The 115,008-nt window shown below is 72.8% G+C and carries 94 protein-coding genes, 1 tRNA gene and 1 pseudogene (1 of these 96 cut by a window edge); 56 read left to right on the forward strand and 40 right to left on the reverse strand.

What is annotated here, in order from left to right:
* Positions 1-289 precede the first annotated feature (289 nt).
* The gene (locus tag ACZ3IL_RS21130; RefSeq protein ID WP_467392146.1) at positions 290-1,759 is read right to left on the reverse strand and encodes an ankyrin repeat domain-containing protein; all 1,470 of its coding nucleotides are present in this window, start codon (positions 1,757-1,759) and stop codon (positions 290-292) included.
* 67 nt (positions 1,760-1,826) lie between these two features.
* Positions 1,827-2,711, reverse strand: a complete 885-nt coding sequence (locus ACZ3IL_RS21135; protein WP_467392148.1) for a hypothetical protein — start codon at positions 2,709-2,711, stop codon at positions 1,827-1,829.
* Positions 2,712-2,888: 177 nt separating this feature from the next.
* Between ACZ3IL_RS21135 and ACZ3IL_RS21140 the strand changes: the two genes are divergently transcribed.
* Complete coding sequence (locus ACZ3IL_RS21140) at positions 2,889-3,656, forward strand: S1 family peptidase (protein WP_467392491.1); 768 nt, start codon at positions 2,889-2,891, stop codon at positions 3,654-3,656.
* A 291-nt stretch (positions 3,657-3,947) separates the two neighbouring features.
* Here ACZ3IL_RS21140 and ACZ3IL_RS21145 read toward each other — a convergent pair whose 3' ends face one another.
* The gene (locus tag ACZ3IL_RS21145) at positions 3,948-5,705 is read right to left on the reverse strand and encodes a glycoside hydrolase family 35 protein (protein ID WP_467392150.1); all 1,758 of its coding nucleotides are present in this window, start codon (positions 5,703-5,705) and stop codon (positions 3,948-3,950) included.
* A gap of 161 nt (positions 5,706-5,866) precedes the next feature.
* On the opposite strand from ACZ3IL_RS21145, the gene ACZ3IL_RS21150 reads away from it, so the two are divergent.
* The 6 genes from ACZ3IL_RS21150 to ACZ3IL_RS21175 all read left to right on the forward strand — a co-directional run bounded on the left by ACZ3IL_RS21150 (position 5,867) and on the right by ACZ3IL_RS21175 (position 13,674).
* The gene (locus tag ACZ3IL_RS21150; protein ID WP_467392152.1) at positions 5,867-6,754 is read left to right on the forward strand and encodes a helix-turn-helix domain-containing protein; all 888 of its coding nucleotides are present in this window, start codon (positions 5,867-5,869) and stop codon (positions 6,752-6,754) included.
* Positions 6,755-6,765: 11 nt separating this feature from the next.
* Entirely contained in the window at positions 6,766-7,167 is a 402-nt protein-coding gene (locus ACZ3IL_RS21155; RefSeq protein ID WP_467392154.1) for a chorismate mutase, read from the forward strand.
* Between the two features lie 31 nt (positions 7,168-7,198).
* Complete coding sequence (locus ACZ3IL_RS21160) at positions 7,199-8,185, forward strand: asparaginase (protein WP_467392156.1); 987 nt, start codon at positions 7,199-7,201, stop codon at positions 8,183-8,185.
* Between the two features lie 64 nt (positions 8,186-8,249).
* Complete coding sequence (gene pepN / locus ACZ3IL_RS21165) at positions 8,250-10,736, forward strand: aminopeptidase N (protein WP_467392158.1); 2,487 nt, start codon at positions 8,250-8,252, stop codon at positions 10,734-10,736.
* A 122-nt stretch (positions 10,737-10,858) separates the two neighbouring features.
* On the forward strand, positions 10,859-12,244 hold the full coding sequence (locus ACZ3IL_RS21170) for a pyridoxal phosphate-dependent decarboxylase family protein (RefSeq protein ID WP_467392160.1): 1,386 nt from the start codon (positions 10,859-10,861) through the stop codon (positions 12,242-12,244).
* Entirely contained in the window at positions 12,241-13,674 is a 1,434-nt protein-coding gene (locus ACZ3IL_RS21175) for a lysine N(6)-hydroxylase/L-ornithine N(5)-oxygenase family protein (protein WP_467392162.1), read from the forward strand. Before ACZ3IL_RS21170 ends, ACZ3IL_RS21175 begins: the two co-directional genes overlap by 4 nt.
* Positions 13,675-13,679: 5 nt before the next feature.
* Here the strand turns inward: ACZ3IL_RS21175 and ACZ3IL_RS21180 are convergent, their stop codons facing one another.
* Complete coding sequence (locus tag ACZ3IL_RS21180) at positions 13,680-15,482, reverse strand: bifunctional metallophosphatase/5'-nucleotidase (RefSeq protein ID WP_467392164.1); 1,803 nt, start codon at positions 15,480-15,482, stop codon at positions 13,680-13,682.
* 284 nt (positions 15,483-15,766) lie between these two features.
* Here ACZ3IL_RS21180 and pyk point away from each other — a divergent pair, with 284 nt between their 5' ends.
* Positions 15,767-17,194 carry a pyruvate kinase gene (pyk, locus tag ACZ3IL_RS21185; protein WP_467392166.1) on the forward strand — a complete coding sequence of 476 codons (1,428 nt, stop codon included), beginning with the start codon at positions 15,767-15,769 and terminating at the stop codon, positions 17,192-17,194.
* 238 nt (positions 17,195-17,432) lie between these two features.
* Here the strand turns inward: pyk and ACZ3IL_RS21190 are convergent, their stop codons facing one another.
* The 3 genes from ACZ3IL_RS21190 to ACZ3IL_RS21200 form a co-directional block, all read right to left on the reverse strand.
* Positions 17,433-17,582 carry a hypothetical protein gene (locus ACZ3IL_RS21190; RefSeq protein WP_467392168.1) on the reverse strand — a complete coding sequence of 50 codons (150 nt, stop codon included), beginning with the start codon at positions 17,580-17,582 and terminating at the stop codon, positions 17,433-17,435.
* Positions 17,583-17,726: 144 nt separating this feature from the next.
* The gene (locus ACZ3IL_RS21195) at positions 17,727-18,509 is read right to left on the reverse strand and encodes a transcriptional regulator (RefSeq protein WP_467392170.1); all 783 of its coding nucleotides are present in this window, start codon (positions 18,507-18,509) and stop codon (positions 17,727-17,729) included.
* 111 nt (positions 18,510-18,620) lie between these two features.
* A tRNA-Leu gene (locus tag ACZ3IL_RS21200) sits at positions 18,621-18,695 on the reverse strand.
* A 112-nt stretch (positions 18,696-18,807) separates the two neighbouring features.
* Between ACZ3IL_RS21200 and ACZ3IL_RS21205 the strand changes: the two genes are divergently transcribed.
* Entirely contained in the window at positions 18,808-19,467 is a 660-nt protein-coding gene (locus ACZ3IL_RS21205) for an ANTAR domain-containing response regulator (RefSeq protein WP_467392172.1), read from the forward strand.
* Positions 19,468-19,554: 87 nt separating this feature from the next.
* On the opposite strand, the gene ACZ3IL_RS21210 is transcribed toward ACZ3IL_RS21205, so the two are convergent.
* The 8 genes from ACZ3IL_RS21210 to ACZ3IL_RS21245 all read right to left on the reverse strand — a co-directional run bounded on the left by ACZ3IL_RS21210 (position 19,555) and on the right by ACZ3IL_RS21245 (position 29,326).
* Positions 19,555-20,271 carry an ABC transporter ATP-binding protein gene (locus ACZ3IL_RS21210; protein WP_467392174.1) on the reverse strand — a complete coding sequence of 239 codons (717 nt, stop codon included), beginning with the start codon at positions 20,269-20,271 and terminating at the stop codon, positions 19,555-19,557.
* Positions 20,268-21,260 (reverse strand): ABC transporter ATP-binding protein, encoded by a 993-nt coding sequence (locus tag ACZ3IL_RS21215; RefSeq protein WP_467392176.1) that lies wholly within the window; start codon positions 21,258-21,260, stop codon positions 20,268-20,270. The genes ACZ3IL_RS21210 and ACZ3IL_RS21215 overlap by 4 nt, the downstream gene beginning before the upstream one ends.
* A 4-nt stretch (positions 21,261-21,264) precedes the next feature.
* Complete coding sequence (locus tag ACZ3IL_RS21220) at positions 21,265-22,998, reverse strand: branched-chain amino acid ABC transporter permease (RefSeq protein WP_467392493.1); 1,734 nt, start codon at positions 22,996-22,998, stop codon at positions 21,265-21,267.
* A gap of 5 nt (positions 22,999-23,003) precedes the next feature.
* Positions 23,004-23,936, reverse strand: coding sequence for a branched-chain amino acid ABC transporter permease (locus ACZ3IL_RS21225; protein WP_388691628.1), 933 nt, complete (start codon positions 23,934-23,936; stop codon positions 23,004-23,006).
* A gap of 113 nt (positions 23,937-24,049) precedes the next feature.
* On the reverse strand, positions 24,050-25,294 hold the full coding sequence (locus ACZ3IL_RS21230; protein ID WP_467392179.1) for a branched-chain amino acid ABC transporter substrate-binding protein: 1,245 nt from the start codon (positions 25,292-25,294) through the stop codon (positions 24,050-24,052).
* Positions 25,295-25,779: 485 nt separating this feature from the next.
* On the reverse strand, positions 25,780-26,160 hold the full coding sequence (locus ACZ3IL_RS21235; RefSeq protein WP_467392181.1) for a hypothetical protein: 381 nt from the start codon (positions 26,158-26,160) through the stop codon (positions 25,780-25,782).
* Positions 26,161-26,479: 319 nt separating this feature from the next.
* Positions 26,480-26,983, reverse strand: a complete 504-nt coding sequence (locus ACZ3IL_RS21240) for a PaaI family thioesterase (protein ID WP_467392183.1) — start codon at positions 26,981-26,983, stop codon at positions 26,480-26,482.
* 60 nt (positions 26,984-27,043) lie between these two features.
* Complete coding sequence (locus ACZ3IL_RS21245; protein ID WP_467392185.1) at positions 27,044-29,326, reverse strand: FdhF/YdeP family oxidoreductase; 2,283 nt, start codon at positions 29,324-29,326, stop codon at positions 27,044-27,046.
* Positions 29,327-29,448: 122 nt separating this feature from the next.
* Between ACZ3IL_RS21245 and polA the strand changes: the two genes are divergently transcribed.
* Positions 29,449-32,160 carry a DNA polymerase I gene (gene polA / locus ACZ3IL_RS21250; protein WP_467392187.1) on the forward strand — a complete coding sequence of 904 codons (2,712 nt, stop codon included), beginning with the start codon at positions 29,449-29,451 and terminating at the stop codon, positions 32,158-32,160.
* A 105-nt stretch (positions 32,161-32,265) separates the two neighbouring features.
* Here polA and ACZ3IL_RS21255 read toward each other — a convergent pair whose 3' ends face one another.
* Entirely contained in the window at positions 32,266-33,153 is an 888-nt protein-coding gene (locus ACZ3IL_RS21255; protein ID WP_467392189.1) for a DUF4184 family protein, read from the reverse strand.
* 310 nt (positions 33,154-33,463) lie between these two features.
* Between ACZ3IL_RS21255 and ACZ3IL_RS21260 the strand changes: the two genes are divergently transcribed.
* Positions 33,464-35,350, forward strand: a complete 1,887-nt coding sequence (locus tag ACZ3IL_RS21260) for a lytic transglycosylase domain-containing protein (protein ID WP_467392191.1) — start codon at positions 33,464-33,466, stop codon at positions 35,348-35,350.
* Positions 35,351-35,451: 101 nt separating this feature from the next.
* Here ACZ3IL_RS21260 and hrpB read toward each other — a convergent pair whose 3' ends face one another.
* A complete protein-coding gene (gene hrpB, locus ACZ3IL_RS21265) occupies positions 35,452-38,010 on the reverse strand; it encodes an ATP-dependent helicase HrpB (RefSeq protein WP_467392193.1) in 2,559 nt (852 codons plus the stop codon).
* Between the two features lie 195 nt (positions 38,011-38,205).
* Complete coding sequence (locus ACZ3IL_RS21270) at positions 38,206-39,045, reverse strand: class I SAM-dependent methyltransferase (protein WP_467392195.1); 840 nt, start codon at positions 39,043-39,045, stop codon at positions 38,206-38,208.
* Between the two features lie 347 nt (positions 39,046-39,392).
* Here ACZ3IL_RS21270 and rpsA point away from each other — a divergent pair, with 347 nt between their 5' ends.
* Complete coding sequence (gene rpsA, locus ACZ3IL_RS21275; protein WP_467392197.1) at positions 39,393-40,898, forward strand: 30S ribosomal protein S1; 1,506 nt, start codon at positions 39,393-39,395, stop codon at positions 40,896-40,898.
* Between the two features lie 109 nt (positions 40,899-41,007).
* Here rpsA and ACZ3IL_RS21280 read toward each other — a convergent pair whose 3' ends face one another.
* Positions 41,008-41,955: a right-handed parallel beta-helix repeat-containing protein gene (locus ACZ3IL_RS21280; RefSeq protein WP_467392199.1), complete on the reverse strand. Its 948-nt coding sequence runs from the start codon at positions 41,953-41,955 to the stop codon at positions 41,008-41,010.
* Positions 41,956-42,178: 223 nt separating this feature from the next.
* Here ACZ3IL_RS21280 and ACZ3IL_RS21285 point away from each other — a divergent pair, with 223 nt between their 5' ends.
* The 3 genes from ACZ3IL_RS21285 to ACZ3IL_RS21295 all read left to right on the forward strand — a co-directional run bounded on the left by ACZ3IL_RS21285 (position 42,179) and on the right by ACZ3IL_RS21295 (position 44,306).
* Positions 42,179-43,117 (forward strand): PAC2 family protein, encoded by a 939-nt coding sequence (locus ACZ3IL_RS21285; protein ID WP_467392201.1) that lies wholly within the window; start codon positions 42,179-42,181, stop codon positions 43,115-43,117.
* A 31-nt stretch (positions 43,118-43,148) separates the two neighbouring features.
* Positions 43,149-43,772: a dephospho-CoA kinase gene (gene coaE, locus ACZ3IL_RS21290; RefSeq protein WP_467392203.1), complete on the forward strand. Its 624-nt coding sequence runs from the start codon at positions 43,149-43,151 to the stop codon at positions 43,770-43,772.
* 156 nt (positions 43,773-43,928) lie between these two features.
* Positions 43,929-44,306, forward strand: a complete 378-nt coding sequence (locus ACZ3IL_RS21295) for a tetratricopeptide repeat protein (protein WP_467392205.1) — start codon at positions 43,929-43,931, stop codon at positions 44,304-44,306.
* A gap of 39 nt (positions 44,307-44,345) precedes the next feature.
* On the opposite strand, the gene ACZ3IL_RS21300 is transcribed toward ACZ3IL_RS21295, so the two are convergent.
* Complete coding sequence (locus ACZ3IL_RS21300) at positions 44,346-44,630, reverse strand: DUF6343 family protein (RefSeq protein WP_467392207.1); 285 nt, start codon at positions 44,628-44,630, stop codon at positions 44,346-44,348.
* 112 nt (positions 44,631-44,742) lie between these two features.
* The gene (locus tag ACZ3IL_RS21305) at positions 44,743-45,078 is read right to left on the reverse strand and encodes a hypothetical protein (RefSeq protein ID WP_467392209.1); all 336 of its coding nucleotides are present in this window, start codon (positions 45,076-45,078) and stop codon (positions 44,743-44,745) included.
* A 224-nt stretch (positions 45,079-45,302) separates the two neighbouring features.
* Here ACZ3IL_RS21305 and ACZ3IL_RS21310 point away from each other — a divergent pair, with 224 nt between their 5' ends.
* From ACZ3IL_RS21310 to ACZ3IL_RS21320, 3 genes are all read left to right on the forward strand, one after another.
* Positions 45,303-48,284, forward strand: a complete 2,982-nt coding sequence (locus ACZ3IL_RS21310; protein ID WP_467392211.1) for a DEAD/DEAH box helicase — start codon at positions 45,303-45,305, stop codon at positions 48,282-48,284.
* Positions 48,281-49,552: an SWIM zinc finger family protein gene (locus ACZ3IL_RS21315; RefSeq protein WP_467392213.1), complete on the forward strand. Its 1,272-nt coding sequence runs from the start codon at positions 48,281-48,283 to the stop codon at positions 49,550-49,552. Before ACZ3IL_RS21310 ends, ACZ3IL_RS21315 begins: the two co-directional genes overlap by 4 nt.
* Before the next feature lie 127 nt (positions 49,553-49,679).
* Positions 49,680-50,480 (forward strand): chaplin, encoded by an 801-nt coding sequence (locus ACZ3IL_RS21320; RefSeq protein ID WP_467392215.1) that lies wholly within the window; start codon positions 49,680-49,682, stop codon positions 50,478-50,480.
* A 48-nt stretch (positions 50,481-50,528) separates the two neighbouring features.
* Here ACZ3IL_RS21320 and ACZ3IL_RS21325 read toward each other — a convergent pair whose 3' ends face one another.
* From ACZ3IL_RS21325 to ACZ3IL_RS21335, 3 genes are all read right to left on the reverse strand, one after another.
* Positions 50,529-51,206: a DUF2293 domain-containing protein gene (locus tag ACZ3IL_RS21325; protein WP_467392217.1), complete on the reverse strand. Its 678-nt coding sequence runs from the start codon at positions 51,204-51,206 to the stop codon at positions 50,529-50,531.
* Positions 51,207-51,217: 11 nt separating this feature from the next.
* Positions 51,218-51,676, reverse strand: a complete 459-nt coding sequence (locus ACZ3IL_RS21330; RefSeq protein ID WP_467392219.1) for a hypothetical protein — start codon at positions 51,674-51,676, stop codon at positions 51,218-51,220.
* A gap of 83 nt (positions 51,677-51,759) precedes the next feature.
* Positions 51,760-52,971: a pyridoxal phosphate-dependent aminotransferase gene (locus ACZ3IL_RS21335; RefSeq protein ID WP_467392221.1), complete on the reverse strand. Its 1,212-nt coding sequence runs from the start codon at positions 52,969-52,971 to the stop codon at positions 51,760-51,762.
* Positions 52,972-53,060: 89 nt separating this feature from the next.
* Here ACZ3IL_RS21335 and ACZ3IL_RS21340 point away from each other — a divergent pair, with 89 nt between their 5' ends.
* On the forward strand, positions 53,061-53,690 hold the full coding sequence (locus tag ACZ3IL_RS21340) for a winged helix-turn-helix transcriptional regulator (protein ID WP_467392223.1): 630 nt from the start codon (positions 53,061-53,063) through the stop codon (positions 53,688-53,690).
* A 339-nt stretch (positions 53,691-54,029) separates the two neighbouring features.
* The gene (locus tag ACZ3IL_RS21345) at positions 54,030-54,677 is read left to right on the forward strand and encodes a nucleoside/nucleotide kinase family protein (protein ID WP_467392225.1); all 648 of its coding nucleotides are present in this window, start codon (positions 54,030-54,032) and stop codon (positions 54,675-54,677) included.
* Between the two features lie 98 nt (positions 54,678-54,775).
* Here the strand turns inward: ACZ3IL_RS21345 and ACZ3IL_RS21350 are convergent, their stop codons facing one another.
* Together ACZ3IL_RS21350 and ACZ3IL_RS21355 are read right to left on the reverse strand one after the other, a co-directional pair.
* A complete protein-coding gene (locus ACZ3IL_RS21350; protein WP_467392227.1) occupies positions 54,776-55,690 on the reverse strand; it encodes a carbohydrate kinase family protein in 915 nt (304 codons plus the stop codon).
* Positions 55,691-55,911: 221 nt separating this feature from the next.
* Positions 55,912-56,808, reverse strand: a pseudogene (locus ACZ3IL_RS21355) (pseudouridine-5'-phosphate glycosidase); the annotation flags it as partial.
* A 308-nt stretch (positions 56,809-57,116) separates the two neighbouring features.
* Here ACZ3IL_RS21355 and ACZ3IL_RS21360 point away from each other — a divergent pair.
* The 4 genes from ACZ3IL_RS21360 (at position 57,117) to ACZ3IL_RS21375 (ending at position 61,740) form a co-directional block, all read left to right on the forward strand.
* Positions 57,117-57,473 (forward strand): cupin domain-containing protein, encoded by a 357-nt coding sequence (locus ACZ3IL_RS21360; protein ID WP_467392229.1) that lies wholly within the window; start codon positions 57,117-57,119, stop codon positions 57,471-57,473.
* Positions 57,474-58,061: 588 nt separating this feature from the next.
* Positions 58,062-59,402, forward strand: coding sequence for a discoidin domain-containing protein (locus ACZ3IL_RS21365; RefSeq protein ID WP_467392231.1), 1,341 nt, complete (start codon positions 58,062-58,064; stop codon positions 59,400-59,402).
* Positions 59,402-60,751, forward strand: coding sequence for an MFS transporter (locus tag ACZ3IL_RS21370; RefSeq protein WP_467392233.1), 1,350 nt, complete (start codon positions 59,402-59,404; stop codon positions 60,749-60,751). The genes ACZ3IL_RS21365 and ACZ3IL_RS21370 overlap by 1 nt, the downstream gene beginning before the upstream one ends.
* Positions 60,748-61,740, forward strand: a complete 993-nt coding sequence (locus tag ACZ3IL_RS21375) for a TolB family protein (RefSeq protein ID WP_467392235.1) — start codon at positions 60,748-60,750, stop codon at positions 61,738-61,740. The genes ACZ3IL_RS21370 and ACZ3IL_RS21375 overlap by 4 nt, the downstream gene beginning before the upstream one ends.
* Before the next feature lie 18 nt (positions 61,741-61,758).
* Here the strand turns inward: ACZ3IL_RS21375 and ACZ3IL_RS21380 are convergent, their stop codons facing one another.
* Both ACZ3IL_RS21380 and ACZ3IL_RS21385 read right to left on the reverse strand, forming a co-directional pair.
* The gene (locus tag ACZ3IL_RS21380; protein WP_467392237.1) at positions 61,759-63,087 is read right to left on the reverse strand and encodes an MFS transporter; all 1,329 of its coding nucleotides are present in this window, start codon (positions 63,085-63,087) and stop codon (positions 61,759-61,761) included.
* A gap of 193 nt (positions 63,088-63,280) precedes the next feature.
* A complete protein-coding gene (locus ACZ3IL_RS21385) occupies positions 63,281-63,919 on the reverse strand; it encodes a methylated-DNA--[protein]-cysteine S-methyltransferase (protein WP_467392238.1) in 639 nt (212 codons plus the stop codon).
* Positions 63,920-64,199: 280 nt separating this feature from the next.
* On the opposite strand from ACZ3IL_RS21385, the gene ACZ3IL_RS21390 reads away from it, so the two are divergent.
* From ACZ3IL_RS21390 to ACZ3IL_RS21410, 5 genes are all read left to right on the forward strand, one after another.
* Positions 64,200-65,126 (forward strand): MHYT domain-containing protein, encoded by a 927-nt coding sequence (locus ACZ3IL_RS21390; protein WP_467392241.1) that lies wholly within the window; start codon positions 64,200-64,202, stop codon positions 65,124-65,126.
* A 71-nt stretch (positions 65,127-65,197) separates the two neighbouring features.
* Positions 65,198-67,327 (forward strand): excinuclease ABC subunit UvrB, encoded by a 2,130-nt coding sequence (uvrB, locus tag ACZ3IL_RS21395; protein WP_467392243.1) that lies wholly within the window; start codon positions 65,198-65,200, stop codon positions 67,325-67,327.
* A gap of 142 nt (positions 67,328-67,469) precedes the next feature.
* Positions 67,470-68,048, forward strand: a complete 579-nt coding sequence (locus tag ACZ3IL_RS21400; RefSeq protein ID WP_388691703.1) for a TerD family protein — start codon at positions 67,470-67,472, stop codon at positions 68,046-68,048.
* A gap of 253 nt (positions 68,049-68,301) precedes the next feature.
* Positions 68,302-70,230: a TerD family protein gene (locus tag ACZ3IL_RS21405; protein ID WP_467392246.1), complete on the forward strand. Its 1,929-nt coding sequence runs from the start codon at positions 68,302-68,304 to the stop codon at positions 70,228-70,230.
* Positions 70,231-70,460: 230 nt separating this feature from the next.
* Entirely contained in the window at positions 70,461-71,468 is a 1,008-nt protein-coding gene (locus ACZ3IL_RS21410; RefSeq protein WP_467392248.1) for a TerC/Alx family metal homeostasis membrane protein, read from the forward strand.
* Positions 71,469-71,541: 73 nt separating this feature from the next.
* Here the strand turns inward: ACZ3IL_RS21410 and ACZ3IL_RS21415 are convergent, their stop codons facing one another.
* The 3 genes from ACZ3IL_RS21415 to ACZ3IL_RS21425 all read right to left on the reverse strand — a co-directional run bounded on the left by ACZ3IL_RS21415 (position 71,542) and on the right by ACZ3IL_RS21425 (position 74,330).
* The gene (locus ACZ3IL_RS21415; protein ID WP_467392495.1) at positions 71,542-72,825 is read right to left on the reverse strand and encodes an MFS transporter; all 1,284 of its coding nucleotides are present in this window, start codon (positions 72,823-72,825) and stop codon (positions 71,542-71,544) included.
* Positions 72,826-72,959: 134 nt separating this feature from the next.
* Positions 72,960-73,616, reverse strand: a complete 657-nt coding sequence (locus ACZ3IL_RS21420; protein ID WP_467392250.1) for an MBL fold metallo-hydrolase — start codon at positions 73,614-73,616, stop codon at positions 72,960-72,962.
* Positions 73,617-73,625: 9 nt separating this feature from the next.
* Complete coding sequence (locus ACZ3IL_RS21425) at positions 73,626-74,330, reverse strand: maleylpyruvate isomerase family mycothiol-dependent enzyme (protein ID WP_467392252.1); 705 nt, start codon at positions 74,328-74,330, stop codon at positions 73,626-73,628.
* Positions 74,331-74,495: 165 nt separating this feature from the next.
* Here ACZ3IL_RS21425 and uvrA point away from each other — a divergent pair, with 165 nt between their 5' ends.
* From uvrA to pgi, 14 genes are all read left to right on the forward strand, one after another.
* On the forward strand, positions 74,496-77,510 hold the full coding sequence (gene uvrA, locus ACZ3IL_RS21430; RefSeq protein WP_467392254.1) for an excinuclease ABC subunit UvrA: 3,015 nt from the start codon (positions 74,496-74,498) through the stop codon (positions 77,508-77,510).
* A gap of 219 nt (positions 77,511-77,729) precedes the next feature.
* A complete protein-coding gene (locus ACZ3IL_RS21435; RefSeq protein ID WP_467392256.1) occupies positions 77,730-78,164 on the forward strand; it encodes a Rieske (2Fe-2S) protein in 435 nt (144 codons plus the stop codon).
* Between the two features lie 154 nt (positions 78,165-78,318).
* A complete protein-coding gene (gene uvrC / locus ACZ3IL_RS21440) occupies positions 78,319-80,493 on the forward strand; it encodes an excinuclease ABC subunit UvrC (protein WP_467392258.1) in 2,175 nt (724 codons plus the stop codon).
* A complete protein-coding gene (rapZ, locus tag ACZ3IL_RS21445) occupies positions 80,490-81,398 on the forward strand; it encodes an RNase adapter RapZ (protein WP_467392260.1) in 909 nt (302 codons plus the stop codon). The genes uvrC and rapZ overlap by 4 nt, the downstream gene beginning before the upstream one ends.
* Positions 81,395-82,420, forward strand: coding sequence for a gluconeogenesis factor YvcK family protein (locus ACZ3IL_RS21450; RefSeq protein WP_467392262.1), 1,026 nt, complete (start codon positions 81,395-81,397; stop codon positions 82,418-82,420). The genes rapZ and ACZ3IL_RS21450 overlap by 4 nt, the downstream gene beginning before the upstream one ends.
* Complete coding sequence (whiA, locus tag ACZ3IL_RS21455; RefSeq protein ID WP_030205188.1) at positions 82,411-83,400, forward strand: DNA-binding protein WhiA; 990 nt, start codon at positions 82,411-82,413, stop codon at positions 83,398-83,400. Before ACZ3IL_RS21450 ends, whiA begins: the two co-directional genes overlap by 10 nt.
* Positions 83,401-83,569: 169 nt before the next feature.
* Positions 83,570-86,521: a M14 family metallopeptidase gene (locus tag ACZ3IL_RS21460; RefSeq protein WP_467392265.1), complete on the forward strand. Its 2,952-nt coding sequence runs from the start codon at positions 83,570-83,572 to the stop codon at positions 86,519-86,521.
* 247 nt (positions 86,522-86,768) lie between these two features.
* On the forward strand, positions 86,769-87,779 hold the full coding sequence (gap, locus tag ACZ3IL_RS21465) for a type I glyceraldehyde-3-phosphate dehydrogenase (RefSeq protein ID WP_467392267.1): 1,011 nt from the start codon (positions 86,769-86,771) through the stop codon (positions 87,777-87,779).
* A gap of 105 nt (positions 87,780-87,884) precedes the next feature.
* Positions 87,885-89,096 carry a phosphoglycerate kinase gene (locus ACZ3IL_RS21470; RefSeq protein ID WP_467392269.1) on the forward strand — a complete coding sequence of 404 codons (1,212 nt, stop codon included), beginning with the start codon at positions 87,885-87,887 and terminating at the stop codon, positions 89,094-89,096.
* 6 nt (positions 89,097-89,102) lie between these two features.
* A complete protein-coding gene (gene tpiA / locus ACZ3IL_RS21475; RefSeq protein WP_467392271.1) occupies positions 89,103-89,879 on the forward strand; it encodes a triose-phosphate isomerase in 777 nt (258 codons plus the stop codon).
* 97 nt (positions 89,880-89,976) lie between these two features.
* Positions 89,977-90,207: a preprotein translocase subunit SecG gene (gene secG / locus ACZ3IL_RS21480; protein WP_030205174.1), complete on the forward strand. Its 231-nt coding sequence runs from the start codon at positions 89,977-89,979 to the stop codon at positions 90,205-90,207.
* Positions 90,208-90,284: 77 nt separating this feature from the next.
* Complete coding sequence (locus tag ACZ3IL_RS21485) at positions 90,285-90,620, forward strand: RNA polymerase-binding protein RbpA (protein WP_003976875.1); 336 nt, start codon at positions 90,285-90,287, stop codon at positions 90,618-90,620.
* A gap of 150 nt (positions 90,621-90,770) precedes the next feature.
* The gene (locus ACZ3IL_RS21490) at positions 90,771-91,985 is read left to right on the forward strand and encodes an MFS transporter (RefSeq protein WP_467392273.1); all 1,215 of its coding nucleotides are present in this window, start codon (positions 90,771-90,773) and stop codon (positions 91,983-91,985) included.
* 44 nt (positions 91,986-92,029) lie between these two features.
* A complete protein-coding gene (gene pgi / locus ACZ3IL_RS21495; RefSeq protein ID WP_467392275.1) occupies positions 92,030-93,718 on the forward strand; it encodes a glucose-6-phosphate isomerase in 1,689 nt (562 codons plus the stop codon).
* A 220-nt stretch (positions 93,719-93,938) separates the two neighbouring features.
* Here pgi and pgl read toward each other — a convergent pair whose 3' ends face one another.
* Genes pgl through tkt form a run of 5 tightly spaced genes read right to left on the reverse strand, consistent with a single transcriptional unit; the run spans position 93,939 to position 100,571 of the window.
* On the reverse strand, positions 93,939-94,718 hold the full coding sequence (gene pgl / locus ACZ3IL_RS21500) for a 6-phosphogluconolactonase (protein WP_467392277.1): 780 nt from the start codon (positions 94,716-94,718) through the stop codon (positions 93,939-93,941).
* Positions 94,715-95,794, reverse strand: a complete 1,080-nt coding sequence (opcA, locus tag ACZ3IL_RS21505; RefSeq protein WP_467392279.1) for a glucose-6-phosphate dehydrogenase assembly protein OpcA — start codon at positions 95,792-95,794, stop codon at positions 94,715-94,717. Before opcA ends, pgl begins: the two co-directional genes overlap by 4 nt.
* Complete coding sequence (gene zwf, locus ACZ3IL_RS21510) at positions 95,791-97,323, reverse strand: glucose-6-phosphate dehydrogenase (RefSeq protein ID WP_467392281.1); 1,533 nt, start codon at positions 97,321-97,323, stop codon at positions 95,791-95,793. The genes opcA and zwf overlap by 4 nt, the downstream gene beginning before the upstream one ends.
* A 5-nt stretch (positions 97,324-97,328) precedes the next feature.
* On the reverse strand, positions 97,329-98,447 hold the full coding sequence (gene tal / locus ACZ3IL_RS21515; protein WP_467392283.1) for a transaldolase: 1,119 nt from the start codon (positions 98,445-98,447) through the stop codon (positions 97,329-97,331).
* 36 nt (positions 98,448-98,483) lie between these two features.
* On the reverse strand, positions 98,484-100,571 hold the full coding sequence (gene tkt / locus ACZ3IL_RS21520) for a transketolase (protein WP_467392285.1): 2,088 nt from the start codon (positions 100,569-100,571) through the stop codon (positions 98,484-98,486).
* Between the two features lie 313 nt (positions 100,572-100,884).
* Between tkt and ACZ3IL_RS21525 the strand changes: the two genes are divergently transcribed.
* Positions 100,885-101,832, forward strand: coding sequence for a heme o synthase (locus ACZ3IL_RS21525; RefSeq protein ID WP_467392287.1), 948 nt, complete (start codon positions 100,885-100,887; stop codon positions 101,830-101,832).
* A gap of 121 nt (positions 101,833-101,953) precedes the next feature.
* Positions 101,954-102,286: a hypothetical protein gene (locus tag ACZ3IL_RS21530; protein ID WP_467392289.1), complete on the forward strand. Its 333-nt coding sequence runs from the start codon at positions 101,954-101,956 to the stop codon at positions 102,284-102,286.
* 164 nt (positions 102,287-102,450) lie between these two features.
* Here the strand turns inward: ACZ3IL_RS21530 and ACZ3IL_RS21535 are convergent, their stop codons facing one another.
* From ACZ3IL_RS21535 to ACZ3IL_RS21545, 3 genes are all read right to left on the reverse strand, one after another.
* Positions 102,451-103,419 carry a COX15/CtaA family protein gene (locus ACZ3IL_RS21535; RefSeq protein WP_467392497.1) on the reverse strand — a complete coding sequence of 323 codons (969 nt, stop codon included), beginning with the start codon at positions 103,417-103,419 and terminating at the stop codon, positions 102,451-102,453.
* Positions 103,420-103,483: 64 nt separating this feature from the next.
* On the reverse strand, positions 103,484-104,278 hold the full coding sequence (locus ACZ3IL_RS21540; RefSeq protein ID WP_467392291.1) for an ABC transporter permease: 795 nt from the start codon (positions 104,276-104,278) through the stop codon (positions 103,484-103,486).
* On the reverse strand, positions 104,275-105,216 hold the full coding sequence (locus ACZ3IL_RS21545) for an ABC transporter ATP-binding protein (RefSeq protein WP_467392293.1): 942 nt from the start codon (positions 105,214-105,216) through the stop codon (positions 104,275-104,277). The genes ACZ3IL_RS21540 and ACZ3IL_RS21545 overlap by 4 nt, the downstream gene beginning before the upstream one ends.
* A 180-nt stretch (positions 105,217-105,396) precedes the next feature.
* Here ACZ3IL_RS21545 and ACZ3IL_RS21550 point away from each other — a divergent pair, with 180 nt between their 5' ends.
* Genes ACZ3IL_RS21550 through ACZ3IL_RS21585 form a run of 8 tightly spaced genes read left to right on the forward strand, consistent with a single transcriptional unit; the run spans position 105,397 to position 111,979 of the window.
* The gene (locus ACZ3IL_RS21550; RefSeq protein ID WP_467392295.1) at positions 105,397-106,119 is read left to right on the forward strand and encodes a helix-turn-helix transcriptional regulator; all 723 of its coding nucleotides are present in this window, start codon (positions 105,397-105,399) and stop codon (positions 106,117-106,119) included.
* Complete coding sequence (sufB, locus tag ACZ3IL_RS21555; protein WP_388691766.1) at positions 106,116-107,531, forward strand: Fe-S cluster assembly protein SufB; 1,416 nt, start codon at positions 106,116-106,118, stop codon at positions 107,529-107,531. Before ACZ3IL_RS21550 ends, sufB begins: the two co-directional genes overlap by 4 nt.
* 60 nt (positions 107,532-107,591) lie before the next feature.
* Positions 107,592-108,809 (forward strand): Fe-S cluster assembly protein SufD, encoded by a 1,218-nt coding sequence (sufD, locus tag ACZ3IL_RS21560; protein ID WP_467392298.1) that lies wholly within the window; start codon positions 107,592-107,594, stop codon positions 108,807-108,809.
* The gene (locus ACZ3IL_RS21565; RefSeq protein ID WP_399696387.1) at positions 108,809-109,126 is read left to right on the forward strand and encodes a bifunctional 3-phenylpropionate/cinnamic acid dioxygenase ferredoxin subunit; all 318 of its coding nucleotides are present in this window, start codon (positions 108,809-108,811) and stop codon (positions 109,124-109,126) included. Before sufD ends, ACZ3IL_RS21565 begins: the two co-directional genes overlap by 1 nt.
* A 7-nt stretch (positions 109,127-109,133) precedes the next feature.
* Positions 109,134-109,898 carry a Fe-S cluster assembly ATPase SufC gene (gene sufC, locus ACZ3IL_RS21570; RefSeq protein WP_467392301.1) on the forward strand — a complete coding sequence of 255 codons (765 nt, stop codon included), beginning with the start codon at positions 109,134-109,136 and terminating at the stop codon, positions 109,896-109,898.
* Positions 109,895-111,163, forward strand: coding sequence for a cysteine desulfurase (locus tag ACZ3IL_RS21575; RefSeq protein WP_467392303.1), 1,269 nt, complete (start codon positions 109,895-109,897; stop codon positions 111,161-111,163). The genes sufC and ACZ3IL_RS21575 overlap by 4 nt, the downstream gene beginning before the upstream one ends.
* A gap of 10 nt (positions 111,164-111,173) precedes the next feature.
* Positions 111,174-111,644 carry a Fe-S cluster assembly sulfur transfer protein SufU gene (sufU, locus tag ACZ3IL_RS21580; RefSeq protein ID WP_467392305.1) on the forward strand — a complete coding sequence of 157 codons (471 nt, stop codon included), beginning with the start codon at positions 111,174-111,176 and terminating at the stop codon, positions 111,642-111,644.
* Positions 111,641-111,979: a metal-sulfur cluster assembly factor gene (locus ACZ3IL_RS21585; protein ID WP_055644196.1), complete on the forward strand. Its 339-nt coding sequence runs from the start codon at positions 111,641-111,643 to the stop codon at positions 111,977-111,979. The genes sufU and ACZ3IL_RS21585 overlap by 4 nt, the downstream gene beginning before the upstream one ends.
* Before the next feature lie 138 nt (positions 111,980-112,117).
* On the opposite strand, the gene ACZ3IL_RS21590 is transcribed toward ACZ3IL_RS21585, so the two are convergent.
* Positions 112,118-113,194, reverse strand: coding sequence for a DUF7847 domain-containing protein (locus ACZ3IL_RS21590; protein WP_467392307.1), 1,077 nt, complete (start codon positions 113,192-113,194; stop codon positions 112,118-112,120).
* Between ACZ3IL_RS21590 and ACZ3IL_RS21595 the strand changes: the two genes are divergently transcribed.
* The 3 genes from ACZ3IL_RS21595 to dapD all read left to right on the forward strand — a co-directional run.
* Positions 113,193-113,555, forward strand: coding sequence for a DMT family transporter (locus ACZ3IL_RS21595; RefSeq protein ID WP_467392309.1), 363 nt, complete (start codon positions 113,193-113,195; stop codon positions 113,553-113,555). The genes ACZ3IL_RS21590 and ACZ3IL_RS21595 overlap by 2 nt on opposite strands.
* Complete coding sequence (locus ACZ3IL_RS21600; RefSeq protein WP_467392311.1) at positions 113,555-114,121, forward strand: TetR/AcrR family transcriptional regulator; 567 nt, start codon at positions 113,555-113,557, stop codon at positions 114,119-114,121. Before ACZ3IL_RS21595 ends, ACZ3IL_RS21600 begins: the two co-directional genes overlap by 1 nt.
* Positions 114,122-114,436: 315 nt before the next feature.
* On the forward strand, positions 114,437-115,008 hold the 5' portion of the coding sequence (gene dapD, locus ACZ3IL_RS21605) for a 2,3,4,5-tetrahydropyridine-2,6-dicarboxylate N-succinyltransferase (RefSeq protein ID WP_467392313.1). Its footprint extends 412 nt past the window's final position; the window shows 572 of its 984 coding nt (coding positions 1-572); its start codon is at positions 114,437-114,439; the stop codon falls past the right edge of the window.

Here is a 115,008-nt window from a genome sequence, read left to right on the forward strand (position 1 = left end):
GGGGGGGAGCGGGGGGCCCGGGGCCGGGGGCCCCCGGGGGGGGGGGGCGGGGCCCCCCGCCCCCCCCCGCGACCCGTTCCCGCGACCCGTTCCCGCGACCCGTTCCCGCGACCCGTTCCCGCGACCCGTTCCCGGGCCCCTCACGCGGCCCTCGGCGTCCGTTCCCCGGCGTCGTTCCCCGCCGTACGGGCCCCTCGCGCGGCCCGCTCCCCGTCGTACGGATTCCCCCGCCCGGCCCGTACGCTCTCCGCCGCCCGGCCCGTGCGCCCGGCCCCGCCCGTCAGCCCCGTCAGCCGCGGCGCGGGGTCGTCCACTCCAGGCGGGTCCTGACCCGGGGGTCCCGGACGTGTTCGAGGGCGGCGAGCGCCGTCTCGCGCGGCGCGCCGTCCGCCTCCCCGTCCGCGAGGATCGACGCGAGCGCGTCGACGGCGCGCGGGTCCTGGCGGATCGCGAGCCCGCGCGCCGCCTCCGCCACCGTCTCAGGGTCGGGATCGGCGAGCCGTTCCGCCAGCCCCTCCCGCACGAGCGGGGTGTCGTCGGGCAGTTCGGCGAGGGCGAGCGTGGCCCAGTCCCGCACCCGGGCGTCGCCGTCCCGGCTCAGCGCGAGCAGCACCCCCAGGGCCTCGACGTGCCCGGCCGGCACGATCCCGGCGAGGGCGCTCGCGACGGCCCGCCGCACCGCCGCGTCGGGGTGCCCGGCGGCCGCGAGCAGATCGGGCACGGCCGCGGGGTCCGCGCACTCCCCGAGCGCCGTCACCACCGAGAGGACGGGTTCCCGGCCCGGGCCCGCCGGTTCCGCCGCCAGGCGCCGGAGGACCGGCAGGGCACTCGGCGCGAACCCCGGCAGGGCGCCCAGGACCCGCGCGCCGAGCGCCTGCCGCAGCGGATCGCGGTAGGCGCACCAGCCGGCCGCCGCCACGAAGGTCTCCTCGTCGGCCCGGCCCGCCAGTTCGGCCACGGCCGTCGTCCAGTCGTCGAGTTCGGGGTCGCCGCCGCGCAGTGCTCGCGCGGCCAGCTCCTCGGCGGTGGCGCGCAGGCCGAGCGAGGCCTCCAGGAGCGTGGCGATCGCCGCGTGGCCGGTCTGGCGGTCGTCGCCGCGCCCGGGAGCGCCGTCCTCCCGCAGCAGTTCCACGACGACCGTGATCCCGCCGTCCTCCCGGACCCGGCGGACGACCGCCTCGTACGTCTGCCCGCCCTCGTTCCCCGCGACGAGCCCGCGCCGCAGTTCGGCCGCGATGTCGGCGCCGATCCACCGCCGTGCCTCCCGCAGCGCGGCCTCCCTGAACCCGGCCCCGTGGTCGAGGAGCGCCCGCACGCAGCCGGTGGAGCCGCGCCGGGCGGCGGCCGGGAGCGGGGGGAGGCCGTCGGGACCGCGCCGGTCGGGGTCGGCTCCGTGCTCCAGGAGGAGCCGCGCGGTGTCGGCGTATCCGAGCCGCAGGGCCCAGGCGAGGGCCGTGAAGCCGTACCCCTCCTCCTGGTCCGCCTCCGCGCCCGCCGCGAGCAGTGCCCGCACCGTCCCGGTGTGCCCGCCGCAGGCCGCGCCGCCCAGCGGCAGGTCGCCGTCCTCCTCCCCGCTGTACCGGCCGGGGTCCGCCCCGGCGGCGAGCAGCACGCGCACGATCCCGGTCTCGCCCCCGACGGCCGCCCGGTACAGGGCGCTCTCCCCGTCCTCCCGTTCCTCGGGGTCGGCCCCCTCCCGCAGGGCCCGTACGGCCCCGTCCTCGTCCCCGGCCCGGATCGCGTCGAACAACGTGCTCATGGGCCGACCCTGACCCTCCGTCGGCACATGGCGCAAATCGGAGGGTGGCCCGCGCGCGGCGCCGGGTTCAGGCCGCGCAGTCCAGGACCGTGCCGCACGCTCCGCACCGGGCCCGCAGCGCGCGGCCGGCCGGGACCCGCAGGCGCTGCCGGCAGACGGGGCAGCGGAAGGAGACGCCGGCCGCCGGGGCCCCGCCGTCGAAGGCGTACGGGGCGCCCTCGCCGGCCCGGCCCCGGCGCCGTTCCCGGCCGTACCGGCGGCGCTCGGCCCAGCCCGCCCCGGCGAGCGGCGGCGCCGTCCGCTCCCGGGCGGCCTCGGCCCGGCCCCGCAGCCACGCCTCGTACGCCACCGCGCTGGTGAACCACGGCGACGGGTCCTCGCCGAACACCTCGGCCCGCTTGGCCAGGACGTAGCCGAACTCCTCCGGGGTGAGGTAGCCGAGCTTCTGGAACTCGACGCCGTCCTCGCGGTAGGCGTCGAGCAGCAGCCATCCCGCGCCCAGGTAGGCGGCGGTCACGTCGGTGAGGATCTCGTTCTCGGCGGTGGAGGGGAAGCGGAGCCGGAGCCGGTGCAGCAGCACGTGGGTGATCTCGTGGGCGAGGACCGCGCCGACGTCCCCGCGGCGGGTCCGGAAGCGGTCGTGTATCTCCACGGAGTACTCGGGCCCGGCCGTCAGTTCGACGGCGCCGGCGTGCTCCATCGGCCGGAAGGAGGCCACGACGCGGGCCTCGGGGAGCCGCAGGTGCCGGACGAGGGCACGGGCCACCCGCCGGGTGCCCAGGTGCAGGTCCTCGCCGGCGTCGAGGGCCACGTCGGAGGCCGGGACGCTCACCGGGTAGCGGTGCACGCCGTCGGGGGAGAGGCGGCGGTAGAGCGCGGTGAGCGAGGCCCCGATCACGGCCCGGTGCGGGAAGCCGTGGGCGACACGGTCGGCCTCGTGACGGTGCGGCATGCCGGTTCTCCCCTCCCGTCCACTGTACGGTCCCCTCATCGGGACTGGCCGAAAAGGCTTCCTTGTGACGTCAGTTGACCGCTGTTCATAATGCGGACCACGCCTTGACGGGCGCATGTCATGAGCCGTCAGGGTCGACCCCCCACGAGAGAAGGCAGACACGTGAAGCAGAACAGAATGGTCCGCACGCTCCAGAAGCTCGCCGCGGCCGGCGCCGTCGTCCTCGCCGCCGTCAGCCTCCAGCCCACCACCGCCTCCGCCGCCCCCACCCCCGTCGTCGGCGGCACCCGCGCCGCCCAGGGCGAGTTCCCCTGGATGGTCAGGCTCTCCATGGGCTGCGGCGGCTCGCTGATCAGCCCGCAGATCGTCCTCACCGCCGCCCACTGCGTCAGCGGCTCCGGCAACAACACCGGCATCACCGCCACCGCCGGAGTCGTGGACCTCCAGAGCAGCAGCGCCATCAAGGTCAGGTCCACCAAGGTCCTCCAGGCCCCCGGCTACGACGGCAAGGGCAAGGACTGGGCCCTGATCAAGCTCGCGAGCCCGATCACCTCGCTGCCCAACCTGAAGATCGCCGAGACCACCGCCTACAACTCCGGCACCTTCACCATCGCCGGCTGGGGCGCCGCCCGCGAGGGCGGGGCGCAGCAGCGCTACCTCCTCAAGGCGACCGTCCCGTTCGTCTCCGACGCCTCCTGCCAGGCCTCCTACGGCAGCGACCTCGTCCCCGCCGAGGAGATCTGCGCCGGCTACAGCCAGGGCGGCACCGACACCTGCCAGGGCGACTCCGGCGGCCCCATGTTCCGCAAGGACAACACCGGGGCCTGGATCCAGGTCGGCATCGTGAGCTGGGGCGAGGGCTGCGCCCGGGCCGGCTACCCCGGCGTCTACACGGAGGTCTCGACCTTCGCCTCCGCGATCAAGTCCGCCGCCGCCACGCTGTAGCGGCCCCCCGCGAACAGGCGCTCCGGAACCCCCCGGCTCCGGAGCACCCCTCCCGTGCGCCGGGCCGGTGTGGGCCGGCCCGGCGCACACGGGGACCCGGGCACGCGGGGACCCGGGCACGTACGGACGGCGGGAACCCGGGCGGGCGCGGACCCGGACCCCGGCGCGCGTACGGCCCCGGGCCCCGGCGCGCGGGGCGGCATCCCGGAACCGGCCCCGAGCGCGTACAGCCCCGGGTGTGTACGGCCCCGGGCCCCGGCGCGCGGGACGGCATCCCGGCACCGGCCCCGGTCACGCCGGTTCCAGCCAGACCCCCGCCCCCACCCCGCCCTCGAGGGCCAGGACCCACACCTCGTTCGTCCCCTCCCGCAGCATCGGGCCCGGCACGAACAGCGCCTCCTGCGGACCGGCCGACCAGTAGCGTCCCAGGCAGAAACCGTTCACCCACACGAAGCCCCGGACCGCCCCCGGCAGCCGCAGCACCGCGTCCCCCGCGCCCGACACCTCCAGCGTCCCCCGGTGCAGCCCCGGGCCGCCGTGGTCCGTGCCCCGCTCGAACGGCACCCCGCCGACCCCCGCCCCGAAGGCGTCCAGACGCAGCCCCCGCGCCCGCACCCCGTGCAGGTACTGCCGCTCGTGCCGCACGCCCCCGGTGATCCCCTTCGGCTCCCCGAGCCGGGGCCCGTAGTTCACCCGGCCCAGCGACTCCACCCACAGGTCCACGACCGCCGGACCCGCCACCGGCTCCGCCAGCACCACGTCCTCCCCGTCACCCGTGTCCAGGACCCCCGCGAGGACCCCGTCGACGTACACCACCGCCCGGTCCCGCAACCCCGTCACCCCCAGCGGGTACGGCTGCCGGGGCCCCGGCACCGCCACCCGGTAGCGGACCAGGCCCCGGTCCACGCCCAGCTCCTCGAAGGTCGGCGGCACGGGCGCCACCGTCTCCGCGTCACCGAGCGCCTCCAGCACCCCGTCGAGCGGGGCCCACCCGTCGAAACGGCCCCGCACCGGCCCCGCCAGCCGGGCCGGCGGCTCCGGCACCTCCGGCAGCGGCCCCTCCGCGTACTCCGCGAACACCTCGCGGAAACGCCAGTACTTCTCCGTGGGCCGCCCCGCCTCGTCCACCGGCGCGTCGTAGTCGTACGAGGTCACGGTCGGCCGCAACGGCCCGTCGTGCAGGAAACCGTCCCGGTTCGCCCCCGCCCAGCCCGCGAAGTTCGTCCCCCCGTGCGCCATGTACACGTTGACCGAACCACCGCACTCCAGGATCTCCCGCAGCGCCGCCGCCGCGTCCCCCGCGTCCCGCACCGCGTGCTTCGTGCCCCAGTGGTCGAACCAGCCGCACCAGAACTCCATGCACATCAGCGGCCCGCGCGGCTGGTGCCGCCGCAGCACCCCGAACCCCTCGCGCGCGCCCGAACCGAAGTTCACCGTCGCGAGCGTCCCCGGCACCGAACCGCCCGTCAGCATGTGGTCCTCCGGGCCGTCCGAGGTGAACAGCGGCACGCTCACCCCGCACTCCCGCAGCAGCCCCGCCAGCCACTCCAGATAACTCCGGTCGCTGCCGTAGCTCCCGTACTCGTTCTCCACCTGCACCAGGACCACCGGCCCGCCCCGGTCGATCTGCCGCTCCACCACCTGCGGCAGCAGCCGCCGGAACCAGGACTCCACCGGAGCCAGGAACTCCGGGTCCCGGGTCCGCACCCGCCGCCCGAGCGGACCCGTCAGCCAGTGCGGCAGACCGCCGTTCTCCCACTCGGCGCAGATGTACGGGCCGGGACGCACGACCGCCCACATCCCGGCCCGCCCCACCGCGTCCAGGAACCGGCCGAGCTCCTCCACGTCCCCGTACCGGCCGGGCTCCGGCGCGTACAGGTTCCACGGGACGTACGTCTCCACGCAGTTGAGCCCCATCGCGCGCAGCATCCCGAGCCGGTGCTCCCACTGCCCCTCGTGCACCCGGAAGTAGTGCAACGCCCCCGAGAGCAGCCGCACCGGCCGCCCGTCGAGCAGAAAGTCCTCGTCACCCACAGCGAACGCGCTCATGGCCTTACCCTCACTCCCTGGCGGCGAATCGGTCCATGGACAAAGATCGTCGCGGTTTGGACGTTAGGCCCGGACGGCGCATCGGAACCGGACGGGCCGAGGGAAACGGCCCACCGGCGGAACGGAGCCGGACCGACGGGCCACGGAAGGAACCACCCGGCATGTACCACACCTGGATGCGCTACTTCACGCCCAGCCCCGTCCACCACCGCCTGGGCCTCGTCTGCCTCGGCGTCGGCCTCCAGCACGGCACCCTGCCCACCGTCGGACCCCGCACCCTCGACCACCACGTCGCCGTCGTCGTCTCCGCCGGCGGCGGCTGGTACCGGGGCCCCGACGGACGGCGCACCACCGTCACCGCACCGGCCCTCATCTGGCTCACCCCCCACACCCCCCACCACTACGGCGCCGACCCCGGCACCGGCTGGGACGAGGCCTTCGTCGACTTCTCCGGCCCCGCCACCGCCACGTACACCGAACTCGGCTACATCGAACCCGACCGGCCCGTCGTCCCCCTCTCCGACGCCGCCCCCGCCCGCGCCGCCATCGGCCGCATCGCCCGCGCCGCCCGCCCCGGCAACCCCCTCCTGGAGGTGGAGACCGGCGCAGCCGTCCACGAACTCCTCGTCGCCCTGCGCCGCGCCCGCGCCGACACCAACGCCGACGGCGACCCCGTCCTCACCGCCCTCGCCCGCGACGCCTTCCAGCCCCTCTCCGTCGCCGAGCACGCCGCCCGGCACGGCATGACCCCCGCCGAACTGCGCACCGCCGTCCGCCGCGCCGCCGGCTGCAGCCCCAAGGACTACCTGCTCACCGTCCGCCTCGGCCGCGCCAAGGAACTCCTCGCCGCCACCGAACTGCCCGTCGCCGCCGTCGCCCGGCGCGTCGGCTACGACGACGCCGCCTACTTCTCCCGGCTCTTCACCCGCCGGGTCGGCACCGCCCCGATCCGCTTCCGCGAACAGCAGGGACGGTCCGTGCCCGGCGGCTGGAGCACCAGCGTTCCGGATTCCGAACACCCGCCGACGATCCTTCCGCGATCCGTCTAAGCTCGCAGGTCATGAGCGACTCCACCCCGGCCCCGGCCACCGACGAGACCGCACCCGCCGACGAGACCGCACGGACCGCCGGGACCACGGCCGCGCCCGGCGGCCCGTCCGCGCGGACCGACGAGGCCGTACGCGCCGAACTGACCCGGCTGCGCGAGAGCATCGACAACATCGACGCGGCGGTCGTGCACATGCTCGCCGAGCGCTTCAAGTGCACCCAGCAGGTCGGCGTCCTCAAGGCCGAGCACCACCTGCCGCCCGCCGACCCCGCCCGCGAGGCCCGCCAGATCGCCCGGCTGCGGCAACTCGCCGAGAACGCGAAACTGGACCCCGCCTTCGCGGAGAAGCTCCTCAACTTCATCATCGCCGAGGTCATCCGCCACCACGAGACGATCGCGGACGGAACCCGGTGACCCCCACCGCGACCACGAACGAAGCCCCCTGATGCCCCGCGTCACCGTCTTCACCCTCGGCGGCACCATCTCCGCACGCGGCGGAGACGCGGCCCGCATGACCGGCCGGGAAGTCCTGGCCGCCCTCGGCGCCCCCGAAGACACCGCCCTCCGCGACTTCCGCCGCGTCCCCAGCTCCTCCCTCACCCACGCCGACCTCGCGGACCTCGCCGCCGAGGTCCGCGCCACCGTCGCCGCCGGCTCCGGCGCCGTCGTCGTCCAGGGCACCGACACCCTGGAGGAGACCGCCTTCCTCCTCGACCTGCTCTGCACCACCGAACGGCCGATCGCCGTCACCGGCGCCATGCGCCGCCCCGACCTGCCGGGAGCCGACGGCCCCGCCAACCTCGCCGCCGCCCTCGCCGTCGCCACCGACCCCGCCTGCCGGAACCTCGGCGTCCTCGTCGTCCTCGCCGACGAGATCCACGCCGCCCGCCACGCCCGCAAGACCCACACCACCTCGGTCACCACCTTCGCCTCACCCGGCGCAGGCCCCCTCGGCACCGTCGTCGAGGGCCGGCCCCGGATACTGCTCCGCCCCACCGCCCCCGCCACCCCCCGCCCCCTGACGCTCGACCCCGAGGTGCGGGTGGCCCTGGTGACCCTCTCCCTGGGCGACCGCGGCGAACTCCTCGAAGCCGTCGACCACCGCTTCCAGGGCCTCGTCGTCGCCGCCCTCGGCGCCGGACACGTCCCCGCCCCCCTCGCCGAACCCCTCGCCCGGATCGCCGCGCGCGTCCCCGTCGTCCTCGCCTCCCGCACCGGAGGCGGAACGACCCTCACCCACACCTACCGGGGCCCCGGCTCCGAACACGACCTGCTGCGCCGCGGACTGATCCCGGCCGGCCCGCTCGACCCCGCCAAGGCACGCATCCTGCTCCACGCCCTGATCTCCGACGGAGCCACCGGCCCGGCCGGCTACGACCGCCCCCGCATCACCGCCGCCTTCACCCGACTCGACGGCCCGGGACCCCTCTGAACCCCCGCAAGGTTCTCCCCGCCACCCCTGCCCGACGCCCCGGGCATCGGGCAGCATAGGGCCCATGTCCGTACTGACGCGCGACGAAGCGCAGACCCGTGCCCAGCTCCTCGACGTCCACCACTACCTCGTGGACCTCGACCTCACCACCGGCGCCGAGACCTTCGAGTCCACCAGCACCGTCCGATTCACCGCCCGCGCCGCCGGGGACACCTTCGTCGAGCTCAAGCCCGTCACCCTCCACTCCGCCACCCTCGACGGACACCCCCTCGACCCCGCCGCCCTCGACGACAACCGGCTCCCCCTCACCCTCACCGAGGGCGAACACGAACTGCGCCTCACCGCCACCATGCGCTACTCCCGCACGGGCGAGGGCATGCACCGCTTCACGGACCCCACCGACGGCGAGTCCTACGTCTACACCCAGCTCTTCATGGAAGACGTCCAGCGCGTCTTCGCCGCCTTCGACCAGCCCGACCTCAAGGCCGTCTTCGAGATCACCGTCACCGCCCCCGACCACTGGACCGTCCTCTCCAACGGCATCACCGCACAACAGCCCGACGGCACCTGGAAGGCCGCCCCCACCCCCCTCCTCTCCACCTACTTCGTCTGCGTCGCCGCCGGCCCCTGGCACTCGGTCCGCACCGAACACGCCGGCCTCCCCTTCGGCATCCACTGCCGCCGCTCCCTCGCCCCCCACCTCGACGCCGACGCCGACGAGATCCTCGCCGTCACCAGGGCCTGCTACGACCGCTACCACGAGAAGTTCGACGAGCCGTACCCCTTCGACTCCTACGACCAGGCCTTCGTCCCCGAATTCAACGCCGGCGCCATGGAGAACCCCGGCCTCGTCACCTTCCGCGACGAATTCGTCTTCCGCTCCGCCGTCACCGTCACCGAACGCCAGACCCGCGCCATGGTCATCGCCCACGAGATGGCCCACATGTGGTTCGGCGACCTCGTCACCCTGCGCTGGTGGGACGACATCTGGCTGAACGAGTCCTTCGCCGAGTACATGGGCTACCAGACCGTCAACGAAGCCTGCTCCGACCTCTTCCCCGACACCTGGATCGACTTCGGCGTCACCCGCAAGGCCTGGGGATACGAAGCCGACCAGCGCCCCTCCACCCACCCCGTCGCCCCCGACCCCGAAGCCGTCCCCGACACCGCCTCCGCCCTCCTCAACTTCGACGGCATCTCCTACGCCAAGGGCGCCTCCGCCCTCCGCCAGCTCGTCACCTGGCTCGGCGAGAAGGACTTCCTCGCCGGCATCAACATCCACTTCAAACGCCACCGGTTCGGCAACGCCACCCTCGCCGACTTCATCGACAACCTCGCCGCCGCCACCGACCGCGACGTCCACGGCTGGGCCGAGCAGTGGCTCCGCACCACCGGCGCCGACACCCTCACCCCCCGCCTCGACGGCGAAGGCCTCCGCTGGAACCTCACCGTCGACCACGACGGCACCCGCCCCCACCGCATCTCCGCCGGCCTCTACGACCGCGACCCCTCCGGCGACCTCGTCCTGCGCGAACGCCGCGCACTCGACGTCCCCCAGGACACGCCCGCCGGACTCACCGGCCCCCGCCCCGCCCTCGTCGTCCTCAACGACGAAGACCTCACCTACACCAAACTCCGCTTCGACGAGGCCTCCCAGGAATCCGCCCTGCGCGGCCTCTCCCGCATCCCCGACCCCCTCACCCGCGCCGTCGTCTGGAACGCCCTGCGCGACATGGTCCGCGACGGCGACCTCGCCCCCGCCGAATACCTCGCCGTCGCCCTCGCCCACCTCACCGAGGAGACCGAACTCGCCCTCGTCCAGGGCGTCCTCGCCTTCGCCCGCACCCAGATCGCCGACCAGTACGTCCCCGCCGCCGAACGCCCCGCCGCCCTCGCCGCCATCTGCGAGATCGCCCGCGCCCTCCTCCGCCGCACCGAGGACGGCGAAGCCCCCGGCCTGCGCCTCACCGCCGTCCGCGCCTTCGTCGACAGCGCCACCACCCCCGACAAGATCGCCACCTGGCTCGACGAGGGCACCGTCCACGGCGGCCCCGAACTCGACCCCGAACTGCGCTGGCGCATCCTCGCCCGGCTCGCCGTCCTCGGCGCCACCGACGAGACCGCCATCGCCGCCGAACTGGAACGCGACCCCAGCGCCACCGGCCGGGAAGGCGCCGCCCGCTGCCGCGCCGCCCTCCCCGACCCGGAGACGAAGGCGGCCGCCTGGTCCGCGCTCTTCGACTCCGACGACCTCTCCAACTACCTCTTCACCGCCACCGCCCAGGGCTTCTGGCAACCCGAACAGGCCGACCTCGTCAGCGCGTACGTCCCCCGCTTCTACGAAGCCGCCGTCGCCCTCGGGAACCGCCGCGGCCCCGCCATGGCCGAAGCCGCCGGCCGCCACGCCTTCCCCGCCCACGCGGTCGACGCCGAAACCCTGGCCCTCGGCGAACACCACCTGGCCGACACCCCCATGATCCCCGCCCTCCACCGCAGGCTCGTCGACCAGCTCGACGACCTCCGCCGGGCCCTGCGCGCCAGGAACGGCTGAACCGGAAACGGCGGCCGAGGGGGACGGACCTTCCCCTCGGCCACCACCCCGCATCCCCCGTTCGGGTCACACCACCCCCACCCGCCGGACAAACCCCCGCACCCCCCGCCACGCTGTCGTCCATGCGTGCCGCACCCCCACCCCTCGCCGGAGGCGCCTCCGGCGCCGACGCCCTGCGGCCCCTCCTGGCCGCCGTCCTCGACGCCCTGCGCACCGGAGCCGAGGAACGGAACGGACCCCTGCCCGCCGGAGGACCGGAAACGGTGACCCGCCGGACGGAACGACTCGGAACCGTCCTCCCCGAGACCGGCACCGGCCCCCACGAGGCCCTCCACACCCTCGTCCACACCCTCGCCGCCGGCGCCGCCGACCCCGCCCACCCCCTCTGCGCCGCCCACCTCCACACCCCGCCCCTCGCCCTCGCCGCCGCCGCCGACCTGGCCGCCTCCGCCCTCAACCCCTCCATGGACTCCTGGGACCAGGCACCCGCCGCCTCCGCCCTCGAAACCCTCGTCACCGCCGCCCTCGCCGCCGAGATCCACCCCACCGCCGACCACCCCGACGCCCTCGTCACCACCGGCGGCACCGAGTCCAACCAACTCGCCCTCCTCCTCGCCAGAGAACGGCACGCCGGAAGAGGCCCCCTCCGCACCGTCGTCGGCGCCAACGCCCACCACTCCTTCCGCCGCGCCGCCTGGCTCCTCGGCCTGCCCGCCCCCGTCGTCGTCCCCACCCCGCGCGGCACCCTCGACCCCACCGCCCTGCACACGGCCCTGACCGCCACCACCGGCCCGCTCCTCGTCGCCGCCACCGCCGGCACCACCGACGAAGGCCTCATCGACCCCCTGCCCCAACTCGCCGACGTCTGCGCCGCCCACGGCGCCGACCTCCACGTCGACGCCGCCTACGGCGGCCCCGTCCTCTTCAGCCGCACCCACCGCCGGCTCCTCGACGGCCTCGACCGGGCCCGCACCGTCACCCTCGACCTGCACAAACTCGGCTGGCAACCCGCCGCCGCCGGACTCCTCGCCGTCCGCGACACGACCGACCTCACCGCACTCGCCCACACCGCCGACTACCTCAACGCCGACGACGACACCGACGCCGGCCTCCCCGACCTCCTCGGCCGTTCCCCGCGCACCACCCGCCGCCCCGACGTCCTCAAGACCGCCGTCACCCTCCGCGCCCTCGGCCGCACCGGACTCGGCACCCTCGTCGACACCTGCCTGGACCTCGCCCAGGACCTCGCCGACCGGGTCGAGAAGGCCCCCGGCCTCGACCTGCGCGCCCGGCCCACCCTCACCACCGTCCTCCTCCGCCCCCGCGGAGCCGACGACGCCACCGTCGCCACGATCCGCCGCACCCTCCTCACCGAAGGCCGGGCGGTCCTCGGCCGGGCCCGGGCGGACGGCCGCCTCTGGCTCAAGGCCACCCTCCTCAACCCCCACACCACCCCCGACGACCTGGACCAGCTCATCACCCTCGTGGAAGGCGACACCCACCGATGACCGGCACCACCCCCCAGCAGCCCACCGGCCGGCCCCACGACCCCGACCGCCCCCACGACCTCGTCGGCATCGGCATCGGCCCCTTCAACCTCTCCCTCGCCGCCCTCGCCCACGGCGTCCCCGGCGGCCTCGCCACCGCCTTCTACGAACAGCGCCCCGCCTTCCACTGGCACCCCGGACTCCTCCTCGACGGAGCCACCCTCCAAGTCCCCTTCCTCGCCGACCTCGTCACCCTCGCCGACCCCACCAGCCCCTGGACCTTCCTCAACTACCTCAAGAGCCGCGAACGCCTCTTCCCCTTCTACTTCGCCGAGAAGTTCCACATCCAGCGCGCCGAATACGACGCCTACTGCCGCTGGGCCAGTGAACGCGTCCCCGGCCTCCACTTCGGCCACCAGGTCGACTCGGTCCGCTGGAACCCCGAACGCCACCTCTTCGAAGTCGACTACACCCAACTCGGCCCCGACGGCGAAGCCGAAGCCCTCGGCCGCACCCGCACCCGCAACGTCGTCCTCGGCATCGGCACCGAACCCTACGTCCCCGAACCCCTCCGCCCCCTCGCCGAAGCCCCCGGCGTCCCCGTCGTCCACTCCGCCGACTACCTCACCCACCGCGACACCCTCCTCGCCGCCGGCCACGTCACCGTCATCGGCTCAGGACAGTCCGGCGCCGAAGTCTTCCTCGACCTCCTCCGCGCCCGCCCCGCCGGAACGGAAGGAATCCACTGGCTCACCCGCACCGAGGCCTTCGCCCCCATGGAGTACTCCAAACTCGGCCTGGAACACTTCACCCCCGACTACACCCGCTACTTCCACCACCTCCCCGAAGCCGTGCGCGACGACCTCCTGCCCCGCCAGTGGCAACTCCACAAAGGCATCGACACCGACACCATCAGCGCCATCCACGACGAGCTCTACCGCCGCACCCTCCACGGTGGCTGGCCCGACGCCGTCCTCACCCCCGGCGTCCGCGTCCGCACCGCCGGCCGCGTCGCCACCACCCGCGTCGAACTCCACCTCGAACACGTCCAGCAGGCCACCCGCACCCGGCTCACCACCGACGCCGTCGTCCTCGCCACCGGCTACCGGCAGCGCCCCACCGACCAGCTGCTCGCCGGCCTCGACCCCCACCTGCGACGCGACTCCGCCGGCCGCCCCCGCATCGACCAGGACTACCGGCTCGTCCTCGACCCCTCCGTCACCGGCTCCGTCCACGTCCAGAACGCCGAACTCCACACCCACGGCGTCGGCGCCCCCGACCTCGGCCTGGCCGCCTGGCGCAGCGCCACCATCCTCAACGCCCTCACCGGCAAGAACCCCTACCCCCTGCCCCGCCGCACCGCCTTCACCACCTTCGGCCTCGACGAACGAAGGACGCCGGACATCCCGGCCCAGAGCCGGAAGCCGACGCCCCTCGGTCACCACACCTGAACCCCTCAGAACACCGGCACGCCCTCCCGCGTCAGCTTCCAGCCCACCGACGCGAACAGACCCGGATCGACCGTCCCCCTCGCCCGCACCCACTGGATGATCGTGTTGCGGATCTCGTCCGAATCCGCCCACACCTGCGGCGCACCCGCCACGTGCGGAAACGCCCCGCCACCGCTCGCCCGGTAGTTGTTCACCGCCAGGACGAACCGCGCCGCCGGGTCGAGCGGCCTCCCCTCGAACGCCAGGTCCACGATCCGCGAACCCACCGGCTTCGCGATGTCGATCTCGTACGTCAGACCCGACACCGCGTCGTAGTTGTAATCCGGCGTGCCCTCCGCGTTCGTCAGCTTCGCCGTGTCCACCGGAACGCCCGCCGGAGTCAGGACGTAGTACTTCGCCGAGAACTCCAGGTAGTCCTTCAGCTGCGCCCCCGTCAGCAGACGCGCCTCCAGCGTGTTCTCGAAGGGATACAGCCCCGCCGCGTCCTTGATCGTGATCTCACCCGCCGGAATCCGGGCCGTGCGCGAGAAACAGGAAGCCTGCGACAGCACCGGCAGCCCCGCGTACGCGCCACCCGCCAGAGCCGCCCTCACCGTCTCCGTCTGCACCACGTTGATCAGATCGATGATCGGCTCGTCCTTCCACGGCGCGTCCGCCGTGGTCATGGCCGCCGTCGACGTCCCGATCACCTGGTTGACGTACGCGACCACCTTCCGGTGCTCGTCCGCCAGCAGCCCCGTGATCTTCCCGTCCTCCTCCACCGTGTTGGAGTTGAGGACCCGCGCACCGGCCTTCTCGACGGTCCAGCGACCCCTCTCCCACACCAGGTCGAAGTCGAACAGCGTGAGCCGCTGCCCCCACTTCAACGGCTCGGACAGCACCACGTCCTTGCCGGTCTCCTTGTTCCTCACCCGGTACTCGGGGATCTCGGTGTGCGCGTGCCCGACGAGGATCGCGTCGATGCCCGGCACCTGCTCGGCCACGAGCCCGGCCGCGTTCTCCACGTACGGAAGCTGGTCACCGTACGAGGACGTACCGCTCGAACCGGAGTGCGCCGAGACGACCACCACGTCCGCACCCATCGAACGCAGCTTCGGCACCCACTTCGCCGCCTGCTCCTCCAGACCCGGGAACACCATCTTCCCGCCGACGTTCGCCTTGTCCCAGATCGCGATGCCCGGATTGGTCAGCCCCAGCACGGCCACCCGCACGTCCCGGCCGTGCGGCGTGCGCAGCCGGTGCATGCTGTACGGGGCGAACGCCGGCCGCAGCGTCTTCGCGTCGAGCGCGTTGGCCCCGAGCAGCGGGAAGTCGCACTGCTCCTCGAACTTCCGCAGCACCGGAATGCCGTAGTTGAACTCGTGGTTGCCCAGGGCGGCCGCGTCGTAGCCGATCGCGTTCATCGCCTGCGCCATCGGATGGACCGGACCCCGGCGCGCGGTGATCGGATCGACCTTGGCGTAGTAGTACGACAGCTGGGTGCCCTGAATGGTGTCACCGGCGTCGATCAGAAGGGTGTTGCCCCGCCCCTTCTCCTCGCGCACCCGGTCGACCAGGGTGGAGATCTTGGCGAGCCCCACGTCGTTGTGCGCCTTGTCGTCGAACTCCCGGTCCGTGAAGTAGTCCCAGTTGAAGACGTTCCCGTGCAGGTCGGTGGTCCCCATCACGGTGAAGGAGTACCGCTTGGCCGGCTTGGGGCGGTGCCCGTCTCCACGGGCCTCCGCGGGGGCGGCGGCCCCGGCGGTGAGGGCGGCCCCGGCCCCGACGGCCACGGAGCCCTCCAGGAACGTCCGGCGGTTCAACGGCATGTGCTTCTCCTCGGTTCGAAGGCGTCGTCTCAGGTGCACAACGCGCGTAGATTCTGACCCGGCGGGCACTCCCGCAACAGATCCCGCAGGTTACGGAGTGGAAAAGCATCCGGAACGCGACGACCGCCCACCCGCCGGAGACACCGGCCGAAAGGCACGGAAACCGCTCATCGGAGCGACCCCCCGCACAGATTCAATACTTGTCAACCACCCTTCACCAAAAGGTGGTTGGGCAGCCACGCCACACGGATTCACTACCCGCCGGTAAGCCCTAGGCTCGACCCATGCGCCGAGCCAAAATCGTCTGCACCCTTGGGCCCGCCACCGAAACGTACGACCAGATCAAAGCCCTGATCGAGGCCGGAATGGACGTCGCCCGCCTCAACCTCAGCCACGGCGGGCACGCCGAACACGAAGAACGCTACCGACGCGTCCGCAAGGCCTCCGACGAAACCGGCCACAGCGTCGGAATCCTCGCCGACCTTCAAGGCCCGAAGATCCGCCTCGGCCGCTTCCGCGAAGGCCCCGTACTCCTTGAACGCGGCGACACCTTCACCATCACCGTCGAACCCGTCGAAGGCGACCGCCACACCTGCGGAACCACCTACGCCGGCCTCGCCGAAGACGTCACCGCCGGCGAACGCATCCTCGTCGACGACGGCCGCGTCACCCTCGAAGTCACCTCCGTCGACGGCCCCCGCGTCCACACCCGCGTCGTCGAAGGAGGCATGGTCTCCGACCACAAGGGCCTCAACCTCCCCGGCGTCGCCGTCTCCGTACCCGCCCTCTCCGAGAAGGACATCGACGACCTCCGCTGGGCCCTGCGCACCGGCGCCGACGTCATCGCCCTCTCCTTCGTCCGCGGCGCCCGCGACATCGAGGACGTCCACCGCGTCATGGACGAGGAAGGCCGCCGCCTCCCCGTCATCGCCAAGATCGAGAAGCCCCAGGCCGTCGAGAACATCGAGGAGATCGTCGCCGCCTTCGACGGCATCATGGTCGCCCGCGGCGACCTCGGCGTCGAAATGCCCCTCGAACAAGTCCCGATCGTCCAGAAACGCGCCATCAAACTCGCCAAACGCAACGCCAAACCGGTCATCGTCGCCACCCAGATGCTCGACTCCATGATCGACAACTCCCGCCCCACCCGCGCCGAAGCCTCCGACGTCGCCAACGCCGTCATCGACGGCACCGACGCCGTCATGCTCTCCGGCGAAACCAGCGTCGGCCGCCACCCCGTCGAAACCGTCCGCACCATGAGCCGCATCGTCGAAGCCGCCGAGGAGGACGTCCTCGCCAAGGGCCTCCCCCCGCTCACCGAACGCAGCAAACCCCGCACCCAGGGCGGCGCCGTCGCCCGCGCCGCCGCCGAGATGGGCGACTTCCTCGGCGCCAAGTACCTCGTCGCCTTCACCCAGTCCGGCGACACCGTCAAACGCCTCTCCCGCTACCGCTCCCCGATCCCCCTCCTCGCCTTCACCCCCGACCCCGCCACCCGCTCCCAGCTCAACCTCACCTGGGGCGTCGAGACCTTCCTCGGCCCGCACGTCGACTCCACGGACGCGATGGTCGCCCAGGTGGACGAGGAACTGCTGCGGATCGGCCGCTGCGCGAAGGGCGACATCGTCGTCATCACGGCCGGCTCCCCGCCGGGCGTCGCGGGCTCCACCAACCTGGTCCGCGTGCACCACATCGGCGAGGCCCTGTCCTAGGCCGTGCGTCGACAGGGGAACCCGGGCCGTGAACGACCGGGGTTCACGGGCCGGGGAGCCCTCTTCCGCCGCCGCCGGCGACGGAACGGAACCCGGCACCCGATCCTCACCCGGCTCCAGTCCCTGGCCGGCGCGCAGGGCGCGATCGCCACACGGCAAACTCCCCGCCCGCCCCGAAACGACGGTGCCGATCACAGCCCCCGACGAGCGACTCCGACCGGGTTGCCCACCCCGGACGCTAGCGACGGCTCCTTCGAACGTCGCGCCGGAGCTGCTCGAAGCCGGCGCGCAGGTTGAGGTAGTCAAGGGCGAGCGCCGCACCGCGAGCAGCCCACTGCACCGCCTTCACCACGACCTCGTCCACCGGCATCCCTCTTTCGACCGACAACCGCGTTTCCCCCTCAGACCCCGCTACGGATCAGAAGGTTGCGCGGCCGCCGCAGGGCGGGACGGCCTCCCCGGGGCGCGCTCCCCGAACGCCTCGCCGGACTGCGACAAGGCCCGAGGCCCTCGGCACGCGGCCCGGCCGGTCTCAGTGCTTGGGCCCCACGTGCAGATCCATGAGTGCGACGGAGGCTTTGCGGGCGACGGAGATGTTGTACGGGTCGGTGCCGCGACGGGTGGTCGTCCATGCGACACCGACCCTGTCGAGGGCGTCGCCGAGCAGCTTCCGGATGTCGTCGGACTTGTTGGTGAAGAAGTACCGGGGGTACTCGTACCGTTTCCGCTCGCCGCCGACGAGGCGGGTGGTCCAGTTGGTGATCCGGCAGCCGTCGGAGTGGATGAGGCCGCGCACCAATTGCCAGGGCTGTTCGCTCACGATCTCTTGTTGCCACGCTTCGAGCCGGATGGAGCGCTCGTGCTTCTTTCCGGGGCCGTGCTGGGGGAAGAGACATTTCCAGTGACGTCCGTAACTCGTGACCATGACGCACCCCTGTTTCTGCAGCAGGCAGACACTTCCTTCGGGACGCACGGCCAGTACGGCCGATCGGCACATCTCGATCAGTCCGGGCCATGCATCCGTACAGGCGATGCGGAGATGGTGACCGCCTCGGGGGTGGTCGTTGATGCAACCGTCACCCAGGTAGAGCCCGAGCAGATAGGCGTACGCGGCGATGTCGTCCGGTAGGCCCGGCAACGCACGACATCGTGGACACGGTGTGGATTGCCCGCCGATACGAGGAAGCGGCTCCAGACGTGTCTGCCAGTCCCGCAGGGCTGATCGGGAAATACCGGTCTGTCTGCTCACCGAGTGGAGACTGCGTCCATCGCGGAGAAGGGAAAGGGCGTGCGAACGCGTTGCGAGGTCGTACATGAAGGGAAGCCTTGCGGAGCCTCGCGGAAAGCACGCCGGACTCGAAATCACGTTCACCCGTGTGAGTGATCGACAGTCGAGCGCGGCGGAATCTTGGAATCGCAGGAAAAGTGCCCCAGGTGGGATTCGAACCCACACTGTCCGCTGTTTGAGAGCGGCCTCTCTGACCAGTTGGAGTACTGGGGCCTTCGAAAGGCAGGACTCTACGGGCCCTGCGGACCACTACCTTACAGGAGGTGGGTACGCTCATGGGGAGCTGTATCCGCCTCGGAACGAGGCCATTGAACGAGGAGTTCCCGTGACCGCCCCCGAGTCGCCCCAGCCCGTCGACGACGCCGACGCGTCGCACGTCCCGCCGCTGACGACCCGCGTCGTCATCGCCGAGGACGAGGCACTGATCCGCCTCGACCTCAAAGAGATGCTCGAGGAAGAGGGCTACACGGTCGTCGGCGAGGCCGGGGACGGGGCCAGGGCCGTCGAGCTGGCCCGTGAGCACCGGCCCGACCTCGTCATCCTGGACGTGAAGATGCCCGTCCTGGACGGCATCTCGGCCGCCGAGAAGATCGCAGGCGAGTCCATCGCCCCGGTCCTCATGCTCACCGCCTTCTCGCAGCGCGAGCTGGTCGAGCGGGCGCGGGACGCCGGTGCCATGGCGTATCTGGTGAAGCCCTTCAGCAAGAGCGACGTGGTGCCGGCCATCGAGATGGCGGTTTCCCGGTTCGCGGAGCTGCGGGCGCTGGAGAAGGAGGTCGCGGACCTCTCGCAGCGTCTGGAGACCCGGAAGCTGGTGGACCGTGCCAAGTCGGTCCTGCAGACGCAGTACGGGCTGACGGAGCCGGCCGCGTTCCGCTGGATCCAGAAGACGTCGATGGACCGCCGCATGTCGATGCAGCAGGTGGCGGAGGCGGTCATCGAGGACGCGGAGGAGAAGAAGGCGGCCAGGGGGCAGCAGCAGTAGCCCGGTCCGTACGTGACGTACTGCGGAAGGCCCGTCCCCCGGAGTGGTGGGACGGGCCTTCCGTGTGGGCGGCTCGCGCCGGGCGGGTCAGTCCTCGCCGAGGTACGTCTTGCGGACGTCGTCGTTGACGAGGAGGTCCTGTCCGGTGCCGGACAGCTTGATCGTGCCGACCTCCAGCACGTAGCCGTGATCCGCCAGGGAGAGGGCGGCCTGGGCGTTCTGCTCGATGAGCAGGATCGTCATGCCCTCGGCCTTCAGGGTGGCGATCGTCTCCATGATCTTCTGCATCATGATCGGGGAGAGGCCCATGGAGGGTTCGTCCAGCATGAGCAGTTTGGGCCGGGACATCAGGGCCCTGCCCATCGCCAGCATCTGCTGTTCTCCGCCGGAGAGGGTGCCCGCGGCCTGCTTGCGGCGTTCGCCCAGGATGGGGAAGAGGTCGTAGGACTTCCGGATGTCCTGTTCGATGCCGTCCTTGTCCTTGAGGAGGAAGGCGCCGAGGCGGAGGTTCTCCTCGATGGAGAGCCGGGGGAAGATGTGGCGTCCCTCGGGGGAGTGGGCGAGGCCCAGGGAGACGACCTTGTGGGCGGGGATGCCGCTGAGTTCCCGGCCGTCGAAGGCGATCCTGCCCGTGGTGGGCTTGATGAGGCCGGAGAGGGTGCGGAGGGTGGTGGTCTTGCCGGCGCCGTTGGTGCCGATCAGGGCGACGACCTGGCCCGCCTCGACGGAGAAGGAGATGCCCTTGACGGCCTCGATCTTGCCGTAGGCGACCCTGAGGTCCTCGACCTCCAGAAGCGCGGTCACTTGGAGTCTCCTTCGGTGGTGCTGTGCGCGTCGCCGGTGCCGGTGCCGGTGCCGGTCTCCGTGGCCCCGGGCTTCGCGGTGGCTCCGGGCCCGGTGTCCGGGGCGGTCGCGGTGTCCGTCCCGTCCGGGGCCGTCGTCCCGTGGGAGTGGTCCTCGGCGGCCTGGACCTCGGCGGCCTCCTCGGCGCCGGGCGCTCCTTCGTACGGGGTGCCCAGGTAGGCGGCGACGACGCGTTCGTCGCCCTGGACGACCTCGGAGGTGCCTTCGACGAGCTTCTCGCCCTGGACGAGGACCGCGACGCGGTCGCACAGGTTGAAGATGAACTTCATGTCGTGCTCGATGACGAGGACGGCGATGCCGAGGTCCCGGATGGAGAAGACGAGTTCTTCGGTGGTGCGGGTCTCGCTCTGGTTCATGCCGGCGGTCGGCTCGTCGAGCAGGAGGAGGCCGGGGTCGCTGGCGAGGGCGCGGGCGATCTCCAGCTTGCGCTGTTCGCCGTAGGGCAGGTTCCGCGCGAGGTGCTCGGACTTGTGGGCGAGGCCGACGAAGTCGAGGAGTTCCATGGCCCGTTCGCGGGAGGCGGCTTCGGCCTTCTTGAAGCCGGGGCCGCGCAGGAGGGCGGACCAGAGGCCTTCCTTGGTGCGGGTGTGGCGTCCGACGAGGACGTTCTCCAGGACGGTCATGTTGGAGAAGAGGCGGATGTTCTGGAAGGTGCGGGCGATGCCGGCCTGGGTGACGAGGTGGGGCTTGGGGGGCAGGACCGTGCCCTTGTAGCTGACCTGGCCCTCGGTGGGGACGTACAGGCCGGTCAGGCAGTTGAAGAAGGTGGTCTTGCCGGCGCCGTTGGGGCCGATGAGGCCGACGATCTCGCCCTCGCGGACGGTGAGGTCGACGTCGCGGACGGCGGTGAGGCCGCCGAAGCGCATGGTGACCCCGCTCGCGTCGAGGACGGTGGCGGCCGTGGCGGTGTCCTGGGTGGTGGTGGTCATGGCGTCACGCCCCCGCCTTCGCCGTGCCGATGCCCGACTCCTGGGAGGGTCGTGGTTCGGGTACGGCGGGCTGTTCGTCGTTCTCGTGGAATTCGAGCTTCGCGCGCTTGTTGGCGATGAGGCCTTCGGGGCGGAAGCGCATGAGGAGGATGAGTGCGATGCCGAAGCCGAGGAGCTGGTAGTCCTGGAGGAACTGCAGCTTGGCCGGGATCAGGAAGAGGAGTGCGGAGCCGAGGATGGGTCCGCTGATGGTGCCCATGCCGCCGAGGATGACGGCGGCGAGGAGGAACGCGGAGTTCGGCGGTACGGGGCCGGCGAAGACGTAGTTCTCGGGGACGACCGTGGTGTTGACGTGGGCCTGGACGGTGCCGGCGAGGCCGGCGAGGGCCGCGCCGAGGGCGAAGGCGACCAGTTTGACGCGGAAGCCGTTGATGCCCATGGCGGTGGCGGCGGTCTCGTCCTCGCGGATGGCGACCCAGGCGCGGCCGATGCGGCTGTTGGCGGCGCGGGAGAAGACGATGACGACCAGGGCCATGACCAGGATCATCAGCAGGTAGTAGTTGGCGTAGGCGCCGAGTTCGATGCCGAGGACGGTGTGCGACTCGCCGAAGTTGTATCCGAAGAACTCGAGCTGGGGGATGTTCGGGATGCCGTTGGGGCCGTTGGTGATCTGGGGTCCCGAGGTGCCGTCGAGGTTGCCCATGGCGATGCGGAAGATCTCTCCGAAGCCGAGGGTGACGATGGCGAGGTAGTCGCCGCGCAGGCGCAGGGTCGGGGCGCCGATGACGACGCCGAAGACCAGGGAGGCGGCCATGCCGGTGAGTGCGGCGGCCCAGAAGGGGAACTGGACGCCGAAGGCGGAGGAGGTGGCGCCGGAGACCAGGGCGGCGGTGTAGGCGCCGACGCCGAGGAAGGCGACGTAGCCGAGGTCGAGCAGGCCGGCGAGGCCGACGACGATGTTCAGGCCGAGGGCGACGGTCGCGAAGATGAGGATGTTGACCGCGATCAGCGTGTAGGTGTCGCCGCTCTGCTGGATGAAGGGGAAGGCGATCGCCGCGGCGAGGCTGGCGGTGACGGTGACCTGTCGGTTCCGTGCGGTGATCGCGGAGATCCGGGCGAAGAGGCCGGACTTGATGAGGGCGGTGGCGGCGAAGCCGACGATGATCAGGAACGCGACGAAGAGCTGCGGTTCGGAGTCGTCGGTGTCGATGCCGAAGGTGACGACGAAGAGGCCGAGGGCGAAGACGGCGGCGATGATCAGGATCTCGGCCCAGGAGGGCAGGGTCTTCGCGGGTGCGGCCTTGCGGGTGTCGTCGGGGAGCCGGAAGGCGGCGGCCGCGGGGACGAGGGAGGCGAGGACGGCGACGCCGGCGCCGGGCTCCAGGTCCACCAGGGCCCCGAGCTCGACGACGATGGCGAGTGCGGTGAAGAGGGTGGTGGCGAAGGTGCCGAGGGCCAGGATCCACACGGCCTTGCGGGAGCCGGCGGGGGTGAGCCAGCCGAGGCCCTTGACGCCGAGCGCGGAGAGCGCGTGGAGGGCGGTGAGGGCGGCTCCGGCGAGGGTGAGGAGCTGGAGGGGGGCGGGGTTGCCGTAGATCGTGAGGTTGCCGGGGAAGGCGGTGGTCCACGTCCAGGCGAGGAAGGTGCTGACGACGGTGACGAGGCTGCCGCCGACGACGGTCCACAGGAGGGCCGCGGGCTTGGGCGCGGTGGGGTTCTTGGGCTGGTTTTCGGTCATGGTGCTCACGCCCTGTCCGCGACGCGTTCGCCGAGCAGGCCCTGGGGCCGCACGAGGAGTACGAGGATGAGGAGGACGAAGGCCCAGACGTTGGCCCAGGCGCCGCCGCCGAGCTGCTGCATGCCGGGGACGTCCTCGATGTAGGCGATCGAGAGGGATTCGGCGATGCCGAGGACGACGCCGCCGACCATGGCGCCATAGATGTTGCCGATGCCGCCGAGGACGGCGGCGGTGAAGGCCTTGAGTCCGAGGATGAAGCCCATCTCGAAGTTGATCTGGCCCTTGTCGACGCCGTAGGCGACGGCGGCGACGGCGGCGAACGCGGCACCGATGGCGAAGGCCATGACGATGATGCGGTCGGTGTTGATGCCCATGAGCTTGGCGGTGTCGGGGTCCTGGGCGGTGGCCTGCATGGCGCGGCCGCTGCGGCTCTTGGAGACGAAGACGCCGAGGGCGAGCATGCAGAGGGGGGCGAGGACGAGGACGAAGGCGTCGGCGCGCTGGATGGACAGGTTGCCGGCGATCTGGAAGGAGTCGCCCTTGAATTCGGGGAAGCTGACGGCCTTCTTGGCGTCCGGGTAGAACTGCCAGACCAGTTGCTGGAGGGCGATGGACAGGCCGATCGCGGTGATGAGGGGTGCCAGCCGGGGTGCGCCGCGCAGCGGGCGGTAGGCGAACCGTTCGGCGGCGGTGGCGACGGCCACGGAGGCTATCGCGCCACCGACGATCATGAGCGGTATCGCCACCAGCAGGGACGTTCCGCTCGGCAGAGCGGTGTAGGTGGTGAGGGCGCCGAAGCCCCCGATCATGAAGATCTCGCCGTGGGCGAAGTTGATGAGCTGGACGATGCCGTAGACCATGGTGTACCCGATGGCGATGAGGCCATAGAGGGCACCGAGGGCCAGGCCGTTGGCCAGCTGTTGCGGCAGTTCGTTCACCGCAGGCCTCCGATGAGCTTGTCGGATATGACTCCGCGCGAGGGCGCTGTTTGCGCCCTCGCGCGGTTCGGGTCAGGTGGTGCGGGGTTTCCGGCGGGGTGCCGGGTGGTGACTTACTGGTTGAACGTGTCGCTCTTGACGTCGATCCACTTGCCGCCCTCGACCTTGTAGACCGTGAGCTGCTTGTTGGTGGTGTCGCCGTACTCGTCGAAGGCGACCTTGCCGGTCACGCCGTCGAAGGCGACCTTGCCGAGGGCTTCGGTGACCTTGGCGCGGGCGTCGGACGGGACCTTGCCGCCGTTGGCGGCGACGACGGCCTTGACGGCCTGGACGATGGCCCAGCCGGCGTCGTAGGAGTAGCCGCCGTAGGCCGCGTAGGGGTCCTTGTAGCCGCCGGCGTTGTAGTCGGCTATGAACTTCTTGGCGGTGTCGAGCTTTTCGACGGGGTAGCCGATGGAGGTGGCGAGGTCGCCGTCGTTGGCCTCGGCGGAGGCGCTGATGAAGGCGGGGTCGTAGAGGCCGTCGCCGCCCATGACGGGGATCTTGGCGCCGGTCTTCTTGATCTGGTCGGAGAGCAGGCCGCCCTCGGGGTACTGGCCGCCGAAGTAGACGGAGTCGGCGCCGGAGGTCTTGACCTTGTCGGCGGTCGCGGAGAAGTCGGTCTCCTTGACGGTGACGTGGTCGGTGCCGACGACCTGGCCGCCGAGGCGCTTGAACTCGTCGCTGAAGATCGCGGCGAGGCCGGCGCCGTAGGTCTGCTTGTCGTCGACGACGTAGACCTTCTTCTTGCCGGCGTCCTTGAAGAGGTACTGGGCGGCGAACTTGCCCTGGACCACGTCGGTGGCGGCGGTGCGGAAGTAGGTCTTGAAGGGGCGCTTCTTCTCGCCCTTGCCCCAGTTGTCGCCCTGGCTGAGCGCGGGGTTGGTGTTGGCGGGGGAGACCTGGGCGAGGTTGGCGGCGGCGAAGACGCCCTGCATCTGCTGGGAGACGCCGGAGTTCAGGGGGCCGACGACGCCGAGGACGTCCTTGTTGCCGACCAGTTTGGTGGCGTTGGCCTGGCCGGAGGCGGGGACGGCCTGGTCGTCGAGGGCTTCGATCTTGAAGGTGACGCCGGGGACTTCGTTGTTCTTGTTGGCGGTCTTGACCGCGAGGTCCACGGAGTTCTTGATGCCCTGGCCGAGGGCGGAGAGGGAGCCGGTCAGGGGGGCGTCGACGCCGATGACGACGGTCGTGGTGCTGCCACCGCCACCGTTTCCGCCGCCGGAGCCGCCCTTGTCGTCGCGCGAACCACAGGCGGTGAGGGTGAGCGCTCCGGTGGTGAGCACACTGGTGAGGATGAGCAGTGAACGGTGTCGCACGAAGAATCCTTTCCCTGGCGCGGCCCCCTCGAGCTGAGGCGGTGCCGTGAAGCTGTGGAGCTGGAGGTGCCGTTTTCAGTGCCGGGCCGTACTGGATCGAGCGGGGCCGTGCAGTGGGGGCGCCCGGCGGCGCGGTGACTGGCCGTGACTCTAGGCGCAGGTGGGGAGGGTCGGGGAGCGCAGGGGTCAGGATGTGACTGTCTTGTTATGCCGATGGGCGGATGCCGTGCGCGACGGGTGGGCAAACCCGGGCACAGTGGTCGGTAGGGCGGTGTTCACATAGTGAGAATCCCCAGTTCCGCTAAGGGGCTTGAGAGGATCTTGCTCCTGTCGGCCCGCCGGGAGGGGTCTCCGGATATCGGACACCGCGCTTTCCGTGAGCGGACGGAGGGGGTGGCCGGGGCGCGCCGTCCGGACGGCGCGCCGCCGTCACGCAGAGTGATGCCGGTGGTGGCCGAGATCGTTCGCCCGGTCCGCCCGTCCGGTCACGGCCGCCAGTTCTCCGAACTCCTCGTCGCGCCCTTCGTCTCCTCGCAGCGCCGCCGCGACGCGCGGTCGGCGAAGGCGGAGGCCGCTTCGCGTCCCGCCCTCCGCTCCTCGGCCCGGGCGGCGGCGAGCACGTCGTCGTGGATCTCGTACTGCTCGTTGGAGAGGCCCTTCTGCTCCCAGTCGAGACCCGCCCACGAACTGCCCTTCAGCGCCTCCTTGACCCAGTACGAGACGAGGTCCGCGCAGATGTCCTCGGGGGTCCTGGCGGGAGGCGCGGACCGCTCCGGCGTGCCGCAGCCGCCGGCCGGGACGAGGACGCAGAGGGTCAGGAGGGCGGCGATCGCGGTCCCGGCGGGGCGGGGTCGCCCGCGGTTCACGGGAGCCGGAGGTGCGGGGCGGGGAGGCGGCGGGTGCCGGCCGGGAGCGGCCGGTATGCGACGCCGGCGGTGTGACAGGGCGTGTCGCCCGTGACCGGGGTGACCGGGGTGACCGGTGCGGGAGTTGGGGCGTGGGCGGGGTGCGCGGTGGTCATGTCGGACTCCTCGGTGGGAGCGGGGCCGGTTTCCCCGGCGGGAGGTCCGTCAGTGAAGCGCCCGCGGCGGTGGCGGGCAAGGGGGCGGGGGCCGGTGGCGGACGCGCCGACGGGGGCGGTGCGCCCTCGCGCCGCCCCCGTCGGTCCCGTTCCGCGCTCCTCGCTCAGGAGGCGGCCGGCCGGTCCGTCCCGGGAAGGGCCTCCGCGTCCTTGGGGGTGGCCTTGCGGAGCATGCAGGTCAGCCGTGCCGAGCAGACCCGCCGGTCCTGCTCGTCGGTGATCACGATCTCGTAGGTGGCGGTGGAGCGCCCGCGGTGCAGGGGGGTGGCCACGCCGGTCACCAGGCCGCCGCGGACGCCGCGGTGGTGGGTGCAGTTGAGGTCGACGCCGACCGCGATCCGGGAGGTTCCGCCGTGCAGCATCGATCCGACGGAGCCCAGCGTCTCGGCGAGCACCGCCGACGCGCCGCCGTGCAGCAGTCCGTACGGCTGGGTGTTGCCCTCGACGGGCATGGTGCCCACGACCCGTTCGGCCGAGGCCTCCAGGATTCGCACGCCCATCCGGTTGCCGAGGTGCCCGGCGGAGAAGAGGGCGGGGAGGTCGACGCCCAGTGCCGCGTACTCGTCGATGACCTCCTGCGGGAACTTCACGTGCTGCTGTTCACCCATGGCCCGGCTCCGTTCGTCCTTGTGCGACTGTTGATCACGCGGTTCCACCTAAGCGCTCGCTCAGGTGGAAGGGGATTGTTCCAGACGGACGATCACGGACTTGCTCGCGGGGGTGTTGCTGACGTCCGCCGTCGACTCCAGCGGCACCAGGACGTTCGTCTCCGGGTAGTAGGCGGCCGCGCAGCCCCGGGGCGTCGGGTAGTGCACCACCCGGAACCCGGGCGCCCGCCGCTCGCTGCCGTCCGTCCACTCGCTCACCAGGTCCGCGTACGCCCCGTCGGACAGACCGGCCGCCGCCGCGTCCTCGGGGTGCACGAGGACGACCCTGCGGCCCCCCTTGATGCCCCGGTAGCGGTCGTCCAGGCCGTAGATCGTGGTGTTGTACTGGTCGTGGGAGCGCAGCGTCTGGAGGAGCAGCCGGCCCTCGGGCACCCTCGGGTACTCGACGGGCGCGGCCGTGAAGTTCGCCCTGCCGGTCTTCGTCGGGAAGCGGCGCTCGTCGCGCGGGGCGTGCGGCAGCGCGAAGCCGCCCGGGTTCGCCGCGAGCCGCGCGTTGAAGTCCTCGAAGCCGGGCACGACGCGCGCGACGCGGTCCCGGATGCGGGCGTAGTCGGCCTCGAACTCCTCCCAGGGCGTGGCCGACCGGTCGCCGAGGACCGCCCGCGCCATCCGGGCCACGATCGCCGGCTCCGACAGCAGGTGCGGGCTCGCCGGGGGCAGGTTCCCCCGGGAGGCGTGCACCAGACCCATCGAGTCCTCGACCGTGACGAACTGCCGGCCGCTCTTCTGGACGTCCTTGTCGGTGCGGCCGAGCGTGGGCAGGATCAGCGCGCGCGTGCCCGTCACCGCGTGCGAACGGTTCAGCTTCGTGGAGACGTGGACGGTCAGCCGGGCCCGGCGCATCGCCGCCTCGGTCACCTCCGTGTCGGGCGCCGCCGCCACGAAGTTGCCGCCCATCGCGAAGAACACCTTCGCCTCGCCGTCGCGCAGGGCCCGGATCGAGCGGACCACGTCGAAGCCGTGGTGGCGCGGCGAGACGATCCCGAACTCCTTGTCCAGGGCGTCGAGGAAGGCGGGCGAGGGGCGCTCGAAGATGCCCATCGTGCGGTCGCCCTGCACGTTCGAATGGCCGCGCACCGGGCACACGCCCGCGCCCGGCCGGCCGACGGCGCCGCGCAGCAGCAGGAGGTTGACCACTTCGCGGATGGTCGCGACGGAGTGCTTGTGCTGGGTGAGGCCCATCGCCCAGCAGACGACGGTGCGCTCGGAGGCGAGCACCATCTCCAGGGCCCGTTCGATTTCGGAGCGGTGGAGTCCGGTCGCGGCCAGCGTCTCGTCCCAGTCGGCCTCCCGGGCCGCCGCCGCGAACTCCTCGTACCCGTGGGTGTGTTCGCGTACGAACTCCTCGTCGACCGCCCCGGGCGTCTCCAGGAGCAGCTTGTTGAGGAGGCGGAAGAGGGCCTGGTCGCCGCCGATGCGGATCTGGAGGAAGAGGTCGGTGAGCGCGGTGCCCCGGAGCATCCCCCGGGGGGTCTGCGGGTTCCTGAACCGTTCCAGGCCGGCTTCGGGCAGGGGGTTCACCGAGATGATCCGGGCGCCCGCGGCCTTCGCCTTCTCCAGGGCCGACAGCATCCGGGGGTGGTTGGTCCCCGGGTTCTGTCCGGCCACGACGATCAGGTCCGCCCGGTGCAGGTCCTCCAGGGAGACGCTGCCCTTGCCGACGCCGAGGGTCTCCGTCAGCGCCGACCCCGACGACTCGTGGCACATGTTGGAGCAGTCCGGCAGGTTGTTCGTGCCGAACTCGCGGGCGAAGAGCTGGAGCAGGAACGCGGCCTCGTTGCTGGTCCGGCCGGAGGTGTAGAAGAGGGCCTCGTCCGGGGAGTCCAGGGCCCGCAGTTCCTCCGCGACGATCCCGAAGGCCCGCTCCCAGGTCACCGGTTCGTACCGGTCGCCGCCCTCGGGCAGGAGCATCGGCTGCGTGATGCGGCCCTGCTGCCCCAGCCAGTACCCGCTGCGCTCCGCCAGGTCCGCCACCGGGTGCGCGGCGAAGAACTCCGGGGTGACCCGGCGCAGCGTCGCCTCCTCGGCGACCGCCTTCGCGCCGTTCTCGCAGAACTCCGCGACGTGCCGCTCGTCCCCCTCGGGCCAGGCGCAGCCCGGGCAGTCGAAGCCGTCCTTCTGGTTGATCCCGAGGAGGGTCCGCGCGGTGCGCAGGGACCCCATCTGCTTCCGGGCGATCCGCAGGGTGTGCCCGACGGCGGGCAGGCCGGCGGCGGCGTGCTGCGGCGGCGTGACCTGCGGTGCGTCCTGGACCGGGTCACCGGCCGGCGGCTTGCTGACCATCGCGCTCTCCCTTGAGCGATCCATCCTGCGGCGTACGCCCCGATCCTGTCACGGGGCACCGGCGGCCCGGCACCCCGACCGGTGAGGACGGGATTGTCGGTGGGCCGTGGCAGGATCGTCCCGTGGCCCAGACAGCATCGAAGAAGACCGCAGACACCCGCCCCCGCCTGCTCCTCATGGACGGGCACTCGCTCGCGTACCGGGCGTTCTTCGCGCTGCCCGTGGAGAACTTCACCACCGCGACCGGACAGCCGACGAACGCGATCTACGGGTTCGCCTCGATGCTGGCGAACACGCTCCGCGACGAGGCGCCCACGCACTTCGCGGTCGCGTTCGACGTGTCCCGGCAGACCTGGCGGTCCGAGGAGTTCCCGGAGTACAAGGCGAACCGTTCGAAGACGCCCGACGAGTTCAAGGGGCAGGTCGAGCTGATCGGCGAGTTGCTCGACGCGATGAACGCGCCGCGCTTCGCCGTCGACGGCTTCGAGGCCGACGACGTCATCGCCACCCTCGCCACGCAGGCCGAGGCCGAGGGTTTCGACGTCCTCGTCGTCACCGGCGACCGGGACTCCTTCCAGCTGGTCAGCGACCACGTCACCGTGCTCTACCCGACCAAGGGCGTCTCCGAGCTGACCCGCTTCACGCCGGAGAAGGTCCAGGAGAAGTACGGCCTGTCGCCCGCGCAGTACCCCGACTTCGCGGCCCTGCGCGGCGACCCGTCCGACAACCTGCCCGGCATCCCCGGCGTCGGCGAGAAGACCGCCGCCAAGTGGATCACCCAGTTCGGCTCCTTCGCCGAGCTGGTGGAGCGCGCCGACGAGGTCAAGGGCAAGGCCGGGCAGAACTTCCGCGACCACCTGGAGTCGGTCAAGCTCAACCGCCGCCTGACCGAGATGGTCCGCGACGTCGAGCTGCCGAAGACCGTGGCCGACCTCGCCCGCGAGCCGTACGACCGCGCGGCCGTCGCCCTCGTCCTCGACACCCTGGAGATCCGCAACCCCTCGCTGCGCGAGCGGCTCCTCGCGGTCGACCCGGGCGCGGGCGAGGAGGCCGCGCCGGCCCCGGCGGCGGGCGTCGAGCTCGACGCCTCCGTCCTCTCCGCCGGTGAACTGGCCCCCTGGCTCGCCGAGCACGGCACCGGCCCCCTCGGCGTCGCCACGGTCGACAGCTGGGCCCTGGGCACCGGCAACGTCAGCGAGATCGCCCTCGCCGCCGCCGGGGGAGCCGCCGCCTGGTTCGACCCCGGCGAGATCGACGAGGCCGACGAGCGGGCCTGGGCGGCGTGGATCTCCGACCCCGACCGCCCCAAGGTCATGCACAACGCCAAGGCCGCCATGCGGGTCTTCCCCGAGCACGGCTGGTCCGTCGCGGGCGTCACCATGGACACCGCCCTCGCCGCCTACCTCGTCAAGCCCGGCCGGCGCTCCTTCGCCCTCGACGCGCTCTCCGTCGAGTACCTCGGCCGCGAGCTGGCCCCGGCCGCCGCCGCGGACGGACAGCTCGCCTTCGGCGCCGAGGACACCGCGGAGGCCGAGGCCCTCATGTCCCAGGCCCGCGCCGTCCTCGACCTCGGCGACGCCTTCGACGCGCGGCTCGGCGAGGTCGGCGCCGGGGAACTGCTCCACGAGGTCGAGCTGCCCACCTCCGCCCTCCTCGCCCGGCTGGAGCGGCACGGCATCGCCGCCGACCGCGAGCACCTGGAGGCCATGGAGCAGCAGTTCGCCGGCGCCGTCCAGCAGGCCGTGAAGGAGGCCCACGCCTCCGTCGGCCACGAGTTCAACCTCGGCTCGCCCAAGCAGCTCCAGGAGGTCTTCTTCGGCGAGCTGAACCTCCCGAAGACCAAGAAGACCAAGACCGGGTACACGACCGACGCCGACGCGCTCGCCTGGCTGGCCGGCCAGACCGAGCACGAACTGCCCGTGATCATGCTCCGCCACCGCGAGCAGGCCCGGCTCCGCTCCACCGTCGAGGGCCTGATCAAGGCCGTCGCCGCCGACGGCCGCATCCACACCACCTTCAGCCAGACCGTCGCCGCCACCGGCCGTCTCTCCTCCACCGACCCGAACCTGCAGAACGTACCGGTGCGCACCGACGAGGGCCGGGCCATCCGGCACGGCTTCGTCGTCGGCGAGGGCTTCGAGGCGCTGATGACCGCCGACTACAGCCAGATCGAGCTGCGGGTCATGGCCCACCTCTCCGAGGACGAGGGCCTCCTGGAGGCCTTCACCTCGGGCGAGGACCTGCACACCACCGTCGCCTCCCAGGTCTTCGGAGTCGAGCGGTCCGCCGTGGACGCCGAGATGCGCCGCAAGATCAAGGCCATGTCGTACGGTCTGGCCTACGGCCTCTCCGCCTTCGGCCTCGCGCAGCAGCTGACCATCGACCCGGCCGAGGCCCGCGTCCTGATGGAGACCTACTTCGAGCGCTTCGGCGGGGTGCGGGACTATCTGCGCCGGGTCGTCGACGAGGCCCGCGCCACCGGGTACACCGAGACGATGCTGGGCCGCCGCCGCTACCTGCCCGACCTCAACAGCGACAACCGGCAGCGCCGCGAGGCCGCCGAGCGGATGGCGCTCAACGCCCCCATCCAGGGCACGGCCGCCGACATCGTGAAGGTCGCCATGCTGAACGTGGACCGGGCGCTGACGGAGGCGGGCCTCGCCTCCCGGATGCTCCTCCAGGTCCACGACGAGATCGTGCTCGAACTCGCTCCCGGCGAGCGCGAGCGGGTCGAGGCCCTGGTCCGCGAGCAGATGTCCGGCGCGGCCGACCTGCGCGCCCCGCTCGACGTCTCCGTCGGCGTCGGCCCGGACTGGGAGTCCGCCGCGCACTGACGCCGCCCCACGGGCCCGCTCCGCTCCTCGCGCCGGACGCGGGGCGGGCCCGGGACGGACGGACCCGGCCCGGAGCGGGCTGCGGCTCCGCCCGCCCCGGCGGGGTCAGCGCGCCCCCTGACGGGAGCGCCCGGAGCGGGACGCCCGGTCCTCTCCCTCCGGGCCGGGGGCTTCCTCCCCCGCCGCGGGCGACGGTCCCAGCAGCCGCGCGCCCGCCCCGTACAGCACGAGTCCGGCGGCGAGCCCGGCGCCCGCCCCGAAACACGCCGTCGGAATGACGTCCAGGGGCGTCTCGATCCGGTCCCAGCCCCAGTACGCGGCCCAGCGCAGCACCCGGTGGGCGATCCCGGCGAGGACGCAGCCGCCGATGAGGCCGGCCGCGACGAACCGTCCGCGGCGGCCCGGGACCGGTACCCCGGGCGGCAGCTCCACCGGCGCGGCGGAGCGCAGCGCCCGGACCGCGAACCAGCCGAGCAGCCCCAGGGCCAGCGCCGAACTGCCGTACTGGACGTAGAGGTAGAACGGGAAGCCGGCCACGATCTCGCCGAGGAGGGGGACCGCCCGGGTGCCCCAGCGGTCGAGATGGGTGAACGAGTCCCACAGCACGTGGGTCGTGGCGCCGAGGACGGCCGACAGGAAGAACCGTCCCGCGAACGCGGCCGGGCGCGCGCCCCGCCAGGGACGGCCCACGGCGAGCCCGTACACCCTGCCCCGGCACCGGGCGGGCAGCAGCGCCGCGAGCGGTTCGCGCACGGTCAGCCACAGGGCGAGGAGCACGGCGGCGATCAGGACGTCGGCCGTGACGATCCCGGCGGGGGAGTGCGTGACGTCCCCGAAGGCCATCGCCCCGGGGAGCGCCGTGGCGGCGAAGTAGGTCATGTCGGGCGCGAAGGAACCCGCGACGAGAGCGGACGCGACCAGCGGCCCGCGCGCCGTCCCGTTCCGGCGCAGGCCGGGCAGTACGGCGGCGGCGTGGCTCAGCGTGAAAGGCAAGGCGGGCTCCCGGAGTTCCGGCGGTGACGGCCGCGTCGGACGACAACCGTCGAGGACCGATCGCTGATGGCCGGTCGTTGATTGTCGGTCTTTGGTTGGAAGTTGTCGGCGAGTGATCGCTTGCAGTACAAGAGGAGCCGGACCCTCCTGCCGGTTCCCGTACCCGTCCGGGCGGGCGGCGGCCAGGAGGTGACGAAAGCGTGAAACAAGGTTACGCACCGGTAGGCGGCGATCCGGACTTGGCATAAGGTCGCCGGAGGCCACGCGCGGGGAGCGCGGAACCGTAGTCGACGGGGAGGGGACGAAGAACATGACGGAGCGCATCGGACGCCGGCTGCGCAGGGGGGCCACCAGCGGGGCGGTGGTGGCCGCGGCGGTCGCCGCACTCGCCGCCTCGCAGGCACCGGAGGCGACCCCGCCGGCCACGGACAACGCGAGCGGTGACCGGGCCATCGGCGCCGGCGACTCCGTCCAGCCGTCCGGCGACGGCACCGCGACCGGCGGCTCCGCGACCGGCGACTCGCCGTACTACACGGACCTGCCGCCGCTGAACACGCCGAACAAGCCCGGGGCGACCCCCGGGGCGGGCACCGTCCTGCCGGTGATCACCGGCCCGGCCGAGGCCGGCATACCCGCGACCGTCCTCTCCGCCTACAAGCGGGCCGAGCAGTCCATCCGCTCGACCGACCCCGGCTGCAACCTGCCGTGGCAGCTGCTCGCCGGCATCGGCAAGGTCGAGTCCGGGCAGGCGGGCGGCGGCCGGGTCGACCCCAACGGCACGACCCTCTCGCCGATCCTCGGTCCCGTCCTCAACGGCGTCGGATTCGCCAACATCTCCGACACCGACCGGGGCGCCTACGACGGCGACCCCGTCCACGACCGCGCCGTCGGCCCGATGCAGTTCATCCCGTCCACCTGGGCCACATGGGGCCAGGACGCCAACGGCGACGGGAAGAAGGACCCGAACAACATCTACGACGCGGCACAGGCCGCCGGCCTCTACCTGTGCGCCAACGACCGCAACCTCGCGCTCAGGGCCGACCTCGACCGGGCGATCCTCAGCTACAACCGCTCGACGGAGTACCTGAACACGGTCCTGTCCTGGGTCGAGTACTACAAGCGCGGCACCCACCAGGTTCCGGACGGCACGGGAGTGCTGCCGATCGACCGCAGCGACAACGGCGGCAGCCGTCCCCCCCTCACCACGCCGTTCTCGCCCGCCCCGACGACCCCCGCGCCCCGGCCGGGCACCGGGACGCCGAAGCCGTCCGCGCCGGGCGGCTCCGGGCCGGCCGCTCCGTCGCCGACGAGTCCCGCCAAGCCCTCGGCCAACCCGCCGGCGAAGCCGCCGGTCGTCCTGCCCGCCGCCAAGGTGACGCGGCTCGTGATCGTGGCCAACGGCCGGCTGACCACGACCACGGACAGCGACTTCACGGGAGCCCCCCGGGTCACGGCACTCGACGCCCTGGGCAAGCCGATGGCCGGGGTGAGGATCCGCTTCGAGATCGTCGGAAGCACCGACTCCCGCTTCTCCGGCGGCGCGACCACCGCCACCGTCACCACCACCTCGGCCGGCAACGCCACCTCTCCCGCGCTGCGGGCCGGCGGGAAGACGGGATCGTTCACGGTCCGGGCCACCGTCGTGGGCCGGAACCTGGTCGCCGACTTCGCCGCGACCGTCACGGAACGGCAGGCGGACACCCTCGTCCGCGTCGGCGACGGCTCCCTGTCGGCCACCACCGGCGGCGCCTTCGACCAGCAGGTGCAGGTGAAGGCCACCCACAACAAGGCCCTCGCCCCGGGGGTGCTCGTCACCGCGGATGTCGTCGACTCCAGGACGGACCCGAAGACCAGCACCGACGGGCCGCTCTTCAGGAGCACCTCCTCCCGCACCCTCACCCTCTCGACCGGCAAGGACGGCCTCCTCACCCTCGCGAAGGGATCGCTCCTCGCGGGCGACAAGGCGGGCACGTTCTACCTCCGGCTGGTCGCGCCCGGCGGCGGCACCACCTTCGTCGAGCTGAAGGTCACCGCGCCGGCCACCACGCCCACGCCTACCCCCACACCCACGCCCACGCCGACCCCGGAACCGACGCCCTCGGCCCCCGCGTCGCCCGAGGCCACCCCCGCGCCCGGGGGCACCCCCTCGTCGGGAGCCACCTCCTCGCCCAGCTCCACCCCCTCCTCCTCGGGCTGACACCCGCGCCTCCACGCCGTGTCCCCTGCGCGCCGCCCCGTCCTCCCCGGACGGGGCGGCGTCCGCGTTCCCGGCGCCGCCGCACCCCCTCCCGTCACCCGTCACCGCGCTCCCCCCATCCGCGCACGCGTGTGCCGGGTCGCCGTCGCGGCGGACGGGTCCTCCGGCCACGGATGCTTCGGGTAGCGCCCCCTCAACTCCGCCCGCACCGCCCGGTACCCGTCCCGCCAGAAGGACGCCAGGTCGGCGGTGACCGCCGCGGGCCGCCCGGCGGGGGAGAGGAGGTGGACCAGCACCGGGACCCCCGCCACCCGGGGCGTCTCCGCCAGCCCGAACATCTCCTGGAGCTTCACCGCCAGCACCGGCCGGTCGCCCCCGTACGCGACCCGTATCCGCGATCCGCTCGGCACCTCGATCCGCTCCGGGGCCAGCTCGTCCAGCCGCCCCGCCTCGCCCGACGCCCACGGCAGCAGCCGCCGCAGGGCCTCACCCGCGTCGATCCTCCCCAGATCGGCGCGCCGCCCCGCCCGTGACAGCTCGGGCTCCAGCCACTCCCCGGCCCGGTCGACCAGCGCCCCGTCCGCCACGTCCGGCCACGGCTCTCCCACCTCCCGGTGAAGGAAGGCCAGTCGCTCGCGCAACTCCACGGCCTCCCGGCTCCACCGCAGCAGCCCGGGCCCCTCGCGCCGCAGGCCGTCGAGCAGCGCCTTCCGGACGAGCGCGGGGTCGGCCCCGGTGCCCAGGGGCCGGACCGTCAACTCGATCGCGCCCAGCCGGTCCACCGACCGCGCGACCACGTCCCCGTCCTCCCAGCGCACCTCCTCCCCGGCGGACCGCAGGTGCCCGGCCGCACGCCGGGCCACGGCCTCGTCCACCACCGCCGCCAGCCGTACCCGTGCCGTGGCGTCCCGTGCCGTACGGTCCGCCACCGCCACGGCCAGCCACGGCGCGGACGCCAGGCCGGAACCCTCGGCGAGCCGCGCCCCGCTCCCCGACACCATCAGATGGCCGCCCTGCTCCCGGGCCCTGGCGACCCGTTCCGGAAAGGCCAGCGCCGTCACCAGACCGGCCACGGCGTCGTCGCTCGTTCCGGCCGCGCTCGCGGAGCCCTCCCCGGTCGCCGCGTCCCCGGCCGCGCCCGCCGCCCTCTCCAGGCGGCGGGCCTCCGCCCTCCAGCGCGCGCCGTACCCGTCCGCGCCCCGGCGGGCCGCCCGCCAGACCGCCGCCAGATCGTCCCCGTACGCGCGCGGCGGCTCCTCGCTGAGCAGCGCGACGACCTCGGCGGCCCGCCGCGCCCCGACCTCCGCCGCGCCGTCGAGGAGGGCACGGCCCAGCCGGGGATGGAGCCCGAGCCGGGACAACCGCATCCCCCGGTCCGTGGCCCGGCCCGCCGGGTCCACGGCCCCGACCGACCCGAGGACCGCACGGGCCGCCTCCATCGCCCCGGCCGGCGGCGCGTCGAGGAGCGCGAGCCCCCCGGCCGTCGGATCGCCCCAGCAGGCGACCCGCAGGGCGAAGTCCGCCAGGTCCGCGATCCTGATCTCGGGGGAGGGGAAACGGGCCCGGCCGCCGTCCTCCGCCTCCGCCCAGCAGCGGTAGACCACACCGGGGGCCTCGCGTCCCGAACGGCCGGCCCGCTGGGTCGCCGCGGCCGTCGACACCGGCACCGTGGCCAGCGATCCGAGCCCCCGGGCGTGGTCCGTCCGGGGCTCCCGCGCGAGCCCCGAGTCCACCACGACCCGCACCCCCGGAACCGTCAGGCTCGACTCCGCCACCGACGTCGAGAGCACCACCCGGCGCCGTCCGCCCGGGCCGGTGCCCCGCAGGACCGCGTCCTGCACCGCCGCGGGGGCCCGTCCGTGCAGCTGGAGCACCTCGGCGTCCAGGTCGGCGAGCAGCCCCGCCGTCCGCGCGATCTCCCCGGTGCCCGGCAGGAAACAGAGGACGTCGCCCTCCTGCCGCTCCAGGGCGAGCCGGACCGTCGCCGCCACGTGACGCAGCAGCGCCGGGTCCACCCAGGTGCCGTGCGCGGGCCTGATCCCGGCGGGCGGCGCGGCGTACAGGACCGTGTACCCGTGCCCCTCGCCCTCGCTCCGCACGATCGGGGCGGGCCCGCCGCCGTCGAGGACCGTCAGCAACCGGGACCACGCCTCGGCGTCGCTCGTCGCCGAGGCCGCGACCAGTTCCAGCTCCGGCCGCAGGGTCGCCCGCACGTCCACCAGGAAGGCCATGGCCGTGTCGGCGTCCAGATGCCGCTCGTGGCACTCGTCGAGCAGGACCGCGTCGACGCCCGCCAGCTCAGGGTTCCGCTGCAACCGCTGGAGCAGAACACCCGTGGTCACCACCTCCACCCGGGTCGCGGGGCCGGTCCGCCGCTCACCGCGCACGGAGAAACCCACCGCGCCGCCGACCTCCTCGCCCAGCAGCCACGCCATCCGCCGCGCCGCCGCCCGCACCGCCATCCGGCGCGGCTCGGCCACCAGCACCCGGCGTGCCGGCGCGTCCCCCACGAGCCCCGCCAGCACCAGCGGCACCAGCGTCGTCTTGCCGGTGCCGGGAGGAGCGGACAGCACCGCCGTGCCGCGCTCCGCGAGCGCTGCGAGCAGTTCGGGGACGGCGTGGCGGACGGGGAGGCGGTCGAGTACGTCGTTTCGGATCACGCACTCAGTCTCGTACGCCCGGGAAAGAGACGGGTCCCGTTGTCCACAGGGCCCACCTGTAAGTACGACAGGTATGACCGGTCCGGTCGTTCTGCGGGCCCGCGATGACGCCGCCGCCCGGCCGTTCGCCTCCCCGTCCGCCCCCGTCCGCCCGCCTCCTGTCCGCCCGGTCGCCGGCCCGCCCCGCCCGTCCCGTCACTCCGCCCGTTCGCACACGAAGATCGCCGTGCCCGGGATCAGGTTCCCCCGCAGCGGGGACCAGCCGCCCCACTCCTGGCTGTTCCAGGCGGGCCACTCCGGCTCGACCAGGTCCAGCAGCCGGAACCCGCCGGCCACCACGTCCCGCACCCGGTCCCCGATCGTCCGGTGGTGCTCCACGTACACCGCCCGCCCCCGCTCGTCCTGCTCGACGTACGGTGTGCGGTCGAAGTAGGAGGCCGCGACGGAGAGCCCCTCCGGTCCCGGCTCGTCCGGGAACGCCCAGCGGATCGGGTGCGTCACCGAGAACACCCAGCGGCCGCCCGGCCTCAGGACCCGGCGCACCTCGCGGAACACCCGCACCGGATCGGCGACGAACGGCACCGCCCCGTACGCCGAGCAGGCCAGGTCGAAGGAGCCGTCCCGGAACGGCAGCGCCCCCGCGTCGGCCTCCACCAGCGGCACGTCCCCGCCGATCCGCAGCGCGTGCTGGAGCTGCCGGTGCGAGAGGTCGAGCGCCACCGGCCGCGCCCCCCGGGCCGCCAGCCACCGCGAGCACTGCGCCGCGCCCGCTCCGATCTCCAGGACGTCCAGGCCCTTCAGGGAGGAGGCCGGGCCGAGCAGCCCGGCCTCGGCCTCGTCGAGACCCTCGGGTCCCCACACGAACCGGTCGTCCCCCAGGAAGGAGCCGTGCTCGTTCTGGTACTCGTCGGCGTTGCGGTCCCACCATCCGCGGCTCGCCCGGCTGCTCTCCGCGTCCCCCGCGTCACGCCGGGTGGCCTCCGCCCCGTCGGCCTCGTTCCCGGTCTCGTCCTCGTGTCCGTGCTCTTGGTTCATCTCGCCCGCCGATGTAGTTTGCGCTCAGTGCCGCCGTGCGGCGGACCCCGCCGACACGGCGTGGGAAGCCGTGAATAGTGCCGGAGTTGAGCGGATCTGCCCCGGGTGCGCGCTTCGCGCATTGACCCTGTCCGGCCGCTTCCGTATGCTAAAGGTTGCGCTGCGGGTCTGCGTGCCTCAGACGGAGCAGGCCGCGCTCGTACCTGGTATATGTCCCCTCGGTTTTCGAGGCTTCTTCCCGTTCGCGGGGGGTCCGCCTCATTGGCTGTCCGGCTTCTTGGTGCGATACGGGCTCTCGGCGTAGCAGTACCTACGACTTTCTGTCCGTAACCGGAGCCCTTTCCCACATGACGAGCAGCACCGAGACCACCGCCACCACCCCGCAGGTTGCGGTCAACGACATCGGTAACGAGGAAGCCTTCCTCGCCGCGATCGACGAGACGATCAAGTACTTCAACGACGGCGACATCGTCGACGGCGTCATCGTGAAGGTCGACCGGGACGAGGTCCTGCTCGACATCGGTTACAAGACCGAAGGTGTCATCCCGAGCCGCGAGCTCTCGATCAAGCACGACGTCGACCCGAACGAGGTCGTCAAGGTCGGCGACGAGATCGAGGCCCTGGTCCTTCAGAAGGAGGACAAGGAAGGCCGCCTGATCCTCTCGAAGAAGCGTGCCCAGTACGAGCGCGCCTGGGGCACCATCGAGAAGATCAAGGAAGAGGACGGGATCGTCACCGGTACCGTCATCGAGGTCGTCAAGGGTGGTCTCATCCTCGACATCGGCCTCCGCGGCTTCCTTCCGGCCTCCCTGGTCGAGATGCGCCGTGTCCGCGACCTCCAGCCCTACGTGGGCAAGGAGCTCGAGGCCAAGATCATCGAGCTGGACAAGAACCGCAACAACGTGGTCCTGTCCCGCCGTGCCTGGCTGGAGCAGACCCAGTCCGAGGTCCGCCAGACCTTCCTCACGACCCTCCAGAAGGGTCAGGTCCGCTCCGGCGTCGTCTCCTCGATCGTCAACTTCGGTGCCTTCGTGGACCTGGGTGGCGTCGACGGTCTCGTGCACGTCTCCGAGCTGTCCTGGAAGCACATCGACCACCCGTCCGAGGTCGTCGAGGTCGGCCAGGAGGTCACCGTCGAGGTTCTCGACGTGGACATGGACCGCGAGCGTGTCTCCCTGTCGCTGAAGGCGACGCAGGAGGACCCGTGGCAGCAGTTCGCCCGGACCCACCAGATCGGCCAGGTCGTTCCCGGCAAGGTCACCAAGCTGGTTCCGTTCGGCGCGTTCGTCCGCGTGGACGAGGGCATCGAGGGTCTGGTCCACATCTCCGAGCTGGCCGAGCGCCACGTGGAGATCCCGGAGCAGGTCGTCCAGGTCAACGACGAGATCTTCGTCAAGGTCATCGACATCGACCTCGAGCGCCGTCGCATCAGCCTCTCGCTGAAGCAGGCCAACGAGTCCTTCGGTGCCGACCCGGCCTCGGTCGAGTTCGACCCGACCCTGTACGGCATGGCCGCGTCCTACGACGACCAGGGCAACTACATCTACCCCGAGGGCTTCGACCCCGAGACCAACGACTGGCTCGAGGGCTTCGAGACCCAGCGCGAGGCCTGGGAGACCCAGTACGCCGAGGCGCAGTCCCGCTTCGAGCAGCACCAGGCCCAGGTCATCAAGTCCCGCGAGGCCGACGAGGCCGCCGCTGCCGAGGGCGCTGCCGCCCCGGCCGCCGGCAACGCCGGTGCGGGCATCTCGGGTGGTTCGTACTCCTCGGAGTCGGACGACAACTCCGGCGCCCTGGCGTCGGACGAGGCGCTCGCCGCCCTGCGCGAGAAGCTGGCCGGCGGCCAGAGCTGAACAAGCTCTCCGCTGAACGCTAGCCGCTAGCGAAACGAGGCCCGTTCCCCTCCGGGGGAGCGGGCCTCGTCGTTCTCCGTCCGGAGCGTCCGCCACCGGCGCGGGCGCCTCAGGGCGTGACGGGGATGTTCGTCAGGCCGTTGCCGCCGGTCACCGTGTTCGAGGCGTAGACCGTGGTCACGCACGAACTGCTCCGGTGGGTGACGTTGATCGCGAGCCGCTGCGGCCCGGTCGCGCCCGTGAGGTCCGAGCGGTTGCCCCGGAAGACCGTCCCGCAGCCCCAGCCGCTCTGCTGGCTGTGGGTCTCGAAGCCGTTGTTCGTCGTGTTCACCCCGGTGTTGTCCGCCACGAGGACGTTGTTGCCCTTCACGTCGACCCAGGAGTCGTCGTAGTGGACGCCGGTCAGCCCGCGTCCGTCGAAGGTGTTGCCGACGATCTTCGCCCCCGTCGTGCCCTCCTTGATGTCGACGCTCTCGCCGCCGACGTCCGGCCCGATGACGTTGTTCAGGATCTGCGCGTTGTCGCTCCTGTCGGTGAGCGCGTTGGCGGTCCCGACGTACACCCCCTCGCCCATGCCCCGTCCGTCGTTCCCGGTGTCGTAGATCCGCGAGTTCCTGAGGACGCCGTTCCTGCTGGAGTTGCGGAAGTGCACCCCCTCCATGTCCAGGCCGTGCACGGTCACCCCGTCGATCACCACGTAACTCGCGGCATCGGTCATGATCCCCTTCTGGCCGCCGGTCACGGTGATCCCCTCCACCGTCCAGTACGAGGCGCCGTCGAGGTGGAGCCCGTAGCCGCCCCCGGCGGTCAGCACGGCGCGCGGGGAGCCGGTCAGGGTGACGCGGGCGGAGGAGGTGCCGGGGACGGTGGCCTTGAAGTTCCCCGTGTAGGTGCCGTCCGCGAGGTGGATCGTGTCGCCGGGGCGGGCGCCGGCGAGGGCCGTCTTGAGCTGGGCGGCCGTCTTCACCTCGACGGTGGCCGCGGCGGCCGGGGCGGGCACGAGCGGAACGGCGAGGAGGGCCGGGAGGAGGGGGAGGAGCAGCGTTCGGACGCGCATGGGATGCCTTCCGGTGCAGGAATGAGGGGAGGTTCCCGTATGTGCACAAGGATCGGGATGCTGAACGCGCAGCTGTCCCGAGACGGTAGGGAGGCGCCCTGTCCGTGTCAAGGTCTGTACCAGTGGCCGGAGTTCGTGTCCGCTCCCCGGAAGATCGCGCGCACCGGGAATGGCGGCGCCGCGCGGCACGTTGCCAGAGAGAACACGAGGAGGAGCGGTAACCGTGCTTGATCCCCAGGATTTGTACGAATGGGACCCGAAGGGCCTGGCCGTCGTGGACCTGGCCCTGGCACAGGAGTCGGCCGGACTGGTCATGCTGTACCACTTCGACGGCTACATCGACGCGGGCGAGACCGGTGGGCAGATCGTCGAGCGGCTGCTCGACACCCTTCCCCACCAGCCGGTCGCCCGTTTCGACCACGACCGGCTCGTGGACTACCGCGCGCGCCGCCCCCTGCTGACCTTCCGGCGCGACCGCTGGACCGCGTACGAGACGCCGTCCATCGAGGTCCGCCTCGTGCAGGACGCCACCGGCGCCCCCTTCCTCCTCCTCTCCGGTCCGGAACCGGACGTGGAGTGGGAGCGGTTCGCCGTCGCCGTCCAGCAGATCGTCGAGCGCCTCGGCGTGCGCCTCGCCGTCAACTTCCACGGCATCCCCATGGGCGTGCCGCACACCCGCCCGGTCGGACTCACCCCGCACGGCAGCCGCACCGACCTCATGCCCGGGCACTCCAGCCCCTTCGACGAGGCGCAGGTTCCCGGCAGCGCCGAGTCCCTCGTCGAGTACCGGCTCACCGAGGCCGGCCACGACACCCTCGGGGTCGCGGCCCACGTCCCGCACTACGTGGCCCGCTCGCCGTACCCGGACGCGTCCCTGACGGTGCTCGAAGCCGTCACGGCCGCCACCGGCCTGGTCCTTCCGGGCGTCGCCCACTCCCTGCGGACGGAGGCCCGCCGCACCCAGACCGAGATCGACCGCCAGATCGGCGAGGGCGACGAGGAGCTGGTGACGCTCGTGCGGGGCCTGGAGCACCAGTACGACGCGGTGGCCGGGGCCGAGAGCCGCGGCAGTCTCGTCGCCGAGCCCGTCGACCTTCCCTCGGCGGACGAACTCGGCCGCGAGTTCGAGCGCTTCCTCGCGGAGCGGGAGGGCGAGGCGTAGCCCCGCGGAGGCAGGCCCTAAGCTGCCGCCCATGCTGAAGGTGGGCCTGACCGGCGGGATCGGCGCCGGCAAGAGCGAAGTGTCACGGCTGCTCGTCTCGCACGGAGCCGTACTGATCGACGCGGACCGGATCGCCCGCGAGGTCGTCGAGCCCGGAACCCCGGGGCTCGCGGCCGTCGTGGAGGCCTTCGGCGACGACGTCCTCACGGAGGCGGGGACGCTCGACCGGCCGAAGCTCGGTTCCCTCGTGTTCGCCGACCCCGACCGGCTGGCCGTTCTCAACGCCATCGTCCACCCCCTGGTCGGGGCCCGGTCGGCGGAGCTGGAGAGCGGGGCGGGCGCCGGAGACGTCGTGGTCCACGACGTCCCCCTGCTCACGGAGAACGGGCTCGCGCCGCTCTACGACCTGGTCGTGGTCGTGGACGCGTCCCCGGAGACCCGGCTCGACCGGCTCGTACGGCTCCGCGGCATGACCGAGTCCGAGGCCCGGGCCCGGATGGCGGCCCAGGCCACGCGCGCGGAGCGGCTGGCCGTCGCGGACCTCGTGATCGACAACGACGGGCCGCTCGACGCTCTGGCGCCGCAGGTCGGGAAGGTCTGGGAAGAACTGGAGCGACGGGCCGCGTCCGCCGCCCGGACCGACCCCTCCGCCTGACCGGCGCCCCTCACGGCGTCCCGTCGGGACGGCCCCCGTCCCGTCAGGGCCGGCGGTCCCCGCGCGGGCGGGGCCGTGGCCTCCGTCCGGGGGCGCCCGGGGAATGCCGAGGCCGGGACCGGTGTTCAACCCCGGGAACGAGGGAAGGATGCCATCGTGGCCGACAGCACCCCGGAAACGCACGTCATCGACTTCCGCGCCGCCGAGCAGTTGCTGGCCGCGCGGGACCCCCGGGGGGCCGTGAAGCTGCTGGACTCGGTGATCGCCGCCCACCCCGAGAACACGGCCGCGCGCCTGCTGCGCGCCCGGGCGTTCTTCGCCGCCGCCCAGCTGCGTCCCGCGCAGCTGGAGTTCGAGCTGGTCCTGGAGCGCGAGCCGGACAACGCGTTCGCGCACTTCGCCCTCGGCCGCACCTTCGAGCGTTCGGGACGTACCGCCCAGGCCACCCGGCACTTCCGGCTCGCCGCCGCGCTCGACCCGAAGCCGGAGTACCTCCGGGCCGCGGGGTTCGGGTCGGAGGGCCCGGAGGACTGAGAGCCGCCGGGCGCCGGAGGACGCGGGCGTGCGCGCTGCTCAGCGCCCCTTCCGCTCCGTGCCGGTCCCACCGCCATCGGGGGCGTACGGGGGGACGTCCCTTCCCGGCTGCCAGTGCGGGCCCTGGTGCACGCGGTGCACCACGAGGACCAGATCGGCCAGGACCACCAGGAGCAGCGCCCCGCAGGCGGCGGCCCAGCCCGGACGTCCCAGCAGGGCGAACGCGGCCGTGCCGAAGGCCGCCCACAGCAGCCCCCACACGCTCAGCCAGAACCGCATCCGCAGAGGACTGCGCGCGGTCACCGGCTCGTTCCCGGTCCGCATGACGGTCACCTCCCCGCCCCGGTCCTTCCGGCGGCCCGGTCTCTCCGGTCACCTCCAGGATGGACCCGCCGCGGGCGAAAGGGGAAAGGGGCGGACGTGCCCGGCGGGCGCCTCAGTGGACGACGGTGTAGCTGCGCCAGGGGAGGGTGTCCGGCACGATCCGGTCACCGCTGTTGGCCGGCAGATAGGTCGAGTCCTCGCCCCGGCAGTCCCGGGTCTTGTACAGCACGATGTCGACCAGGGTGCCGTTCTCGATCCCGGTCGCGCCGGACGGCGCCAGGCGGTGGCAGCCCTTCACCGAGGGGCTCGTCACCACCACCCCCACCTCGCTTTCCGTCTCGTACGAGATCGTGCCCACGGCGCTGCGGCCGAGGCCCGAGCAGCCGGCGACGGCGAGGGTGAGCAGCACGGCCCCGGTGGCGGTCGTGAGACGCCGGCGAACGGACATGTCGAATCCTCTTCTGTCGGACGGAGACGGCGGGCGGCGGCGGACGGCGGTTCCGCGGGTCCGGCCCCGGTCCAGGCCCACCCTCCCGCCCGGCGGGCCTCGTGTCATCCGCTGCTGGGCCGCCCGGGGGAACCGCCCGGCGGACCGTTGTCAGACCTTCCCCGTAAGGTCGGAGATCCAGTCGGAGATCCGTCGCGCGACGGGAACGGGGGAGGGGAGCGGCCGTGACACACACGTGGATCACCGGTGCGGCCGTCTTCCTGCCGGCCGCCCTTCCCCGCGAGGGCCGGATCGCCTTCTGGGCGCCCGACGGCGGCGAGCTGCCCGATCCGGCGGCGGTGACCGGCGCGGAGCGCGTCGGGCTGACCGTGGCCCGGCGGCACGGCGGCGGCGCCCGGGGCCGTGAGGTCCCCGCCGTCACCCTCCCCGTCGAGGCCGCCCTGCCCCGTCTGGTCGAGGCCCGCCACCACCCGGCCGCCCATCCGGCCACCGCCGGCTGGGGCGCCGCCGCCCTGCACGCCCTGCATCTGGCCGCCCGGGGCCGGCTGCTGCCGGGACTGACCGCCGACGACCTGGACGCCTGGCGGGCCGGGCCCCTGGACGCCGACGACATCGCCCATCTGCGGGCCGTCGCCGCCGCCCTGCCGGCCGAGGCGTACGCCGTGCCCGTGCCCGGCCGGGGGCCGCTGCGGCTGCCCGAGCCCGAAGCCCTGGTCCGCGCCTTCCTCGACGCCGTCGCCGACGTGCTGCCCCGTACCCCGGCCGCCGCCCACGCGGTCGGGGCGCCGTTCGCGGCCCGCGACCCCCAGCACCTGCCCCGGGCACGCGCCTGGGCCGCCGAGGCCGCGGCGGGGATGGACGCCGGGGTCCGCGTCTCCCTCCGCCTCGACCTGTCGGCCTACGAGCTCTTCGACAGCGCGGACACGGCGGACACGGCGGACGTCACGGACACCGCGACGGGCACCGCGGAGGGCACGGGCCCCGCGGACGCCACGGACACCGCGACGGGCACCGCGGAGGGCACGGGCCCCGCGGACGCCACGGACACCGGGGGAACGACGGGCGCCGCGGAAGCGGCCGGGCAGAACCCCGGCGAGCGCCACGCGGCCGCCGCGCTCCTCCAGGTCCACAGCCTCTCCGACCCCGCCCTCGTCATCGACGCCGCGGCCCTCTGGGCGGGGGAGGGCGAGCACTTCGGGCCCCGGGCCCGGGTCGACGCCGTCCTCGCCCTGCGCAGGGCCGCGCGCGTCTGGCCCCCGCTGGCCCGGCTCCTGGAGCGGGACGTGCCCGACGTCCTCGCCGTCACCGAGGACGAGCTGTACGAGCTCCTCGGCCCCGCCGCCGCACGGCTCGCCGACGCCGGGGTCGCCGTCCACTGGCCGCGCGAGCTCGTCCGCTCGCTCGGCGCCTCCGCCGTCGTCCGCCCCGCGCCCGGTTCGGCGACCGACGGCACCTCCTTCTTCGACAGCGAGGAACTGCTGCGGTTCGACTGGCAGCTCGCCCTCGACGGCGATCCGCTCACCGAGGGCGAGATGGACCTCCTGGCCGAGGCCCACCGGCCCGTCGTGCGCCTCCGCGACCAGTGGGTCGTCGTCGATCCCGGCCTGGTCCGCAAGGCCCGCAAACGGGAGCTGGGCCTGCTCGAACCGGTCGACGCCCTCGGCGCCGCCCTCACCGGCACCGTGGAGGTGGACGGCGAGACCGTCCCCGCCGTCCCCGTCGGAGCGCTCGCCGCGCTCCGGGACCGGCTCCTGGCCGGCCCCGAGGAGGTGCAGCCCCCGCCCGGGCTCACCGCCACCCTGCGCGACTACCAGCTCCGCGGACTCGCCTGGCTGGACCTGATGACCTCGCTCGGCCTCGGCGGGTGCCTCGCCGACGACATGGGCCTGGGCAAGACCGTCACCCTCATCGCCCTGCACCTGCGCCGCGCCCGCCGCGCCCCCACCCTCGTGGTCTGTCCGGCCTCCCTGCTCGGCAACTGGCAGCGCGAGGTGGGGAAGTTCGCCCCCGGCGTGCCCGTACGGCGCTTCCACGGGGCCGACCGGGACCTGGACGACGCCGGGGGCGGCTTCGTCCTCACCACCTACGGCACCCTGCGCACCAGCGCCGCCCGGCTGGCCGCGCACGAGTGGGGGATGGTCGTCGCCGACGAGGCGCAGCACGTCAAGAACCCGTTCTCCGCGACCGCCAGGGCCCTGCGCGAGATCCCCGCGCCCGCCAGGGTCGCGCTGACCGGCACCCCCGTGGAGAACAACCTCTCCGAACTCTGGGCGCTCCTCGACTGGACCACCCCCGGGCTCCTCGGTCCGCTCAAGGCCTTCCGCTCCCGGCACGCCCGGGCCGTGGAGAACCACGACGAGATCGAGCACGACGAGGCCGTGGAACGGCTCGCCCGGCTCGTGCGCCCCTTCCTGCTGCGCCGCCGCAAGTCCGACCCCGGCATCGTCCCCGAACTGCCGCCCAAGACGGAGTCCGACCACCCCGTCCCCCTCACCCGGGAGCAGGCCTCCCTCTACGAGGCGGTCGTCCGCGAGACCATGGCGCGGATCGAGGAGGCCGAGGGAATGGCCCGCCGGGGCCTCGTCATGAAGCTGCTGACCTCCCTCAAGCAGATCTGCAACCACCCCGCCCAGTACCTCGGGGAACAGACCCCGGGCGGCGCCACCCGGCTGGCGGGCCGTTCCGGGAAGCTCGCCCTGCTCGACGAACTCCTCGACACGATCCTCGCCGAGGACGGGGCCGTGCTCGTCTTCACCCAGTACGTGTCGATGGCGCGGCTCCTCGCCGAGCACCTGGCGGCGCGCGGCATCCCGGCCCAGCTCCTCCACGGCGGAACCCCCGTGGCCGAGCGGGAACGGATGGTCGACCGCTTCCAGGCCGGGGAGGTCCCCGTCTTCCTGCTCTCCCTCAAGGCGGCGGGCACCGGCCTCAACCTCACCCGGGCCGGCCACGTCGTCCACTACGACCGCTGGTGGAACCCGGCCGTCGAGGAGCAGGCCACCGACCGCGCCTACCGCATCGGGCAGACCCAGCCGGTGCAGGTCCACCGGCTCGTCGCCGAGGGCACGGTCGAGGACCGCATCGCCGAGATGCTCCGCGCGAAACGGGCCCTGGCCGATGCCGTCCTCGGCTCCGGCGAGGCCGCCCTCACCGAACTCACCGACCGTGAGCTCGCCGATCTGGTGTCCCTGAGGAGGCCCTCGTGAACCGCGCCCGCGCCGCGCGCGCGACCGCCCCCCGCCACGACGACCGCCGCCGCTCCTTCCCGCAGGTCGCCCCCCGGGAGGCCCCCGACGGCCGGTTCGCCGCCACCTGGTGGGGGAACGCCTGGGTCGACGCCCTGGAGGAAACCGCCCTCGACCCGGCCCGTCTCGCCCGCGGCAAGGCGTACGCGAGGCGCGGCCACGTCGACGCGATCACGGTCACCCCCGGCCGGGTCGTCGCCTACGTCCACGGCACCCGGCCCCGCCCGTACCGCACCGAGATCAGGATGCGGACCCTCGGCGACGACGGCTGGGAGCGGTTCCTCGACGGGGCCGCCGCGCGGCCCGACCACATCGCCGCACTCCTCGACAAGGACGTGCCGCACGCCCTGGAGGCCGTCACCGGGCTGCTGCCCGCGCCCGGCGACCTCGTCCCCGACTGCTCCTGCCCGGACGACGGCTACCCCTGCAAGCACGCCGCCGCCCTCTGCTACCAGGCCGCGCGGCTCCTCGACGAGGACCCGTTCGTCCTCTTCCTGATGCGCGGCCGGGGCGAGCAGGAACTCCTCGCCGAACTCACTCGGCGCAACGCGGTCCGGTCCGCCGCCGAGACGGGCGCCGCCGCCCCGCCGATGCCCACCGTCCCCGCCCGCGCCGCGCTCGACGCGACCGCCGGGGCGGCGCTCCCGCTGCTGCCCGCCCCCCTCCCGCCCCCGGACCGGCCCGGCCGTCCGGCCGTCTTCCCGCCCGACCCCGCCGCGCCCGACCCGCTCGCGCTCGACCTCCTCGCCACCGAGGCGGCCGCCCGCGCCCACGCGTTCCTCACGACCGGACTCGATCCGGTCGCCGTGCTCACGCCCTGGCAGGACGCGGTCCGGCTGGCCGCCGCGCACCCCGGCTCCGGCCTCACCGCCTCCACCCGCGCGCTCTACCGCGACCTCGCCCACGCGCTCGACCGCACCCCCACGGACCTCGCCCGCGCCGTCGCGGCCTGGCGGCAGGGGGGCGCCGAGGGCCTCGCGGTCCTGGAGGAGCCGTGGGACCCGCCGGCGGGGCCCTTCGACCGGGCGCGGCCCGCGCTGCTCGCCTCCGGGTTCCCCGCCCTCCGGCCCTGGCGGAACCGCCTCTCCGGCCGGTCCCTTCAGCTCCGTCTCGGCCGGGACGGCCTCTGGTACGGCTACGAGTCGGACCTCGACCGCGAGGACTGGTGGCCGCGCGGGGACCCCGACCCCGACCCGGTCGGGGCCCTCTCCGCTCTCCTGGGGCGGTGAGTCCACACTCGAACGCCCCCCACTCGTTGGAGTGAAACCCTCCGGATGTCGAATCCGGCACGTGCGTGTACCGCGTTGATTCCGGTACGGGCACTTGCCCGTGCACACCTCCGGAAGGCAGGAAGCCATGAGGCAGATTCGCCGAAGTGGTCTGGCCACACTGTTGGTCACGGGTGGAGCGCTCGCCCTCTCGGCGGGCGCCGCGCACGCCGACGCCGGCGCCCAGGGCGCCGCGGTCGGTTCGCCGGGAGTCGGTTCCGGCAACACGCTTCAGCTGCCGGTGCACGTTCCGGTCAACGTCTGCGGCAACACGGTCGACGTCGTCGGACTGCTCAACCCGGCCTTCGGCAACGGCTGCGCCAACCTCTCCACCGGTCCCGCCGGTCACGGTGCGGACGAGGACGGCGGCGGCCGCTCCCACGACCACCCCCACTCCCACAAGGACGAGCCCGCCACCCCGCGCGGCGGAGAGCAGGCCGGCGGCTCCCACGGCGGCGGCTCCTCCCACGGCGGCGGTTCCACCGCCGAGAGCCACACCCAGGGATCGCCCGGCGTGATCTCGGGGAACGGCCTCCAGCTGCCCGTCGACCTGCCCCTGAACGTCAGCGGGAACTCGGTCAACGTGGTCGGCGTCGGCAACCCGGCCTTCGGCAACACCGCGGTCAACGGTCCCTCGAAGCCGGCGCAGCCGATCGAGAAGCCGACGCCGCGCCCGCAGACCCCCGTGCGCACCCTCCCGGCCCCGCAGACGCAGACGCAGACCGCGGTGCCCGCCCCGGCCCCCGCGCCGCAGGGCGGGACGGAGCAGCCCTCGCTGGCCTCCACCGGTTCGGACGTCATCGGCTACGCCGCCCCGGCGAGCGCCGCGCTGCTCCTCGGCGGCGCCCTGCTGTACCGCCGCGCGCGCCGGGCCGGCGACCGGGGCTGAGGGACCGCCGTCCCGGCGGCCGGACCGACGCGCGGCCGGCACGGGCCGTCAGCCGCGCGCGTCTCCGCCGCCGTGGCGCCAGGACCGGAGCACCGCCTCGATGGCGGGAGCGACCCTCGCCCGGGCCAGGTGCCGGGGCACGCCCTGCGCCAGCAGGGTGTCGTACGGCGTGTCGACGTGCCGTACGGAGGCTCGTACCGCGGCGGTCACCGCGTCGCGGTCGAGCGAACGGCCGGCGGCCGTGCGCCCCACCCGTCCGCTGCCCTTCACCGAGGCGTGGGCGGCGATCTCGTCGGCCCGGTCCGCCGGGCAGGACGGGAAGAGCCGCAGGATCTCCGCCCGCAGGGCTTCGGTGACCCGGGCGTCGAGGACCGCGCGCCGCGCCGCGTCCCGGGCCCGCCGCCCGGCCCGTGCCTCCGCGTCCGCCAGGCAGGCCCGTTCGGCCCGGGCCAGCGCCTCCTCCTCGACCAGGAGGCCCCGGCGCTCGTACCGGGTACGGCGCCGGTCGTGCCGCACCACCACGGCCCAGAGGGCGCTGTTCTCACGGGCCCGCCGGGTCAGGGCCGTGTCGCCCCGGGGCAGGAAGACCAGGTGCCCGAGGCCGGCGCAGTCCAGGCAGACCGGTGAGCCGGACTCCACGGTCATCCGCTCCAGCGGCCCCCGGTGACACTCCGAGCAGCGGCGCCGCCGGAGCGGTTCCACGACGACCGGCGCGACGAGGTCCACGTCGGCCTCCGTCAGCGGACGCCGGGCGCGGCGGCGGCCACGAACAGGGCGAGTGCCTCCTTCGCCCGGTCGGAGAGCCGGACGCGCTCCTCCTCGTCCACCGCCTCGTGCATGCAGTGGGTCTCCTGGAAGGCCGCCTCGGCCAACCGCCGCGTCTCGGGGTCGTCGCACACCAGCTGGACGCGGAACAGGGCCTGCCGGGCGGCGGTGCGCTGCCGGTAGGAAGCGTGACGGGACTCCTCGGCCCGTTCCGAACCGGGCTCCCGGAACGCGCTGAACCAGCGGTCGTTCTGACTGTGCCGGTAGTCGACCACCGCGCCGGCGAAGGCGCTGTAGGTCACGATCCTCTCCTGCCGGAGCTGTTCGGTCCGGGCGAGCACGGCCGCGCGCTCGGCCGCCCGCCCCTGGAACCAGTGCGTGAAGACGGCTCCCAGCAGGGTTCCCGCCACGGCTATCAGCGCCGCATCCATGACCGGCCGCCCTCCCGTTCCCCTCGGCCTCCCGAACCCCTTGATCATGGCAGCGGAGGGGGGCGGGCGTCACCGTCCCGCCGCTATTGCCGGTATCCGCTCAGGAAGCGCCCGATGCGGCTGATCGCGGCGTCCAGGTCGTCGGCGTACGGCAGGGTCAGGATGCGGAAGTGGTCCGGGCGCGGCCAGTTGAAGCCGGTGCCCTGCACGACCTGGATCTTCTCCCGGAGCAGCAGGTCGAGGACGAACTTCTCGTCGTCGTGAATCCTGTGCACGGCCGGGTCGAGGCGCGGGAAGGCGTACAGGGCCCCCTTCGGCTTCACGCAGGAGACGCCCGGGATCTCGTTGAGCTTCTCCCAGGCGCGATCGCGCTGTTCCCGGAGCCTGCCGCCCGGGGCGGTCAGTTCGTGGATCGACTGGCGGCCGCCGAGCGCGGCCTGGATGGCGTACTGGGCGGGGGCGTTGGGGCAGAGGCGCATGGAGGCCAGCATGGTGAGGCCCTCCAGGTAGTTCCTGGCGTGCTGCTTCGGTCCGGTGACGACCAGCCAGCCGGAACGGAAGCCGGCGACCCGGTACGTCTTGGAGAGCCCGCCGAAGGTGAGGACCACCAGGTCGTCGGCGAGGGAGGCGGCCGGGTGGTGGACGGCGTCGTCGTAGACGATCCGGTCGTAGATCTCGTCGGCGAGGACCATCAGGCCGTGGCGGCGGGCCAGGTCGAGGATTCCCTCGACGATCTCCTTCGGATAGACCGCGCCGGTGGGGTTGTTGGGGTTGATGACGACGACGGCCCGGGTGCGGTCGGTGATCTTCGAGGCCATGTCGTCCAGGTCCGGGTACCAGTCGGCGGACTCGTCGCAGAGGTAGTGCACGGCCCTGCCGCCCGCGAGGGTGGTGGCGGCCGTCCAGAGCGGGAAGTCGGGGGCCGGGACCAGGACCTCGTCGCCGTCCTCCAGGAGGGCCTGCACGGCCATGGAGACCAGTTCGGAGACGCCGTTGCCGAGGAAGACGTCGTCCACGTCCACCTCCGGCAGGCCCATGGCCTGGTAGCGCTGGGCCACCGCGCGGCGGGCGGAGAGGATGCCGCGGGAATCGGTGTAGCCGTGGGCCCTGGGAAGCATCCGGATCATGTCCTGGACGATCTCCTCGGGTGCCTCGAAGCCGAAGAGCGCCGGGTTGCCCGTGTTGAGGCGCAGGACGCTGTGGCCCGCCTCCTCCAGGGCGTTGGCGTGCTCGATGACCGGGCCGCGGATCTCGTAACAGACCTCGTTCAGCTTGCTCGACTGCCGGAACTCCATGTCCGACCTCCCAGATCCCGGAATGAGTGTTGCTTGGTTTTACCAAGTTCGAGCTTGGAAAGTCCAACAACATGTCTAGACTGCGTCGCATGCCACGTCAGCCACGCCGCCGCAGCTACGACCAGCACTGCGCCGCCGCGCGCGCCCTCGACCTCGTCGGCGACCGCTGGACCCTGCTCGTCGTCCGCGAACTCCTCGCCGGACCGCGCCGCTACACCGACCTCCACGCCGACCTGCCCGGCGTCAGCACGGACGTGCTGGCCGGCCGCCTCAAGGACATGGAGGGCACCGGACTCGTCACCCGGCGCCGGCTGCCCCCGCCCGCCCCGGCCTCCGTGTACGAACTCACCCCGCGCGGCCGGGACCTGCTGCCCGTGCTGCGCGCCCTCGCCGCCTGGGGAGCGCCCGAACTGGGGGAACCGAGGCCGACCGACGCCGTGCGCGCCCACTGGTACGCCGTCCCGCTCCTCGGAACCCTCGCGGAACTGGGCCCGGGGACCGTCCAGGTCACCCTGGACGAGGGGGAGTTCCACGTACGGGTCGGGGCCGACGGTTCCGTCGCGTACGGGGACGGCGCGGCGCAGACGCCGGACGCCCGGCTGCGGACCGACGCGGCGACGTGCCGGGCGCTCGCGAACGGGGAACTGACGCTCGCCGGGGCGCTCGCGTCGGGACGCGCGGCACTCGAACGCTCCACGGAGGCCGCCGGGTGGGCCTGAGCCGGCGGGCGCGGAAGGCGGACACGTCGTCCCGCGTGCCCCTCGGCGGTCTCCCGCGACGGCTCCTCCCGGCGGCCGACGGCGAGGACCGCCGCCCCCTGCCCGGCGAAGGCGCGCGCGGTGGCCCGGCCGGTCCCGGCGGCCGACGGCGAGGACCGCCGCCCCCTGCCCGGCGAAGGCGCGCGCGGTGGCCCGGCCGGTCCCGGTGCCCGCCCCGGTGACGACGACGGCCCTGGTGGGTGTGGTGGTGTTCATGGAACCGGTGGTCGGACCCCGACACCAGGGGCAAGAGCAAGCCCTTGTTCTACGCCGGGGCCGGCGACGGGCAGGATGAGGGGGATGAGGTACGAGGCGATCACCTGGGACCGGCTGGCGGAAGCGCTCGCCGGGCACGTCGACGCGGCCGCCCCCGGCGACGGCGGCGCATGGCTCAAGGTGGGCGTCGACGGGCCGCCCGCCGCGCCCGGCGGGGAACTGGCCGCCGCGCTGGCGGGGGCGTTGCGGGCGCGCGGACGCCCCGTCCACCTGGTGGGCACGGACGGCTTCCTGCGGCCCGCCTCCCTCCGGTACGAGTACGGCAAGCGGGACCCCGACGCGTACTACGGCGGGTGGACCGACACCGGGGCCCTGTGGCGGGAGGTCTTCGGCCCTCTGGAGCCCGGCGGCACCGGCCGGGTGCTGCCCGACCTGTGGGACCCGGTCACGGACCGGGCGACCCGCAGCCCGTACGTCACGCTGCCGCCCGGCGGGGTCCTCGTCCTGCACGGCCCCTTCCTGCTCGGGCACTGGTTCCCCTTCGACCTCACCGTGCACCTGCGGCTCTCTCCGGCCGCCCTCGCCCGGCGCACCGGGGAGCCCTGGACCCTGCCCGCCTTCGCCCGGTACGCGGCGGAGGTCGATCCGGAGGGGACGGCGGACGTCGTCGTGCGCGCCGACGACCCCCGCCATCCGGCCTGGACGGGGTTCGGCCGGGAGGACGGCGGCTGACGGGACCCGGGGCTTCCGGACCGCGAGGCCTCTGGCCTCCGGAACCTCCGGTCCTCGTCCCGGATTCCCGGTCCTCGTCCCGGGCTCCGGGAGTACGCTCAGCCGTCCGTCGTCCGGGCCGGGGGTCTGCCGCCCACGACGGCGACCGCCTCCGCGCCCGCCCCGCACCCCGCCTCGGCCGCCTCCACCGGGCCGGCGCCCGCGAGCCGGGCCGCCAGGAACGCGCCGGCGAACGCGTCGCCCGCCCCCGTCGAGTCCACCGGCCGCACCGGGGGCGCCGTCACCCGCGCGGTGACCGCACCGCCCTCGGCCACCAGCGCGCCCGCCGCCCCCAGGGTGACCACGACCAGCGGGAAGCGCCGGCTCAGCTCCGCCGCCGCCTCCTCCGGCCCGGCACGCCCGGTGAGCACCCGGGCCTCGTCGGCGTTGGGCAGCAGCGTCTCGGCGCCCTCCGCGGCCGCCAGGAACCGGTCCGCGCCCAGAGCCGCCAGGAACCCCGCCGACGCCGGGTCCACGCTCACCGGGACCCCCGCCTCCCGCGCGTCCCGCAGCGCCCGCAGGACCGCCGTCCGGCTCGGCGCGGCGAAGAACAGGTACCCCGAGAGGTGCAGCCGGGCCACCCCGTCGAGCAGTTCCGGGGACCAGTCGCCGGGGGAGAGGCGCAGCGCGGCACCGCTGTCGGTCAGGAAGGTGCGCTCGGCCGAGGCGTCCACGAGCGCGACGACGGTGGCCGTCGCCGCCTCCGCGTCCGGGACGAGCAGCGGGCGTACGCCCGCCGCCCGCAGCGCCCGCTCGTGCCAGCCGGCCGCGTCCGTCCCCACCCGGCCGAGCAGCCGCACCTCGGCGTGGCCGGAACGCGCCGCCCAGCAGGCCGCGTTGGCCCCGGCCCCACCGGGAAGGGTCCGGATCTCCGCCGCGGTGTCCGTGGCGGGTGCGAGCGGGGTCCGGTACCGGGCCACGACGTCCGTGACCACGTCCCCCACGACCAGCAGCGCACCCCCGGGGCGGGTCACCGGCCGTCCGCGCCGCGCGCTCCCGCACCGTCCGTCCCCCCGGCGCCGGCCCTTCCCGGTCCGTGCCCCTCCGCGCCTCCCGCACCGTACGGCCCGGTTCCGCGTGCTTCCGGGCCTTCGACTCCCGTCTTGTACGGTCCGGTTCCGCGTGCTTCCGGGCCTTCGGCTCCTGCCTCGTACGGCCCGGTTCCGTACGCTTCCCGGCCTTCCGCTCCCGCCCCGTACGCCTTCGCGATCCTCGCCGCGAGCCGTACGTTCCCCCGTACCGCCGCCAGGTTGGCCTCCAGGGACGCCCCCTCCGTGCGGGCCGCCAGGTGGGCGAGGAGGAACGGCGTCACCGCCTGCCCGGTGATCCGCTTCTCCTTCGCCGCCGCCAGGCCCTCCGCGAGCACCCGGTCGTGCAGCGCGGGGTCCAACTGCTCGCTCTCCGGCACCGGGTTGGCCACGACGAGCGCGCCCCCGAGGCCCTCCAGGCGGTCCTGCGCGCGCATCACCTCCGCCACCTCCCGCGGAGACCGCAGGGTCCAGTCCACGGGCTCGCCCGAGGAGGAGAGGTAGAAGCCGGGGAAGTGCTCCGTGCCGTATCCGACGACCGTCACCCCCAGCGTCTCCAGGCGCTGGAGCGTCGCGGGCACGTCGAGGATCGACTTGACCCCCGCGCAGACGACGGTGACGCCGACCCGGGCGAGCAGCCGCAGATCGGCGGACTCGTCCTGCGTCACGGCCCACTCGCGGTGCACTCCGCCGAGACCGCCGGTCGCGAACACCGGTATGCCCGCCGCGTCCGCCAGCCAGGCCGTCGCCGAGACCGTCGTGGCGCCGGTCGCACCCGTCGCCAGGGCCGGGGCCAGGTCGCGGTGGCCCAGTTTCCGCACCGTCGGGTCCTCGGCGATCCGTGTCAGCGCGGCCCCGTCCAGGCCGACCCGGGCCGTGCCGTCCACCACCGCGATCGTGGCGGGGACGGCGCCCTCGTCCCGCACCAGCTGCTCCAGCTCGCGGGCCACCGCGAGGTTGCGCGGGCGCGGCAGGCCGTGGGCGACGAGCGTGGACTCCAGCGCGACGACGGGACGGCCCTCGTGGAGCGCCTCCCGTACCTCTTCGGACACGTGTGGGGACATGTTCCATTCCTTGGCGTGGCCGCCGGCCCCGCAAACCTCGGTGGCGACCTCCCGCCGCCCGGCCGGCGCGTTCCGCGGAATCCGTGCCGGAACCCTTCCCGGAGTGCCGGCGCGGCCTCCGTCCGGTGCCGGGCGGAGGCCGCCGGAGCTGGAGCGACACCCGCCGGACGCCCGGCCGGAGCGGCGGTGCGGATTCGGTCGTCCTCGCCGGTACCTGCGTCGCGGCTGGTGAGAGCCGAACCGGAGCTGTGTCTTCCGAGTGGTCCCGGTCCCGGAGGGCGCGCGGACCCCCGCTACAGTCGCCGCCCATGACGACACACGGACAGCCCTCCTTCGCCGTGCACATCCCCGACGCGGAACTCGCCCCGGAGCCCCTCGACCCCGCCGACATCCTCTCCGGCACGCCCGAGGTGACGGGCAAGGTGCTGTGGGAGTCCGCCGACGGGAAGCAGATCCGCGGCATCTGGCAGATCACGCCCGGTGTCGTCACCGACACCGAGGCCGACGAGCTGTTCGTGGTGGTCTCCGGGCGGGCGACCGTCGCCGTCGAGGGCGGCGAGACCCTGGAGATCGGTCCCGGCGACGCCTGCGTGCTGCGCGAGGGCGACCGGACCACCTGGACCGTCCACGAGACCCTGCGCAAGGCGTACCACATCAGTCTCTGAGGCCGGGCGGGGCCGCCGCGCGGAAGCCACCGGCCCCGGAGACGGCCCGCCGGAGCCCGGGGCGCGAGGGGAGTGACCGGACGCCCGCCCGGTCGGCCCCGGGGTGCGAAGGGCTGCGGTTGACGCCTCCCCGCTCGGCGTCCGGCGTCTCCCGGCCCGCGTCCGGCACCTGTCCGACCGGCGTCCGGCCTGCGTCCGGCACCTGCCCGACCGGCGTCCGGCCCCCGACCGGTCCCTCTCCGACCTGCGTCCGGTTCATGACGGAACGTATCCGAATGCGCACCGTCCGCTCGTTTCCCGGCGTGGCGAGACCTCGCCGAGAGTCTGGTAGGAAACCTTCCTGTCCGCTAGCATCCCGGACGGCGGCCTGGCGCGGCGCCCCGCCCCCGGGGAGTGACGCGCTCAGCGAGAGCTCTGACCCGGCCGCCGGGCACCACCGCCGCGTGGCACTCCGCACCGCCACCCGGACGGCCGCCCGTGCCCGCGGCACACGGCACGGACGGCCGGACGGCGCCGCGCGACACGGTCGTGGTGCTCCTCGTACCCGTGTCCAGCTCTCGTCACCCCCTCAGGTCAGGGAGCCCAGGTATGCGCCTGTACGCCTCCGTCCCACCTCGTCGCACCCCCCAACGGTCCGCCCTCGTCCTCACCGCCGTGCTGATGCTCGTCGGCGGACTCCTCCTCGTCCTCCCCGACCGGGCCGGAGCCGCCGCCGACGCGGTGATCTCCCAGGGCCGGCCGGCCACCTCGTCCTCCGTCGAGGACAGCACCTTCGGCCCGGAGAAGGCCTTCGACGGCGTCTCCACCACCCGCTGGGCCAGCGCCGAGGGTTCCGACCCCCAGTGGATCCGGGTCGACCTCGGCCCCTCGGCCACCGTCTCCCGCGTCAAACTCGTCTGGGAGGCCGCCTACGCCAAGGCCTACCGCGTCGAGATCTCCGCGGACGGCACCACCTGGACCCCCCTCGCCGCCGAGACCGCGGGCAACGGCGGCACGGACGACTGGACCGGCCTCACCGGCAACGGCCGCCACCTCCGGATCTACGGGACCGCCCGCGGCACCTCGTACGGCTACTCCCTCTACACGGTCGAGGTCTACGGCACCACCGGCACCACGACCCCGCCCGCCGGAGCCTTCACGGTCGTCGCGGCCGGTGACATCGCCGCCCAGTGCACGGCCTCCAGCAGCTCCTGCGCCCACCCCAAGACCGCCGCGCTCGCCCAGCGGATCGCACCGTCGTTCTACCTGACCATGGGCGACAGCCAGTACGACGACGCCCGGCTCTCGGACTTCCGCAACTACTACGACAAGACGTGGGGGGTCTTCAAGGCGCAGACCCGGCCCGTCCCCGGCAACCACGAGTCCTACGACCCGGCCGGCCCCTTCGCCGGCTACAAGTCGTACTTCGGCGCCATCGCCTACCCGCAGGGCAAGCCCTACTACAGCTACGACCAGGGCAACTGGCACTTCGTCGCCCTCGACTCCAACACCTTCGACGACGCCGCGCAGATCCAGTGGCTCAAGGACGACCTCGCGCGGAACACCAAGGGCTGCGTCGCCGCCTACTTCCACCACCCGCTGTACTCCTCCGGCGGACACGGCAACGACCCCGTCTCCAAGCCCGTGTGGCAGATCCTCTACGGCGCCAAGGCCGACCTGGTGCTCAACGGGCACGACCACCACTACGAGCGCTTCGCCCCGCAGGACCCCAGCGGGAAGGCCACCGCGGACGGCATCGTCGAGATCGTCGGCGGCATGGGCGGCGCGGAACCGTACGACATCGAGACGGTCCAGCCGAACAGCCAGAAGCGGATCAGCGGCCAGTACGGCGTCCTGAAGCTGGACCTCACCGACACCACCTACACCTGGCAGTACGTCGGCACCGACAACCAGGTGAAGGACTCCGGCCCGACCTACACCTGCCACTGATGTACCTCGCGACCACAGGTCGCCGCGACGCGCCGTCCCGGCCCTCCGGGGCCCGGCGGCGCGTCTCCGGCACCGTCATCGCCCTGGGCGCGGTCAGCCTGGTCACCGACGTCTCCTCGGAGATGGTGACGGCCGTCCTGCCGCTCTACCTGATCCTCGGACTCGGCCTCTCCCCCCTCCAGTTCGGCCTGCTCGACGGGCTGTCCACCGGGGCCACCGCGCTCGTTCGGCTCCTCGGCGGCGCCACCGCCGACCGGGGCGGCCGCCACAAACAGATCGCCGGACTCGGCTACGCCCTCTCCGCCTGCTCCCGGCTCGGTCTCCTCCTCGCGGGCGGCGCGGCCGGGTGGATCGCCACCTCGATCGCCGCCGACCGGCTCGGCAAGGGCGTGCGCACCGCCCCCCGGGACGCGCTCATCACCCTGAACAGCGCGCCCGAGGACCTGGGCCGCGCCTTCGGCACGCACCGCGCCATGGACACCGCCGGCGCCCTCCTGGGGCCGCTGGCCGCCATCGCCCTGCTGTGGGCGACGGCCGAGGCGTACGAGGCGGTCTTCGCCGTCAGCTTCTGCGTCGGGGCGTTCGGCGTCCTGCTGTGGGTGCTCCTCGTCCCCGGCCGGCGGAGCACACCGGGACCCGGAGGCCTCCCGGGAGCCCCGGGGGTGCCGGGTCCCCGGCGCGCGCGGAAGACACGGGACGCGCCGGGCACGCCGGCCGCCGCCCCGGCGGCGCCACGCGCGCGTGGCGGGCTCTTCGCCGCCCTCGGCTCGCCCGCGTACCGCCGGATCGTGCTCTGCGCCGGTCTCCTCGGTGCCGCCACCATCGGCGACGCCTTCCTCTACCTGCTGCTCCAGCAGCGCCTCGACCTCGACGCGACCTGGTTCCCCTTCCTGCCGCTCGGCGCCGCCGCCGTCTACCTGCTGCTCGCCGTCCCGGCCGGACGCCTCGCCGACCGCCTCGGGCGCCGCGGACCGCTCCTGTACGGCCACGGGGCCCTGCTCCTGGCCTACGGACTGCTCCTGGCCCCCGTACCCGACACGGTGGCCCTGGCCGGGGTCCTCGGACTGCTCGGGATCTTCTACGCCGCCACCGACGGCGTCCTGATGGCCCTCACCGGGCCGTTCCTCACCGAGGGCCGGCAGGCCGGCGGCCTCGCCCTCGTCCAGACCGTGCAGGCCCTCGCCCGCGTCGGCGCCGCCGTCGCGTTCGGCGCCGTGTGGACGGCGAGCGGACAGGAGACGGCGCTCGTGGCGGCGCTCGTCGCCCTCGCGGCCGCCCTGTGCTGCGCCGCCCGCCTGCTGCCCGGCCCCCAGGCCGCCCCCACGCCCTCCGGAAGGACCGACCCATGAGCGCCCCGACCGACGGCCGCCCGTCCACGCGCGCGCGTGTGTGGATCATCGTGCTCGCCCTCGTCCTGCTCGGCGGCGGAGCCACCGCCTACACGCTGCGGGCCGCCTCCGGCCGGGCCGGGGCCACCGGGGCCGCCGACCCCGGCTTCGTCCTCACCGGCGGCGCCGGAGCGCTCTACGCCCGGGACACCGCGACCGGGCGCGTCGCGCGCGTGACCCCGTCCGCGCCCGGCGGCCGGGTGGCCGGCGGCCCGTCCTGCGACCGCTTCCACGCGGCCGGGCCCACCGCCCTCTGTCTCCAGCGGCGGCCGGGCGTACCGGCCCGCTCGTACGTCATCGTCCTCGACCGGCAGCTGCGCGAGATCCGCCGCATCGCGCTGCCCGGCATCCCCAGCAGGGCCCGCGTCTCCGCCTCGGGGAACATGCTCTCCTGGACCATGTTCGCGACCGGCGACTCGTACGCCCGCTCGTCGTTCTCCACCCGCACCTCGATCCTCGACCTGCGCACCGGCTACCTGGTGAAGAACATGGAGCTGATCCCGCTGACCCTCGGAGGACGCCGCCACCACGCCCCCGACGTCAACTACTGGGGCGTCAGCTTCGCCGCCGACGACAACCGCTTCTACGCCACCGTCTCCACGGGCGGCCGCACCCACCTCGTCGAGGGGGACATGAGGAACTGGTCGGCCAAGGCCCTGCGGGAGAACGTCGAATGCCCCTCGCTCTCCCCGGACGGAACCCGGCTCGCCTTCAAGAAGCGGGTCTCCGCCGGGACGGACGACCCGTGGCGGCTGTACGTGTACGACCTGCGCACCGGTCGCGAGCACGCCGTCGCCGAGCGGCGCGGCATCGACGACCAGGCGCTCTGGACGGACCCGCGGACCCTCGCGTACGGGTACGGGGGAGCGGTCTGGTCCGTGCCCGCCGACGGCACGGGCGCCCCGCGGCAGCTGATCGCCGGAGCCTCCTCCCCGGCGGCACCGCGCTGACGGGGGGAGGCGGCGGCCTCAGGCCTTCCGGAGGGTCCCCCGCAGGGCCAGCGCCGCCACCGGCAGCAGCAGGCACGCGGTGATCGCGTTCAGCGGCCCGTAGCCCGCCTGCGAGACGATCAGGCCGGCCGCCAGCCCGCCCACCCCGGCGGCCGTGTTCATGACGAAGTCGGAGAGGCCCTGGGCGGCGGCCCGCGCGGCCTGCGGCACCGAGTCCGTGAGGAGGGCCGAACCGGACACCAGCCCCGCCGACCAGCCCAGGCCCAGGACGAAGAGGCCCAGGGCGATCCGGCCGCGGCTCGGTCCCGCCGTGCCCGCGATCAGTGCCGCCGTCCCGATGAGCCCGACCGCGAGCCCGATCACCGACAGCCGGCCCAGCCGGTCGGAGAGCCGGCCCATCAGCGGGGAGAAGGCGTACATGCCCGCGATGTGCCCGCTGATGACGAGCCCGATCAGCCGTATGTCCGCGCCGTGGTGGGTGAGCGCCACCGGCGTCATCGACATGATCGACACCATGGCGGTGTGCGAGCCCGCGACGGTGACCAGGGCGAGGCGGGCCCGCGGGGACTCGCGCACCGCCCGCATCCCGTCCCGCAGGGAACGGCCCTCCGCCGTCCCGCCCGGCTCCGCGTCGGCCAGCGCGCGGGCGGTGAGGAGCGGATCGGGGCGCAGCGCCAGGGCCACCACGACCGCCGCGACCACGAAGACGCCGACTGCCCAGACGAAGGGACCCGCCGCGGTCGGTACGCCCAGGCCCGCGACGCTCCTGCCGGCGGGCGCGGCGATGTTCGGGCCGAGCACCGCCCCCACGGTGGTCGCCCACACCACCGTGGAGATGGCACGGGCCCGGTGGTCGGGCTCGGCCAGGTCGGCGGCGGCGAACCGGGCCGCCAGGTTGGCCGAGGACCCCGCGCCGAAGCCCACGAGACCGGCGAGCAGCAGGACGAAGCTGCCGGTGACCGCGCCGAGCACCACGACCCCGGCGCCCACCGCCCCCAGCAGGTACGCGAGGACGAGTCCCGCCCGGCGTCCCCGCGCGCTCATCAGGCTCGCCAGCGGCATGGCGAGGAGCGCGGGACCGGCCACCGTCGCCGTCGACGCCAGGCCGGCCAGCGCCTCGGTGCCACCGACCTCCGTGGCCAGGACGGCGGCGAGCGCGACCCCGATGGCGATGCCGAGACCCCCGAGGATCTGGGTGGCGACCAGGACGGCCTGGACGCGCCGGCGCAGTGCGGGCAGTCCGGCGGCCGTGACGGGGGCCGAGACGGGAGCGGAGACGGATGCGCGGCCGGACGAGACGGCACCGGGGGCGCCGGGGGAGTCAGGGGCGTCAGGGGTCTGGATCACTTACGTGAGTGTGCCAGCGGTCCCACCCGATGGGAACGCCCGTGTGGCCCCGCCCGCCGGTCGGCGGCGCCGCCTGCGGGGCGTGTCCCCCTCGGCCCTCCGGCGCGACGCCTCCTCCCTCGTCCCGGGACCCGGAAACCCCGGGACCCGGAGTCCCGGACACCGCACACCGCTCCGTTCCGTGGCCCGGCCCTCAGAACAACGGCGCCGGCAGCACCCCCTCCAGCTCCAGCAGCCGCCGCTTCGTCTCCGCACCGCCCCCGAAACCGCCGAGCCCGCCCCCGCTCTCCACCACCCGGTGGCACGGCACCACCACCGGCAGCGGGTTGGAGCCCATCGCCGTCCCCACCGCCTGCGCCGCGCCCGGCCGCCCCACGCGCCTCGCCAGCTCCCCGTACCCGACGACCGCGCCGTACGGGACGCCGGACGCCAGCTCGCGCAGCACCCGCCGGTTGAACCCGGCCGTCAGGCTCCAGTCCAGGGGCAGGTCCGGCAGCGCGGCCGGATCGCCCGCGAAGTACCGGTCGAGCCGGCGCACCGCCTCCGCGAGCAGCCCCGAGGCGCGCTCCACCGGCCGTGCGCCGAACCGCCCCGCCAGCCGGTCGAGCATCCGCTCCCGCTGTGCCGCGTCGGCGTGGAAACCGACCCGCACGAGCCCCCGCCCGGTCGCGGCGAGGAAGAGCGGCCCGACGGCGCTCCGGACGACCGTCCACTCCACCGGGACGGCCCGCTCCCCGTCCGCCGGCTCCTCGTCGACCAACCCCCTGTCCGCCGGCCCCCCGTCCGCCGGTCCGCCTGCCGGAGCCGTCCCCGGCACCGCTTCGATGTCCATGCCGCCCACGGTACGACCCGCCACCGACAGCCCGGTCCGGAACGGCCCGCAGGGACGCGGACGCGCCACGGACGCCTCCGGGCCGCCCCCGGGAGCGTCCGGCCGTCCGGGAGCCGGCGAGCCGGTCCCGCTCCGGTCCCGCGCAAGGAAATTCCCCGGTCACATGGTCGCCGGGCTCCCCGCGCGCCATAATCACGGCCCGGTAGTACTAGCCGACGGCACCGACTGTTTTCGGACGACTTTCGGGCGGCGTCGCACCAGGGGTGGAGGGCACACGCTCATGCAGGGCACGGTCGACGGATTCAGCCACGGGCTCGTCACACCGGTGGCCGCCTTTCTCATGGCCTGCCTGGGCGGCGCCCTCGGCCTGAGGTGCACCGCCAGATCCCTCCGCCGCCGCGACGCCTTCAGGGCGGGCTGGCTCGTCCTCGGCGCCATCTCGACGGGCACCGGCATCTGGACCATGCACTTCATCGCCATGACGGGCTTCTCGGTCCGGCAGGCACCGGTCGGCTACGACCGCACCCTCGCGTTCGCCAGCCTGGGCGTCGCCGTCCTCATGGTCGGCATCGGCATCCACATCGTCGGGCACCGGGGCGCGACCGTCCTCTCCCTGGTCACCGGTGGCACCATCACCGGCCTCGGCATCGCCACCATGCACTACCTCGGCATGGCCGGAATGCGCATCCCCGGCCGGGTCGAGTACGACACGGCGACCGTCGCCCTCTCCGTGGTCATCGCCGTCCTGGCCGCCACCGGTGCCCTCTGGGCGGCCGTCTCCGCGCACGGCTTCCTGGCGGGCCTCGGCGCGAGCCTGGTGATGGGCGGAGCCGTCACCGGCATGCACTACACCGCCATGGCCGCCGTCACCGTCCACCTGCACGGTGCCGGGAGCCCCGTGGCCGCCGCCACCGGCACCGACGCCTCGTCCCTCCTGCCGATGCTGATCGGTCCGGCGGTCTTCCTGGTCCTCGCCGCCGTCGTCGTCATGTTCGACCCGCTGCTCGTGACGGGCGGCCCCGAGGGGCGCCCGGCCCGGGCCGTGCACCGTCCCGGCGTGCCCGCCCCGCGCCACGTGCCGACCCACTACGGCGACCCCGCCGGCTGGACGGCCGGTCCCCGGGAACGCCGCCCCGGGCGCCGCGCCTCCGTCCGCACCGCGCGCAGGGCCGCGGCCCGGGCCGGGCACCGCTCCCAGGACTGGTGACGGGGCGCCCGGCGACCGGGCGGGGGGCCGGTCACCGCCCGAGTGTCGGTGCCGGGTCGTACGGTGGTTGCATGCGGCCCGTTTCCAAGATCGAACGTACGGTGGCGCCCTTCGAGGTCGTCAGCTCCTACCAGCCCAGCGGTGACCAGCCGGCGGCCATCGCCGACCTCGAGCGGCGCATCCGCGCGGGCGAGAAGGACGTCGTGCTCCTCGGCGCCACCGGCACCGGCAAGTCGGCGACCACCGCCTGGATGATCGAGAAGCTCCAGCGCCCCACCCTGGTGATGGCGCCGAACAAGACGCTGGCCGCCCAGCTGGCCAACGAGTTCCGCGAGCTCCTGCCCCACAACGCCGTCGAGTACTTCGTCTCGTACTACGACTACTACCAGCCCGAGGCGTACGTCCCGCAGTCGGACACCTACATCGAGAAGGACTCCTCCATCAACGAGGAGGTGGAGCGGCTCCGCCACTCCGCGACGAACTCCCTGCTCACCCGCAGGGACGTCATCGTCGTCGCCTCCGTCTCCTGCATCTACGGCCTCGGCACGCCCCAGGAGTACGTGGACCGGATGGTCCCGCTCAAGGTCGGCGAGGAGATCGACAGGGACCGGCTCCTCCGCCGTTTCGTGGACATCCAGTACACCCGGAACGACCTGGCGTTCACCCGGGGCACCTTCCGGGTCCGGGGCGACACCATCGAGATCTTCCCGGTGTACGAGGAGCTGGCCGTCCGCATCGAGATGTTCGGCGACGAGATCGAGGCCCTCTCCACCCTCCACCCGCTCACCGGCGAGGTCATCAGCGAGGACGACCACCTGTACGTCTTCCCCGCCAGCCACTACGTCGCCGGTCCCGAGCGCATGGAGCGGGCGGTCAACGACATCGAGCGGGAGCTGGAGGGCCGTCTCGCCGAGCTGGACAGGCAGGGCAAGCACCTGGAGTCCCAGCGCCTGCGCATGCGCACCACGTACGACATCGAGATGATGCGCCAGATCGGCTCCTGCTCCGGCATCGAGAACTACTCGATGCACTTCGACGGACGCGAGCCGGGCTCCGCGCCCAACACCCTCCTCGACTACTTCCCCGAGGACTTCCTGCTCGTCATCGACGAGTCGCACGTCACCGTGCCGCAGATCGGCGCCATGTACGAGGGCGACGCCTCCCGCAAGCGGACCCTGGTCGACCACGGCTTCCGGCTCCCGTCCGCCCTCGACAACCGTCCGCTGAAGTGGGAGGAGTTCCAGGAGCGGATCGGCCAGACCGTCTACCTCTCCGCGACCCCCGGGGCGTACGAACTCTCGCGCGGCGACGGCTTCGTCGAGCAGATCATCCGCCCCACCGGCCTGGTCGACCCCGAGGTCGTCGTCAAGCCCACCGAGGGCCAGATCGACGACCTGGTGCACGAGATCCGGCTGCGCACCGAGCGGGACGAGCGGGTCCTCGTCACCACCCTCACCAAGAAGATGGCCGAGGACCTCACGGACTACTTCCTGGAGCTCGGCATCCAGGTGCGCTACCTGCACAGCGACGTCGACACCCTGCGCCGCATCGAGCTGCTGCGCGAGCTGCGCGCCGGCGAGTACGACGTCCTGGTCGGCATCAACCTCCTCCGGGAGGGCCTGGACCTTCCCGAGGTGTCCCTGGTCGCCATCCTCGACGCCGACAAGCAGGGCTTCCTGCGCTCCGGGACCTCCCTGATCCAGACGATCGGCCGTGCCGCCCGCAACGTCTCGGGCCAGGTCCACATGTACGCGGACCGGATCACCCCGGCGATGGAGCAGGCCATCGACGAGACCAACCGGCGCCGCGAGAAGCAGATCGCGTACAACACGGAGCGCGGCATCGACCCGCAGCCGCTCCGCAAGAAGATCAACGACATCGTCGCGACCATCGCGCGCGAGGAGATCGACACCGAGGAACTGCTCGGCACCGGCTACCGGCAGGCCAAGGAGGGCAAGGGCGCCAAGGCCCCCGTCCCGGCGCTCGCCGCGCACGGCCCCAAGGGCAGGGGCAGGGCGGGCTCGACGGTCGAGCTCGGAGACCGGCCCGCCACCGAACTGGCCGCGATCATCGAGGAGATGACCGACCGGATGCGCGCCGCCGCCGCCGAGCTGCAGTTCGAGGTGGCGGCCCGGCTCCGCGACGAGGTGGGGGAGCTGAAGAAGGAGCTGCGCCAGATGAAGGAGGCGGGCCTCGCCTGACCGGAGGGGCGGTCCGGTGTGTTGCAAGACCGACACAAATCCGGACCGCCCCTCCGCGCTGTCGGTGGCCCTGCGTAGGGTGCTGACCAACCGCACGGGCCGGACAGCGGACGCGGGGGAACGCAACGAGAGGGGCAAGCGCGTGACCGTGAACATGACCAAGGGTCAGGCCATCAGCCTGGAGAAGAAGGGCGGGGGCAGCCTCACCCAGGTGCGGATGGGCCTCGGCTGGCAGGCGGCGCCGCGTCGCGGTCTGTTCGGCTCGCGCACCCGCGAGATCGACCTGGACGCCTCGGCCGTCCTCTTCGCCGACAAGCAGCCGGTCGACGTGGTCTTCTTCCGGCACCTGGTCAGCGACGACGGTTCGGTCAAGCACACCGGCGACAACCTGGTGGGCGGTGCCGGGCAGGGCGGCGACGACGAGGCGATCCTCGTGGACCTGGAGCGGGTGCCGGTCCACATCGACCAGATCGTCTTCACGGTGAACTCCTTCACCGGCCAGACGTTCCAGGAGGTGCAGAACGCCTTCTGCCGGATCGTCGACGAGACGAACGGGCAGGAGCTCGCCCGCTACACCCTCGACGGCGGCGGCAACTACACCGCGCAGATCATGGCGAAGGTGCACCGCTCCGGCTCCGGCTGGCAGATGACCGCCCTGGGCAACCCGGCCAACGGCCGTACCTTCCAGGACCTGATGCCGGCGATCCTGCCGCACCTCTAGGACGTTGGAGGGCGTGTGCCGGAAGCCCCGCCCGCCCTCCGGGCGGACGACGCCGCTTTCGGCACGCGCCCCGGGCGGTCCGCGCACCACGCACCCACAGCTCCCGGCGGCAGCGGCCGCCGGGAGCTGTCCCGCATGAACCACCGCGCGACGCCGCGCGGCCAGTCCGGCCCCGCGACCGGGGCGGACGCGCACGATCCGTTGATCCGCACCGGGAAGCTCCGCACCGGGGAACGCTGAGGGGACAGAGTCGATGACGGCCGAGCTGGTCCGGGGGCAGAACCACCCCCTGCCCGACACCCGACTGGAGATCCTGGTGTCGGCCGGTCATCCGGTCCTCGCCGTGGCCACCCTCGGCGACGAGGAGGGCAGGCTCCCCGGCCCGGAGTGGATCGCCCACCCCGGTGCGCCCTCCCTCCCCGGGGTCGACGTCCCCGGGACGGCCGCCGCTGAGCACCGGCTCGCCGTCGCCCTGGACGCGGTCCCCGCGACCGTCCACCGCGTCTCGGTCGTCCTGGCGCTGACCGGGCACGGCGCGGCCCGCTTCGGAGCCGTCGCCGCCCCCTTCGTCGCCGTCACCGGCCCCGACGGCGCCGGGATCGCCGGCTACACCCTCACCGGACTCACCAGCGAGACCGCCGTCGTCGCCCTGGAGCTGTACCGCCGCCAGGGCGCGTGGAAGGTCCGGGCCATGGGCCAGGGGTACGCGGGCGGTCTCGCCGCCCTCCTCGGCGACCAAGGCCTGGACCGCCCCGCCGACGCGGCGGCGGCCGTCCTCGCGGCCGTTCCGGAGCCGGTCGTTCCGGGAGCGGCCCTCCCGGCGGCCGCCCCGCAGCCGCGCGTCCCGGAGCCGGAGCGGGTGTCCCGTTCGGCGCCCCCGGCCGGCCCGGCCGCGCCGCCTCCCGCGCTCCCCTCAGCCCCGGAGTCCGCGCCCCCGCCCGCCCCGGCCGGACCCGCCCCGGACGCGCGGACCGCCGGCGGCCCCGTCGACTACTCCCATCCCCGCCGCAAACCCGCCGCCGCGCCGGAGCCGCCGCCGCAGGCCCCGCCCGTCCCGGTCGCCGGGGACGCCTCCGGCTGGTCCATGGACGAACGCCTGTACAACCAGGTGTGGGGGATGTTCGAGGACCTGGCCCGCGCGGCCGCCGCCTACCGCGGCGCCTGCGACTTCGCGGAGTCCCGGCTCGACGGTGAGCTCGACCGGACGCTCTCCGACTACCGCTCCCGGACCGGGGGCGCGAACGACGCCGCCCGGGCGGCCGCCCGCGCCCGTCACGACGATCTCGTGGAGCGGGCCAGGGAGGTCCTGGACCGGGACCTCGCCCAGCTCGCGGCCGAGGCCGAGGTCGTCGAACCGGCCCTGCCGATCGCCTACGCCCGCTGGGACAGCCCCGTCTGGCACGCCTACCGCGTTCCGGCCGAGGAGCCGATGGCCGTCCGTCTCGGCGACCTCCACCTGCCCGAGCGGACCGACCTGCGGATTCCCATGCTCGTCCGGCTCCCCCTGGAGCGCGGGCTGTGGGTGGACAGCGGCCGCGGCCACTCCGCGGCGGCGGGTCTCCTCGACGAGGCCGAACTGCGCCGGCTCGCCCTCGACAGCGCGGTCGCGCACGCGGCCCGGCTGCTCGCCGCGCACCCGGCGGGCGGCTTCGCCGTCCACGTCCTCGACGCGGCCGGGGCGGGTGCCGCGTCGCTCGCGCCGCTCGCGGAGACCGGTGTCCTCGCCGCGCCGCCCGCCCGGGGCGCGGCCGGTGTCTCCGCGGTCCTGGAACAGCTCACCGAGCGGGTCGACCTGCTCCAGATGGCGTCGCGGAGCGGGATGGCCGACGCGCTGCCCCCCGGCCTGGACACGGCCCGGCAGCTCCTGGTCGTGCACGACTTCCCGCACGGCTTCGACGACCGGGCGGTCACCCGGCTCCGGTACCTCGCCGACGAGGGCCCCTCGGTCGGCGTCCATCTGCTGATGGTGGCGGACCGGGAGGACGCGGCCGCGTACGGTCCGCTGCTCGACCCGCTGTGGCGCTCGCTCCTGAGGCTCACCCCCGTCCCCGACGACCACCTCGCCGACCCCTGGGTGGGGCACGCCTGGTCGTACGAGCCGCCGCTCGTTCCCCCGGGCAGCGGCGTCCTCCGGCAGGTCCTCGCCCGGGTGGCGGCCGCCCGCCACGGAAAGCGGTCCTGACCTGGCGTCTTGGTGGTCCTTTACCTTTCTCTTTACCTTCTCTTGGGTTTTCGGGTAGTCTTCTTCGTGCGGAGGGGAGTACTCCCCAAGCGCGGCGTACCCGTCAATACGGACGGATCATCATGGATCCGATCCCGGGGCGCCGGCCCGGCGGCCCGTCCGCCGCCCGGGTGGAAGAGACCTCCGGCAGCGACGACGCTGATCGATGGCCGTACGACGCCGGAGGCGCAATGGACGTTTCGACCACCCTGTGGATCCTGACCATTCTCGGTCTGGGTGCCCTGATCGGAGCCGACTTCTTCATCGGGCGCAAGCCCCATGACGTGTCGGTCAAGGAAGCCGGCGTCTGGACCGTCGTCTGGATCGTGCTGGCCGCGCTCTTCGGTCTCGGGCTGCTGCTCTTCGGCAGCAGCCAGGCCTCCGGGGAGTTCTTCGCCGGCTACATCACCGAGAAGTCGCTCAGCGTCGACAACCTCTTCGTCTTCGTCCTGATCATGGCGAAGTTCTCGGTCCCCTCGCACCTCCAGCAGCGCGTCCTGCTCGTGGGCGTGCTGATCGCCCTGGTGCTCCGGGCGATCTTCATCGCGGCCGGTGCCGCGATCATCGCGAGCTTCTCCTGGGTCTTCTACCTCTTCGGCGCGTTCCTGATCTACACCGCCTGGAAGCTCATCCAGGAGGCGCGTTCCGACGAGGAGGAGGACGAGTTCGAGGAGAACCGGCTCCTCAAGAGCGTGGAGAAGAAGTTCGGCGTCGCCGACCGGTACCACGGCACCAAGCTCTTCATCCGTGCCAACGGCAAGCGGGTGCTGACCCCGCTGATGGTGGTCATGCTGGCCATCGGCACCACCGACATCCTCTTCGCCCTCGACTCCATCCCGGCGATCTTCGGCCTCACCCAGGACCCGTACATCGTCTTCACCGCCAACGCCTTCGCCCTCATGGGTCTGCGGCAGCTGTACTTCCTGATCGGCGGCCTGCTCAAGAAGCTGGTCCACCTCAGCTACGGCCTGTCGGTGATCCTCGGCTTCATCGGCGTCAAGCTGGTGCTGCACGCCCTGCACGAGTCCGGGGTCCACGTCCCGGAGATCTCCATCCCGGTCTCGCTCGCGGTCATCTGCGGTGTTCTGATCATCACCACGATCACCAGCCTGATCGCCTCCAAGCGGCAGGCGGAGCGGGACGCGGCCCCCGGCGTGGCCGACGCCGACGGCGCCGAGAAGGACAGCGTCGGCGCCTGACGCGGCATCCACGGCGACGGCCGGCCCGGGACCCCCTCCCCGGCCGGCCGTCGCGCGTTCCCGAGGGGTCCTGTCAGGCGGGCGCGACGGCCTCCTCCGCCCCGGCCCGCGCCGGCAGGGTCTCCGGCAGCAGCGCGAAGCAGCCCAGGCTGACGAGGGCCACCAGGGTCAGATAGGCCGCCACGCCCCACGGCGGACCCGAACCGCCTCCGGAGAGCGCGGTGGCGACGACCGGGGTCAGGGCGCCGCCCAGGACGCCCCCGAGGTTGTAGCCGACGGCCGCGCCCGTACAGCGCACCCGGGGTTCGTACAGCTCCGGGAGGTACGCGGCGACCACCGCGAACACCGTGATGAAGGCCAGCAGCGCGCCCAGGAAGCCCAGGAACATCAGCGGCGGCCGGGCCGTGTGCAACAGGGCCACCAGCGGGAACATCCAGAGCGCGCAGGCCGCGCACCCGGCCAGGCAGAGCGTCCGGCGGCCCCAGCGGTCGGCGAGGAGCGCCACGAACGGGGTGGCCGCGCCCATGATCGCCACTGCCGCCATGACGCAGCCGAGCATCGCCGCGCTGCTCACCCCGAGCCGTTCGGTGCCGTAGGCCAGGGACCAGGTGGAGACCGTGTAGAAGACGGCGTACCCCACCGCGAGGGCCCCCGCCGTCAGCAGCACGAGCCGCCAGTGCTCCCGGACGACCTCGGCCAGCGGGGCGCCCGCCCGCCGCCCGGACGCGGACAGCTCCTCGAACTGCGGCGTCTCGGCCAGCGAGGAGCGCAGCAGCAGCCCGCCCGCCGCGAGCAGTCCCGCCGCCCAGAACGGCACCCGCCATCCCCAGGAACGGAACTCCGCGTCGCTCAGCCCGGTCGTGAGCGCCAGCATCACCCCGTTCGCCAGGAGGAAGCCGACCGCCGGGCCGATCTGCGGAAAGCTGCTCCACAGCGCGCGCCGGTGGGCGGGGGCGTGCTCGGCGGTGAGCAGCACCGCCCCGCCCCACTCGCCGCCCAGGCCGAGTCCCTGGAGGAAGCGGAGGACGAGCAGCAGCACGGGGGCGGCGATGCCGAGCGTGGCGTACGTGGGGACGCAGCCGACCGCGACCGTGGCGCAGCCGGTCAGGAGCAGCGAGGCGAAGAGGACCGGACGTCTGCCGTACCGGTCGCCGACGTGACCGAAGAGGGCCGAGCCGAGCGGGCGGGCCACGAATCCGGCGGCGAAGGTGCCGAAGGCCGCCAGGGTCCCTGCGAGCGGGGAGAAGGTGGGGAAGAAGAGCGGGCCCAGGACGAGGGCGGCGGCGGTCCCGTAGACGTAGAAGTCGAAGAACTCGACGGCCGTGCCGGCGAGCGAGGCCCCGGCGAGCCGGGCCATCGACGGGGCGGCGGAGGGAGGGGACGGAGAGTGACGGCGGTGCATGCCGCAGCCCTACCCGCCGGCCACCCCGCCCACGGGGGCGTGCGGGAGCGCGCCGCTGCTCGGGCGCGCGCCCTCCGCCCGCCGGTGGATCACCAGCCGCGCTCGCGCCACTCCGGGAGATGGGGGCGCTCGTCACCGAGCGTCGTGTCCCGGCCGTGGCCCGGATAGATCCACGACTCGTCGGGGAGGACCGCGAAGAGCTTGGTCTCCACGTCGTGGAGGAGGCTCGCGAAGGCCTCCGGGTCCTCGCGGGTGTTGCCCACGCCGCCCGGGAAGAGGCAGTCGCCGGTGAAGACGTGGGGGTGGCCGTGCGGGTCGTCGTAGACGAGGACGATCGAGCCCGGGGTGTGCCCGACGAACCGGCGCGCGGTCAGCTCGACCCGGCCCACCCGCAGCGTGTCGCCGTCCTCGACGGGCACGTCGGTCGGGACCGGGATGCCCTCGGCGTCGTACGCGCCCGCGTAGGTGCGCGCGCCGGTCGCGGCGACCACCTCGGCCAGGGCCTGCCAGTGGTCGCCGTGCCGGTGGGTGGTGACGACGCCGGTGACGCCGTCGTCCCCGATCAGCGTGAGCAGGGTCCCGGCGTCGGCGGCCGCGTCGATCAGCAGCTGTTCGCCGGTCGCGCGGCAGCGCAGGAGGTACGCGTTGTTGTCCATCGGGCCGACCGCGACCTTCGAGATCATCAGGTCCGTCAGCTCGTGCACGTCCGCCGGGCCGCCGACCCTCACCGCTCCGCTGTACGTCATGAGCTCAGCCTATAGCGGGGGGAGGGCGGGGAGTCCGTCGCCGGAGAGCACGGCGAGGTGGGCGCCCTTGTCGCCGCGGCCGGACAGCCAGCCGAGCAGCTCGGGGCCGGTGCCCGCCAGGAGCACGGGGGTGCCTTCGCCGCCGCCGGTCCGCCAGGTGGTGGCGCCGGCCGCGTCGTGACCGAGGCGGAGCGTCACCGGGGGGACCTCCGGACGGCCCGACCAGCGGTCGGCCAGGAACGCGATCTCCCGCAGGACGAACTCCTCCGGCAGGTCGTCGAGGCCGTAGCCGGCGCCCAGGTCGACGTGGTGCAGGTCCACCTCGGCCCAGCGGCGGAAGGGGACCCGGGCGGCGACGTCGGTGACGCCGTTGCGCAGCTCGACGGTCCGGCCCCAGTCGGCCGGTTCCCCGCAGACGGCCCGCAGCCGGTCGGCGCTCTCGCGCACGTCGGCGAGCTGGACGTCGAGGGGCCGGCCGGCGTCGCGCTCGATGTCGGCGTCGCGGGTCGCGGCGTCCGGGTACATGGGACGTCCCCGGAGGACGTTCGCCAGGGCGTCGGCGTTGCGGGCGAGGTGGGCGAGGACATGGCCGCGGGTCCAGCCGGGGAGCCGTGACGGCTCGGCCACCGCGGCGTTGTCCCAGGAGGCCGCCGCGTTCAGGAGGCGGTCGGTCGCCTCTCGTACGGAAACAAGGTCACGCTCGTGGTCGATCATGGCGCCGACCCTAGCGCCGACCGGGCCGGGCCACCCGTTCGGGTGAAGAGGTCGGCGGAACACCGGAAATCGAATGTACGTGCTATAGGCTCGATGGAAGCATCCGTCCTCCTCGGTTGTTGGCATGTAGGCACATCCGCTCTCTCAAGAAAGGTGCGGACCGGCGTGGCCGACCGTCTCATCGTCCGTGGCGCTCGCGAGCACAACCTCAAGAACGTCTCCCTCGACCTCCCGCGTGACTCCCTCATCGTCTTCACCGGGCTGTCGGGGTCGGGCAAGTCCTCCCTCGCGTTCGACACGATCTTCGCCGAGGGGCAGCGCCGGTACGTCGAGTCGCTCTCCTCGTACGCCCGGCAGTTCCTCGGCCAGATGGACAAGCCGGACGTCGACTTCATCGAAGGTCTGTCGCCCGCCGTCTCCATCGACCAGAAGTCGACCTCGCGCAACCCGCGCTCGACGGTCGGCACCATCACGGAGGTCTACGACTACCTCCGCCTGCTCTTCGCCCGCATCGGCAAACCGCACTGTCCCGAGTGCCGCCGCCCCATCTCGCGCCAGTCGCCGCAGGCCATCGTGGACAGGGTCCTGGAGCTTCCCGAGGGCAGCCGCTTCCAGGTGCTCTCCCCGCTCGTGCGCGAGCGCAAGGGCGAGTTCGTGGACCTCTTCGCCGACCTCCAGACCAAGGGCTACAGCCGTGCCCGGGTCGACGGGGCGATCGTGCAGCTGAGCGAGCCGCCGGTCCTGAAGAAGCAGGAGAAGCACACCATCGAGGTGGTCGTCGACCGCCTCACGGTGAAGGACGGCGCCAAGCGGCGGCTCACCGACTCCGTCGAGACCGCGCTCGGCCTCTCCGGCGGCATGGTCGTGCTCGACTTCGTCGACCTCCCCGAGGACGACCCCGAGCGCGAGCGGATGTACTCGGAGCACCTCTACTGCCCGTACGACGACCTCTCCTTCGAGGAGCTGGAGCCGCGCTCCTTCTCCTTCAACTCGCCCTTCGGCGCCTGCCCCGACTGCACCGGCATCGGCACCCGCATGGAGGTCGACCCGGAGCTGGTCGTTCCCGACGAGGACAAGTCCCTCGACGAGGGCGCCATCCACCCCTGGTCGCACGGCCACACCAAGGAGTACTTCGGCCGGCTCATCGGCGGACTCGCCCAGGCCCTCGGCTTCCGGACGGACATCCCCTACGCGGGGCTGCCGCAGCGGGCCAAGAAGGCCCTGATGTACGGCCACAAGACCCAGGTCGAGGTCCGCTACCGCAACCGGTACGGGCGGGAGCGGGCGTACACCACCCCGGCCTTCGAGGGCGCCGTCTCCTTCGTCAAGCGGCGCCACACCGAGGCCGAGAGCGACTCCAGCCGCGAGCGCTTCGAGGGCTACATGCGCGAGGTGCCCTGTCCCACCTGCGAGGGCACCCGGCTGAAGCCGATCGTCCTCGCGGTCACGGTCATGGACAGGTCCATCGCCGAGGTCTCCGCGATGTCCATCAGCGACTGCGCCGAGTTCCTGGCCCGCCTCACCCTCAACGACCGCGACAAGAAGATCGCCGAGCGGGTCCTCAAGGAGGTCAACGAGCGGCTGCGCTTCCTCGTGGACGTCGGCCTCGACTACCTCTCGCTCAACCGGGCCGCCGGCACGCTCTCCGGCGGCGAGGCCCAGCGCATCCGGCTCGCCACCCAGATCGGCTCCGGCCTGGTCGGCGTGCTGTACGTGCTGGACGAGCCCTCCATCGGCCTCCACCAGCGCGACAACCACCGGCTGATCGAGACGCTGGTGCGGCTCCGGGACATGGGCAACACGCTCATCGTGGTCGAGCACGACGAGGACACCATCAAGGTGGCCGACTGGGTCGTGGACATCGGCCCCGGCGCGGGCGAGCACGGCGGCAAGGTCGTCCACTCCGGTTCCCTGAAGGAACTCCTCGACAACGAGGAGTCGATGACCGGGCAGTACCTGTCCGGCCGCCGGGCGATCACCACCCCGGACGTCCGCAGGCCGGTGGACCCCTCGCGCAGCCTCACCGTGCACGGGGCCAAGGAGAACAACCTGCGGGACATCGACGTCTCCTTCCCGCTGGGCGTCCTCACCGCCGTCACCGGCGTCTCCGGCTCCGGCAAGTCGACCCTGGTCAACGACATCCTCTACACCCACCTGGCGCGCGAGCTGAACGGCGCCAAGTCGGTGCCCGGGCGGCACACGCGCGTGGAGGGCGACGACCTCGTGGACAAGGTCGTGCACGTCGACCAGTCCCCGATCGGCCGCACCCCCCGGTCGAACCCGGCGACCTACACCGGCGTCTTCGACCACGTCCGCAGGCTCTTCGCCGAGACGATGGAGGCCAAGGTCCGGGGCTACCTGCCCGGCCGCTTCTCCTTCAACGTCAAGGGCGGCCGGTGCGAGAACTGCTCCGGCGACGGCACGATCAAGATCGAGATGAACTTCCTCCCGGACGTCTACGTCCCGTGCGAGGTCTGCCACGGCGACCGGTACAACCGGGAGACCCTGGAGGTCCACTACAAGGGCAAGTCCATCGCCGAGGTCCTGAACATGCCGATCGAGGAGGCCCTCGACTTCTTCGAGGCCGTCCCCACGATCGCCCGTCACCTGCGCACCCTCAACGAGGTCGGGCTGGGGTACGTCCGCCTCGGCCAGTCGGCGCCGACGCTCTCCGGCGGCGAGGCGCAGCGCGTGAAGCTCGCCTCCGAGCTCCAGAAGCGTTCGACGGGCCGCACGGTCTACGTCCTGGACGAGCCGACCACCGGTCTGCACTTCGAGGACATCTCGAAGCTGATCAAGGTCCTCTCCGGTCTGGTCGACAAGGGCAACTCGGTGATCGTCATCGAGCACAACCTCGATGTCATCAAGACGGCGGACTGGGTCATCGACATGGGCCCCGAAGGCGGCAGCGGCGGCGGCCTGGTGGTCGCCGAGGGCACCCCGGAGCAGGTCGCCTCGGTCCCGGCGAGCCACACCGGCAAGTTCCTCCGCGAGGTCCTCGGCGCCGACCGGATCAGCGACGCGGGCGCGACGGCGCCGGCGGCGCGCGGGACGAAGAAGACGGTGGCGAAGAAGACGGCGGTGAAGAAGACCGCCGCCAGGAGCACCGCCGCCAAGGCCGCGGCCCCCGCCAAGAAGGCTCCGGCGAAGAAGGCGACGGCCCGCGGCCGCAAGGCCTGACGGCCGGGTGCCCGGCCGGCCCCGCCGCGCCGGCGTCCCACGGCGCAGCCCCCGCCCGGGTGCGGGGGCTGCGCCGTGTCCGTACCCGGGCCGTGTCCGTACCCGGGCCCCGTGTCCGGCCCCTCCCCTGGCCCCCGCGACAACGGGGCCGTGTCCGCCGGTATCGTCGGTTCGGTCACCCCTGGGGTGTCTTGTCCCCGACCTCACCGTGGAGCGCCCATGTCCGGCCAGTCCAGCCGTCGCACCGTACTGAAAGGCGCCGCCCTCGCCGGTGCCGCCGGGCTGGGGGCCGCCGCCTGCTCCACCGAGTCCAAGCTCGGCCACGCCGAGGTGCCGACCCCGACCGCCCCGGTCTCCCTCGGCGCCCCGGACGAGGTGCCGGTCGGCGGCGCCAGGCTCTACCGCGAGCAGCGCCTCGTGGTGAGCTGCCCCGCCGAGGGCCGGTACAAGGCCTTCAGCGCCCAGTGCACCCACGCCGGCTGCGTCCTCGACAAGGTCGAGGGCACCGAGGGCAACTGCCCCTGCCACGGAAGCCGCTTCGACGTGACGACCGGCAAGGTGCTCCGGGGCCCGGCCACCGTCCCGCTCCCCGAGGTCCCCGTCCGGGTCGAGAACGGCGCCCTGGTCGCCGGCCCGGAGGCCCCCAAGGCCTGACGGAGCCGCCGGAAGCCCGGTACGGAGCCGTCGGAAGCCCGGCGCCGGGTACCGGGCACCGCCCGCCCCGCACGGGCCGGCCCCCGGGAGCCCGGCCCGTCCCGCCGACGGGCGCACGGCCGGGGTGTCGGTCCCCGCCAGTAGGGTGGGAAGCATGGCAGACCCCTCCAGCTACCGTCCCGAACCGGGTCAGATCCCCGACTCCCCGGGGGTCTACAAGTTCCGCGACGAGCACCGCCGGGTGATCTACGTCGGGAAGGCGAAGTCCCTGCGCCAGCGGCTGGCCAACTACTTCCAGCCGCTCACGAGCCTGCACCCGCGCACCGCCACCATGGTGACCACGGCCGCCTCCGTGGAGTGGACCGTCGTGTCCACCGAGGTCGAGGCGCTCCAGCTGGAGTACTCCTGGATCAAGGAGTTCGACCCCCGGTTCAACGTCAAGTACCGGGACGACAAGAGCTACCCGTACCTCGCGGTGACCATGAACGAGGAGTTCCCCCGCGTCCAGGTCATGCGCGGCCACAAGAAGAAGGGCGTGCGCTACTTCGGGCCGTACGCGCACGCGTGGGCGATCCGCGAGACCGTCGACCTCATGCTGCGGGTCTTCCCCGTCCGCACCTGCTCGGCCGGCGTCTTCCGGAACGCGGCCTCGGCCGGCCGGCCCTGCCTCCTCGGCTACATCGGCAAGTGCTCGGCGCCCTGCGTCGGCCGGGTCACACCCGAGGAGCACCGCGAACTGGCGGAGGACTTCAGCGACTTCATGGCCGGCCGCACCGGTACGTACATCCGCCGCCTCGAGAAGCAGATGATGATCGCGGCCGAGGACATGGAGTACGAGAAGGCCGCCCGGCTCCGCGACGACGTGGGAGCCCTGCGCCGGGCCATGGAGAAGAACGCGGTCGTCCTCGCCGACGCCACCGACGCCGACCTCGTCGCCCTCGCCGAGGACGAGCTGGAGGCCGCCGTCCAGATCTTCCACGTGCGCGGCGGACGCGTCCGGGGCCAGCGCGGCTGGGTCACCGACAAGGTCGAGGCCGTCGACACGGCCGGTCTCGTCGAGCACGCCCTCCAGCAGCTGTACGGCGAGGAGACCGGCGAGACGGTCCCCAAGGAGGTCCTGGTCCCCGCGCTCCCCGAGGACGCCGACGCCGTCTCCGCGTGGCTCTCCGGCCGCCGGGGCTCCCTCGTCTCGCTGCGCGTGCCGCAGCGCGGCGACAAGAAGTCCCTGATGGAGACCGTCGCCCGCAACGCGCAGCAGGCCCTCGTCCTGCACAAGACCAGGCGGGCCAGCGACCTCACCACCCGCTCCCGGGCCCTGGAGGAGATCGCCGAGGCCCTGGACCTGGACTCCGCGCCGCTGCGGATCGAGTGCTTCGACATCTCGCACCTCCAGGGCGAGGACGTGGTGGCGTCCATGGTCGTCTTCGAGGACGGGCTGCCCCGCAAGAGCGAGTACCGCCGCTTCCAGATCAAGGGCTTCGAGGGGCAGGACGACGTCCGGTCCATGCACGAGGTGATCGGCCGCCGCTTCAGGCGCTACCTCGCCGAGAAGGAGAGGACGGGGGAGTGGGGGGACGGCGAGGTCCCGGCCGAGGACCCCGAGGACGACGGGCGGCCCAAGCGGTTCGCGTACCCGCCGCAGCTCGTCGTGGTCGACGGCGGGCAGCCCCAGGTCGCCGCCGCGCGGCGCGCCCTGGACGAGCTGGGCATCGACGACGTCGCGGTCTGCGGGCTCGCCAAGCGCCTGGAGGAGGTCTGGCTGCCCGGCGACGACGACCCGGTGGTGCTGCCCCGCTCCAGCGAGGGCCTCTACCTCCTCCAGCGGGTGCGTGACACCGCTCACGACTTCGCCATCCGCTACCAGCGCTCCAAGCGGACCAAACGCATCCGGACCGGTCCCCTGGACGCCGTCCCCGGGCTCGGCGAGACCCGCAAGCAGGCGCTGATCAAGCACTTCGGTTCGGTGAAACGGCTCCGGCAGGCGACGATCGAACAGATTTGCGAGGTCCCCGGCATGGGGCGGAAGACGGCGGAGGCCGTCGTCGCGACCCTCGCGCGGGCGGTCCCGGCCGCCCCCGCCGTCAACATGGCGACGGGCGAGATCCTGGAGGACGATGTGTCCCCCGCCCCGGCCGTTCCCGTGCCGGGCGCTCCCGCCGCGGACGCGGCGGCGGGGACGGCGGCGGAGGGCGACGGGCCCCCCGTCCCGCCCGCGTCCGCCGCGCACGCGGCCGCAGGGGGGATCATGGAGGACGACGGGGACGGCGCGGCACGACCGCGCGCGAACGGCACCACGAGCACCACCGAGAAGACGGAGCAGGACACGTGAGTACGGGCACCAAGGAGACCCCCGGCGGCAGCGGCGCCGAGGCGGCCATTCCCGAGCTGGTGATCATCTCCGGCATGTCCGGGGCCGGCCGGTCCACCGCGGCGAAGTGCCTGGAGGACCTGGGCTGGTTCGTGGTGGACAACCTGCCGCCCGCGCTGATCCCCACCATGGTGGAGCTCGGCGCCCGCTCCCAGGGCAACGTCGCCAGGATCGCGGTCGTCGTGGACGTCCGCGGCCGGCAGTTCTTCGACAACCTGAGGGAGTCCCTCGCCGACCTGGACGCCAAGGGGGTCACCCGACGGATCGTCTTCCTCGAGTCCTCCGACGAGGCCCTGGTCCGGCGCTTCGAGTCGGTCCGCAGGCCGCACCCGCTCCAGGGCGACGGCCGCATCACCGACGGCATCGCCGCCGAGCGCGACCTGCTGCGCGAGCTGCGCGGCGACGCCGACCTCGTGATCGACACCTCCAGCCTCAACGTCCACGAACTGCGCGCCAAGATGGACGCCCAGTTCGCCGGTGACGAGGAGCCCGAGCTGCGGGCCACCGTGATGTCCTTCGGCTTCAAGTACGGCCTGCCGGTCGACGCCGACCTGGTCGTGGACATGCGCTTCCTGCCGAACCCGCACTGGGTCCCCGAGCTGCGCCCCTTCACCGGCCTCAACGAGGAGGTGTCGAACTACGTCTACAACCAGCCCGGCGCCAAGGAGTTCCTGGACCGCTACACCGAGCTGCTCCAGCTGATCGCCGCGGGCTACCGCCGCGAGGGCAAGCGGTACGTGACGATCGCGGTCGGCTGCACGGGCGGCAAGCACCGCTCGGTGGCCACCGCCGAACGCCTCGCCGCCCGCCTCGCCGCCGAAGGGGTCGAGACCGTCGTCGTGCACCGGGACATGGGGCGCGAGTGAAGCCGTACCGCCGGCGTGCCTCCACCCTCACGGTGCGGCGCACGCTCCGCAGACGCGGCGCCCAGCCGAAGGTCGTCGCGCTGGGCGGGGGCATGGGCCTCTCGGCCTCCCTCGCCGCCCTCCGCCGGATCACCGGCGACCTCACCGCCGTCGTCACCGTCGCCGACGACGGCGGCTCCAGCGGCCGGCTCCGGGAGGAGCTGGGCGTCCTGCCCCCCGGCGACCTGCGCAAGGCGCTCGCCGCGCTCTGCGGCGACGACGACTGGGGCCAGACCTGGGCACGGGTGATCCAGCACCGCTTCCAGTCCAAGGGCGAGATCAACGGCCACGCCGTCGGCAACCTGCTGATCGTCGCCCTCTGGGAACAGCTCGGCGACCCCGTCCAGGCACTGGACCTGGTCGGGCTGCTGCTCGGCGCGCAGGGCCGGGTGCTCCCCATGTCCGCCGTGCCGCTGGAGCTCCAGGCCCTGGTCAGGGGCCACGACCCGGAGCGGCCGGACGACGTGGACACCGTGTGCGGCCAGGCGACCGTGGCGCTCACCCCCGGTGAGGTGCAGTCCGTGCACCTCGTGCCGAACGACCCGCCGGCCGTCCCCGAGGCGGTCGCGGCCGTCCTGGACGCCGACTGGGTCGTCCTGGGCCCCGGCTCCTGGTTCTCCTCGGTGATCCCGCACCTCCTGGTGCCCGAACTCCTCGACGCGCTGGCCGAGACCAAGGCCCGCAAGGTGCTCTCCCTGAACCTCGCGCCGCAGCCCGGAGAAACCGACGGCTTCTCCCCGCAGCGTCATTTGGAGGTTTTGGGGCGACACGCCCCTAAACTCGCCCTGGACGTGGTGCTGGCCGACGAGGCCGCCGTGCCCGACCGCGACTCCCTCGCCGACGCCGCCAAGCGGCTCGGCGCCGCGGTCGAGCTGGCGCCGGTGGCCGGGTCCGACGGCTCCGCGAAGCACGATCCGGAGCTGCTGGCCGCCGCGTACGACCGTATTTTTCGGATGCATGGAAGGATCGGCCCATGGCGATGACGGCAGCGGTGAAGGACGAGATCTCCCGGCTTCCCGTCACCCGGACCTGCTGCAGGAAGGCAGAGGTCTCGTCGATCCTGCGGTTCGCGGGCGGGCTGCACCTGGTGAGCGGCCGCATCGTGATCGAGGCGGAGCTGGACACGGCGATGGCGGCGCGCCGCCTGAAGCGGGACATCCTGGAGATCTTCGGACACAGTTCCGAACTGATCGTGATGGCCCCCGGCGGACTGCGGCGCGGTTCGCGCTTCGTGGTGAGGGTGGTCGCCGGGGGCGACCAGCTGGCCCGCCAGACGGGTCTCGTGGACGGCCGGGGCCGCCCCATCCGGGGTCTGCCCCCGCAGGTGGTGTCCGGGGCCACCTGTGACGCGGAGGCCGCCTGGCGCGGGGCCTTCCTCGCGCACGGCTCGCTGACCGAGCCCGGCCGGTCCTCCTCCCTGGAGGTCACCTGCCCGGGCCCCGAGGCCGCCCTCGCCCTCGTCGGCGCCGCCCGCCGGCTCTCCATCGCGGCGAAGGCCCGCGAGGTGCGGGGCGTGGACCGGGTCGTCGTCCGTGACGGCGACGCGATCGGCGCCCTCCTCACCCGGCTCGGCGCGCACGAGTCGGTGCTCGCGTGGGAGGAGCGCCGGATGCGGCGCGAGGTCCGTGCCACCGCCAACCGCCTGGCCAACTTCGACGACGCCAACCTGCGCCGCTCGGCCCGCGCCGCGGTGGCCGCCGGGGCCCGTGTGCAGCGTGCCCTAGAGATCCTGGGGGAGGAGGTGCCCGAGCACCTCGCCGCGGCCGGCCGGCTCCGCATGGAGCACAAGCAGGCCTCCCTGGAGGAGCTGGGCGCGCTCGCCGACCCGCCGCTGACCAAGGACGCGGTGGCCGGCCGGATCCGCCGGCTGCTCGCCATGGCCGACAAGCGGGCCCAGGACCTGGGCATCCCCGGGACCGAGTCCAACCTGACCGAGGAGCTGGACGACAGCCTGGTCGGCTGACCCGTACGGAATCCTCAACTCCGCGCTGCCGGTGCCTTTCTGAGGCGCCGGCAGCTTCTTCATGACCCCGCGCGGCGGCCTTGACAGGGGCATGAGCGCCCATGAGCCTGGCGTCTGTTCACCCGAGAGACCGTTCATCTTCCGAGGCAGACGACACCAAGGGGAGCTCATGAGACGCAGAGCGAGATCGATCCTCGCCGCGGCTTCACTGCTGATCGCCGGAGTGGCGGCGGCACCCGTCGCCGGAGCGCAGCCGAACGACCGGCACGGCGGTGACGCCCTCTCCGTGTGGCGCGCCGAGGTCACCAAGGAGCAGGTCCCGCTCCTCCTCGAGGCCGGCGCCGACGCGCACGAACTGACCGAACGGGTGCCCGCCCGGGGCGCCGCCACGGTCGAGCTCTTCCTCACGGGCGCCCAGGCCGGACAGCTGCGCGGCAAGGGCGTCGAACTCGCCGAGCACCGGCTGCCGGCCGCGGCCGAGAGGCGGGTCGCCGGAGCCGGCGACGGCGTCTTCCGCCCGTACGGCGGCCCCGGCGGCCTCAAGCAGGAGATCCTGGACACGGCCCGGACCCACCCCGGACTCACCAAGGCCGTCTCCATCGGCAAGACCCTCAAGGGCCAGGACATCCTCGCCCTCAAGATCAGCAAGGGCGCCCGGAGCACCGGGGACGGCTCCAAGCCGGCCACGCTGTACATGTCCAACCAGCACGCGCGCGAGTGGATCACCCCCGAGATGACCCGGCGGCTGATGCACCTCTACCTCGACGGCTACGGCAAGGACGAGCGGATCACCCGGATCGTCGACTCCACCGAACTGTGGTTCGTGCTCTCCGCCAACCCCGACGGGTACGACCACACGCACGCCGACCCCGCCAACCGGCAGTGGCGCAAGAACCTCCGCGACAACGACGGCGACGGCAGGATCGGGCCCGGCGACGGCGTCGACCTCAACCGCAACTTCGCCTACAAGTGGGGCTACGACAACGAGGGCTCGTCCCCCGACCCGGCCGACGAGACCTTCCGCGGCAAGGGACCCATGTCGGAGCCCGAGACCAGGGCCCTCGACGCCTTCCAGAAGCGCATCGGCTTCGCGTACGGCGTCAACTACCACTCGGCCGCCCAGCTCCTGCTGTACGGCGTCGGCTGGCAGGTCGCCACCGGCACCCCCGACGACGTCGCCCTCAAGGCCCTCGCCGGCACCCCCGAGAACTCCGCCGTGCCCGGCTACCGGCCGCAGGTCTCCTCCGAGCTGTACATCACCAACGGCGAGGCGGACGGACACGCCGCCAACGTCAACGGGATGCAAATGTTCACCCCGGAGATGTCGACCTGCGCCACCGCCTCCCGGGTCGACCCGAACGACGCCTGGAACCCGGCCGACTGCGCCTCCGTCTTCACCTTCCCGGACGACGAGAAGCTGATCCGGGCGGAGTTCGAGAAGAACGTGCCCTTCGCGCTCGCCGTCGCCGAGACCGCCGCCCACCCGGACCGGCCCGTCTCCCCGGTCGGCATCGAGGCCCCCGACTTCACCCCGAAGGCCTTCACCACCTCCTACGCCCGCGGCGGGGAGCAGGAGGTCGCCGTCACCGCCCGCAAGTCGCTGCGCGGCAAGACCCTCAAGTACCGCGTCAACGGCGGCCGCGTCCACAGCGGGGAACTCCGCCCCTGGAAGGGCGGCGAGACCTACGGCGGGGAGGACAACCTCTACTTCGACGAGTACCGGGGCGAGGTCGAGGGCGCCCGGCCCGGCGACACCGTCCAGGTCTGGTTCACCGCCCGCACCCGCGAGGGACGCGCCACCGCCTCCGCCCCCTTCACCTACGAGGTCGCCGAGCGTCCCCGCGGCGACGTCCTCGTCCTCGCCGACGAGGGCGGCACCACCGCCGGCCGCCACGCCGGCGCGTACGTGAAGGCGCTCGCCGACAACGGCCGCCGGGCCGTCGTCTGGGACGTCGCCACCCAGGGCGCGCCGGACGCCCTCGGCGTCCTCTCCCACTTCGACGCCGTCGTCTGGTACACCGGCGCGGAGAGCCCCTCCGGCGCCGCCCAGCTCGCCGTCCGCTCCTACCTCAACGAGGGCGGCAAGCTGATCAACGCCGGCGAGAAGTCCGGCGGGCTCACCCGGGTCGGCCTCGCCGACACCAACGACTTCGCGCAGTACTACCTCGGCGCCTACCACCGCGCCGGCCTCGCGGCCCCGCCCGCCTTCGCCGGCACCGGCGCCTTCGCGGGCGTCCGCGCCGGTCTGGCCGGCGCCGCCGGCAACCCGCTGGACAACGCGGGCGCGTACACCGTCACCTCGGACACCCTGAACCCGAAGGACTTCCCGCAGTTCGCGAGCAGCGCCTCCGCCGGCGACTACCCGGGCGTCCGCACCCCCTTCGAACCCGCCGAGGGCGCCACCTTCGCCGCGCTCAGGCACGCCGACGACACCTGGGCCCGGCTCACCAGGACCGTCGACCTCACCGGCGTCGGGGCGGACGCGAAGCCCCGCCTGGACTTCCAGGTCAGCCACGACACCGAACCCGGCTACGACAACCTCGTCGTCGAGGCCCACACCGTCGGCCAGGACGACTGGACGACCCTGCCCGACGCCAACGGCGGCACCTCCGCCGAGCCGCCGGCCGACTGCGGCGAGGGCTACTACGTCCGGGGCCACCCCTTCCTCGCCCACTACCTCACCGTCGGCGAGGACGGCTGCGCCGCCACCGGCACCACCGGTTCCTGGAACGCCTTCACCGGTCCCTCCAACGGCTGGCGGCAGGCCTCCGTCGACCTGAGCGCCTGGGCGGGCAGGAAGGTCGAGCTCTCGATCGCCTACATCTCCGACCCCGGCACGGGCGAGACGGGCGCCTTCGTCGACGACACCCGGCTCGTCACCGGCACCACCACCGAGGCCGAGGGATTCGAGACCTCCCTCGGCGCCTGGTCCACGCCGGGCGCCCCGGCCGGCAGCCCCGGCAACGGCGCCGACTGGACGCGTTCCGCCGCGCTCTTCCACTCGCGGGCGGCCGTCACCACCCGGGACACCGTCCTCCTCGGCTACGGCCTGGAGCACGTGCCCGGGACCGCGGAGCGGGCACGGCTCCTCGGCCGCGCCCTCCGCGCCCTCCACCGCTGACGTCCCGGCACGGCCACCCTCCGCCGCTCACGGAGCGTAGTCGGGACAAAAGTCCCACGGCGGCCCTTACCTGTCGGTAGGTACGGGCCGCCGTCCCCTCTTCCTCACTATCCGGGCTCACCCGGATGCGCTCGATGTCACTCCCGGGGGCCCGGGGAGGTAGGGTCGTCAGTGGTCGGGGACATCCCAAAAACAAAAATCTCGCCGGCGTCGAACACACCGGCGTACCTAACGAGGAGATCGGTTCGTGACGATCCGCGTAGGCATCAACGGCTTTGGCCGCATCGGCCGGAACTACTTCCGCGCGCTCCTTGAGCAGGGTGCCGACATCGAGATCGTGGCTGTCAATGACCTGGGTGACACCGCGACCACGGCCCACCTGCTGAAGTACGACACCATCCTGGGACGCCTCAAGGCCGAGGTGACCCACACCGAGAACACCATCACCGTCGACGGCCACACCATCAAGGTGCTGTCCGAGCGGGACCCGGCCGACCTCCCCTGGGGCGAGCTGGGCGTCGACGTCGTCATCGAGTCGACCGGCATCTTCACCAAGAAGGCCGACGCCGAGAAGCACATCGCCGGCGGCGCCAAGAAGGTCCTCATCTCGGCTCCGGCCAAGGACGAGGACATCACCATCGTCATGGGCGTCAACCAGGACAAGTACGACCCGGCGAACCACCACGTCATCTCCAACGCGTCCTGCACCACCAACTGCGTGGCGCCGATGGCCAAGGTCCTCGACGAGAACTTCGGCATCGTCAAGGGCCTGATGACCACGGTCCACGCGTACACCAACGACCAGCGCATCCTGGACTTCCCGCACAAGGACCTGCGCCGCGCCCGCGCCGCCGCGGAGAACATCATCCCGACCACGACCGGTGCCGCCAAGGCCACCGCCCTGGTCCTCCCGCAGCTCAAGGGCAAGCTCGACGGCATCGCGATGCGCGTCCCGGTCCCGACCGGCTCCGCCACCGACCTGGTCGTCACCCTGGACCGCGAGGTCACCAGGGACGAGGTCAACGCCGCGTTCAAGAAGGCCGCCGAGGACGGCGACCTCAAGGGCTTCCTGTTCTACACCGAGGACCCGATCGTCTCCTCCGACATCGTCGGCGACCCGGCGTCCTGCACCTTCGACGCCTCCCTGACCATGGTCCAGGACGGCAAGTCGGTCAAGATCCTCGGCTGGTACGACAACGAGTGGGGCTACTCCAACCGTCTCGTCGACCTCACCGTCTTCGTCGGCGGCCGGCTCTAAGCTTCAGGGCGGGCCTCCGATGTGAGCAGGGCTCGGGCAGCGCAACGAAGCGCTGCGCGAGCCCTGTTCGTGTGCTCCACCGCGTACCAAGGAGTCAGGTAACAGATGAAGACGATCGACGAGCTCCTCCACGAGGGCGTCGAAGGCAAGCGGGTGTTCGTCCGCGCCGACCTCAACGTGCCGCTCGACGGCACCACCATCACCGACGACGGACGCATCCGCGCCGTCGTCCCCACGGTCGAGGCGCTCGTGAACGCGGGCGCCCGGGTCGTGGTCGCCTCGCACCTGGGCCGCCCCAAGGGCGAACCCGACCCGGCGTTCTCCCTCGCGCCGGCCGCCGCGCGCCTCGGCGAACTGCTCGGCACCGGCGTGGCGTTCGCGACCGACACGGTCGGCGACTCCGCCGCCTCCACCGTCGCGGGCCTCGGGAACGGGCAGGTCGCCGTCCTGGAGAACCTCCGCTTCAACCCGGGCGAGACCTCCAAGGACGACGCCGAGCGCGGCGCCTTCGCGGACCGCCTCGCCGCCCTCGCCGACCTCTACGTCGGCGACGGCTTCGGCGCCGTGCACCGCAAGCACGCCTCGGTCTACGACCTCCCGGCGCGCCTCCCGCACGCCGCCGGTTACCTCATCGCCACCGAGGTCGGCGTCCTGAAGAAGCTGACCGACGACGTCAAGCGCCCCTACACCGTCGTCCTCGGCGGCGCCAAGGTCTCCGACAAGCTCGCCGTCATCGACGAGCTGCTCGGCAAGGCCGACCGCCTCCTGATCGGCGGCGGCATGGCGTACACCTTCCTCAGGGCCAAGGGGTACGAGGTCGGCATCTCCCTCCTCCAGGAGGACCAGATCCCGGTCGTCACCGAGTACATGGAGCGCGCCGAGAAGAACGGCGTCGAGCTGGTCCTCCCGGTCGACGTGCTGGTCTCCACGGAGTTCCCCGACCTCAAGACCAAGGCGCCGGCCGTCCACGAGACGGTCGACGCCGACAAGATCCCCGCGGACAAGGAGGGCCTCGACATCGGCCCCCGGACCCGTGAGCTGTTCGCCTCGAAGATCACCGACGCGGAGACCGTCTTCTGGAACGGCCCCGTCGGCGTCGCCGAGCACCCCGACTACGCGAAGGGCACCGGCGCGGTCGCGCAGGCGCTCATCGACAGCAAGGGATTCACCGTGGTCGGCGGTGGCGACTCCGCCGCGGCCGTCCGCAACCTGGGCTTCGACGAGACGAAGTTCGGCCACATTTCGACCGGCGGCGGCGCCTCCCTCGAGTACCTCGAGGGCAAGACGCTTCCCGGCCTCGCCGCACTGGAGGACTGAACACCCGTGAGCACCCGCACCCCGCTGATGGCGGGCAACTGGAAGATGAACCTCAACCACCTGGAGGCCATCGCCCACGTCCAGAAGCTCGCCTTCGCCCTGACCGACAAGGACTACGACGCCGTCGAGGTCGCCGTCCTGGTCCCCTTCACCGACCTGCGGTCCGTCCAGACCCTGGTCGACGGCGACAAGCTGAAGATCAAGTACGGCGCCCAGGACATCTCGGCGCACGACTCCGGCGCCTACACCGGCGAGGTCTCCGGCGCGATGCTGTCCAAGCTGAAGTGCTCCTACGTGGCGGTCGGCCACTCCGAGCGCCGCCAGTACCACGCGGAGGACGACGAGGTCTGCAACGCCAAGGTGAAGGCCGCCTTCAAGCACGGCGTGACCCCGATCCTCTGCGTCGGCGAGGGCCTGGACGTCCGCAAGGCCGGACGGCAGGTCGAGCACACCCTCGCCCAGCTCGACGGCGGCCTGAAGGACGTCCCCGCCGAGCAGGCCGGGACGATCGTGATCGCGTACGAGCCGGTGTGGGCCATCGGCACCGGCGAGGTCGCCACCCCCGAGGACGCGCAGGAGGTCTGCGGGGCGATCCGCGGCCGGCTCGCCGAGCTGTACTCCCAGGAGCTGGCCGACGGGGTCCGCATCCAGTACGGCGGCTCGGTCAAGTCGGGCAACGTCGCGGCCATCATGGCGCAGCCGGACGTCGACGGCGCCCTGGTGGGCGGCGCGGCGCTGGACGACGCGGAGTTCGTCAGGATCGTCCGCTTCCGGGACCAGTGAGTATGCGGTAGCGGAGTTACGTCGTACCCTTGCGGGGGTCGGGCAGGCGCCCGGCCCCCGTCCGTATAAGTCCGAGGAAGTTGGTCCAGCCGTGGTTATGGGGTTCTCGATCGCCCTGATCGTCTTCAGCGCGCTGCTGATGCTGCTCGTGCTGATGCACAAGGGGAAGGGTGGCGGCCTCTCCGACATGTTCGGTGGCGGCATGCAGTCCTCCGTCGGCGGCTCCTCGGTCGCCGAGCGCAACCTGGACCGGATCACCGTCGTGGTCGGTCTGCTCTGGTTCGCCTGCATTGTGGTGCTCGGTCTCCTGATGAAGCTGGACGGGTGACTCCAACCACTGGACGCGCGTTGGGCCTTACGTAGACTGGGGCATCTTCGAGCACCATCACGCAGGGAGTTACGACCGTGGCAAGTGGCAACGCGATCCGGGGAAGCCGGGTCGGAGCGGGGCCGATGGGCGAGGCCGAGCGGGGCGAGTCGGCGCCGCGCCTCCGCATCTCCTTCTGGTGCTCGAACGGGCACGAGACACAGCCGAGCTTCGCCAGCGACGCCCAGGTCCCGGAGACCTGGGACTGCCCGCGCTGCGGCTTCCCGGCCGGTCAGGACCGGGACAACCCGCCGGACCCGCCGCGCACGGAGCCGTACAAGACCCATCTCGCGTACGTGCGCGAACGGCGCAGCGACGCGGACGGCGAGGCGATCCTCGCCGAGGCCCTCGCCAAGCTGCGCGGCGAGATCTGAACGGCGTGACGGTGTGACGGACGGGCCCGGCCCGCGAACTCGGTTCGCGGGCCGGGCCCGTCCGCCGTTCCGGCCCCCCGCCGGACCGCCGTTGTCGGTGGCGTCCCCTACTGTCGGCCGGACGGGAGGGCACCGGACCGAGGGGGCGTCATGGCGGCGACGACGGCAGTGGGCGACAGGGCCGCGCCCGCCTGGCGGGGCGGCTTCGGACGCCTGTGGACGGCCGCCGTCGTCTCCCGCTTCGGCGACTCCCTGCGCGCCGCCGCGCTGCCGCTGCTCGCCGTCTCCCTCACCGACGACCCCCTCCTCATCGCCTCCGTCACCGCCTGCGGCTTCCTGCCCTGGCTGCTCTTCGGGCTCGTCGGCGGAGCCGTCGCCGACCGGGTCGACCAGCGGCGGGCCATGTGGACCGTCGACCTCGTCCGCGCCGGACTCATGGCCGCCTTCGCCGCCGCCGTCGCGCTGGGCCACGCCGGCATCGCCCTGCTGCTCGTCCTCGCCTTCGCCCTCACCACCCTGCAGACCCTCTTCGACAACGCGGCCACCGCCCTGCTTCCCGCCCTCGTCCCGGCCGGCGCCCTGGCCGGGGCCAACGCGCGCCTGACGACCGGTCAGCAGTTCGCGGGCGGCCTCCTCGCCGCGCCCCTGGTGCCCGTCCTGCTCCTCGCCGGCCCCGCCGTGCCGTACGCGGCCGACGCCGCCACCTACGTCCTGGCCGCGCTCCTCGTCGCCTCGCTGCGGACCGCCCCGCCCGCCCGGCCGCCACGGCCGGCCGGGTCCACCCTGCGGACCGAGACGGCCGAGGGGATCGCCGTCCTGCGCGCGGACCGGTCCCTGCGGTGGCTCTGCGCCGCCACCACCCTCTGCAACACCGGGATGGGCGCCCTCATCGCCACCCTGGTCGTCCACGTCACCGACGGCCTGCGCGCCGGACAGACGGGGTACGCGGCGACGATCACCGCCTACGCGGCCGGGGGCGTCGCGGGCGGTTTCCTCGCCCGGCGGATCGGCGCCCGGACCGGACGGACGCGCGCGGTGTTCCTCGCCGGGGCGGCGCAGACCGGCTGCCTGGTCCTCATGGGCACGGTGCCCCTCCTGGGGGTGTCCGTCGGGGCCATGACGGTGTTCGGCTTCATGGGGACGGTGTGGAACGTCCAGCAGACCACCCTCATGCAGGAGAGGACCCCGGAGGGGATGCTCGGCCGGGTCGCCGCGGCCTTCCGCACCCTCGCCGTCGCGGGCGCGCCGCTCGGCGCCCTCCTCGGCGGCGCCGCGGCCGCCGGCTGGGGACCGCACGCGCCCGTCCTCGTCGCGGCGGCGCTGTTCGCGCTCGCCGTCGCGTCGCTGACCCCTCTGATCAATTAGGTTGGAGGGGCAGCGGGGCAGACACGTACGAGAAGAAGTGGGCGATGTCCGAGATGAAGAACGAAGGCCGTACCAGGCTCAACCGGCTGCCCGAGTGGGCGGCCCTCGGCAAGCACCGTGAGCAGCTGGGCGAACTCCACCTGCGCGACCTGTTCGCCGCCGACCCGACGCGCGGCACCGACCTCACCCTGCGGGTCGGCGACCTCTACCTGGACTACTCCAAGCACCTCGTCACCGGCGAGACGCTGGCCCTGCTGCGGGAGCTGGCGGCCGCCACCGGCGTGGCCGAGCTGCGCGACGCCATGTTCCGCGGCGAGAAGATCAACACCACCGAGAACCGGGCGGTCCTCCACACCGCGCTGCGCGCCCCCCGCGACGCCGTGATCGAGGTCGACGGGGAGAACGTCGTCCCCGCCGTCCACGCCGTCCTCGACCGGATGGGCGCCTTCTCCGACAAGGTGCACTCGGGGGAGTGGACCGGGTACACCGGCAAGCCGATCAAGAACATCGTGAACATCGGCATCGGCGGTTCCGACCTCGGTCCCGCCATGGCCTACGAGGTCCTGCGCTCCTACACGCGGCGGGACCTGACGTTCCGTTTCGTCTCCAACGTCGACGGCGCCGACCTCCACGAGGCCGTCCGCGACCTCGACCCCGCCGAGACGCTGTTCATCGTCGCCTCGAAGACCTTCACCACCATCGAGACGATCACCAACGCCACCTCCGCCCGCGACTGGCTCCTCACCGGCCTCCGGGCCGGCCAGGACGCCGTGGCCAAGCACTTCGTGGCCCTCTCGACCAACGCGGGGAAGGTCGAGGAGTTCGGCATCGACACCGCGAACATGTTCGAGTTCTGGGACTGGGTCGGCGGCCGCTACTCCTTCGACTCCGCCATCGGCCTCTCCGTGATGATCGCCATCGGCCCGGAGCGGTTCCGCCAGATGCTCGACGGCTTCCACCTCGTCGACGAGCACTTCCGCACCGCCCCGCCCGAGGAGAACGCCCCGCTCCTGCTCGGCCTCCTCGGCGTCTGGTACGGCGACTTCTTCGACGCCCAGTCGCACGCCGTCCTGCCGTACTCGCACTACCTGTCGAAGTTCACCGCCTACCTCCAGCAGCTCGACATGGAGTCCAACGGCAAGTCGGTGGACCGCGGGGGCGAGCGGGTCGACTGGCAGACCGGACCCGTGGTGTGGGGCACCCCCGGGACCAACGGCCAGCACGCGTACTACCAGTTGATCCACCAGGGGACCAAGCTGATCCCGGCCGACTTCATCGGCTTCGCCCGTCCCGTGGACGACCTGGCGCCCGGCCTCGCCGCCCAGCACGACCTGCTCATGGCCAACTTCTTCGCCCAGACCCAGGCACTCGCCTTCGGCAAGACGCCCGAGGAGGTCCGTGCCGAGGGCGTCCCCGAGGAACTGGTCCCGCACAAGACCTTCCGGGGCGACCACCCCACCACCACGATCCTCGCCGACGCGCTCACCCCGTCCGTCCTCGGGCAGCTGATCGCGCTCTACGAGCACAAGGTCTTCGTCCAGGGCGCGATCTGGAACATCGACTCCTTCGACCAGTGGGGCGTCGAGCTGGGCAAGGTCCTCGCCAAGCGGATCGAGCCGGTCCTGACCGAGGGGAAGGCCGCTGGAGGCGCCGGGGGCGCCGGAGACGCCGAGAAGCTGGACAGCTCGACCGCCGGGCTGGTCGCCGCCTACCGCTCGCTGCGCGGCCGGTAACCGCGCGGGGGAGGACGCGGTACGGCCGCGGCCGGAGCGGGCGCGTACGCCCTGCCCGGCGCCGGGCAGGGCCGGAGCCCGGTGTTCGCCGCCGAAGCCGTACCGGGTCCCCTCGCGCCCGAAGCCGTACCGGGTCTCCTCGCGGCGTCCTTCCCGGAGCCGGCGGACACGCAGGAGGCCCGGTCCACCGGGGGGTGGACCGGGCCTCCGGGCCGTACGGTCAGGCCGTGGCCGACGGGTACAGGCTCCGCGGCAGCTCCGAGGCCGCCGCCGAGTCGAGCAGCCACAGCGTGCGCGACCGGCCGCGGGCGCCGGCCGCCGGGGCCTGCACCTCGCCCGCGCCGGACAGCGCGACGGCCGCGGCCTTCGCCTTGTCCTCGCCGGCGGCGAGCAGCCAGACCTCGGCCGCCGACCGGATCGCCGGAAGCGTCAGCGAGACCCGGAGCGGCGGCGGCTTCGGCGCGCCGTGCACCCCGACCACCGTCCGTTCCGTCTCACGCACCCCGGGCAGCTCCGGGAAGAGCGAGGCCACGTGCGTGTCCGGGCCGACGCCCAGCATCAGCACGTCGAAGACCGGCACCCCGCCGTGCCCGCCGGGGCCCGCCGCCGCGGCCAGCTCCTCCGCGTAGGCGGCGGCGGCGGCGTCGACGCCGTCGTACGGCCCGTCGGAGGCCGGCATGGCGTGCACCCGCGCGGGGTCCAGCGGCACCCGGTCGAGCAGGGCCTCACGGGCCTGGGTGACGTTCCGCTCGGGGTCGCCCTCGGGCAGGAAGCGCTCGTCGCCCCACCACAGGTCGAGGCGCGACCAGTCGACCGCGTCCCGGGCGGGTGCCGCCCCCAGTGCCGCGAGCAGGCCGTTGCCGTTGCGTCCGCCGGTCAGCACCACCGAGGCGGAGCCGCGGGTGGCCTGGGCGTCCACGATCCGGGTGATCAGCCGGGCCGCGGCGGCCTGCGCCATCAGCTCCTTGTCGCGGTGGACGACCAGCTCGGGGGTGCTCACTTGCCCGCCGCCTTCTTGGCCGGGGCCTTCTTCGCGGCGGACCTGCCGGCGGGAGCGGTCCCGCTCTCCGCCGTCCCGGCCCCCGCCTCCGCGGTGCCGGTCCCGGCGGCCGGGCCCTCCCCGTCCGGCGGGGGCGCGGTGACGGACGCCCGCTCGTCGAGCCGTCCCACACCGAACCTGAGCGCCGCCGCGTAGGTGTCGTCCGGGTCGAGCCGGCGCAGCTCCTCCGCGATCAGCTCGGCCGTGTCGCGGCGCTTGAGCGCCACCCCGCGGTCCGGCTGTCCCTGGATGCAGAGCGTCGCGAGCGAGCCGTCCGGCCGGTCGAGCACGATCGGCCCGGAGGTGGTCTCCAGGCGCACGGAGGTGAGGCCCGGACCCGCCGACTTCGTGCGCCGCACCGGCACCTTCAGCCGGTCCGCCACCCACATCGCCAGCAGTTCGACGCTCGGGTTGAACTCCTCGCCCTCCACCTCGGCGGACGTGACCTCGCACGCCACCTGGTCGAGCGCGGCGGCGAGCATCGAACGCCACGGGGTGATCCGGGTCCACGACAGGTCCGTGTCGCCCGGGGTGTACGACTCCGCCAGCGCCGTCAGCGCCTCGACGGGCTGCACGGCGGCGTAGGTGTCGGTCACCCGGCGCTGGGCGAGCGCGCCCAGCGGGTCCTTCGCCGGGTTGCTCGGCGCGTCCACCGGCCACCAGACGACCACGGGCGCGTCGGGGAGGAGCAGCGGCAGCACCACCGACTGGGCGTGGTCGACGACCTCGCCGTACAGCCGGAGCACCACCGTCTCGCCGGTGGTGGCGTCGGCGCCGAGGCGGACCTCGGCGTCGAGCCGCGCCGTGGCGCGGTCCCGCGGCGAGCGCGAGACCCTCTTGATGACGACGAGGGTCCGCGAGGGGTGCTCGCGGGACGCCTCGTTGGCCGCCTTCAGCGCGTCGTAGGCGTTCTCCTCGTCGGTGACGATGACGAGGGTGAGCACCATGCCGACGGCCGGTGCCCCGATCGCCCGCCGCCCGAGCACCAGCGCCTTGTTGATCTTGGAGGACGTGGTGTCCGTCAGGTCGGTCTTCATGGCCGGCGCCAGCTCCTGCCGTCTCGTGCGAGCATCTCGTCCGCCTCGACCGGACCCCAGGTCCCGGACTGGTACTGCGCGGGCGTGCCGTGCTCGTCCCAGAACTTCTCGATCGGGTCGAGGATCTTCCAGGACAGTTCGACCTCCTCGACCCTCGGGAAGAGGTTCGAGTCGCCGAGCAGGACGTCGAGGATGAGCCGCTCGTACGCCTCCGGGCTGGACTCCGTGAAGGACTCGCCGTACGCGAAGTCCATCGACACGTCCCGGATCTCCATCTGGGTGCCGGGCACCTTGGAGCCGAACCGCACCGTCACGCCCTCGTCCGGCTGGACCCGGATGACGATGGCGTTGCGGCCGAGCTCCTCGGTCGCGGTGTGGTCGAAGGGGGAGTGCGGGGCGCGCTGGAAGACGACCGCGATCTCGGTGACGCGGCGGCCCAGGCGCTTGCCGGTGCGCAGGTAGAAGGGGACGCCCGCCCAGCGGCGGTTGTCGATCTCCAGCTTGACGGCCGCGTAGGTGTCGGTCTTCGACTTCGGGTCGATGCCGTCTTCCTGGAGGTAGCCGACGGCCTTCTCGCCGCCCTGCCACCCGGCCGCGTACTGGCCGCGCACCGTGGACGCGCCCAGGTCCCTGGGCAGCCTCACCGCGCCGAGGACCTTGGTCTTCTCGGCGGCCAGCGCGTCGGCGTCGAAGGAGGCGGGCTCCTCCATCGCGGTCAGCGCGAGCAGCTGGAGCAGGTGGTTCTGGATGACGTCACGGGCGGCGCCGATGCCGTCGTAGTAGCCGGCGCGGCCGCCGATGCCGATGTCCTCGGCCATGGTGATCTGCACGTGGTCGACGTACGACCGGTTCCAGATCGGCTCGAAGAGGGTGTTGGCGAAGCGGAGCGCCAGGATGTTCTGGACGGTCTCCTTGCCGAGGTAGTGGTCGATCCGGAAGACCTCGTGCGGCGGGAAGACCTCGTGGACGACCTCGTTGAGCTCCTTGGCGGAGGCCAGGTCGTGCCCGAAGGGCTTCTCGATGACCGCGCGGCGCCAGGACCCGTTCCGCTGGTCGGCGAGCCCGTGCTTCTTGAGCTGCTGGACGACCTTGGGGAAGAACTTCGGCGGGACCGACAGGTAGAAGGCGAAGTTGCCGCCGGTTCCCTGGGCCTTGTCCAGCTCCTCGACGGTGGTCTTCAGCTGCTCGAAGGCCTCGTCGTCGTCGAAGTCGCCCTGGACGAACCGCATCCCCTGGATCAGCTGCTGCCACACCTCCTCGCGGAACGGGGTGCGCGAGTGCTGCTTGACGGCTTCGTAGACCTCCTGCGCGAAGTCCTCGTCCTGCCACTCGCGGCGGGCGAAGCCGACGAGCGAGAAGCCCGGCGGCAGCAGACCGCGGTTGGCCAGGTCGTAGACGGCAGGCATCAGCTTCTTACGGGACAAATCGCCCGTGACGCCGAAGATCACCAGACCCGACGGCCCCGCGATGCGCGGGAGCCGTCGGTCTGCGGCGTCACGGAGCGGGTTGGCTCCGTGGACTGCGCTCAAAGTGCTTACGCCTCCGAAGGTGCGAGGCGCTTCAGCTCCGCCTCGGTGGACTTGAGCAGGTCGTTCCAGGCCGCCTCGAACTTCTGGACGCCCTCGTCCTCCAGGAGCTGGACGACCTCGTCGTAGCCGATGCCCAGCTTCGCGACGGCCTCCAGGACCTCGCGGGACGCGTCGTACGTGCCGCGGATCGTGTCGCCGGAGATCTCGCCGTGGTCGGCGGTGGCCTCCAGGGTGGCCTCCGGCATGGTGTTGACCGTGCCGGGGGCGACCAGGTCCACCACGTACAGGGTGTCCTTGTACGCCGGGTCCTTGACGCCGGTCGAGGCCCACAGCGGGCGCTGCTTGTTGGCGTGCGCCTTGTCGAGGGCGGCCCAGCGCTCCGAGGAGAAGACCTCCTCGTACGCCTCGTAGGCCAGGCGGGCGTTGGCCAGGGCGGCCTTGCCCTTGAGCGCCCGGGCCTCGTCGGTGCCGACGCCGTCCAGGCGCTTGTCGATCTCCGTGTCCACGCGGGAGACGAAGAAGGAGGCCACCGAGTGGATCTCGGAGAGGTCCAGGCCGCGCTCGCGGGCCTTCTCCAGGCCCGCCAGGTAGGCGTCCATGACCAGGCGGTAGCGCTCCAGCGAGAAGATCAGCGTGACGTTGACGCTGATGCCCAGGCCGATGACCTCGGTGATCGCCGGGAGACCCGCCTCGGTGGCCGGGATCTTGATCAGCGTGTTCGGCCGGTCGACCAGCCAGGCGAGCTGCTTGGCCTCGGCGACGGTGGCCTTGGTGTCGTGGGCCAGCCGGGGGTCCACCTCGATGGAGACCCGGCCGTCCTGGCCGTCCGTCGCGTCGAAGACCGGGCGCAGGATGTCGGCGGCGTCCCGGACGTCCGCCGTCGTGATCATGCGGATGGCCTCCTCGACGGTCACCCGGCGGGCGGCGAGGTCGGAGAGCTGCTGGTCGTAGCCGTGGCCCTCGGAGATGGCCTTCTGGAAGATGGACGGGTTGGTGGTGACCCCGACCACGTGGCTCTGGTCGATCAGCTCGGCCAGGTTGCCGGAGGTGATCCGCTGGCGCGAGAGGTCGTCCAGCCAGATCGCGACGCCTTCGTCGGAGAGGCGCTTGAGAGCGTCTGTCATGAGAGTTGCATCTCCAATAAGTCGTACGTATCGGTGTCAGCGCGCGGCGGCGTCGATCGATTCCCGGGCGGCGGCGACGATCGCCTCGGGCGTGAACCCGAACTCGCGGAAGAGGACCTTCGCGTCCGCCGAGGCGCCGAAGTGCTCCAGGGAGACGATCCGGCCGGCGTCACCGACGTACTTGTGCCAGGTCAGGCCGATGCCGGCCTCGACCGCGACCCGGGCGCGGACCGACGGCGGCAGGACGGAGTCCCGGTACGCCTGGTCCTGCTCCTCGAACCACTCCACGGACGGCATCGACACCACTCGGGTGGGCGTACCGGCGGCCTGGAGCTGCTCGCGGGCCTCGACGGCCAGGTGCACCTCGGAACCGGTCGCGATCAGGACCACCTCGGGGCTGCCGCCCTCGGCGTCGAACAGCACGTAGCCGCCCTTGACCGTGTCCTCGTTCGGCGCGTAGGTCGGCACGCCCTGGCGGGTGAGCGCCAGACCGTGCGGGGCGCCCTTGCCGAAGACCTTGGTGTGGCGCCGCATGATCTCGCGCCACGCCAGGGCGGTCTCGTTGGCGTCGGCCGGACGGACCACGTTCAGGCCCGGGATCGCGCGCAGCGAGGCCAGGTGCTCCACCGGCTGGTGCGTCGGGCCGTCCTCGCCCAGACCGATCGAGTCGTGGGTCCAGACGTACGTCACGGGCAGGTGCATCAGGGCCGACAGGCGCACCGCGTTGCGCATGTAGTCGGAGAACACCAGGAAGGTGCCGCCGTAGATCCGCGTGTTGCCGTGCAGCGCGATGCCGTTCATCTCGGCGGCCATCGAGTGCTCGCGGATGCCGAAGTGGATCGTGCGGCCGTACGGGTCGGCCTCCGGCAGCGGGTTGCCCGCGGGCAGGAACGACGAGTCCTTGTCGATCGTCGTGTTGTTCGAGCCGGCCAGGTCGGCCGAGCCGCCCCACAGCTCCGGGATGACCGCGCCGAGCGCCTTGAGCACCTGGCCCGAGGCGGCACGGGTGGCGACGCCCTTGCCCGGCTCGAAGACCGGGAGCTTCTCCGCCCAGCCCTTCGGCAGCTCGTTCGACTCGATGCGGTCGAACTCCGCCGCCCGCTCCGGGTTGGCCGTACGCCACTCGGCGAAGGACTTCTCCCACGCGGCGCGGGCCTCGCGGCCCCGGTCGCCGAGCGCGCGGGTGTGCGCGATGACCTCGTCGGAGACCTCGAAGGTCTTCTCCGGGTCGAAGCCCAGGACGCGCTTGGTGGCCGCGACCTCGTCGTCGCCGAGCGCCGAGCCGTGCGCGGCCTCGGTGTTCTGCGCGTTCGGGGCGGGCCAGGCGATGATCGAACGCATCGCGATGAACGACGGGCGCTCGGTCTCGGCCTCGGCCGCGCGGATCGCCGCGTACAGCGCGACCGGGTCCAGGTCGCCGTTCTCCTGCGGCTCGACGCGCTGGACGTGCCAGCCGTACGCCTCGTACCGCTTCGTCGTCTCCTCGGATACGGCCGTCTCGGTGTCGCCCTCGATCGAGATGTGGTTGTCGTCCCACAGCAGGATCAGGTTGCCGAGCTTCTGGTGGCCGGCGAGCGAGGACGCCTCCGCGGAGATGCCCTCCTGGAGGCAGCCGTCACCGGCGATCGCGTAGATGTGGTGGTCGAACGGGGAGGTGCCCGCGGGCGCCTCCGGGTCGAACAGTCCGCGCTCGAAGCGGGCGGCCATCGCCATGCCCACGGCGTTGGCGACACCCTGGCCCAGCGGGCCGGTGGTCGTCTCCACACCGGCCGTGTGGCCGTACTCCGGGTGGCCGGGGGTCTTCGAGCCCCAGGTCCGGAAAGCCTTGAGGTCGTCCAGTTCGAGACCGAACCCACCCAGGTAGAGCTGGGTGTAGAGGGTCAGGGACGAGTGGCCGGCGGAGAGCACGAAGCGGTCGCGTCCGACCCACGAGGGGTCGGCCGGGTCGTGGCGCATCACCTTCTGGAAGAGGGTGTACGCGACGGGCGCCAGGCTCATCGCCGTACCGGGATGGCCGTTGCCGACCTTCTGTACGGCGTCCGCTGCCAGGACGCGGGCGGTGTCAACGGCCCGCTGGTCCAAATCGGTCCACTCGAGGTCTGTGGTGGTCGGCTTAGTGCTCACCCTGGGTCAGGGCTCCTCTCCACATGTCTGAAGCCGGTGACGGAGGGTGTACCGGCGGTGTCGAGCCTACCCCCGCCGGACGGCCCGCCTCCCTTGCTCGTGCCCCTCAAATGAGCGGATAAGACAAGACTGCCGGTGACCGTGCGACTTCGCCTCCCGAGCGGCGCCGACCCCTCGGACATACCCCTTCAACACGACCCCACCCCCGCGAAGACCGGCGTCTGGGCAACGTCTACAGTGGCGTGGTACGCGCAAGCCCCGCCCCGTTCCCACGCGGGTGGGCTTGCTGGGAATTTCTCTGTCAGGGGTGTGCGTGACGGCCGTCGAGTCCCGACCCGCAGGGGTCGTCTTGACTCCCAGCCCGGGGGGCCACCGGCCGTTCGGGGTCCGCGTCAAGGCATTCGTGGCGCTGACCAAGCCGCGAATCATCGAGCTGCTGCTCATCACCACCGTTCCGGTGATGTTCCTCGCCGAGCAGGGCGTGCCGAACCTCTGGCTGGTGCTCGCCACCTGCTTCGGCGGCTACCTCTCGGCGGGCGGCGCGAACGCGCTGAACATGTACATCGACCGTGACATCGACGCCCTGATGGACCGCACGTCCCAGCGTCCCCTGGTCACCGGAATGGTCTCGCCGCGCGAGGGCCTGGTCTTCGGCCTCACCCTCGCGGTGGTCTCCACCCTCTGGTTCGGCCTGCTCGTCAACTGGCTCTCCGCCTGGCTGTCGCTCGGCGCGCTGCTCTTCTACGTCGTCGTCTACACGATGATCCTCAAGCGGCGCACCGCGCAGAACATCGTCTGGGGCGGCATCGCCGGCTGCATGCCGGTGCTCATCGGCTGGTCGTCGGTCACGAACTCGATGTCCTGGGCCGCCGTCGTCCTCTTCCTGGTCATCTTCTTCTGGACGCCGCCGCACTACTGGCCGCTGTCGATGAAGGTCAAGGACGACTACGCCCGCGTGGGCGTGCCCATGCTCCCGGTGATCGCCTCCAACAAGGTCGTCGCCAAGCAGATCGTGCTCTACAGCTGGGTCATGGTCGGCGTCTCGCTGCTGCTCACCCCGATGGGCTACACGGGCTGGTTCTACACGGCCGTGGCGCTGCTCACCGGCGGCTGGTGGCTCTGGGAGGCGCACGGGCTGCTGAGCCGCGCCAAGGACGGAACGACGGGCGCCAAGCTCAAGGAGATGCGCCTCTTCCACTGGTCCATCACCTATGTGTCGCTGCTCTTCGTGGCCGTCGCGGTGGACCCCTTCCTCCGTTAGGACACTCGGACGGGCGCCCGTAACGCGCTCATATGATCGACTGAAAACGGCCGGGTCGCGTGGGAAAAACCACGCGGCCCGGCCGTCGCCAGTCGATCTACCCGTCGGTAGCATCCTTCTCATGGCAGACACGAACGCAGACACGAAGAAGGACGAGCGCAGGGCGGCCCGGCTCGCCCGGCAGATCCAGGCCTTCTCCCGGGAGCACGGCGGCTCCGAGGGACACCTGGAGCACATCGGCCGGGCGGGCACCCGGATCGTCCTCGTCGGCGCGGACGGCCGCTGGGGCGACCTGGTGGCACCGACCCACCCGGTCGCACGACAGGCCGCCGAGAAGGCCGGCCTCACCCTCCACGAGGAGTTCGACGGCGAGTTCGCCGCCAAGGTCGTCACGGGCCCGTACGAGTGGTCCCGGATGGCCGGCATCCAGATCGGCGGCCCCTCCGACCGCTGAGGCGGCGGCGGGCGCGCACGCGCGAAGGGCCCACCGGCTCGCGGGGAACCGGTGGGCCCTTCGTCGTGCGGTGCGGCGCCGTCCGCGCGGTGCGGGGCCGGGCGGCCGTGGCGCGCGTTCTCCGGCGCCCCGGTGGCGAGCCGTCCGCGCGGCGCGGGTCGGCGTCAGGCCTTCGCGAGCTCCGGGTCCGGCCGGGCCGGGACCTCCGGCGCGGCCGCCGGGCGCTCGCGCATGCTCAGGGCGAGCCGCAGGACCGCGATCCACATCAGCGAGGAGCCGAGCATGTGGGCGCCGACCAGGAGCTCCGGGACGCCCGTGAAGTACTGGACGTAGCCGATCGCGCCCTGCGCGAGCAGGACGACCAGCAGGTCCCGGGCGCGGGCCCGGGTGTCGTCCGGGGCGTCCACCGCGCGCAGGACCAGCCACATCGCGACCGCGAGCGCGCAGACGATCCAGGCGGCGATCGCGTGCGCGTGCGCGGCGTTCGTCCAGTCCCAGGGCATGCGCGGCACGTCGCTGCTGTCGCCAGCGTGCTTGCCGGAGCCGGTGACCGTCGTGCCGAGCGCGATCAGCAGGCCCGAGGCGATCGTGATCGCCCAGGACAGCCTCCGGACCGGGCGCGGCACGCGCGGGCGGGGGGCGGTGTCGCCCTCGCCGGTCCGGTGCCAGGTGACGACGGCGACCGTGAGCAGGGCGTTCGCGGCGAGGAAGTGGCCGGCGACCGTCCACGGGTTGAGGCCCATCCACACCGTGATGCCGCCGAGGACGGCGTTGCTCATCACGATCCAGAACTGGGCCCAGGCGAGCCGGGAGAGGCCGCGGCGCCGGGGCTTGGCCGAGCGCGCGGCGACGATGGTCCAGCCGACGGCCGCCGACAGGACGTACGTCAGCATCCGGTTGCCGAACTCGATGGCGCCGTGGAGGCCCTGCTCGGGCGTGGCGAAGAGGCTGTCGTCCGTGCACTTGGGCCAGGTGTCGCAGCCGAGACCGGAACCGGTCAGCCGGACCGCGCCGCCCGTGACGATGATGAGCACGCTCATCACGACGGCGGAGAGCGCGGCGCGCCGGAGCGTCCGGGGGGACGGGGTCCAGCGCTGGGCGATGGAGGCGAGGGGGGTCAGCACGGGCCCTATCGTAGGACGGCGCTTGTGCGCGCTTTCACGAGGGGGGCGTATGCGGCCGAAGGGAACCTTGCGGCTACTCCCAGCGGAAGAACCTCGCCGCCGCGCCGAGACCGAGGACGGCCCAGACCGCGAGGATCAGCGCGTCGCCCCAGGGCAGGGCCGCGCCGTCCCGCAGGACGCTCCTCAGGCCGTCGGAGAGGGCCGAGATCGGGAGCAGTTCCAGGACGGAGCGGGCCGCGTCCGGGAACTTCTCCAGGGGCACGATCACCCCGCCGCCGACCAGGAGCAGCAGGAAGACCAGGTTGGCGGCGGCCAGGGTGGCCTCGGCCTTCAGGGTGCCGGCCATCAGCAGGCCGAGGCCGGAGAAGGCGGCCGTGCCCAGGACCAGGAGCAGCAGGACCGCGAACGGGTTCCCGTGCGGCGACCAGCCGAGCGCCAGCGCGATCGCCGTCAGGAGCGCCACCTGGAGGACCTCGGTGACGAGGACGGAGAGCGTCTTGGCGGTCATCAGGGCCCAGCGGGGGAGCGGGGAGGCTCCCAGGCGCTTGAGCACCCCGTACCGGCGCTCGAAGCCGGTCGCGATGGCCTGGCCGGTGAAGGCGGTGGACATCACGGCGAGGGCGAGGACGCCGGGGGCGAGGAAGTCGACGGCCCGGCCGGTCCCGGTGTCGATGATGTCGACGGTGGAGAACAGCACCAGGAGCAGCGAGGGGATGACCACGGTCAGGAGCAGCTGCTCGCCGTTGCGCAGCAGCATCCTGGTCTCCAGGGCGGTCTGCGCGGCGATCATCCGCCCGACGGGAGCCGCCCCGGGCCTCGGGGCGTAGGCGCCCGTGCCGGCTCCGGGGGAGGGGGTGTCCGTGCTCATGACCTCAGTTCCTTGCCGGTGAGCTCCAGGAAGACGTCTTCCAGGGTGTGGCGCTCGACGGAGATCCCGCCGGGCATGACGCCGTGCCGGGCGCACCAGCCGGTCACCGTGGCGAGCAGCCGCGGGTCGATGTCGCCGGTGATGCGGTACGTGCCCGGGAGGACCTCCGCCGCGGCCGTGCCGTCCGGAAGCGCTTCGAGCAGGGAGTCCAGGTCGAGACGGGGGCGGCCGGTGAAGCGCAGGGTGTTCTCGGCCCCGCCCCGGCACAGCTCCTCGGGGCTGCCCTGGGCGGCGACCCGGCCGGCGTCCACGATGGCGACGTCGTCGGCCAGCTCCTCGGCCTCCTGCATGAAGTGGGTGGTGAGGACGGTGGTCACCCCGTCGGCGCGCAGCTCGCGGACCAGCTCCCAGGTGGACCGGCGGGCCTGCGGGTCGAGCCCCGCCGTGGGCTCGTCGAGGAAGACCAGCTCGGGGCGGCCGACGACGGCCATGGCGAGCGCGAGGCGCTGCTGCTGGCCGCCGGAGAGGCGCCGGTAGGACGTGCGGCCGCAGGAGCCGAGGCCGAGGCGTTCGATCAGGGCGTCCACGTCCAGCGGGTGGGCGTGCAGCTTCGCCATGTGGCGGAGCATCTCGTCGGCGCGCGCGCCGGAGTAGACGCCGCCCGACTGGAGCATGACGCCGATCCGGGGGCGCAGGGCGGCCGCGTCGGCGACCGGGTCGAGGCCGAGGACGCGGACGGTGCCGGCGTCGGCCCGGCGGTAGCCCTCGCAGATCTCGACCGTGGTGGTCTTGCCGGCCCCGTTGGGGCCGAGGACCGCGGTGACGGTGCCCGCCCGCACGTCCAGGTCGAGGCCGTCGACGGCGGTCTTGGACCCGTACCGTTTGACCAGGCCACGGACCTGGACGACGGACTCGCTCGTTCTGGACTTCCCGCGCATGCCGGGAAGTCTAGAGAGCGCGCGGGGGTGCCCCGGGGCCGGGGCCCGGAGAGCGGCCGGATTCATCCCACGAATGATCGTTTTCGCAGGTCAGGTAAGCCTTACCTGAGTGACGCACGGCACCGCCGCCTTCTCCGGCCCGGCTTGTCACTCCCCGATTAATTACGCAACAATGGTGTTGTGAAAAACGTTGGCGCGGCTCCCGTGGAGGAACTCGCGACCCGCGAGCGCTCCACGCGCAACCGGGTGGCGCGGTCGATCCTGGACCACGGACCGTCGACCGTCGCCGACCTGGCCGAGCGCCTCGGCCTCACCCAGGCCGCCGTCCGCCGCCACCTCGACTCACTGGTCGCGGAGAACGTCGTCGAGGCCCGCGAGAAGCGCGTCTACGGCGCCCGCGCCCGCGGCCGCCCCGCGAAGGTCTTCGCGCTCACCGACTGCGGCCGGGACGCCTTCGACCAGTCGTACGACTCGCTCGCCGTCGAGGCCCTCCGGTGGATCGAACGCAACGCCGGAGGAGAGGCGGCCGTCGCCGCCTTCGCCCGGGACCGGATCGAGAGCCAGGGGAGCGCGTACCGCGAGGCCGTCGAGGCGGCCGAACCCGCGCGGCGGACCGAGGCGCTCGCCAGAGCCCTCACCGCGGACGGGTACGCTGCCACCGCGCGGAACGCGCCGGTCGGCGAACAGCTCTGCCAGCACCACTGCCCGGTCGCCCACGTCGCCGAGCAGTACCCCCAGCTGTGCGAGGCGGAGACGGAGTTCTTCTCCCGTCTCCTGGGAACGCACGTCCAGCGCCTGGCCACCATCGCCCATGGTGACGGCGTCTGCACCACGTTCATCCCGCACGGCGCCCCACAGACCACCGCATCATCCGACAGCACGGCCGGGAGGAACCCCGCATGACCACCGAGATCAGCCACCCCGAGCTTGAGGGCCTGGGTCGGTACGAGTACGGCTGGGCCGACTCCGACGCCGCCGGTGCCACCGCCAAGCGCGGTCTGAACGAAGACGTCGTCCGCGACATCTCCGCGAAGAAGAACGAGCCCGAGTGGATGCTGAAGCTCCGTCTCAAGGGTCTGCGCCTCTTCGGCAAGAAGCCCATGCCGACCTGGGGCTCCGACCTCTCCGGCATCGACTTCGACAACATCAAGTACTTCGTGCGGTCCACCGAGAAGCAGGCCGAGTCCTGGGAGGACCTGCCGGAGGACATCAAGAACACGTACGACAAGCTCGGCATCCCCGAGGCCGAGAAGCAGCGCCTCGTCGCCGGCGTCGCCGCCCAGTACGAGTCCGAGGTCGTCTACCACCAGATCCGCGAGGACCTGGAGGAGCAGGGCGTCATCTTCGTCGACACCGACACCGCCCTGAAGGAGCACGAGGAACTCTTCAAGGAGTACTTCGGCACCGTCATCCCGGTCGGCGACAACAAGTTCGCCTCCCTGAACACGGCCGTGTGGTCCGGCGGCTCCTTCATCTACGTGCCGAAGGGCGTGCACGTCGAGATCCCGCTCCAGGCCTACTTCCGCATCAACACGGAGAACATGGGCCAGTTCGAGCGGACGCTGATCGTCGTGGACGAGGACGCCTACGTCCACTACGTCGAGGGCTGCACCGCCCCGATCTACTCCTCGGACTCGCTGCACAGCGCCGTCGTGGAGATCATCGTCAAGAAGGGCGGCCGCTGCCGCTACACGACCATCCAGAACTGGTCGAACAACGTCTACAACCTGGTGACCAAGCGCGCCGTCGCCTACGAGGGCGCCACCATGGAGTGGGTCGACGGCAACATCGGCTCCAAGGTCACCATGAAGTACCCGGCCGTCTACCTCATGGGCGAGCACGCCAGGGGCGAGACCCTGTCCATCGCCTTCGCGGGCGAGGGCCAGCACCAGGACGCGGGCGCCAAGATGGTCCACATGGCCCCGAACACCTCCTCCAACATCGTCTCCAAGTCGGTGGCGCGGGGCGGCGGCCGCACCTCCTACCGCGGTCTCATCGAGATCGGCGAGGGCGCCCCGGGCTCCAAGTCCAACGTGCTCTGCGACGCGCTGCTCGTGGACACCATCTCCCGCTCGGACACGTACCCCTACGTGGACGTGCGCGAGGACGACGTCTCCATGGGCCACGAGGCCACCGTCTCCAAGGTCTCCGAGGACCAGCTCTTCTACCTGATGAGCCGCGGCCTCACCGAGTTCGAGGCCATGGCGATGATCGTCCGCGGCTTCGTCGAGCCCATCGCCAAGGAGCTCCCCATGGAGTACGCCCTGGAGCTCAACCGGCTGATCGAGCTGCAGATGGAGGGTGCGGTCGGCTGACGCCGCCCCGCCGCCCCGTACCGCCCCGTTCTTACGCAGGAAGAGAGCAACACGACAGCCATGGCTGAGGCCCAGAACTCCCCCACTCTCGGCTCCGCTCGAGCGGGGGGACCCCCGCCGGCAGGTTCGACCACTGCCGGCTCGATCGCGGTGGCCGCCGAGTCCACCGTCGCCACGCGCATGAGCGCGCCCCCCTCCTTCGACGTCGCGGACTTCCCCGTCCCGCACGGCCGCGAGGAGGAGTGGCGGTTCACCCCGCTGGAGCGCCTGCGCGGTCTGCACGACGGCACCGCCGTCGCGACCGGCGAGGGCGTCAAGGTCGACATCGAGGCCCCCGAGGGCGTCACCGTGGAGACCGTCGGCCGTGACGACGAGCGCCTCGGCCGGGCCGGCAGGCCCGTCGACCGGGTCGCCGCCCAGGCGTACTCCTCGTTCGAGAAGGCGTCGGTCGTCACCGTCGCCAAGGACACCGTCCTGACCGAGCCGATCCGCGTCGCCGTCCACGGCAACGGCGGGGTCGCCTTCGGCCACCAGGTGATCGAGCTCGGTGCCTTCGCCGAGGCCGTCGTGGTCATCGACCACACCGGCGACGCCGTCCTGGCCGCCAACGTCGACTACGTCCTCGGCGACGGCGCCAAGCTCACGGTCGTCTCCGTCCAGGACTGGGACGAGAACGCCGTCCACGTCGCCCAGCACAACGCGCTCGTCGGCCGCGACGCCTCCTTCAAGTCGGTCGTCGTCACCTTCGGCGGCGACGTCGTCCGCCTCCACCCGCGCGTGACGTACGCGGCCCCCGGCGGCGAGGCCGAGCTGTTCGGCCTGTACTTCACCGACGCCGGCCAGCACCAGGAGCACCGCCTCCTGGTCGACCACAGCGCCCCGCACTGCAAGTCCAACGTGGCCTACAAGGGCGCGCTGCAGGGCCAGGACGCGCACGCCGTCTGGATCGGCGACGTGCTCATCCGGGCCGCCGCCGAGGGCACCGACACGTACGAGCTGAACCGGAACCTGGTCCTCACGGACGGCGCCCGGGTCGACTCCGTGCCGAACCTGGAGATCGAGACCGGCGAGATCGCCGGCGCCGGTCACGCCTCGGCCACCGGCCGCTTCGACGACGAGCAGCTCTTCTACCTGATGGCCCGCGGCATCCCGGAGATCGAGGCCCGCCGCCTCGTCGTCCGCGGCTTCTTCGCCGAGCTGGTCCAGCAGATCGGCCTGCCCGACGTCCAGGAGCGCCTGCTCGCCAAGATCGAGGCCGAGCTGGAGGCCTCCGTCTGATGGCCTTCGTCCGAGTCTGCGCGCTGAGCGAGCTGGAGGCCGACGCCCCGAAGCGGGTCGAGGTCGACGGCACGCCGGTGTCGGTCGTGCGCACCGAGGGCGAGGTGTTCGCGATCAACGACATCTGCTCGCACGCGAACGTCTCCCTCTCGGAGGGCGAGGTCGAGGACTGCGCCATCGAGTGCTGGCTGCACGGCTCCAGCTTCGACCTGCGCACCGGCAAGCCCTCCGGCCTTCCCGCGACGCGTCCCGTCCCCGTTTACCCCGTAAAGATCGAAGGGGACGATGTGCTCGTCTCCGTCACCCAGGAGTCCTGAGTCACCCATGGCTACGCTTGAAATCCACGACCTGCACGTCTCCGTCGACGCGGAGAACGGCCCCCGCGAGATCCTCAAGGGCGTCGACCTGACCATCAAGCAGGGCGAGACCCACGCCGTCATGGGCCCCAACGGCTCCGGCAAGTCGACCCTGGCGTACTCGCTGGCCGGCCACCCGAAGTACACGGTCACCGGCGGCACCGTCACCCTCGACGGCGAGGACGTCCTGGAGATGTCGGTCGACGAGCGCGCCCGCGCCGGCGTCTTCCTGGCCATGCAGTACCCGGTCGAGGTCCCCGGCGTCTCGGTCTCCAACTTCCTGCGCACCTCCGCCACCGCCGTCCGCGGCGAGGCGCCCAAGCTGCGCACCTGGGTGAAGGAGGTCAAGTCCGCGATGGAGCAGCTCCAGATGGACCCGGCCTTCGCCGAGCGCAACGTCAACGAGGGCTTCTCCGGCGGCGAGAAGAAGCGCCACGAGATCCTCCAGCTGGAGCTCCTCAAGCCGAGGATCGCGATCCTCGACGAGACCGACTCCGGCCTCGACGTCGACGCCCTGCGCATCGTCTCCGAGGGCGTCAACCGCGTCCGCGAGACCGGTGAGGTCGGCACCCTGCTGATCACCCACTACACGCGCATCCTGCGCTACATCAAGCCCGACTTCGTGCACGTCTTCGCGAACGGCCGCATCGCCGAGTCCGGCGGCGCCGAGCTCGCCGACGTGCTGGAGAACGAGGGCTACGACAAGTACGTGAAGGGTGGCGCGTCCGCGTGACTTCTGCCCATCAGGGGCTCTCCGGCCTCCTCGACACCGAGGCGATCCGCAAGGACTTCCCGATCCTGGACCGCGTGGTCCACGACGGCAAGAAGATCGTGTACCTCGACTCCGCGGCGACCTCGCAGAAGCCGCGCCAGGTCCTCGACGCGCTCAACCAGTACTACGAGCGCCACAACGCCAACGTCCACCGCGGCGTCTACACGGTGGCCGAGGAGGCGACGGCGCTCTACGAGGGCGCCCGTGACAAGGTCGCGGCCTTCGTCAACGCGCCGAGCCGCGACGAGGTGATCTTCACCAAGAACGCCTCCGAGTCGCTCAACCTCGTGGCCAACATGCTGGGCTGGGCCGACGAGCCCTACCGCGTGGACCACGAGACCGAGATCGCCATCACGGAGATGGAGCACCACTCCAACATCGTGCCGTGGCAGCTGCTCTCGCAGCGCACGGGCGCGAAACTGAAGTGGTTCGGCCTCACCGACGACGGGCGTCTCGACCTCTCGAACATCGAGGAGGTCATCACCGAGAAGACCAAGATCGTCTCCTTCACCCTGGTCTCGAACCTGCTCGGCACGGTCAACCCGGTCGAGACGATCATCCGCCGCGCCCAGCAGGTCGGCGCGCTGGTCTGCATCGACGCCTCCCAGGCGGCCCCGCACATGGTCCTGGACGTGCAGGCGCTCCAGGCCGACTTCGTGGCCTTCACCGGCCACAAGATGTGCGGCCCGACCGGCATCGGCGTGCTGTGGGGACGGCAGGAGCTCCTGGAGGACCTGCCGCCCTTCCTCGGCGGCGGCGAGATGATCGAGACCGTCTCGATGCACTCCTCGACGTACGCGCCCGCCCCGTACAAGTTCGAGGCGGGCACGCCCCCGATCGCGCAGGCCGTCGGGCTCGGCGCGGCGGTGGACTACCTGTCCGCGATCGGCATGGAGAACATCGCGCGCCACGAGCACGCGATCACCGAGTACGCCGTCCGGCGCCTCCAGGAGGTACCGGACCTGCGGATCATCGGCCCCACCACGGCCGAGGACCGCGGGGCGGCGATCTCCTTCACGCTCGGCGACATCCACCCGCACGACGTGGGCCAGGTGCTCGACGAGGAGGGCATCGCGGTCCGGGTCGGCCACCACTGCGCGCGGCCGGTCTGCCTCCGTTACGGAATTCCCGCGACCACGCGGGCGTCGTTCTATCTGTACTCCACTCCGGCCGAGGTCGACGCCCTGGTCGACGGGTTGGAGCACGTACGGAACTTCTTCGGCTAGGGGACGGCTCGTGAAGCTGGATTCGATGTACCAGGACGTCATCCTGGACCACTACAAGCACCCGCACGGGCGCGGTCTGCGGGACGGCGACGCCGAGGTGCACCACGTGAACCCCACGTGCGGCGACGAGATCACGCTCCGCGTGAAGTACGACGGCTCGCGCGTCGAGGACGTGTCGTACGAGGGCCAGGGCTGCTCCATCAGCCAGGCCTCGGCCTCCGTCCTCAACGAGCTGCTCGTCGGCAAGGAGCTGGCCGAGGCGCAGAAGATCCAGGCCACCTTCCTGGAGCTGATGCAGTCCAAGGGCCGGATCGAGCCGGACGACGCGATGGAGGAGATCCTGGAGGACGCGGTCGCGTTCGCCGGGGTGTCCAAGTACCCCGCCCGTGTGAAGTGTGCCCTGCTCAGCTGGATGGCGTGGAAGGACGCGACCGCCCAGGCGCTGGGGGACGACGAGAAGGCAGTGAGGAAGTCGGCATGACCGAGAACGCCGGGGCCACCATGAAGCCGGCCTCCGAGGAAGAAGTCCGTGAGGCGCTGTACGACGTCGTCGACCCCGAACTGGGCATCGACGTCGTCAACCTGGGCCTCATCTACGGCATCCACATCGACGACTCCAACGTCGCGACGCTGGACATGACCCTGACGTCGGCGGCCTGCCCGCTGACCGACGTGATCGAGGACCAGGCGAAGTCCGCCACGGACGGCATCGTCAGCGAACTGAAGATCAACTGGGTCTGGATGCCGCCGTGGGGTCCGGACAAGATCACGGACGACGGGCGCGAGCAGCTCCGCGCGCTCGGGTTCAACGTCTGAGCGACCGCTTCGCGCGAACGGCCGTGCTCCCCGGACGGACAGGGGAGCACGGCCGTTCGCGTGTCCCCTCCTCCGCGCCGGGGAGGAGACACGGTCCGGGCGGCTCCGGGGGCGGCGGGTTCCGCGCGCCGCGGCCGCTCACGGAGCGGCGGGCGGGACCCCCGCGGCCCGGGCCAGCTCCGGGGCCAGGTTCTCCTTGCGGATGCGCTGGTCCACGTAGAGCAGGGAGGTGACCAGCGGCGGGAAGACGGAGACGAGCGCCTGCCCCACCAGCTGCCCGAGGAGCATGAGGACGAAGAGGGCGACGAAGGTGGCGATCATCGACGCCGGGGTGTCGGCGGAGGGGGCGATGCCCATCATGGGCACCATCATGAGGAACGAGAGCCCCTGCTGGATCGCCCCGTTCACCACGACGGCCATGACGGTGGCGAGGAGCGTGCAGCCGAACACGCGCCACCAGGAGCCGCGGACCAGGAGCGAGGAGCGGCGCAGCGAGGCGACGGCGCCCTGACCCTCCATCACCACGGCCGCCTGGGCCAGGCAGAACTTCACCCAGAGCCAGACCGTGAGCGGCGCGGTGAGCAGCGCGCCCAGCGCCCCCAGGAGCGGCAGGACCAGCACGTCACCGGGGGACGTCCCGTCGCGCGCCGCCGTGACCAGCCCCGTCACCATGCCGGCCATGCCCCCGAAGAAGCAGAGGGCCGGGAGCAGGACCGCCAGGCCCGACAGGAACACCGAGCCGAGGACGGCCGGCAGCCGGGCCCAGGACCGGCGCCAGACCGCGCCGAAGGTGGTGGACCGGCCCAGAACCGCTTCCTGGACCACGGCGGGACAGGCCGCCGCCACCAAGCCGTTCGCACAGAACATGACAATCAGGGCGAAGAGCCAGACGCAGGCGAACGCGATCAGCACCGGGCGGATGTCCTCCCACTCCGGCTCCCGCCCGGCGGGCAGGTCGAACACCTCGGGGAGCCGGCCGCCCACGACCGCGTACGCGATGCCGAGCGCCGCCCCGAAGAGCAGCAGCGCGATGCCGTAGGCGGCGCCCGTCACGCCGAGCAGCTGCTTCCAGTGGCGTCCGAAGGTGGCGAAGGCGCCGCTCAGGACCGCTCCGAGGTCCAGTGGCGCCAGGGGTATCGTGCCGGGCTTCGGCGGTGGCGGGGGCGGCGGCGGGTAGCCGTAGCCGTAGCCGTGGGGGTTCGGGGGAGTCGTCATGCGGGACACGGTATCCGGTGGCTTGTGTACGGTCGTACACATGGGTTACGGACTGCTGGCGGGCGCCATCGCGGCGGAGATCCTCGCCACCACCTCGATGAAGTACAGCGACGGGTTCACCCGTCTCTGGCCCTCGCTCGTCACCGGAACCGGCTACCTGATCGCCTTCGCCCTCCTGGCACGGGCGCTCAAGACCCTCGAGGTCGGCACCGCGTACGCCATCTGGTCCGGCGTCGGCACCGCCGCCGTCGCCGCCATCGGCGCCCTCTTCCTCGGAGAGGGCCTCGGTCCCGCCAAGATCGCCGGCGTCGTCCTCATCGTCGCCGGCGTCGCCGTCCTCCACCTGGGCGGCGCCCACTGATGGCCCGCGCGCGCCGCCACGACCCCGGACGCCGTGAACGCATCGTCGACGCGGCCCTCCGCGTCGTCGGACGGGCCGGCATCGCCGGGCTCAGTCACCGCGCGGTGGCCGCCGAGGCGGACGTGCCGCTCGGCTCCACCACCTACCACTTCGCCTCCCTCGACGAACTCCTCGTCGCGGCCCTGCGCCGGGCGGGCGAGGGCTTCGGCCGGGCGGTCCGGGAGAGCCCCGCCCTCGCGGACCCGGACGCCGACCCCGCCACCGCGCTCGCCCGGCTCCTGGGGGAGTGGCTGGATGCCGGACGCGCCGGCGTGGAGCTGGAGTACGAGCTCTGCCTCGCCGCCCTCCGGCGCCCCGCCCTGCGCCCGGTCGTCGCCGAATGGACCACCGCCGTCACCACGGCCCTGGCCCGCCGCACCGACCCCGCGACCGCCCGCGCCCTGGTCGCCCTCATGGACGGCATCTGCCTGCACGTCCTCCTCACCGGCGGCGCGTACGAGGAGGAGTACGCGCGCGCGATGCTGGGACGGGTCCTGCGCCCCGGGACCCCGGACGGAGTGCCGTGACCCCCGGCGGGGGCCCGTCCGGACCGGCGAAGCCCCCCGGGGTGGGCCGGGCCGGGAGGAGCCGCCTCCCGGGGGCGGGGCGGGCCGCGGGATTCGCCTCCCGGGGGTGGGCCGGAGGGCCGGACTGTTCTCCGGGGGTGACCCGGACCGCAGGAGCCGTCCCCCCGGGGTGGTCCGGAGGGCCGGGGGCCGGCCTTCGCGGGCGGTCCGGGCCGCCGGAACTCCTCCCCGGGCCCGGTCCGGGCCGCCGACGCGCCCGCCCGGCAGCCGAGACCGGTTGGCCCGGGCGGGGGCCCGCCGGTTAGGTTTTCCGTCATGACCACTGCTCCTCGCACCACCGGCGCCGTCGCCGCCGGCCTCGCCACCATCGCCGGCGACGGCACCGTCCTCGACACCTGGTTCCCCGCCCCCGAGCTGACCGACGAGCCCGGCCCCGCCGGCACCGGACGACTCTCCCCCGACGAGGCCGTGAACGCCCTCGGCGAGGGCGCCGCCAAGGCCCTCGGCGTGGACGCCCGCCGGGGCGTCGAGGTGGTCGCCGTCCGCACCGTCATCGCCTCGCTCGACGAGAAGCCGCTCGACGCCCACGACGCGTACCTGCGCCTGCACCTGCTCAGCCACCGGCTCGTCAGGCCGCACGGCCAGAGCCTGGACGGCCTCTTCGGCCTCCTCGCCAACGTCGCCTGGACCTCGCTCGGCCCCGTCGCCGTGGACGACGTCGAGAAGGTCCGCCTCCACGCGCGCGCCGAGGGCCTGCACCTCCAGGTGACCTCGATCGACAAGTTCCCCCGCATGACCGACTACGTCGTGCCCGCCGGGGTCCGGATCGCCGACGCCGACCGCGTCCGCCTCGGCGCGCACCTCGCCGCCGGCACCACCGTCATGCA

The organism is Streptomyces sp. NPDC014907 (assembly GCF_055562975.1).

What these genes read in the sequence shown, in the direction of transcription:
- ACZ3IL_RS21130 (WP_467392146.1), bottom strand. Translation starts at nt 1,759, where the DNA reads ATGAGCACGTTGTTCGACGCGATCCGGGCCGGGGACGAGGACGGGGCC.
- ACZ3IL_RS21135 (WP_467392148.1), bottom strand. Translation starts at nt 2,711, where the DNA reads ATGCCGCACCGTCACGAGGCCGACCGTGTCGCCCACGGCTTCCCGCAC.
- ACZ3IL_RS21140 (WP_467392491.1), top strand. Translation starts at nt 2,889, where the DNA reads ATGGTCCGCACGCTCCAGAAGCTCGCCGCGGCCGGCGCCGTCGTCCTC.
- ACZ3IL_RS21145 (WP_467392150.1), bottom strand. Translation starts at nt 5,705, where the DNA reads ATGAGCGCGTTCGCTGTGGGTGACGAGGACTTTCTGCTCGACGGGCGG.
- ACZ3IL_RS21150 (WP_467392152.1), top strand. Translation starts at nt 5,867, where the DNA reads ATGTACCACACCTGGATGCGCTACTTCACGCCCAGCCCCGTCCACCAC.
- ACZ3IL_RS21155 (WP_467392154.1), top strand. Translation starts at nt 6,766, where the DNA reads ATGAGCGACTCCACCCCGGCCCCGGCCACCGACGAGACCGCACCCGCC.
- ACZ3IL_RS21160 (WP_467392156.1), top strand. Translation starts at nt 7,199, where the DNA reads ATGCCCCGCGTCACCGTCTTCACCCTCGGCGGCACCATCTCCGCACGC.
- pepN (WP_467392158.1), top strand. Translation starts at nt 8,250, where the DNA reads ATGTCCGTACTGACGCGCGACGAAGCGCAGACCCGTGCCCAGCTCCTC.
- ACZ3IL_RS21170 (WP_467392160.1), top strand. Translation starts at nt 10,859, where the DNA reads ATGCGTGCCGCACCCCCACCCCTCGCCGGAGGCGCCTCCGGCGCCGAC.
- ACZ3IL_RS21175 (WP_467392162.1), top strand. Translation starts at nt 12,241, where the DNA reads ATGACCGGCACCACCCCCCAGCAGCCCACCGGCCGGCCCCACGACCCC.
- ACZ3IL_RS21180 (WP_467392164.1), bottom strand. Translation starts at nt 15,482, where the DNA reads ATGCCGTTGAACCGCCGGACGTTCCTGGAGGGCTCCGTGGCCGTCGGG.
- pyk (WP_467392166.1), top strand. Translation starts at nt 15,767, where the DNA reads ATGCGCCGAGCCAAAATCGTCTGCACCCTTGGGCCCGCCACCGAAACG.
- ACZ3IL_RS21195 (WP_467392170.1), bottom strand. Translation starts at nt 18,509, where the DNA reads ATGTACGACCTCGCAACGCGTTCGCACGCCCTTTCCCTTCTCCGCGAT.
- ACZ3IL_RS21215 (WP_467392176.1), bottom strand. Translation starts at nt 21,260, where the DNA reads ATGACCACCACCACCCAGGACACCGCCACGGCCGCCACCGTCCTCGAC.
- ACZ3IL_RS21220 (WP_467392493.1), bottom strand. Translation starts at nt 22,998, where the DNA reads ATGACCGAAAACCAGCCCAAGAACCCCACCGCGCCCAAGCCCGCGGCC.
- ACZ3IL_RS21240 (WP_467392183.1), bottom strand. Translation starts at nt 26,983, where the DNA reads ATGGGTGAACAGCAGCACGTGAAGTTCCCGCAGGAGGTCATCGACGAG.
- ACZ3IL_RS21245 (WP_467392185.1), bottom strand. Translation starts at nt 29,326, where the DNA reads ATGGTCAGCAAGCCGCCGGCCGGTGACCCGGTCCAGGACGCACCGCAG.
- ACZ3IL_RS21260 (WP_467392191.1), top strand. Translation starts at nt 33,464, where the DNA reads ATGACGGAGCGCATCGGACGCCGGCTGCGCAGGGGGGCCACCAGCGGG.
- ACZ3IL_RS21270 (WP_467392195.1), bottom strand. Translation starts at nt 39,045, where the DNA reads ATGAACCAAGAGCACGGACACGAGGACGAGACCGGGAACGAGGCCGAC.
- rpsA (WP_467392197.1), top strand. Translation starts at nt 39,393, where the DNA reads ATGACGAGCAGCACCGAGACCACCGCCACCACCCCGCAGGTTGCGGTC.
- ACZ3IL_RS21280 (WP_467392199.1), bottom strand. Translation starts at nt 41,955, where the DNA reads ATGCGCGTCCGAACGCTGCTCCTCCCCCTCCTCCCGGCCCTCCTCGCC.
- coaE (WP_467392203.1), top strand. Translation starts at nt 43,149, where the DNA reads ATGCTGAAGGTGGGCCTGACCGGCGGGATCGGCGCCGGCAAGAGCGAA.
- ACZ3IL_RS21300 (WP_467392207.1), bottom strand. Translation starts at nt 44,630, where the DNA reads ATGCGGACCGGGAACGAGCCGGTGACCGCGCGCAGTCCTCTGCGGATG.
- ACZ3IL_RS21305 (WP_467392209.1), bottom strand. Translation starts at nt 45,078, where the DNA reads ATGTCCGTTCGCCGGCGTCTCACGACCGCCACCGGGGCCGTGCTGCTC.
- ACZ3IL_RS21320 (WP_467392215.1), top strand. Translation starts at nt 49,680, where the DNA reads ATGAGGCAGATTCGCCGAAGTGGTCTGGCCACACTGTTGGTCACGGGT.
- ACZ3IL_RS21330 (WP_467392219.1), bottom strand. Translation starts at nt 51,676, where the DNA reads ATGGATGCGGCGCTGATAGCCGTGGCGGGAACCCTGCTGGGAGCCGTC.
- ACZ3IL_RS21335 (WP_467392221.1), bottom strand. Translation starts at nt 52,971, where the DNA reads ATGGAGTTCCGGCAGTCGAGCAAGCTGAACGAGGTCTGTTACGAGATC.
- ACZ3IL_RS21340 (WP_467392223.1), top strand. Translation starts at nt 53,061, where the DNA reads ATGCCACGTCAGCCACGCCGCCGCAGCTACGACCAGCACTGCGCCGCC.
- ACZ3IL_RS21345 (WP_467392225.1), top strand. Translation starts at nt 54,030, where the DNA reads ATGAGGTACGAGGCGATCACCTGGGACCGGCTGGCGGAAGCGCTCGCC.
- ACZ3IL_RS21360 (WP_467392229.1), top strand. Translation starts at nt 57,117, where the DNA reads ATGACGACACACGGACAGCCCTCCTTCGCCGTGCACATCCCCGACGCG.
- ACZ3IL_RS21365 (WP_467392231.1), top strand. Translation starts at nt 58,062, where the DNA reads ATGCGCCTGTACGCCTCCGTCCCACCTCGTCGCACCCCCCAACGGTCC.
- ACZ3IL_RS21370 (WP_467392233.1), top strand. Translation starts at nt 59,402, where the DNA reads ATGTACCTCGCGACCACAGGTCGCCGCGACGCGCCGTCCCGGCCCTCC.
- ACZ3IL_RS21375 (WP_467392235.1), top strand. Translation starts at nt 60,748, where the DNA reads ATGAGCGCCCCGACCGACGGCCGCCCGTCCACGCGCGCGCGTGTGTGG.
- ACZ3IL_RS21385 (WP_467392238.1), bottom strand. Translation starts at nt 63,919, where the DNA reads ATGGACATCGAAGCGGTGCCGGGGACGGCTCCGGCAGGCGGACCGGCG.
- ACZ3IL_RS21390 (WP_467392241.1), top strand. Translation starts at nt 64,200, where the DNA reads ATGCAGGGCACGGTCGACGGATTCAGCCACGGGCTCGTCACACCGGTG.
- uvrB (WP_467392243.1), top strand. Translation starts at nt 65,198, where the DNA reads ATGCGGCCCGTTTCCAAGATCGAACGTACGGTGGCGCCCTTCGAGGTC.
- ACZ3IL_RS21405 (WP_467392246.1), top strand. Translation starts at nt 68,302, where the DNA reads ATGACGGCCGAGCTGGTCCGGGGGCAGAACCACCCCCTGCCCGACACC.
- ACZ3IL_RS21410 (WP_467392248.1), top strand. Translation starts at nt 70,461, where the DNA reads ATGGACGTTTCGACCACCCTGTGGATCCTGACCATTCTCGGTCTGGGT.
- ACZ3IL_RS21415 (WP_467392495.1), bottom strand. Translation starts at nt 72,825, where the DNA reads ATGGCCCGGCTCGCCGGGGCCTCGCTCGCCGGCACGGCCGTCGAGTTC.
- ACZ3IL_RS21420 (WP_467392250.1), bottom strand. Translation starts at nt 73,616, where the DNA reads ATGACGTACAGCGGAGCGGTGAGGGTCGGCGGCCCGGCGGACGTGCAC.
- ACZ3IL_RS21425 (WP_467392252.1), bottom strand. Translation starts at nt 74,330, where the DNA reads ATGATCGACCACGAGCGTGACCTTGTTTCCGTACGAGAGGCGACCGAC.
- ACZ3IL_RS21435 (WP_467392256.1), top strand. Translation starts at nt 77,730, where the DNA reads ATGTCCGGCCAGTCCAGCCGTCGCACCGTACTGAAAGGCGCCGCCCTC.
- uvrC (WP_467392258.1), top strand. Translation starts at nt 78,319, where the DNA reads ATGGCAGACCCCTCCAGCTACCGTCCCGAACCGGGTCAGATCCCCGAC.
- whiA (WP_030205188.1), top strand. Translation starts at nt 82,411, where the DNA reads ATGGCGATGACGGCAGCGGTGAAGGACGAGATCTCCCGGCTTCCCGTC.
- ACZ3IL_RS21460 (WP_467392265.1), top strand. Translation starts at nt 83,570, where the DNA reads ATGAGACGCAGAGCGAGATCGATCCTCGCCGCGGCTTCACTGCTGATC.
- ACZ3IL_RS21470 (WP_467392269.1), top strand. Translation starts at nt 87,885, where the DNA reads ATGAAGACGATCGACGAGCTCCTCCACGAGGGCGTCGAAGGCAAGCGG.
- secG (WP_030205174.1), top strand. Translation starts at nt 89,977, where the DNA reads ATGGGGTTCTCGATCGCCCTGATCGTCTTCAGCGCGCTGCTGATGCTG.
- ACZ3IL_RS21490 (WP_467392273.1), top strand. Translation starts at nt 90,771, where the DNA reads ATGGCGGCGACGACGGCAGTGGGCGACAGGGCCGCGCCCGCCTGGCGG.
- pgi (WP_467392275.1), top strand. Translation starts at nt 92,030, where the DNA reads ATGTCCGAGATGAAGAACGAAGGCCGTACCAGGCTCAACCGGCTGCCC.
- opcA (WP_467392279.1), bottom strand. Translation starts at nt 95,794, where the DNA reads ATGAAGACCGACCTGACGGACACCACGTCCTCCAAGATCAACAAGGCG.
- tal (WP_467392283.1), bottom strand. Translation starts at nt 98,447, where the DNA reads ATGACAGACGCTCTCAAGCGCCTCTCCGACGAAGGCGTCGCGATCTGG.
- ACZ3IL_RS21530 (WP_467392289.1), top strand. Translation starts at nt 101,954, where the DNA reads ATGGCAGACACGAACGCAGACACGAAGAAGGACGAGCGCAGGGCGGCC.
- ACZ3IL_RS21540 (WP_467392291.1), bottom strand. Translation starts at nt 104,278, where the DNA reads ATGAGCACGGACACCCCCTCCCCCGGAGCCGGCACGGGCGCCTACGCC.
- ACZ3IL_RS21545 (WP_467392293.1), bottom strand. Translation starts at nt 105,216, where the DNA reads ATGCGCGGGAAGTCCAGAACGAGCGAGTCCGTCGTCCAGGTCCGTGGC.
- sufB (WP_388691766.1), top strand. Translation starts at nt 106,116, where the DNA reads ATGACCACCGAGATCAGCCACCCCGAGCTTGAGGGCCTGGGTCGGTAC.
- sufD (WP_467392298.1), top strand. Translation starts at nt 107,592, where the DNA reads ATGGCTGAGGCCCAGAACTCCCCCACTCTCGGCTCCGCTCGAGCGGGG.
- ACZ3IL_RS21565 (WP_399696387.1), top strand. Translation starts at nt 108,809, where the DNA reads ATGGCCTTCGTCCGAGTCTGCGCGCTGAGCGAGCTGGAGGCCGACGCC.
- sufC (WP_467392301.1), top strand. Translation starts at nt 109,134, where the DNA reads ATGGCTACGCTTGAAATCCACGACCTGCACGTCTCCGTCGACGCGGAG.
- ACZ3IL_RS21585 (WP_055644196.1), top strand. Translation starts at nt 111,641, where the DNA reads ATGACCGAGAACGCCGGGGCCACCATGAAGCCGGCCTCCGAGGAAGAA.
- ACZ3IL_RS21595 (WP_467392309.1), top strand. Translation starts at nt 113,193, where the DNA reads ATGCGGGACACGGTATCCGGTGGCTTGTGTACGGTCGTACACATGGGT.
- ACZ3IL_RS21590 (WP_467392307.1), bottom strand. Translation starts at nt 113,194, where the DNA reads ATGACGACTCCCCCGAACCCCCACGGCTACGGCTACGGCTACCCGCCG.
- ACZ3IL_RS21600 (WP_467392311.1), top strand. Translation starts at nt 113,555, where the DNA reads ATGGCCCGCGCGCGCCGCCACGACCCCGGACGCCGTGAACGCATCGTC.